Genomic DNA, 86,770 nt, shown 5'->3' on the forward strand with positions numbered 1-86,770 from the left:
GGGCGACCAACCCAAGGGCCGAGGTTGCTATTACCTTTTTCATTTCTGCTCCTCTGTAAAAAACTTATTTGTCATATCTGGCAGTGCCACACCGGCGCCGACTTTTAATCAAGCGTTCAAAACACCGGGTGACCATTGATCAGGCTAGGCAACCACGTCGAGAACATCGGTACGTACGTCACGATGTTGATCGCGCTGAAGATAGCCAGGTAATAAGGCCACGCCACCTTGGTGGTTTCACCTATCGACACATTGCCGATCGCGCAGCCGATGAACTGCACCGACCCGATCGGCGGATGCACGAGACCCAATGCACAATTCAGCAAAATCATGATCCCGAACTGAACGGGGCCGACGCCGGCATGCATCGCCATCGGCAGGAACAGGGGCGTGGTGATCAGGATGTGCGCGGCCATGTCGACGAACGTGCCGAGAAAGATCTGGATGATGTTGATGTAAAGCAGCATCAACCATGGCAAGCTCGTTGCCCCATCGAGCATGTGCTCGATGGCGTCGGGAATCTCCAGATAGGCCATCTGGTAGCGCAGCATGTTCGACACGCCGATCAGCAGCAACACCACGCCAGTGGTTTTAGCGGCCTTGGACAGCGCATGAAAGAGCTTCTTCATCGTCATCGTGCGATAAATGACGATCGTCAGCACTAGCGAATAAGCCACTGCGATAGCGGCGGCTTCCGTCGCTGTAGCAATACCCTTGGCCACGCAGACCAGAATGATCGCGATCACCATCAAACCGGGCAATGCACCCAGAAACGTGCGGGCCACCGCGAACCAGCCAGGAAAGCGCTGCAATTCGGTCGAGCCGTCAGGGCGGCGCGGATAGCCGAACTTGACCGCCTGCCAGTACGCGGCGATGAGCACGAAACCCATCACCCACAGCACCGGCAACAGACCGGAAAACAACAGATCGCCGATCGACACGCCGCTCATCTGGTGACCGTTCAACGTCCCGGTGATGCCTTGGGCCGCGAACGCATAGATGATCATGTTCGTCGAGGTGGGCATCAGCGCGCCCGCCAGCGACGAATGGGTTGTCACGTTGACCGCATAGGCCGCGCTGTAGCCTTCGCGCTTCATCAGCGGAATGACGACGCCGCCCATGGCGGAGGTGTCTGCCGTCGGCGAACCGGACACGCCGCCGAACAGCGTGCACGCGACCACGTTAGCCATGCCGAGCCCACCGCGGAAATGGCCCACCGTGGCCTGCGCAAAGCGCAGGATGCGGTCGGCGATACCGCCGTGCAGCATCAACTCGCCGGAGAAAATGAAGAACGGGACCGCGAGAAACGAAAACGCGTTCATTCCCGAAATCATCGACTGCATGGCGGTAGCCGCCGGCAAGCCCTCATACAGATACGTCAGGACGCACGAGAGTCCCAATGCGAACGAAACAGGAACCCCGAATACGAGGAAAACGAGGAAACTAACTGAGAGGATGGCAAGTTCCATGATTCTTCTATTTTTGTTTCTGTGCGAAAAGCCCCAGCAGGTTCTCGAACGAGAACAGAGCGATGCAGGCGCTAGCAATGACCGGAATCAAATATCGAAGCGCTTCCGGAAGGCCCAGGATCGGGATCTTGTCGTCCATCGTCGTCTCCGCCATCTGCCAGCAGCCGAAGAAAATCGCCACGGCCAGCACGATCAGGCAAATATGCTGGAACGCATGGGCAATCGTCTGGCCTTTGGGCGGCAGCTTCTTGACTAGCGAGTCGAGCCCAATGTGGCCGCCCTCGCGAACTTTGAGCGCGGCGCCGAACATGGCGATCACAATCACCAGCAGGAGGGCAATGGGTTCGACAAAATCCGGTGCATCGCTGAAGACATAGCGCATCACGACGCTATAAATCACCAACAGGCACAGCGTGGCGAGACTCGCCGACGCCACGACCACCAGCACGCGGAAGAGAAAATCGTTTGGGCGTTTCATGAATCTCATTGACCCCATCCTTGCATACGGCGGACTTATATTTGATCTTCAGGAATCCTGCCAAGCCTCACCGGCTCAGGAAACCGCACCGTGGGAAAAACCGGCAGCCCGTGCTGCACGGCCCTTCCCCAGCGCGTTACGTCCGAACTTATTTGACTGCCTGGATTTCGTCGACGAGCTGCTTCATTTGCGGCGTCTTTTCATACTTCGCCCAAACCGGCTGCATCGCCTTCACGAAAGCAGGACGGTCGATCTGCGACGCGGTAACGATCGTCGCGCCACCCTTTGTGACCGTCTTTGCCGCGTCGCTTTCACGCGCGGTCCACAGCTTCGTGTAGTAAGGCACGGAGTCAGCCGCCGCCTTCTTGATGATGTCCTGTTCCTGCGGCGTCAGCGTGTCCCACACCTTCTTGGAGAACACCAGCACTTCCGGCGTCATCGAATGCTGGGTTTCGGAATAGACCTGCGCGACTTCGAAGTGCTTGGTCTCTTCGTACGACGGCAGGTTGTTTTCCGCGCCATCCACCAGACCCGTCTTCAGGCCCGTATAGACTTCGGCGAACGGCATCGGCGTCGGCGTGCCGCCCATCGCCCTGATTTCGTCGACCATCAGATCCGACGGCTGCACGCGCACCTTGAGGCCCTTCATATCGGCGGGCGAATGGATGGCCTTCTTCGCGTACATCGAGCGCGCGCCGCTCTCATAGAACGTCAGCGCGATCATGCCCTTCGCCTTGAAGGCGTCGAGAATCTTCTGGCCTTCCGGGCCGTACATCACTTTGCGGAAATGGTCGATGTCGCGAAACAGGAACGGCAGCGACGGAATCATCGATTCAGGCACGATCTCGTTGAACGCGGCACCGTTGGCGCGCGCCATGTCCAGTGCGCCGATGCGCACCTGATCGATCGTGTCGTTTTCGGAACCCAGCGCGCTGTTGCCGAAGACCTTCACGGAATCCTTGCCACCGGTTGCCTTGCTGATTTCTTCACCCATGTATTTCACGGCCATATTGGTCGGATAGGTGTCGCCATGCACGTCCGACACCCGGAACACGCGCGCGTGTGCCGACACGGTGCTGAATGCCAGCACGGAGGCCGCGACAATCATCGAAACACGGGAAGAGGCAAACTTGTTTTTCATCGTGACATTCCTTGAAATTAGATCATCCGGATGCGGAGGACCGCTTGCGAAGGACCGCTTTCGCGGGGTCGCTCACGGAAGGCCGCTCACGGATGCGACATGGTTTTGATGCGTCTCCCGGCTCCACGCACGCAACCCCTGTGGGTAGCGAGCGGTTTGCCGTGCTGGCCTGTTCTACTTCCCCGGCACAGATGCTCAGCACTCCTGTCAGACAACTCGACTTCTTTACTTCGACTGCTTCGGCATGAATCCCGCGCGCGTTGGTCATGCGCGTAGAGAACACTGGCCTCTTTGTCCGGGAGCCCAAAGCTATCTCGAAAGGAATTTGTTTGGGCTCATATGTTGTACGACGACATATGAAGTCTATAAAACGTGGTTTGAGTTGTACAGCCGGTATTTACCCGCACGACAGCGGGTTGGACGTAAGAGTTTCCGGGTCAAAATCCGACATCAAAGCCATGCCAGAAGGGAGACTAAGCAAAATCCCCACATCGCGGATTTATATTTTTCGTAGAGAGGAAGATGACCCGAAAGTGGCATTTTTGCCACTATGTTGTACGACAAGTGATGAATAAAAGGCTGCGACTGTTGGGCGCCGACGTGCTAATTCCCCGGCGCCCCACCTCATTCACGTCGCTTATTCAGAGTTCGCCCGCGTATTCGGGCTCGGGCAACCCGGTCACGCCGGGCCGAACGGCGAACAGGTGGCCGTCGTGTTCACTCGCGCCCGTCGCGGGACGGATCGACGTCACGAACAGCGTGTCCAGATTCCGGCCGCCGAACGCGCACATCGCGGGCTTCACGGCTGGGACGGCAATCTGCCGATCGAGCTTGCCTTGCGGTGTAAAGCGCAGCAAGAGGCCGGCGTCGTTTGCGCAAATCCAGTAGCAGCCGTCGGCGTCCACGGCCGCGCCGTCAGGACGCCCGGCGTAATCATGCAGGTCAGCGAATACGCGCCGATTGCGCGGCTCGCCCGCTTCGATGTCGTAATCGAACGCCCAGATTTGCCGGCGCAGAGGATGCGAATCCGACAGATACATCGTGGCGCCGTCCGGCGACCACGCCAGACCGTTTTGCGTGATCAACGCTTCGACAACCGGCGCCGACAACAGGCCGCGCTCATCGAAGCGATAGAGCGCGCCCGCAGGATTTGCCGCTGCCATGTCCTGCACCATCGTGCCGGACCAGAAGCGCCCTTGTCGATCGCACCGGCCATCGTTGAAGCGCATATCGTCGAAGGCGAAGCGCGGCGCGGCGAGCTTTCTGCCCGTCACCTTCATCGCTTCGCCGCGGGGCGCGCCTTCAGTCAGCGTGACCGCAAAGAGCCCCGTCTCACAGCCCGCCAGCACCGTGCCGCGATGATCGAAAGCGATGCACGCCACCTTCTCCGGCAATTGCCACTCGGTGCGCTCAGCCGCTTCGAGCCGCAGCCGCACGATCTTTTGCGCAGGAATATCCACCCAGTAGAGCGCCTGTTCAGCGGCACGCCATACCGGGCTCTCGCCGACTGACGCGGGCGCCTGCCCTGCCGCCTCGACACGCTCCACCCGCGGGTTCGCCATGCCGCTCACCACTTCGGCTCCATCGGACCGGCCAGCACGAACGGGCCGCCCTGAAAATGCTGCGTCGGATCGTCGAGGTCAGCGGTAGGCGCCGTGATCGGAAAGAGGTGCTCGAACTCGACCGAACTATCCTGCGGACGAAAACCGAGGAACGCCGCCTTGGTGTTGTCGACCCACTTGGTCCGGTTATCCGAGACGCCATAAACGATTGCGTGCCCGACCCGGTTGGTAAACAGCGAGCAACGCACCAGTTCGATAAAGTCGCGGAAGCTCAGATAAGTGACGAGCATGCGCGGATTCTTCGGCTGCTCGAACGACGAGCCGATCCGCAGACACACCGTCTCGAGACCGAAGCGGTCGAAGTAATAGCGCGACAGCGATTCGCCGAAGCACTTCGTCACGCCATACAGGCTGTCGGGACGGAGCGGCGCGTCGATATCGACCACCGACGTCGTCGGATGAAAACCCACGGCATGATTCGAGCTCGCGTACACGATGCGCTTCACGCCCTGCTTCTGCGCGGCCGAATAGAGGTTGTACAGACCGCGGATATTCGCTTCGAGCAGATCTTCGAACGGCGCTTCGACGGAGATGCCGCCCAGATGAACGACCGCATCCACGCCTTCCAGCAGCGCATGAACGGCGGCTTCATCCGCGAGGTCCACGATCGATGCTTCTTCGTGCGCCGCCACTTCGCCCAGCGGCGCGATATCGGTGACGCGCACTACATCGGCCCACGCAGCGAGCGCACCGCGCAACTGCTGGCCGAGGTTGCCGGCAGCGCCGGTAAGCAGAAGACGGCGGAAAGGTTTCTGCGCCGCCGGGCGGTCAAGGTTCGAGTCAGTCATGTCTCAGTCTTTGTCGTGGTTACGATCGGTACTATCAGGTCACCGGCGCCGGATTGAACAGCACCAACGCATTGTGGAGTTTGAGTTTCTCCGCGCAGGTCTCCTTACGGCCGCTTGCGACGTCGAGCATCAGGCGGAACAGCTCCCAACCCACGTCTTCGATCGTCGCGGCACCGGTCGCAATGGTACCGGCGTTGATATCCATCAGATCGTGCCAGCGGCGCGCGAGATCGGAGCGCGTCGCGACCTTGATGACGGGCACTTCAGCGAGGCTGTACGGCGTGCCGCGGCCGGTCGTGAATACATGCAGGTTGATGCCCGCCGCGACCTGCAGCGTGCCGCAGATGAAATCGCTCGCCGGCGTGGCCGCGTAAATCAGCCCCTTCTGCTTGACCTTTTCACCGGGCGACAGCACGCCGGAGATGGCCGAGTTGCCCGACTTGATGATCGAGCCCATCGCCTTTTCAACGATGTTCGACAAGCCGCCCTTCTTGTTGCCCGGCGTGGTGTTGGCGCTGCGGTCCGCGCCGCCGCGCTTCAGATAATCGTCGTACCACTGCATCTCGCGGATGATCGCAGCCGCCACGTCCGCGTTGGCCGCGCGCGCCGTCAGTTGATCGACACCGTCGCGCACTTCGGTGACTTCGGAGAACATCACCGTCGCACCGGCGCGCACCAGCAAATCGGTGGCGAAGCCCACGGCGGGATTGGCGGTCAGCCCGGAAAATGCATCGCTGCCGCCGCACTGCACGCCGATCACCAGATCGGAGGCCGGGCAGGTCTCGCGGCGGCGATTGTTCAGGCGCTTCAGATGGCCCTCGGCCATTCTCATGATCGACTCGATCATCGACTGGAAGCCGACGTGCGCCTCGTCCTGAAGCACCACCACGTCGCCGTTCAGATCGGCTTCGACATCGCCGATGTCGGCCACTTCGGCGACATTCGCTGCAGCGGCAATCGGAATCGTGCCCGGCGGCATCAGGCGTTCAGGCTGCAGCTTCTCGCAACCGAGGCTGACCATCATCACTTCGCCGCCGAAGTTCGGATTCAGGCTGATATTGCGCACGGTGCGGATCGGCACCATTGCGTCCGGGGCGTCGATCGCGACGCCGCAACCATAGGTGTGGCCGAGACTCACGACATCGTCGACGTTCGGATAGTGCGGCAGCAGTTCGGCCTTGATGCGCGTGACCGCGTGCTGAACCACATCGGCCACGCATTGCACGGTGGTCGTGATCGCCAGAATGTTGCGCGAGCCGACCGAGCCGTCGGCATTGCGATAGCCTTCGAACGTGAAGCCTTCCAGCGGCGGCATCTCCGGCGCCTTGATGGTGGCGATCGGCAAATCTTCCAGCCCCGGCGGACTCGGCATACGGATCACGTGCTCGTTGATCCAGCTACCCTTCGGCAAATCCTTGAGCGCGTAGCCGATCACCACGTTGTAGCGGATGACCTCGTCGCCTTCAGCGAAATCGGCCAGCGCGACTTTGTGCCCCTGCGGAACACGCTCGCGCAGCGCGAGGCCATCGGGAAATACGGCGCCCTCACCCAGACCGCCGTCGTTGACGACGATCGCGACATTGTCATTGGGGTGAACGCGAATGTAGAGCGGGGTTTGTTCCATGACATCGATCCTTGTGGCGATTTCACGCCTGCTGCGCCAATCGTTGCGCCAATCATTCATACGTCATCCTACAACACGAAAGATTGCCCAGACGTTCCGTATTTACCCTATGGCGCGCATTATGCCGTGAAAACACCGTTGAGTTAGCCGAATTGTTGTTGTACGATGACGTATAAGAAATCATCATTTCTCAATACCGACCCTATTCGACGCCCTGGATACTCATCATGACGACACCGCAGGAACTGAAGCAGATCGTTTCCGAAGGCCTTCTGTCCTTCCCCGTTACCGACTTCGACGAACAAGGCGATTTCCGCGCCGACACCTATGCCGAGCGCCTCGAATGGCTCGCGCCTTACGGCGCGTCGGCGCTGTTCGTCGCCGGCGGCACGGGCGAATTCTTCTCGCTCACGCATAACGACTACTCGAACGTCGTGCGTACGGCAACCGAAGTCTGCAAAGGCAAGGTACCGATTCTCGCCGGTGCCGGCGGCCCGACCCGTGTGGCGATCGCGTATGCCCAGGAAGCCGAACGTCACGGCGCGAACGGCATTCTGCTGATGCCCCACTACCTGACCGAAGCCTGCCAGGAAGGCATCGCGGCGCACGCGGAAGAAGTCTGCAAGTCCGTGCCGAACTTGGGCGTGATCATCTACAACCGCGCGAACTCCAAGCTTAACGCCGACATGCTCGAAGGGCTGGCCGAGCGCTGCCCCAACCTGATCGGCTTCAAGGACGGCGTGGGTGAAATCGAGAACATGGTGTCGATCCGTCGCCGCCTTGGCGACCGCTTCTCGTACCTCGGCGGCCTGCCGACCGCCGAAGTCTACGCAGCGGCCTACAAGGCGCTGGGTGTGCCGGTGTACTCGTCGGCCGTATTCAATTTCATCCCGAAGACCGCGATGGACTTCTACCGCGCGATTGCCGCGGACGACCACGCGACCGTCGGCAAGCTGATCGACGAATTCTTCCTGCCGTATCTGGCGATCCGCAACCGCCGCCAGGGCTACGCGGTCAGCATCGTGAAGGCCGGCGCGAAGCTGGTTGGCCACAGCGCAGGTCCGGTGCGCGCACCGCTGACCGATCTGACCGAAGAAGAAATGGCGCAACTCGACGTGCTGATCAAGAAGCTCGGCGCGCAGTAATGCAGCAAGGCGCCAAGCCGCGCGAACCTGGCCGAACCTGGCTCGAGCACGCGGCACCGTAAAGAGCGCCCGGGACGGCAACGTCGCCGGGCGCTTTTTCACTGATAAAAATTTAGGAGATGACGATGGAAATGAGCCGCACCGCGAGCCCCGCCCACGTCGCAAAGCGCACCAAGGTCCGCTACGCGATTCTGTTGCTGATCTTTGTGATCACGACATTCAATTACGCGGATCGCGCCACGCTCTCGGTAACCGGATCCGCGATGCGTGCCGAGTTCGGCTTCGACGCAATCAAGATGGGTTACATCTTCTCCGCGTTTAGTTGGGCCTATGTTCTGTCGCAATTGCCAGCGGGCTGGCTACTCGACCGCTTCGGCGCGCGGCGCGTCTACGCGGCGAGCATTTTCCTGTGGTCGTTGTTTACGCTGCTGCAAAGCTCGATCGGTCTGCTGGGCAGTGCAGCCGCCGCCGTCACCGCGCTGTTCGTGCTGCGCTTTGCAATGGGCGCCGCTGAATCGCCGGCGTTTCCGGCCAATGCCAAGGTCGTGGCAAGCTGGTTTCCCACCAACGAACGCGGCACCGCCTCCGCCATTTTCAATTCGGCTCAATACTTCGCGGCAGTCATTTTCACGCCGCTGATGGCGTGGCTCACCCATGCGTTCGGCTGGCACGCGGTCTACCTCGTGATGGGCGCGGCCGGACTGTTACTCGCCCTCACCTGGCTGAAGGTGATGAAGAACCCCGCCGATCATCCGCGTGTCTCGCGCGCCGAACTCGACTACATCGAACAGGGCGGCGGCGTGGTGAACGGGCACACGAAAGCCACCCGGGCTGAGGACATCGCCAGCACCGGTGGCTGGTCGCTGGTGCGTCAGTTGCTGACCAATCGCATGCTGCTCGGCGTCTATCTCGCCCAGTACTGCATCAACGTGCTGACCTACTTCTTCCTGACCTGGTTTCCGATCTACCTCGTGCAGGCGCGCGGCATGACGATTCTGCAGGCGGGTCTGGTGGCATCGCTGCCCGCGATTTGCGGATTCTCCGGTGGCGTGCTGGGCGGCATTCTGTCCGACGGGCTGATCCGGCGCGGACATTCGCTCACCATCGCGCGCAAGGTGCCGATTGTCGGCGGCATGCTGCTGTCGGTGTGCATCATCGGTTGCAACTATGTTTCGACCGACTGGATCGTCGTCGGGCTCATGTCGCTCGCGTTCTTCGGCAAGGGCATCGGCGCACTCGGCTGGGCCGTGGTGGCGGATACGTCACCGAAAGAGGCACTCGGTCTGTCGGGCGCCATCTTCAATATGTTCGGCAATGTCGCCGGCATCGTGACGCCCATCGTGATCGGCTATCTCGTCGCGAAGACCGGGTCGTTCAACGGCGCGCTGGTTTTCGTCGGCCTGAATGCCCTGCTGACGGTGTTCAGCTACCTCGTGATCGTGAAAGACATCAAACGGGTCGAACTGCGCCGGGGCTAGCAGTCAGGCTGTTATCGTACTTCCCGGGGCGCCTGCAAAATAACGCGGCTTGTCCGCCAGGCGCCTGAAACCGGGCATCGACGCCAGGTCCGACACCAATGCCGAAAATGATCCGGCGTTTATATAATCAGTCGTCAGACGACGGTATAATGAATCGCAGGAAGTACCTGCAACTATCTGATTCAAGGGGCGTTTTCGATGGCTACACCACTGGCATCCGCAGCACCGCCACGGCGCGCGCGCAATCTTGCCGAGTTTGTCGTCAGCTACGTCACCGAGCAAATTGCGTCTAACGCCTTGAAGCCCGGCGACAAACTGCCGACCGAATCGCAATTGATGGTCACGCTGAGCGTGAGCCGCACCGTCATCCGTGAAGCGATTTCACGCTTGCAGGCGGGCAAAATCATCGAGACGCGCCATGGCATCGGCAGTTTCGTGCTGGAACCGCAACGCGAAAAGCTGGGCATCGACATGGTGCCCGCCACCACCTTGCGCGACGTGCTGTCGATCCTGGAACTGCGCATCAGCCTCGAAACGGAATGCGCGGGTCTCGCCGCTCAACGGGCCAAACCGGACGATCTCGCGCGCATGCGCGCCGCGCTCGACGCGATCGAAGCCACCCGCCACAACGGGCTGGATAGTGTCGATGCCGACCTGCAATTTCATATCTCCGTAGCGCGTGCAACTGGCAACCGGTACTTCGTCGACATCCTCACGCAAATGGGTAGCGCGCTGATCCCGCGCAACCGGCTCGACTCGGCAGGGATCGCGCGTGCTGAACCCGACGCGTATCTGTCGCTCGTCAACCTGGAGCACGAAAGCATTCTCGAGGCGATCACGCGGCACGACGCCGAAGGCGCGCGTGCGGCGATGCGTATGCATCTGTCGAATAGCCGCGAGCGGCTGCGGCGCGCCAACGAAACGGCTGAAGCAAATAGCTGATTCATCACGCTGAATGCAAAAATGGCCGGGATATCCCGGCCATTTTTTTGTCTCACGCGGCGCCCACCTGGGCGCCGCTTACAGCATCGTTTAGCTGCGCGTAATCTCGCCATCACGACGGCGCCACAGGTCCAGCGGGTTGGCGTCGGCCAGCGCTTCCGGCAGCAGATCGGCCGGGAAATCCTGATAGCACACCGGGCGCAGGAAGCGTTCGATCGACGTCGTCCCAACTGACGTCGCCCGGCTATCGGACGTGGCCGGGAACGGGCCGCCATGCACCATCGCGTGCGAAACCTCGACGCCGGTCGAGAAACCGTTGACCAGAATCCGGCCGGCCTTGCGCTCGAGAATCGGCACCAGCTTCGTCGCCGCCGCGAGATCCGCGCTATCCATTTGCACCGTGGCGGTCAACTGACCGTCAAAGTGTTCGGCAACGGCGAGCAACTCCTGCTCGTCCTTGCAGCGCACGATGGTCGACGCAGGCCCGAAAACCTCGTCCTCCAGCGCCGGCGTGGACAGGAAGGTCAGCGCGTCGGTCACGAACAGGGCCGCGCAAGCCTGCGTCGGTCCGGTCGCGTCAATGCCCCGGGCAATTGCCTCGACGCCTCGCGTCGCCGCCAGCTTGTCCTCGCCCTCTTCATAGGCCGCATGAATGCCGGCGGTCAGCATGGTCTGAGCCGGCTTGCCGCTCAGCGCCTCGGACGCCGTTGCAACGAAGCCTTTGAGCGCATCGCTGTCGACAGCGATCGCAAGCCCCGGGTTGGTACAGAACTGCCCCGCGCCGAGCACCAGCGAATCGACGAAGCCACGCGCGATGGTCTCACCGCGTTGCGACAGCGCATTCGACAGGAGGAACACCGGGTTGATGCTGCTCATTTCCGCGTAGACCGGAATCGGCTCGGCCCGGGCGGCCGCGACGCGCATCAGCGACGTGCCGCCTGCGCGCGAACCCGTGAAGCCGACCGCCTTGATCGCCGGATGCGCGACCAGCGCTTCACCGACCGAATTGCCGGCGCCGACGATCATCGAGAACACGCCTTCAGGCAAGTCCATGTCCTGCGCGACTTGCTGAATCACACGGCCGACCATCTCGGAGGTACCCAGGTGAGCACGATGCGCCTTCACCACCACCGGGCAGCCCGCCGCAAGCGCCGCAGCGGTATCGCCGCCCGCCACCGAAAAAGCGAGCGGGAAGTTGCTGGCGCCAAACACGGCGACCGGGCCCAGCGGAATCTTTTGCATCCGCAGGTCGGAACGCGGCAGCGGCTTGCGCTCGGGCAACGGCGAATCGAGCGTGGCGGCGAGCCATTGACCGGCGCGTACGACTTGCGCGAACAGTTTGAGCTGGCCAGTGGTACGGCCGCGCTCGCCTTCGAGGCGTGCCTTCGGCAAGCCGGACTCTTCGTGCGCGCGCTGGATCAGCGCGTCGCCGAGCGCCGTGATGCCGTCCGCGATACGCTCCAGAAACTCGGCGCGCACCGTGAGCGGCAGATGCCGGTACGGGTCGAACGCTTTCTGCGCGAGTTCACAGGCGAGTTCGACATTCGCGACCGAGCCGCTGCCGAACACCGGCTCGGCGATATCGGATCCCGTGGCGGGATTGAACGCACGCAAAGGTTTTTCCTCGCCGCGCACTGCTTTGCGGCCAATCAGCATTTCGCCGGTAATAGACATTTCGCTTTCCTTGGATAGACATCAAAGATATAGGTCATCCTACAACATTGAGTGACCTACGCGCAACCTGAAACCCTTGCTCCGCGAGGAATTCGGGTTTACGTGGTCGTTACAACCAATCGGTCCGATGCTAATCTCCATTAAGATGTACGACGACCTATAACATTTCATTCAGTAAACGTCGGAGCTTGCCAGCTTATCTGCCAGCCTACCTGCCCGCTCAATTGCAGCTCGAGGAGACACCCATGACAGCCGCCACGCCTTACCAGCCTTTACCCAATAGCTTTCGCCGCGCGGTCTGCGGCGGCGAAACCCTGATCGGCTGCTGGGCTTCGCTTGCCAGCCCGATTGCTACGGAGCTGCTTGGCATTGTCGGCTTCGACTGGATGCTGCTGGATGCCGAGCACGCACCGAACGACGTTCTGACGCTGATCCCCCAGTTGATGGCGCTCAAGGACAGCCCGAGCGCGCCTGTGGTGCGCCCGCCGGCCAACGACAGCGTGTTCATCAAGCGTCTCCTCGACAGCGGCTTCTCGAATTTTCTGGTGCCGTTCGTCGACAGCGCCGAAGACGCAGTGCGCGCTGTCGCCGCGACGCGTTACCCGCCGCAGGGCATCCGCGGCGTCTCGGTGAGTCAACGAGGCAATCGCTATGCGACCGTCGCCAATTACTTCGACATCGCTAACGACAACGTCTGCGTCATCGTTCAGATCGAAAGCCGCAAGGCGGTCGATAATATCGACGAGATTCTCGCCGTAGATGGCGTCGATGCCATTTTCGTCGGGCCGTCCGATCTCGCGGCTGCTTATGGCCACATCGGCAACCCGAACCATCCCGACGTGCAACAGGCGATAGCGCGCGTCTTCGAACGCGCACAGGCCGCCGGCAAGCCGAGCGGCATCCTCGCGCCCGTGCAGGCCGACGCGGAGCGCTACATCTCGATGGGGTGCCGCGTCATCGCGGTCTGTGCCGATATGGGGCTGCTGAAAGCCGCCGCGCAGACAGTTCAAAAACACTTCATGCAGAAACAGGCGGACCGGAAGTAAGGACGGCCGCTATGACATCTCCGGAGATTTCCATGCAAAAAGCAGGCTTTATCGGACTCGGCATCATGGGCAAGCCCATGGCTGCCAACCTTCTCAAGAACGGCGTGTCCCTCGCGGCGTTTACGCGCAGCGGCGTGCCCGACGACCTCACCCAGGCCGGCGCCGTCGCGTGTGACAGCCCGGCCGCCGTAGCCGCGCATGCCGACGTGATCTTCGTCATGGTGCCGGACACGCCGGACGTCGAACGCGTGCTGTTTGGCGAACACGGCCTCGCCGAGGCCTTGCGTCCAGGACAGACGGTGGTCGACATGAGCTCGATTTCGCCGATGGCCACTCGCGACTTCGCGGCCCGCGTGCGTGAGCGCGGTGCGGACTATATGGATGCACCCGTTTCAGGTGGCGAGGTAGGCGCCAAGGCCGGTTCGCTGACCATCATGGTGGGCGGCGAGCCGGCGACCTTCGATAGCGTCAAGCTGCTCTTCGACATGATGGGCAAGAACGTCACGCTGATCGGCGCTGTCGGCGCGGGCCAGGTGTGCAAGGTGGCCAATCAGGTGATCGTCGCCGCGACGATCGAGGCCGTCGGCGAAGCACTGCTGCTCGCCTCCAAAGCCGGTGTCGATCCGGCGCGCGTGCGCGAAGCACTGATGGGCGGCTTTGCGTCGTCGCGGATTCTCGAAGTACACGGTGAGCGGATGACGAAGCGCACCTTCGACCCGGGCTTCCGGATCGAGCTCCACCAGAAGGATCTGAATCTCGCGCTCTCGACGGCCCAGGCGCTCGGCGTCTCCTTGCCGAACACAGCCACCTGCCAGCAGCTCTTCAACGCCTGCGTGGCGCATGGCGGCAAGGCATGGGACCACTCCGCCATGGTGCGCGCGCTCGAAATACTCGCCAATCACGAGATCGGCCAGAAGACCGCCTAAGCCCGCAAGTTGAATAACGTGATCATCGGTTCGACGACTTGCAACACGACGATCGTCGATCAACGTTAAGCGGGAAGTAAAACAAATGGCGGCGTCCAGGGACGCCGCCATTTGTTTTACCCGGCGCGCTTCGAGCGCCGGCCCTAATCGCTACTCACCTGGCCGCAGCACCCGCCGCCATCCAGCGCGGATCGGGCGTCTTGTCGCCGCTTCGGGCCAGCAGGCACACCACAGCCGCCGCGACAATGTCGAATACCGCCAGCACCACAAACAACGGGCTGTAGCCGATCTGCGTGACCAGCACCCCGAACAGCGCCGTGAACGCCGCCGCGCCCAGGTAACCCGCCATGCCGCCCATACCCGTGGCAGTAGCGACTTCGTTCTTGCCGAACATGTCGGAGGTAATCGCGTACAACGCACCCGACAGCGTTTGGTGAGCAAAGCCGCCAACGCACAGCAGCGCGACGGCCGCATAAGGACTCGCCACCAGCCCGACGCAAGCCGGCCCGATCATGCAGAGCGCGCCAACGACGAACACCATCTTGCGCGACGTGAACAGCGAAACCTTCGCGTACTTATGAAACAGCGGGCTGAGGTAACCGCCGAGCACGCAGCCAATATCCGCCGCCAGAAAAGGCATCCACGCGTACAGCGCGACTTCCTTCAGGTTCATGTGCCGCTCGGTCATCATGTACAGCGGAATCCACGCGTTGAACGTCTGCCAGGCCGGCTCGGAAAGAATCCGGGGAATGCCGATCGCCCAGAAGTCGCGGCTGCCGAGCATGGATGCCCAACTGCGTTTGACCGCGCCGGCATCGCTGTGCTTTGCCTCCTGCCCGCTGAGGATGTAATCGCGCTCCGTGTCGCTCAACAGCTTCTGTTTCTGCGGGTGCTTGTAAAGCAACATCCAGAGCGCGCTCCAGACAATCCCCGCCACGCCGACGATCAGGAAAGCCCATTGCCATTGACCGTGCAACAACGCCCAAACGACCAACGGCGGCGCAAGCAGCGCGCCGACGGACGAGCCGATATTGAACCAGCCGATCGCAACGGAACGCTCCTTGGCTGGAAACCACTCGCTCGTCGCCTTGACGCCGGCCGGGATGCCCGCCGCCTCAGCGATACCGAGCACGCCACGGAAGAACGCCAGGCTGCGCCAGCCCGTCGACCATGCCGCCGCGGCACAGGCCAGCGACCAGGCTAGCGCGAACGCCGCGAAGCCGATCTTGGTGCCGACGGTGTCGAGCACATAGCCCGCGACCGGCTGCATGAATGCATAGCAAAGTTGCCACGCCACCACGACGTGTGAATACTGCGCGGTCGTAATGTTGAGGTCCTTCATCAGCGTCGGCGCCGCCACCGACAACGTATTGCGCGCGAGGTAATTGATGATGAGCCCGGCCGCGACCAGGCTGACCATCCACCAGCGGATGCCCTTGATTTTCATGACTGTGTCTCCTCGTATTCCTTAACCAATCAGGACGGCTGGCCTGCGGTGTCGTTGCTCGCTGCGTCGGCGCGCGAGTAATCGATGCCGACGAAGCCGCCGCCCTGGTAACGCTGACCCAAGGCATCGAGCGGATTCGGCCGCGCCAGGATTTCCTCGGCGTAGGCTTCGGCGTCCTGAGTCGGCTGATAACCGAGGCGCGCGGCGCCGCTGTTGTCCCACCAGCTACGTGTGTTGGCTGACACGCCCCACACGGTGATGAACCCGATGTCCTCTGCCTCGACACAGCGGTCGAGGAAATGCAGCAGGTCTCGATGACCGAACCAGGTGCTCAGGTGTCGCTGCTCGGTCGGCCGCTCGAGGCAACTGCCGATGCGCACGCAAATACTCTCGATGCCGTGCTTGTCCCAATACATTCTGGCCAGTGCTTCGCCCCACACCTTGCTCAGGCCGTACAAACCGTCGGGGCGCAGTGCGCAATCGAGACTGAGATGGTCGGTGACCGGATACATGCCGATCGCATGGTTCGAGCTGGCAAACACCACGCGCCGAACGCCTTGCCGGCGCGCACCCTCGTACACCTCGACCAGCGCGCGCAGGTTGTTGTCGATGATTTCGGGCAGCGGACGTTCCACGCTCGTGCCGGCGAAGTGAATCAGCACGTCGACGCCCTCCAGCAGGCGATCCACGACGGCGGGGTCGCGCAGGTCGCCGTGCATCACGTCCTCGCCTTCCACTAGCGGCACGAGGGGCTTCGAACCCGCGGCCGAACGCAAGGGGATGCCGCGGCCGACCAACGCCGTCCGCACTACCGAGCCGAGCTGGCCGCCGGCTCCACTCAGGGCAATCTTCTTCATAAGGATCCTTTACAGCGCCGCGCGCGATTAGAGCCGGAGGACGGCAACCAGTCGAGCCGTGGCGGCAACGGGCTGGAACCAACTCTTAGTTGTACGATAACGTACTATTATCGATTCCAAGGTGGATTTCAACCAGGCATTTACCCGTACAGGCACAACCCATATGGCGATTTATCTTTTGCAAACAAACACATACGTCATGACTAATTTATGTGACGTCGTATAACTTGATGCGCAAATTAATGCCTGGCCATACGTCATCCAGCGCATACGGTCGGTTGGTTCGATGGGCACCGATGCTTGAGCGCGCGCCGTCGAGCACGCGTAGACTTGACGCGCATGCGCGCGATCGAACTGCGGCGCCCCGCGGCGAAGTCGCCCTTTCCACCCCGCTCTCCTTTCGGCGCAGCACCTTCCCATGCCAGATGCCCACCGTTCCGTGCTTTCCGTTGCCGTGCCGGCCGAATCCGGCGTGGCCCGCATATACGATGTCCCGGACCTCGCGGACGCGTACGCCGTCCGCTTGCCGGACAACGCAATCGACGACCCGGAATTGCTCGCGCGCTTTATGTTCGCCCATCAGGCGGGATGGATAGCGAAACTGCTGGGGCTGCGTGATGCGTTAGTCGCCCGCTTCGGGCTCAAGACGTCGAAGCAGTTGCGCATGGCGAATCCACCCGGCTCAAGGGATCGGGTCGACATCTTCCGAATCTACACGCGCAGCGCACGCGAGATCATTCTCGGCGAGAACGACAGCCATCTAGACTTCCGGCTTTCGATATTGCAGCAAACGCGCGATACGCACGAGGGCAGCGCGCGCTATCTGATTCTGTCCACGGTCGTGCACTGTCACAACGGGCTTGGGCGTTTTTATATCCTCGCCATCGCTCCGTTCCACCGGTTGGTGGTTCGCTCGACGTTGCGCCGAGCGGCGCGCATCGGCTGGCCAATTGCCTGAGCGGCGGCCATCGTACGCGGGTACGGGTGCGGCCAGCGCGGGATAATCTCCCTTCGCCAGCCGCACTTGCTACATCAACGCATTACGAGCCGATGAACTCCAGTAGATCGGCGTTCACCTTATCCGCCTCCACCGTGCACATGCCGTGCTGCCCGCCCGGGTAGACCTTGAGCGTGGCGTTCTTCACGATCTTCGCCGTCTTGCGGCCTGCGGCATCGATCGGCACGATCTGGTCGTCGTCGCCATGCAATACCAGTGTCGGCACGTCGATCTTCTTCAGGTCTTCCGTGTAGTCGACTTCGGAGAACTGCTTGATGCAGTCGTACAAGCCCTTGATCGACCCGACCATGCCTTGTGCCCAGAACGAATCGATCACACCTTGCGACACCTTTGCGTTCGGACGGTTATAGCCGTAAAACGGCAACGCCAGATCCTTGAAAAACTGCGAACGATCCGCCTCGACACCCTTGCGGATGCCGTCGAACACGTCGATCGGCGTGCCCTCGGGATTGCCCTCTGTCTTGAGCATCAGCGGCGGCACCGCGCCGATCAGCACAGCCTTCGCCACACGTTTCGTACCGTGACGGCCGATGTAGTGCGCGACCTCCCCGCCGCCGGTCGAATGGCCGACCATCGTGGCGTCCTGCAGGTCGAGGTGTTCGATCAGCGCGGCGAGATCGTCGGCATAGGTGTCCATGTCGTTGCCGTCCCACGTCTGCGCCGAACGGCCATGGCTGCGCCGGTCGTGCGCGATCACGCGAAAGCCTTTACTGCCGAGGAACAGCATCTGCGCGTCCCAGGCATCCGCGGATAACGGCCAGCCGTGCGAGAAGACAACCGGGCGCCCCTTGCCCCAATCCTTGTAGAAAATTTCCGTACCGTCTTTCGTGGTGATCGTGCTCATCTGCTGACTCCTTCTGGATGAAGTCTGCCGTCGCCGGCAGGTGGATGAAACGTACCGCTCAAACCATTCGGGCAGCACAAGCCATGCCGCCCAACGAAAATCGTTAACAGCGAATGCAGGACGAACTTGACGCGCGTGAGTGAGCATGCGAGGGAAACGACCAGTCGATGCATGATGAGACGCTCGCTCAAGCATGACACGGCCTGCAACGCATTTTGATGACGGACACACGAAGAACCGGATCGGTTCACGTGGTATTCGAAATGACTATCAGGAATGAAACAGCGGATGGCGATGCGGCGCTCATCCACTTCGAGCATGCGATGACGCTGAAGGAACCGCCGGTTAGCCGCTTGCATGGTAGAAGCAAACTAGCTGATTGGCTAGCTAACAGGCTAATAGAAAGTCGGCACGAACGGCGTTATTGTCGGATGGTGACGAGTGGCCCTTGAGTGACCCTTGCATCGCTACTCCGATTCAATCAGCCCGTGAGAAAGGAGACCTCCGCCGTGCCGCGCCCGATATCGCGTCCCGCACGAATCAACCCTACCGAACACCTGGTTGCGCCAACGCCGTTGTAACCGCTCATCGCGGTCCTGCTTTCGCCCTCTTCCTGTCGTTCGATTTCCTGCCAGGCAATGCTCCCGGTTTTTGCTGACCTACAGCAACAAACTGCAAAGTGGATTGCTTGTGCGAAAATAACATATTTGTTATTATTGACTCCAATGGCATTTACGATCGACTTCTACAACGAAAAGGTCAAAGTGAACGTTGCCTCCTTGCCGAAAACGCTGCTCGCACGCTTCATCGCGCTGGCCGATCGCATGGAGGAATACGGGCCGAATCTCGGCGAGCCGCACACTGCATCAATGGGTGGTGGCTTGTTCGAAATGCGCCTCAAAGGCGCGGAGGGCATCGCCAGAGTGTTCTACTGCTCGATCGTGGAACGGAAAATCGTCATGCTTCACAGCTTCGTGAAGAAGTCGCAACAAACGCCGCGCAACGAACTGGACGTGGCGCGCAAAAGACTGCTGGAGATCAGAAATGGCAACCTATAAGGCAATGCGCGAGCGGGCGCTCGCCGACCCCGAAGTACGCGCCGAATACGAACGGCTGAACCGCGAAGAATTCGCGCTGCTCGACCAGATGCTCGCCGCGCGCCGCGAAGCCGGCCTGACGCAGGCGCAAGTCGCCGAGCGCATGGGCACGAAAGCACCGGCCATCACCCGGCTGGAACGGGCTCTTGCGTCGGGGCAGCACTCGCCTTCTATCGACACGTTGCGCAGGTACGCGGCCGCGTGTGGCAAGCAACTGTTTATTTCGATCGCCTAGGCTTCATCCCCGCGGCGTTGAGCGCTCGCGCCGCCTGTTGCGGCGATCTCTCGCTGACTGACATGACTGGAATGCGGCGTCCGCAGCGAGGGACCTAGTCACGAAGACGCCGGAGCCGCGTTGTTGCAGCGCGGTCTATTGCCGCAGTTCTGCGCAGACCACGAGAGACGCACGCAAGGACGCATTAAGGAAAACTTGATACCTATCAAGGCTTTGCCGTCTCAAAAACGAAAATACGCGCAAAACAACGTGGTTTTTTGACGCACGTCGCATTGCAGCAAAAGTTTCGCTCATCCCCTACTCTTGCCCCATCTGCCCAGCGCAGTGCGCACCGACAACGGTCGACGCGCGTAGTCCGCCCTCACGGGCATCACGACCTTCACGCTCATGAACTCCGCAATTTCGGCCTTCGATCTCGCCCGCATTCAGTTTGCGTTCACCGTCTCGTTTCACATTGTTTTTCCGGCGCTCAGCATCGGCCTCGCCAGTTTCATCGCTGTTCTCGAATGGCGCTGGCTGAAAACCGGCAAGGCGTACTACAAAGATCTTTGCCTGTTCTGGTCGAAGATCTTCGCAGTCGCCTTCGGTATGGGCGTCGTGTCCGGCGTCGTGATGAGCTATCAGTTCGGCACCAACTGGTCGGGCTTCTCCAGTTTCGCCGGACCCATCACCGGACCGTTGTTGATGTATGAGGTCATGACCGCGTTCTTCCTCGAAGCGGGCTTCCTCGGCATCATGCTGTTCGGCTGGCAGCGCGTAAGTCCGCGCGCTCACTTCGGCGCCACGCTGATGGTGGCGATCGGCACGCTGATTTCGACCTTCTGGATTCTCGCGTCCAATAGCTGGATGCAAACGCCGCAAGGTTTTGAAGTCGTCGACGGCCACGTCGTACCGCTCGACTGGTTCAAGATCATTTTCAATCCGTCGTTCCCTTACCGGCTTGCGCATATGGCGCTCGCGGCATTCATCGTCGCGGGGCTGGTGGTGTCGGCGGTGGGCGCATGGCATCTGCTGCGCGGCCGGCGCGATCCCGCAGTCAAGAAGATGTTCTCGATGGCGCTCTGGCTGCTCCTGATCCTCACGCCGATCCAGGCATTCGTCGGCGATCAGCATGGTCTGAACACGCGCAAGTATCAGCCGGCCAAGATCGCGGCGATCGAAGGTCTGTGGGAAACCGAGAAAGGCGGCACCGCGCTGAACCTGTTCGGCATTCCGGATATGCAGGCGGAGACCACACGCTATGCCGTGTCGATTCCGCACCTCGGCAGTCTGATCCTCACGCATAGCTGGGACGGCGAAATTCGCGGCCTGAAGGAATTCCCGCCGCAAGACCGGCCGAACTCGACGGTGGTGTTCTGGAGCTTCCGCATCATGGCCGGACTCGGCGTGCTGATGATCCTGATGTCGCTGGCCGCTTGGGCGCTGCGCCGTCGCGAACGTCTATTCGAAGCGAAGTGGTTCCAGCGCGTCGCCGTGGCCATGGGGCCGACCGGCTTCATCACGTTGCTGGCGGGTTGGGTCACCACGGAAGCCGGCCGGCAGCCGTGGGTGGTGTACGGCGTCATGCGCACCTCGCAGGCGGTGTCGCCGCTCACCACGCAGCAGGTCGGCATCTCGCTGATGGCCTTCGTGGTCGTCTACTTCCTCGTGTTCGGCACCGGCATCTACTACATGCTCAAGCTGATGCGCTCGGGTCCGGCATTGCCGGGACAAACACCGCACGGTGTGCCTGAGCACGTGCCGAACCAGACCGCGCGCCGCCCGCTGTCCGCCGCCGATCACATGATCGACGCCGCCTAACCTCACTGCTTCACTTCCTGCTTGCGAGAAAGAAAATGGACGTAACCGTTGCGTGGGCCGCAATCATTGCACTGGGCCTATTCATGTACGTAGTGCTGGACGGCTTCGATCTGGGCATCGGCATCGTCTTCCCGTTCTTCCCCGATGAGAAAGAGCGCGACCTGATGATGAACACCGTCGCGCCCGTGTGGGACGGCAACGAAACCTGGCTGGTACTCGGCGGCGCCGCGCTGTTCGCGGTGTTTCCGGTGGTCTACTCGACCGTGCTGTCCGCGCTGTACCTGCCGCTGATCTTCATGCTCGTATGCCTGATTTTCCGCGGCGTGTCGTTCGAGATTCGCGCCAAGGCCAAGCGCACCAAACATCTGTGGGATCTGGCATTCATCGGCGGTTCGGCGGGCGCGACGTTCTTTCAAGGCATCGTGCTGGGCGCGTTCCTGCAAGGCATCCCGGTGATCGACGGCGGCTATGCAGGCGACGCCTTCGGCTGGCTCACGCCGTTCAGTCTGCTGACGGGCCTCGGTCTGGTGATCACCTACGCGTTGCTCGGCTGCTGCTGGCTGGTCGCGAAAACCGAAGGCGATCTGCAACGCCGCCTGCATCGCGTGGTGTGGCCGCTGACGCTCGTGCTGCTCGGCTTCATCGCGATGGTCAGCCTGTGGACGCCGCTGCAAGATCCGACTATCGCGCAGCGCTGGTTCCACGACAACCTGTTCTACCGTCTGCTGCCGGTGCCGTTCCTCGTGGCGATCTGCGCGTTCTTCATGCACCGTGCGGTGCGCGCGCGGCATCACAACACGCCGTTCGTGCTGGCGCTCCTGCTGGTGCTGCTCGGTTATGCCGGGCTGCTGGTGAGCCTGTGGCCGTATGCGATTCCGTCGAGCATGACGCTCTGGGAAGCCGCTGCGCCGCGCTCGAGCCAGATGTTCACGCTAGTCGGCGCAGCAGTGATTCTGCCGGTCATCATCGCTTATACGACGATGGGTTATTGGGTATTTCGTGGCAAGGTGCGTCATGGCGACCAACATCACTATCACTAAGAACACGGGCGACAGCGCCACAGGCGGCGCGTCTCAAACGCCGGGGCGCCGGCTGCCCGGCTGGCTGTGGTTCGTCGCGCTATGGTGCTTTGGCGTAGCCTCGGCGATGTCGCTCGGCTTCGCGTTCAAGCTTCTGATGAATGCGACGTTATTCGCAATCAAATGAATCATGTGCTTGCGTGATTTCATCTGGTGCGCATAACCTGCGGATTCACGCGTGGACGGCTTCAAAAATTGCGCCGTGCGGCTCGTCTTCGTAACAAGCCGGAACCTATGCGCGGGAGACCTACCTTACACATAATGCTGGTGCATCGAACCAGTCGGCGATTATATAAATAGATGTTCATTCGTGCGGCGAACCGGAAGGCGCGCCGCACCACCGATCGGCATATGATCGCGGGGTAGCCGGCAATGACGCGAATCGAGAATAGAAGTAAAACGGGAAGTAGAGCCAGAAGCACGGCGGTGACAGTCCACAACGCGCAGTCCCGACTCGCGGAGACATCATGAAGTTTCTTGTGGCCGACGACCATGAACTGATCCGGCAAGGCGTCAAAGGGCTATTGCGCGGGCTAGATCCCGACGCGCAATTCGACGAAGCCGATAGCTGGGAATCCCTCGCTGCCGCCGCGCGGCCCGACGCCGACCACGACCTCGCCATCGTCGACCTGCATATGCCAGGTATGACCGGCGCGTCGTCGCTTGAAGTGCTGTTGAAGGCAAACCCGGCGTTGCCGGTCGTCGTGCTCTCCGCTGAAGAGTCGCCCGACGAAATGCGCGCGGTGCTGGCTGCCGGAGCGCTCGGCTTCGTGCCCAAGCGGCAACCCGCCAGCGTCATGCTCAAGGCGATCGAGCTGGTGTTGTCGGGCGGCGCCTATGTGCCGATGGAGGCACTCAGCCTGCTGGGCTCACGCGAGACGCAAGCCGCACCCGCGCGTGCCGAAGCGCCCGCGGAGCTTGCCGCCCATGACGCCGCGCACGCCCCGACTCAGGGCGGCGCCGCGCTCACGGAACCGATCACGCAAATCCAGGCGCTGCAGCCGCACCAGCAACATCTGCTGGAGAACCTGTCGCCGCGACAGCAGGACATCATGCGGCTGGTGCATCGCGGCTGGACCAACAAGATGATCGCGCGTGAGCTGGGCGTCGCGGAAGGGACGGTCAAGGTGCATCTGTCGGTGATCTTCCGGGCGCTCGGCGTGCACAACCGGTCCACGGCAATCGCCGTGATCAACGGCTGGCTCGAGGCCGGGAAAACCCTCTAACAACAGATCAACGGGCGGCGCTCATGTCGCCCTTCATGTCACCCTTCACGCCGCCCGCCCCTTATCCAGTTCCGCCTGCTGCCACAGCATTTCCAGGGTGCGCCGCAAACGCGCCGGCGTAACCGGTTTGTGCAGCACCGGAATGCCTTGCAGGGCCAGCGCCGCCAGTTCGGCCGAGGCCATATCGCCCGTGATCAGCAAGGTCACCACACTGTCGTGGCCCGCCCGCCCGAGCACGTTGCGCACGGCCGACAGCGCTTGCGCGCCGGTCCGGTGATTGGCCAACTGGTAGTCGCATAACACGGCATCCGGCACGAAGCCGTCTTCCAGCGCGACGAGCGCATCGACCTCGTCGCGTGCGCCACGCACGATGCAACCCCAGCGTCCCAGCAGACTGGTGAGGCCTTCGAGAATCGACGGTTCGTCGTCGATGCACAACACCCGCCGCCCCTGCGCCGACGGTCCACCCGCCACCGCCTCGTTCAGGCTCGCGACAATTCCGCCGGCGTCGCCCGCCTGCACCGGAAAGCGGAACACCGAGCCACGGCCCGGCGCCGAGCGCAGTTGCAACTCGCCGCCGAGCATTTCGACGAGGCGCCTCACCGTCGGCAAGCCCAGACCGTGCCCTTGACGCGCGTCGCGCTGCGGATTGGCCACCTGGTAGAACTCTTCGAAGATGCGCTCGTGTTCCTCGGCCGGAATGCCGATGCCGGAATCGCGCACCTCGATATAGCCGCCCGAACGACGCCCTGCGCGGCGATAGCCGACCCAGATCGCGCCTTCCTCGGTATAGCGCACCGCGTTCGAGAGCAGATTGCTCAGCACGCGTTCGAGCAGCACCGGATCGTCATGCAGGACCACCGAGGACGGTGCGATCCGCAGCGCCAGCCCCTTCGCCGCGGCCTGTGGGCGGTACTGGCTGCCGACCCGCTCGAACAGTTCCGACAGCCGGAAATGCAAGCGGATCACCTGGGTCACGCCGCTTTCGAGCCTGGCGAGATCGAGCACCTGGTTGAACAACTGATTCAACGCCTCGACGTTATAAACGATGTGTTGAGCCGTCCTGGCATGCTGCACGGGCGTCGCCGCCGAGTCGTTGAGCGAAGCCGCCAGCAAACCGATCGCATGCAGCGGCTGGCGCAAATCGTGGCTCGCGGCCGCAAAAAACCGCGTTTTGGCGAGACTGGCCTCTTCGGCGACACGCTTTTGCGCCGCCAGCGACTCCGCCAGATACTGTTGATCGACGCGTGCCTGCACGACCTGCTGAAACAGCTTGCGATAACTCAGCGCATAGACGTTGATCGCGCAGAAGAAGAACGCGAGGACGATCGCGAGAATGGTGCGATCGAACGTATGCGTGCCGAAATGCAGCACGATCGCCGGAAACAGCAGAAACGGAATCGCGGTCGAAAAATTCAGCAGATCGAAGCCGTTCGACATGAACACGCCGGCTGCCAGCGTGACGATCATCACGGTGTGCAACAGCGGCAAATCGGCCTGCGTGCTCTGGAACGCGAACCACACCGCAAACCCCGGCGCGCTGTACAGCAGCACGCCGCGCAGCGCATGCAGGTTGATCCAGCCGCGCGGCGTCGCGAGGTGTGGGTAGCGGCGATTGCAGATCCACAGTGCCAGGCCACCGCAATTGGCGGCCGCATAAAACCCGAAACACGCGATGAAAAGCGGCGGCGACGGCACGTTCGGCCAGTAGATCGCCACCAGCACCGCAATCGAGAACCAGTGCGAAAAGAAGGCGATCGGATCTTGCGCGTACAGCACGCGCACGAGGTCTTCGTCGATTGCACGCTGGATTGGGTCGGCCCGCATCATGCGGTCTCCTTTGTCCGGCACCGCAGATTGTTCTGACCGGATGGTTTACCCGGCAGTTTACCCATCAGCTACCACTTAATCCATATAGGCGAAGCGCCCGCCGGAAACCATACTGGCTTCACATTCCAGCGCGGCTCAAAAGTTCCAACACCCCCTTCTTTGCCTGCAGTCGAGGCTCCCCGCGCTCATTGCCTAACCCTTTATGGAGGTTTTCATGGGCGCAGTTCCGAGCCACGCGTTCGTCCGCAATCTCGACGATGCGATCCTGCCCGACCTGTGGCGTCGCCGTACCCAGTTGTCCGCCGACGAAATGGTGTCGATGGTCGATCTGGTCAAGCGGGCGCTACGCACCTACCACCCGCTTGAATTGCAGGCGCTCGGCGAAGACAAGGAAGAACTGGTCGCGCAGTTCATCTACGCGAAAGTACTGCGCCTCGCGCCCGGCCACACGGAAACGAATGCCTGCGCCGACAGCGCGCCGTCCAACGGCTATGCACTGTGCGCGTATTTTCGCCGTTACCTGATCGACTGTCTGCGTAGCGCCGGCCATCAACGCAACGTGTCGATGGAAAACGAAGGCATGGCGCAGGAAATCGATCTGCACGCGCAAGCACTGGAAGATCCGGTCGAAAGCGTGTTGCTGCAATACGGCCTCGACGAACAACGCGTGCGGCTCGCGGCACGGACTTTTATCGACAGCCTCGACGAGCCGGAGCGCATCGTGCTGGCCGGCAGCCTCGGCTGGTGCTCGGAAGGAAAAGGCGGTCTGTCGGCCGTCGCTGCTCAGCATCGTGTGCCCTCGTATCACTATCGCGCCGTCAAACTTGGCGTCACCATGAAAAAGACGGCCGGGGCCGACGAATTTTCCAATACCAAGATCGGCCGCTGGCTGATTGACGTCCTCGGCATCGCGATCGATCTCGACAACCGCGCGGCGATTCTGATCGCCTTGAACCTGCTCGCCGCCGAATCGAGCGACAGCGAAATGAATGAAGTAGCCGCCTAATAGCGCGTTGACAGGCCAGCGTGGGCCGACGGCGGTTCTCTCCCTTTTCCAAAAATCGAACACGCCCCATGCAAACGCCGCGCGCCACGTACGATGCGCCTTTTTTTGTCATCGCGCACCGCCTACGATAAAAAAGCCGCAGCCGCACGCCGTCTTCCTTCCGAAGTCCGGGTTCCCCTACCCGGCATCCCCTTCCTGACGAGGTGGTCTGAATGAACCGCTTATCGAGCGCCCTGACAGCAATTCAGTCGCATTACGACGTGGTGGTGGTGGGATCGGGATATGGCGGGGCGATTGCCGCGAGCCGTATGGCGCGTGCCGGCAAAAACGTGTGCGTGCTGGAACGCGGGCGCGAATTCATGGCCGGCGACTATCCGCGCACGCCGATCGAAGGCGCCACCGAGGTGCAATACAACACCGCGCTCGCACAAATCGGCTCGCCGCTCGCGCTGCTCGAAGTCCACGTGAATGAAGACGTGAATGCGGTGGTGGGCTGCGGACTGGGCGGCACCTCGCTGATCAACGCAAATGTCGCGCTCGAAGCCGAACCGCGCCTATGGGACGACGACCGCTGGCCCGAGGCGCTCCGCGCCGACAAGGCGGGACGCGACAAGGGCTATGAACTGGCTCGCGCCATGCTGCAACCGTCGGCGGTGTCCGGCGATTTTTTGCAGTTGCCGAAACTGCTGGCGCTCAAAAAATCCGCGCAGGCGCTCGGCATGGAAGACCGCTTTTACCCCCCGCCGGTCACGGTCACTTTCGAGGACCGCATCAACGCTGCGGGCGTCGAGCAGAAAGCCTGTGTCGGATGCGGCGATTGCAACTCGGGTTGCAACTACGACGCGAAAAATTCGACGCACATGAACTACCTGCCCGATGCGGTCGCGCACGGCGCCCATATTTTTACCGGCGCAGCGGTGCATTCGGTGTTGCGCGACGCCGCCACACAAAAGTGGATCGTGCACTTTCAGGAAGTGAAGCTGGGCCGCGAGAGTTATGACGCACCCGATCTGTTCGTGAGCGCCGATGTCGTCATCATGTCGGCCGGCACGATCGGTTCGACCGCCCTGCTGTTGCGCTCGCGCAAGGAGGGCTTAAGCGTGTCGGACATGCTCGGCCAGCACTTCACCGGCAATGGCGACGTGCTGGCCTTCGCCTACAACACCGAAGACGTGATCAACGGCGTCGGCTGGGGTGCCCACAAGAAGGGGGACATCCCACCGGTCGGACCGACCATTACCGGCATCATCGACCACCGCAACACCGCTAACGTGACCGACGGCTTCGTAATCGAAGAAGGCTCGCTTGCCGGGCCAGTCGGCGCCGCGCTGGTGGCCCTGCTCGGCGGCGCCGCGTCGTTCGAAGGCGTCGACATTCCCACGCCGCGCGACGCCGGGGAACCGCTCGGCTACGACGCGCGCGTGATCGAGAGCTTCCTGCGGGGCCCCTATCACGGCGCCCTCAATCACACGCAAACCTACCTGGTGATGGCGCATGACGACGAAAGCGGCCAGATCAGCGTGAACGACAAAGGCAGGCCGCGCATCGCCTGGCCGAACGCAGGCAAGCAGCCGATCTTCCAGACCGTCGAAGAAACGCTCGAGAAGGCGCAGGCGCCGCTCGGCGGCAAATACATGCGCAACCCGATTTCGACCAAAATGCTCGGCGACCAGATTGTCACCGTGCATCCGCTCGGCGGCTGCGGCATGGGCGAGGACGCGGCACGTGGCGTCGTCGATCATGAGGGTCGAGTCTTTAGCGGCACGACCGGAAATGCGGTGCACGAAGGCCTATACGTGATGGACGGCGCGGTCATGCCGATGTCGCTCGGCGTCAATCCGCTGCTGACGATTTCCGCGCTGGCGGAACGCAATTGTGCGCTGCTCGCCAACGCGCGAGGCTGGAACATCGATTACGAGGCCAAGGGCACGGCCGCTACGCCCACGCCCCAGAAGATCGGCCTGCGCTTCACCGAAACGATGATTGGCACTTATACGCCGGCAGTGGCGGGCGAAGCTGCTACCAGCCCGATCGAATTCACACTGACGGTGGAATCGGACGATCTGGCCGATATGCTGAGCAATCCGCAACATCTGGCCCACACTACGGGCACGCTGACCTGTCCCGCGCTCTCCGCGCAACCGATGACGATCACGGACGGCACCTTCAACCTGTTCGTGGTCGACGAATCGGATGTGGACGAGCGCAACATGAATTACCGCATGACGCTCAATTCCACGGAAGGCAAGAAGTACTACCTGACGGGACAGAAAATCATCACGCGTACGTCGCCGATCAATCTATGGGACCAGACCAACACGCTGTACGCCGAACTCCGCGACTCGGCGCAAGCGGATGCGCCGGCGATCGGCAAAGCAACGCTGATCATTACGCCCGAGAATTTCCTCAAGCAGCAACGCACGCTCGAGGTCACCAACACGCCCGACCTGACGTCGCGCCTTGAATGGACCCTGAAGTTCGGCAAGTTTTTCGCGGGCGTGCTGTTCACCGAGTATGGCGGCGTGGCCGCGCCCTTGCAGTTTTATGATCCGAAGGCGGAGCCGCGCCTCAAGCGCGCGCTACGCGCGCCCGTGCCGCAAGTCGTCTTCTTCGACACAGCCGACGGGACCACGCTTCGACTCACGCGCTACGCCGGGCCGCCCGACAAACCGTTGCGCCCCGTGCTGCTGATCCACGGTTCGGGCGTGTCGAGCCGGATCTACTCCACCGATCTGATCGGAACCAACCTGGTGGAATATCTCTGCGCAGCCGGCTACGACGTGTGGCTCGTCGATCTGCGCGTCAGCATCGAGATGCCGAGCGTGCTGGTACCGACCAATGTCGACAAGGTTGCCCGTGAGGACATTCCGGCCGCGGTCGCCAAAGTGCGGGAGTTGACCAACGTGCCGGACATTCAGGTGCTGGGCCACTGCATGGGTGGGTTGGCGTTGACCATGTCGTTGCTGTACGGCCTCAAGGGCGTGCGCTCGGCGGTCATCTCGCAGGTCTCGGCGCATCCGGTGCCGGGCACGCTGGAAAAGATCAAGTGCGGGTTGCATGTCCCGGACATCATGGAGCATTTAGGCGTGCTCGATCTGACCGCTTTTACGGAGCACAGGTCGTGGCCCCAGAACCTGCTCGATGAAGCATTGCGGCTCTACCCGCTCAGTCATAAACAGGGCTGCGGCAGCCCGATCTGCCACCGGGCGACCTTCCTTTACGGCCTGCTCTACGAACACGAGCAGCTAAATGAGACGCTTCATTCGAATCTGCAGGAACTGCTCGGCGTGCACGACGTCTCCGTCTTCAAGCATCTCGCTGCAATGGTGCGAGCGGGCAAGGTCGTCGATGCCGAAGGCCGAGACGTCTATCTGAGTGGCGCTGACGGCATGAAGGGCCTGGATGGTTTGCGCCTGCCGATCGGCTTTATCCATGGCGAGAAAAACGAAACCTATCTGCCGAAGAGCACCTTGCTGACCTATGACATGCTGGTCGAGCAATGGCCCGAGCAGCCGTATGAACGGCATCTGATTCCCGGCTACGGGCACATCGACTGTATCTTCGGCAAGAACGCGGCGGTGGATGTCTATCCGGTGATTGCGCGGTATCTGAATGCGCATTGACGGAACGGCCAGGGCGTAGCCGCGCGTTACGCCCGCGAACCGCTGGCGCGCGGCGCACCCTGTTCAAAACAACTTGCCCGGATTCAGAATGCCGTGCGGGTCCAGCGCATGTTTGATGGCCGCCATTGCAGCCAATTCAGCCGGCGAGCGCGAGATCGGCAAGAACTCGCGCTTGAGCAAGCCGATCCCGTGTTCCGCCGATACCGAACCGTGCAACGGTCCCAGCATCCCATAGACGAACGCATACACCGCGTGATGATCGACGCCGGGGATCGAATGACCGTCGACGGTGACATGCAGATTCGAATCGCCGATATGGCCGAAGAAATACGACACGTTGCCAGGCCAGCGCTGATCGAGCGCTGCGCGGCAACGATCGACGAAAGCGCCGATTTCGCCGATGGGCAAACTCACGTCAAAGTTGATCGGATCGAGCCGCACCGGAAACTCCGCAGTGCATTCGCGAATCGCCCATAACGCCCGCACGTCGGCCACCGATTGCGCGATCACCGCGTCGCGGATCGCTTCTGAATCGAGCGCTTCGGTCAGCACGGCAGAGAAGCGTTCGCCGTCGTCACCCGCGTCGAAGCTCCCGTGTTCGATCAGTGCATAGAGCGGGTGCGAGTCGGCGAATGGCGAGCGCGTGCCCGTCAGCTTCACGCCGAAATCGTAGAAATCCGGCCACATGATCTCGAACGCGCCGATGTCGTTGCCAAAGCGCGTCGACAGGCGGCGCAGCAGGTTCACGGCGGCGGCGTAATCGTCGAGCGCGACGAGCGCGGTGTGGCGCGCCGCGCGTGGCGGATGGAGCCGCAGCACCGCGCGCGTGATCACGCCGAGCGTGCCTTCCGAACCGATGAACCAGTGTTTGAGGTCGTAGCCGGTGTTGTTCTTGACCATCTTGCCGAGCGAAGTCAGCACGTCGCCGTTGGCGAGCACGACTTCGAGGCCGAGCACCTGATCGCGCGCGGTGCCCGACTGGATCACGCGATTGCCGCCCGCGTTAGTCGCCAGATTGCCGCCGATCTGGCACGAGCCGCGCGCGCCCAGATCGAGGGCGAGTTCGAAACCCGCTTCGGCGGCGGCTTCCTGCGCGGTTTGCAAAGTCGTGCCGGCGCGCACGGTCAGCGTGGCCGACGCGGTGTCGATTTCTTCGACGCCGGTGAGCCGTTCGAGCGACAACGCGATATCTGTCGCGCGCGCAATCGCGCCACCTGCGAGACCGGTCATGCCGCCCTGCGGCACCACCGGTTGATGCGCTGCGTGGCAAATGGCCAGCGCGCGCGAGACTTCTTCCGTGCTGCGCGGCAAAAGCAGCGCGGCGGGACGTGTCGGATCGTGGCGGGTCCAATCGGTCATCGCGTGCTCGCCGATCTGCTCGCCAACGCGCACTGCGTCGGCCCCGAGCGCGGCGCGCAGCGCGTCGAGCGTTGCGGAAAGCGGCGCTGCGCTGACGTTTGCGTTGCTGCCCACGCTGCTTGCGACGCCGTTTGCCAAACTGTTATCCGTCATGCAGTGGTTCCTTGCGTTCCTTCAACCGCCCGTTTCTTGCGATAGCCCATCGAATCATTGATTCGCCCGAGGATGTAGTCACCCGCAGCGACTGGCTGATACTTGAGTTCGGCCTCACTCGTGCCGAGCTCACGCGGATCGACCATCGCACCGTAAGTGGGATCATAGAACGTCGCGATCGAATAGCGCTCGCGCCCCGACGCATTGATCACGCGATGCAAGGTGGAGCGGAAGCGGTCATTGGTCCAGCGCGCCAACAGGTCGCCGACGTTCACCACGAAGCTGCCCTCGATCGGCGGCGCATCGACCCACGTATCGTTGGCGATCTCACGCACCTGCAAGCCCCCCACCTGATCCTGCCACAGCAAGGTAATGCAGCCGTAGTCGGTATGCGGCGCGACGCCGAACTGATCCGCGTCCGATTGGGGCGGCTGCGGCGGATAGTAGACCATCTGCGTGCGCTGCATCCGCTTCGTATAGCGCGGTGCGAAGAAATGTTCGTCGACGCCGAGACTCACGGCCACGGCACGCAGCAGATCGGCGCCGCATGCGGCGACCGCTTCGTAATAGCCGTAGAGCGCAGGCCGCAACTCAGGCATGAAATCCGGCCAGTTGTTCGGCCCTCGCAGCGCCTGGCCCGCACGCACATCGGGATCGTCCTCAGGCAGCTCCAGGCCGATGCTGAAGAACTCCTTGTAGTCGGGACGCTTGGCCTGATACATGGTGGCGTCGCCGAGCGCGTTGAAACCGCGATGCCGTTGATTGACCGCCGCACGCCGCTTCGTCTCCACCGGAAACGCAAAGAACGTGCGCGCCACCTGTTCGGCCGCATCGATTGCCGCTTGCGGCACGCCGTGATTGACGATGTAGAAGAAGCCGATCGTCGTGCACGCTTCGCGGATTTCGTACGCCACGCGCGTCAAAGCCTGCGGGTCGCCGGCACGCACGCCGGCAAGATCGATGATCGGAATGCGGGTCACGGGCATTGCGTTGCTCCCTGGAGGGCTAGTCAATTCAACCGACGAAAGAGGCTGATGAATCAGTCGCGACAAGCTCGCGTGCCTCGTGCATTCCAGTTGTATATACCGCCAAAAGCGTACCCGCAAGTTGCTTTGCGGGGCTTCACGTAAGGGCTTTTCTCTACTCGTGCGTTTATTTATTTCGCGCGAAAACTGCGGTATATACTGCATCGCATGACTCGCGCCGGTCCATGCTGACGAACCGCTTTCGCGCGACACCGCTTTGCCAACCGGAGAATCCCATGAGCATCCTTGCAGGCTGGAAGTGTCGTTTGGTCATGCTGGCGTTGTGCGCGGCAAGCGTCACCGCCCACGCGGAAGACCAGCTCGCCAAAGTGAAGAAAGCAGGCGAACTGGTGGTGGGCACCGAGATGCAGTTCGCGCCGTTCGACTTCCTTGAAAACGGCCAGCAAGCGGGCTTCAATAAGGACCTGTTCGCCGAGGTCGGCAAGGAAATGGGCGTCAAGGTGCGCTTCATCGACTTGCCGTGGCCGAGCGTGCTGCCGGGTCTCGAAGCCGGCAAGTTCGATATGGTGGGCGGCCCACTGACAGTCACGAAGGCGCGCATGGAACGCTACACGTACACCCTGCCGATCGCGGACGCCACCGACGCGCTGCTCAAGCGCGCCAACGATTCCGCCGTCAAGCAATCGTCGGATATCGCCGGCAAGACGGTCGGCGCGGGCAAAGGCTCGGCCCAGCTCGACCAGTTGAAGACCTACGTCGCCACCTTGCCGAAGCCGCCTGAAATCCGCGAATACGTCGACAACAATCAGGCCTACGCCGATCTCGCCGCCGGCCGCATCGCGGCGGTCGCGAACTCGATGACCAACATCGCGTATGTCGCGAAACAACGTCCCGAAACCTTCGCTGTGGTGCAGCCGCCGTTCGGCGCGAAAGTGTACTTTGCTTACTGCCTGCGTAAAGACGCGGACAGCAAGACGCTCGCCGATGCTTTCAACGCCGCGCTCGTGAAAATGCACAACGACGGGCGCCTCGCGACCTTGCAGAAAAAGTGGTTCGGTGTCGCGATGGATGCGCCGACAACGATGCCGACGCCGAACTATTGATGCACTGATCTAGCGAGTGCGACGCGTATGTTCAGCACGACCGTCTTCCTCCAGGGCCTGCCGCTGCTGCTGCATGCGGCACTCGCTACCATCGGCATTTCACTGACGGGCCTCCTGATCGGTTTCTTCGTCGCGATCGGCGTGTGTGCCGCACGCCTCTCCCCGAAGCGCTGGGCGCGCATGTTCGGCGGCGCCTACGTGTTCTTTTTTCGCGGCGTGCCGATGCTGGTGCAACTGCTGCTGGTGTATTACCTGCTGCCGTTCGCCGGGATCAACGTATCGCCCATCGTCGCGGCAATCAGCGCCGTGTCGCTGTGCTCCGCTTCCTATATCGCCGAGATTCTGCGCGGCGGCTTTCTCAGCATTCCGCCGGGCCATCTCGAAGCCGCGCGCATGCTCGGGCTCTCACCGTTCGATATGCTGCGGCGCATTCTGGTGCCGCAGGCGTTTCGCTTGACGCTGCCTTCGCTCGTCAACGAAATGGTGCTGCTGATCAAGGCTTCGTCGCTGATTTCGGTGGTGGGTGTGGCCGAACTGACGCGCACTGCGCAGAACATCGCGGCCAGCACCTATCGGCCGCTCGAAGCCTACGTCGCTGCCGGGCTGATTTACTTCGTGATCTGCGGCACGCTGGCGCTCGTCGCGCACGCCGCCGAATACCGTTTGCAGCACGCCTGACCCACCTAGAGCTTGAGATTGAAATAGGCCATGCAAAAGCTCGACCCCACCGTCATTACACACAACCTGCAGCCGATTGCCGCCGGTCTCGCGACCACGCTCGGCACCTGGGCCGCGGGCGTCGCGATCGGCATTCTGATCGGCTTTCTCATCGCCGTGCTGCAGCTCTTTTGCGGACGCTGGGTGCGCGGCGTATTGCGCTTCTACATCGAACTGTTTCGCGGCACGCCATTTCTGGTGCAACTGTTTTTGCTGTACTACGGCGGCCCGTCCTTCGGCCTCACGCTCGAACCGATGACAGCCGGTGTGCTCGGATTAGGCCTCTACGGCAGCGCGTATTTCGCCGAAGCCTTTCGCTCCGGCTTTCAATCGGTGCCGCCGGGTCATCTCGAAGCGGCAGCCTGTCTCGGACTCACCCGCTGGCAAGCCGTCCTGCGCATTCAGGTGCCGCAAATGCTGGTGCTGATCGTGCCGGCGTTGACCAATCTGATTATCGTGCTGAGCAAGGAAACCGCGGTGCTGTCGATCGTCACCGTCCCCGAGCTCACGTTCGTGCTGACCGGCATCGGTTCGGCCACCTTCGCTTTTGTCGAAACGCTGCTGGTGCTGTGCGTGTGCTATCTCGCGCTGGTCGAATTGACCTCGCGCGCGGGCATGTGGGCCGAAACCCGCATCGCGCGCTTCATGGCATGAACGGAAATCCGGACCATCTTATGAACGCTATCGCCGACATGCCGTCCTCCACTTCCACCGCTGCCTTCGATACACCGCCCGGCGCGCCGCTGATCGAAGTGCGCGACCTGAAGAAACGCTTTGGCGAGGTCGAAGTACTGCGCGGCGTCGATCTCGAGATCGCCCGCTCCGAAGTGGTCTGCATCATCGGCCCATCGGGCTCGGGTAAGAGCACGCTGCTGCGCTGCCTCGCCGCGCTCGAAACCTACGATCAGGGCGACGTGCGCATCGAAGGCGAACTGCTCGGTTACAGCGAGCGCAATGGAAAACGCGTGCGAGCGTCGCAAGGCGAGATCAATCGCGTGCGGCGCAACGTCGGCATGGTGTTTCAGCAATTCAATCTGTGGCCGCATATGACGGCGCTCGGCAATGTGATGGAAGCGTTGCTGCGCGTGCGCAGTCTGTCACGCGATGAAGCGCGCCGCCGCGCCAATGCGATGCTGGAAACCGTTGGCCTCGCGCATAAGGGAGATGCCTACCCGTCGAAACTCTCGGGCGGCCAGCAGCAGCGCGTTGCAATTGCTCGCGCGCTGGCAATGGAGCCGCACATCATGCTATTCGACGAGCCGACCTCGGCGCTCGATCCCGAACTGGTCGGCGAAGTATTGCAAGTGATGAAGCAGCTCGCGCGCGACGGCATGACGATGGCTGTCGTCACGCACGAAATGGGCTTTGCCGCGCAGGTCGCCGACAAGGTGATGTTCATCGATCAGGGGCGCATCGCCGTGCAAGGCAAGCCGCGCGAGGTCTTTCACGATGCCGGGCAGCCGCGTTTGCGGCAGTTCCTGCAAAACTACTTCGACCGCAATGCCTTCTGGGCGCGCGGTCCGGATGATGCGGAGCCGGTATGAACTTGCGCCGATGCCCTCCCGATTCGGCTGGCTCGTGCAGTTCACGCGGACTGTAGCGCAAGGGCCGCCGATGTCCTCCACCGTTCGCAGCAAAGCTCACGACAATCCGCCCGCCGCGGCGATGAAAACCGCGCGCGTGGTGACTGACGCACCGGCCGCCCGCTACGAACAGGTCAAGACCCACATCCGCCAGATCATCGAATCGGGCGCGCGGCAAGCGGGCGACCGTCTGCCGTCCGAGCTGGACCTGGTCGCGACGTTAGGCGTGTCGCGCATGACGGTGAACCGCGCGCTGCGCGAACTCGCCGATGAAGGCCTCGTTACCCGCGTGTCCGGCGTCGGCACCTTCGTTGCGCAAACCAAGCCGCAATCGACGCTGCTGATGATCGCCCATATCGGCGACGAGATCCGCTCGCGCGGTCACGAATACAGCTACGATACCGTCCTCTCGCAACGCGAAACTGCGCCGGTGACGGTGTCGAACGCATTAGGGCTTGCGCCCGGCGCTTCCGTGTTTCATGTGATTTGCGTGCATCGCGAGAACGGTCTGCCGGTGCAGCTCGAAGACCGCTACGTCAATCCGGTCACGGCGCCGGACTTCCTGAAGCAGGATTTCTCTACGACGAGGCCGTCCGAGTATCTGTTCGAGACCGTGCCGGCGCATGACGTCGAGCATGTCGTCGACGCGGGTCTGCCGACGCGCGCCGAAGCCGAGTGGCTGGAAATTCGCGCCGATGAGCCGTGCCTGACGCTGATGCGCCGCACATGGACGAGCGGCGTTGCGGTCACGTTCGCGCGTTTCGTGCATCCGGGCTCGCGGTATCGGCTGGGTTGCCGATTCACGCCGGATCTGTCGCAGCGCCAGGGCTAGCGGCGCGAGCGCCGTGCCCTCGCCCGCTTCCTGCCATTCACACGTTGCCCGCCAGATGGAAACGCGACGCCGGATGCCACAGTTGCACCGACGTCGCCACATCATCGCCGACCCATGTGCGGCGCCATAGCTGCAGGCAAGGCTCGCCGATATCCATCATCAGATGCCGCCGCACATACGCGTCGGGCTTCTGCGCATAGATACGAAACTCCGCGCGCTGGATCGGCGCGAGCCGCACCATGTAGTGATTCGGCGTCTCGACAGTGAAGTCCTGCTCCAGGTACTCGGGGAACACCTTCGGATTGACGTAGCGATCTTCGTACTGGATCGGCTCGCCCTCTTCGCTGTGTACGATGCACGAGTGAAACGCCGGGCCGCTGGCAAGACCGAGCGCTTCGAGCGCTTGCTGATCGTCGCTGGGTTCGAGCGTCAGCACACGTGCGGAATGGCGATGGCCACGTGCGGCGATTTCGTCGGCGATATTGCGGATTTCCAGCACCGTGGATTCGTAGCGCTGTGGCGCGACGAACGTGCCGGAACCTTGCACGCGCGTCAGCACGCGTTCGGTGGTGAGCTCACGCAGCGCGCGCGATACCGTCATGCGCGCGACACCGAATTCCTTGACCAGCTCCGTTTCGGATGGGATCAGGCCGCCCGGCTTCCAGTCGCCCTCGCTGATGCGCCTGATTACATAGCGCTTGATCTGCTCATAGGCGGGCATCGCCTTGGCGGGTGTCTCAGGGGTGCGACCCGGGCGGTCCTGCGTGTCTGCGGTTTGCGCGTTTGTAATAGTGTTCACGTCGACCTCGTGGGTGGTACGCGGGTGGTACACGTTAGGCCGGTTCACCGGCGGGTAAGCCCGCTCACCGGCTTTGTCTCCATCTATCTGATTCATCCATTCGAGCCGGCCACGCCATTGCAGCAACGAGCGTCGTCAGCCTGCGTGGGCAGTGGCCCGGCCGTCGTTGGCCGCCGCGTCGGCGCCAAGCTTCCCCGCCGCGCCAACGCTCGTCACGCTCGCAAATGCGGCGCGAGCTGCGTCGCTAACCGAAGCGTCCAGCCCGGGCCGAATATTACCCGGGTTTGGCAGCGGCGGCGGTGTTTCGTCGGCGATGATGCGAAACGCGATGCTCATGTCGTCCGCGAGCGGCCGATCGTCGCGATACGTCGGCACAGCGCGGCGTATGCGTTGCCAGAGCGCATCGGTGTGCGGCGCGCGCGGTGCGTCGATGCTTTGCAGATCGTAGGCTTGTGCCGCCGCCAGCAATTCGATGGCGATGATGCGCCCGGCGTTGTCGACGATCTCCAACGCTTTCAGCGCAGCGGGCGTGGCATGGCACAGGTGGTCTTCCTGCAGACCGGATGTGATGCCGCCGTCGAGACTCGCGGGCATCGCGAGGCGCCGGTTCTGCGCGACCAGCGAGGCCGCCGTGTACTGCGCGATCATGAAGCCCGAACAGGTGCCGCCCGGCTCCGCGAGAAACGCCGGCAAGCCGCTCACGAGCGGATTGACGAGACGGTCGAGACGCCGCTCGGCCATCGCCGCGACTTGCGCGATCGCGGTGGCAAGGCTGTCCATCGCCAGTGCGATCGATGCCCCCACCGCGTGCGCCTGCGAATAGACACGTGGCTCTTCCGGCGTGCCGGCGACGATCGGGTTGTCGGTAATCGACGCGAGTTCGCGATTGACCACGTCGGCGGTCCCAGTGAGCACGTCACGCGCGGCACCATGTACGTGCGGAATGGTCCGCATGCTCAGCGGATCCTGCGTGCGCTGGCCGACCACCGCGGCAAGAATGCCGCTATCGGCGAGCGCGGTACGCATGCGTTCGCCGACCAGGTTCAGGCCCGGCGAAATGCGCAGCGCCAGCGAGTCTTCGTCGAAGGCCGCGAGTTGACCACGCAGATTCTCGAAGCTCATCGCGGCGACCACGTCGGTCCAGTCGAGCAAACGGGCGGCGCGCGACAGCGCCAACGCGGCGAGACCCGTCACGCACGGCGTGCCGTTGACGAGGCTTAAACCCTCCTTCGCGTCGAGCACCAGCGGTTCAAGGCCGAGCAGTTGCAACGCATCGCGCCCTTTGAGACGCTCGCCGCGATAGCGCACATGCCCCTCGCCGATACAGACGAGCGCGATATGCGCCATATGGCTCAGATAACCTACCGAGCCGAACGCCGGCACTTCCGGCAGGCAATCGGCATTGAGCAACGCGACCAGTTGATCCGCGACTTCGAGGCGAATCCCCGAATGCCCGTGTGCAAAATTGTTGACGGCCGCCGCCATGATCGCGCGCGTCTCGGCAACACCGAGCGGCGCGCCCACGCCTACCGCATGACTCATCAGAATATTGCGCGACAGCGTGCGCTGTTCGGACGGCGACACGATTACGTCGCACAACGCGCCGACGCCGGTATTCACGCCGTACGCGCGAATCCCGCGCTCGACGATCTGCTCGACAAGCACGCGTGCCGCCCGGATACGCGAGCGGGCATCGGTGGAAAGCTCGAGCGGTTCGCCAGCGGCGATGGCCGCCACCTGAACCCAGTCGAGAGGACGATCGGAACGGATCACGGCCATGATAGTGCTCTGTGCGGTGAAGTAACGAAGTGGCAACCAGCCAACGCTGATCGATTAGTTAGTCGTGCGGTCCTGGTGGCTCGACACGAATTGGCGGAAACGGTCCGACTTGCATTCGACGAACACTTCGTCCGGCGTGCCGTCGGCTTCCACCTGACCTTGATGCAGGAACATCACGCGATTCGACACATGGCGCGCGAAACCCATTTCGTGCGTGACGACCAGCATCGTGCGGCCCTCTTCGGCGAGCGAGCGCATCACGCGCAGCACTTCGCCGACCAGTTCGGGATCGAGCGCCGAAGTCGGCTCATCGAACAGCATCACTTTGGGATGCATCGCCAAAGCGCGCGCGATCGCCACGCGCTGCTGCTGACCGCCGGACAGATGTGCGGGATAGTGGCCACGCTTTTCCGCAAGACCGACTTTTGCCAGCAGCGCTTCCGCTTCTTCAACCGATTCGGCACGGCTGCGCTTTTGCACGCGCATCGGCCCTTCGATCAGATTCTCCAGCACGGTCATATGCGACCAGAGATTGAAGTTCTGAAACACCATCCCGAGTTGCGAGCGCACCCGGTCCACCTGGCGGCGGTCGCTCGGTTGCAGCTTGCCGTCGCCGCGCCGCTTCATTTTCAGCTCTTCGCCGCCGAGTGCCACCGAACCGTCATCCGGCGTTTCAAGCAGATTCAGGCAGCGCAGAAAGGTGCTCTTGCCGGAGCCGCTCGCGCCGAGAATCGAAATCACGTCGCCTTGATGGGCGTCGAGCGAAATGCCTTTGAGCACGTGATGGTCGCCGAACGACTTATGGATGTTCTTGACCGACAGTGCAACAGGTGCCGTAGCGTTCATGGGATTCTCCAGATTCTGCAAGATATGCGATCGTTCAGGGCGCGGCGCGGCGTGCTTCGGTCGTGGACGAAACCGGCCGGCTCGGCGAGCTTTGTGCGGGCGCCGCACGCAGATGGCGCGACAGGCGCGTCTCGAGGAAGCCGAGCAAACGCACGATGACGAAATTCAGGAACAGATAGATCAGCGCGGCGCAGATGAATACTTCCGTGGTGCGATACGTTTGCTGAATGATCTGCTGCGCGACGCCGGTCACTTCCCACACGGTGACGAGACTCGCGAGCGCGGTCGATTTGACGAGCAGCACGGCCTCGGTCGAATACGCGGGCAGACACTGACGCAGCGCAATCGGACCGATCACGCGGCGCAGCAGCGCGAAACCCGACAGGCCGATCGAATAACCCGCTTCGATCTGACCGACCGGCACGGCCATCAACCCCCCGCGGATAATCTCAGCGGTATATCCGGCGGTGCACAGCGCCAGGGATAAAACCGCGCACATGTACGGCTCGCGCAACACCGGCCACAGGAAGCTCTCGCGAATCACGCCGAACTGGCCCATGCCGTAGTAGACGAGGAACATCTGGATCAACAGCGGCGAGCCGCGGAACACGAGGATATAGGCACGCGCGAAACGGTTCGGCAGCCAGTGCGGCGACACGCGCATCGTGACGATCACGAGCGAAAGCAAGCCGCCGAGAATCAACGAGCAGAAGAACAGCCCGAGCGTGGTCGGCACGGCCGCGATCAGTTGCCGCAGCGTGTCGAGCAGAAAATCGAAGTCGAAATGCATGATGTCCGGTCCTCGTCAGTTGCGCGCGAAGTTGCGCTTGAAGGATCGGCCCACGCGCGCTTCGGCGTGGTTGAAGACCCGGTTCGAGATGCTGGTCATCAGCAGATACAGCGCGCCGCCCACCACGAAGAACGTGAAGTACTGATGCGTCGAACCCGCCGCCACCTGGCTAGCGCGCAGCAGTTCGGCCAGCCCCGTGACCGAAATCAACGCCGAGTCTTTCAGGCTCAATTGCCAGACATTGCCGATGCCGGGCAAGGCGAAACGCAGCACTTGCGGAATCAGAATGCGGCGCGCCATCGTCATGGTGGGCATGCCGATCGAACGCGCTGCTTCGAGTTCGCCGCGCGATACCGCGAGCACCGCCGAGCGATACACCTCGGCCTGATACGCGCCGGAAATCATGCCGACCGCGAGCGCGCCGACCACGAACGGCGGCACGCCGACAAAGCCGTCCGCGCCGAACCATTGACCAATCGTGGTCACGAGCGTCGAGCCGCCGAAATAGAACAGATAGATGACGAGCAGCTCAGGTACGCCGCGAAACACAGTGGTGTACAGGTCGCCGATCACGCGCAGCGTGCGAAAGCGCGACAGCTTGGCCGCCGCTACCAGCGCGCCGAACACGGCGCCGACAGCGAGCGCCGCCAGCGTAAGCGCGACCGTCATCAACGCTGCGAGCAGCAACACGCCGCCCCAGCCTTCCTGCCCGAAGCCGAGCATCTCTATCAGAGCCATTCCCTACCCCTCATCCATTACGGCGGATCGAACCAGCCGACAGGCGCGGTTTTTCACGCCGCGCCTACCGTTACCTCTGAACGCTCAGGCGAATCAAGGCGTGACGTCGGTCTTGAACCACTTGGCGGAGAGTTTCTTGACGGTGCCATCGGCAAGCGCGGCGCTGATCGCGGTATCGAACTTCGCTTTCAGGTCGGCGTCCTGCTTACGGAACGCGAGACCTTCACCCGGACCCCAGATCGGGCCGCCGATCTTCGGGCCGGCCATGATGATCGACGCAGTCTCTTTCTTGTCGACGTTGGCGGCGTAGTAGGTCACGTCGTCGAACGAGGCGTCGATGCGGCCGTTGGCCAGATCGAGGTCGCGCTCAGGCGAGGTTTTGTAGACGCGGATCGTGGCGACGTCCTTGAAGCCGTCGTTGATGAACTTGGTGTAGACCGTGCCCGACTGAATGCCGATGGTCTTGCCCTTCAGTTGCTTGCGCAAAGCGTCGACGGTGGGTTGATCGGTCTTCGGATCGCCCGACAGCTTGACGACGGCTGCGGTCGGTGCGGCCTTGGGCAGCACTTTCGCGTCAGTCACGGCGAACGTGGCCGGCGTGGCGGCGTACGGCTTCGAGAAGGCGATGATTTTTTCGCGTTCCGGCGTGATCGAGATCGCGTCCATCAGGACGTCGAACTTGCCGGCCTGCAGACCGGGGATCATGCCGTCCCAGTCTTGCGCCACGAGGTTGCACTGGAGCTTGATGCGCTCGCACAGATTGGCGACCAGCTCAGGTTCGAAGCCGCCCAGCTTGCCGCCCGGCAAGGTCAGGTTCCATGGGGCATAACCGCCTTCCAGCGCGATCGTCACCGTCTTCCAGTCTTTGGCCTGCACCGGTGCAGCGAAAATCGTCGCGGCGCCGAGTACGGCGCCCATCAATGCTTTTGCTAACGTCGTGCGCTTCACTTTCACGTCGAAACTCCTTTGATTGAGGAAACCGCCAAGCTGGGTTTTTAACTGCCGTCTAATTTGTATAGACAAGCTTGCATGAGTCAAAAAGCCATCGCAAGAGGATTTTTTCGAAATCGCCGAAATCATCGGGTAAGCCCCTATGCGCGACCGTGTAATAAGGCTTTTAAGGGAGTTTTGAAAGGGCAAAGACGGTGCGCCGGTCACCGCCGGCTGCGCCAGCGTGGTGCGTTTTGTCTAGACAGGTTGGTGTGAGAAGAGCGAACGCGCTTCGAGTTGGCGCGCAGCGCGCCCTACCAGATGAACGGCACGAAGCGATAACGCACGCGCGTGGTGTAGGCGGTGTAGCCCTCGAGTTGCGCTGCCAGCACGCGCTCCTCGCGCACCGCGCGCCAGCCAATGCCGATCACCAGCAACGGCACGCAGGCAAGCCCCCACCACGAGCCGAGCAGCAAGGGAGTGCCGATGAACAACAGCAGCGCGGCCGAGTACATCGGATGACGGACTAAGGCGTAGGGGCCGGTGTCGATGACTTTATGACCGCGGCTTGCCTGGATCTTCACGACGGGCGCGGCATAGCTATTCGCCCGGAACACGATCAGGCACATGAAAATGCAGACGAAGATACTGAGCGAGCCGAAACTCACCAGCCATACCGGCAGCGGCGCCGACCAGCGGTAGCGCATTGCATCGAGCGCCATCAGGACGAGCCAGGCGCTCCACATCACCGCCACGGCCACCATAAAGAAACTGTCCCAGCGACTTTGTTGCGCCTGAACGATCGGCGCGAGACGCTCGGCAAGCAGACCGGGATCGTGGCGCGCCAGCCAGAAACCGACCCACAAACTCAGCCCGCCGGTCTCGATCAGATACCACCAGCCGGCAGGCCACGCGAGCGTACCCGCGGCGCCGAACAGCAGCGCGCCCATGCATACCAGCCAGGCTGCTGTTTGCAGGACAAGGCGCGTGATCATGGCTGGTTCGTGCCCGCTGGTGGTTGTTGAAGTTCGCTATACGCGGCTGTCTCAGACGGAGGCCGTCGCGGGTGAGCGCACGCGCCCGAAAACGTCTGCCATGTCGATGTCGCCCGTGTTCAGACCGAATTGATCGCGAAGGCAGGTTGCGAGTTCGTCCGCGCTTTTTAGCTGCCGCTCGCTGATGATCTGGCCGTCCGCGGCGCGTTCGTTCAGTTGGTCGTTGCGCAAGGTCAGCCGCGACTCTGCCAGGACCCGGCAAACGATCAGATGATTCAGGAAGATCGAATCCGGTGCGGTCGAGGTGTACCAGTTCGAGGTCTCGTAATCGATCCACTCGACCGGGTGCAGGTCGAAACGGTAGACACGGGCCCACGTGTCATCGCGGGATTGGACGTCGAGGTAGAGCGCGTCGTTCGATGCATCGGCGAGGCGGAACGTGCCGAGTTGCGTCGGCTGCGCGGTGCCGGCGATCAGGCGCAGCGGTGCCGTCAACGTCATGCTGCCGAAACCGACATCGGCGATCCAGGCTTCGTCTTTGATGTCGACGCGCAACACCATGTGCGTGCGAGGGGGGATCGCTCCGGATTCGCGGCCCCAAAGGACTCGGCCCAGCAGGGGCGTTATGTCGAAGCCTAACTGCGTCAGGACGTTCGCGAAGAGTGCGTTCTGCTCGAAGCAATAGCCGCCACGTTTTTGCGCGATCAGCTTTTGTTCGACTGATTCGAGATCCAGTTTTACCGCACGGTGTGTGAGCGGATTCAGGTTCTCGAAGGGGATCGCTCTGGGATGCAGCTTGTGGAGTTCCTGGAGCACTTCCAGCGTCGCCGCGCGAGGTCCTTTGTAGCCGATGCGGGTGAAATAGTTTTCCAGATTCACTGTGTGTGACATCGGTGTCGTCCCGGTATGGTTTTGGGCGCCAGGCAGCACTTAAGGCTTTCGCACTGCGGCGCGGCTTCGGAAGATGATCATAGCTTCTTTTGTTCCCTGCCCCGAATCCGGGCTCCGGAACCGGTTCGACATGGCCACAACCATACTAAATCATTACGTTTGTATTCCATTTAATTTACATACAAAGAACCTTTAGCAGCAGTACGTAAAGCTAAAAATTACACGCCAGTAATATTGATACGAATCGTTCTCATTTGTGTTGACGCACCTATTCCGCATGCGTACGATCTCGCCATCTGCCGCATCAGGCGTCGCGAACCGATGCGGCACATCGCAGGCACCTGGTGACGTAGCGCCGCGATAGTCAGATCAGTCGATACAACACAAATAAGGATTTCGATGAAGTTCGCTCAGTCCGTCGAGCCCGCCATTCAGGCGCGTTCGCTTCACGACTCCGCCATGCGCGGCGGCGCCACGCGTCGTTCGCGTTTGCCTTCCTTGCGCCGCGCCGCGCTTTGCGCGGCTTTCGCGTGGGCCTCGTTGACCGCCGGCGCGGCCATGGCGGAAGCCAATCCCGATGCCGCGCCGGAAGCGCCCGAAGCCGACCTGAACATCAAGGCGACGCAGACGAATCAGTGGACCGGGTTCTGGAATCGCCCGACGATGCTCGGCGACATCGGCGGTCTGCGCCCCTGGCTGGGCAAATACGGCGTGACGTTCACGCTCACGGAAACCAGCGAAGTGCTCGCCAATGTCCGCGGCGGTCTCGCGCGCGGCGCGGACTACGATGGCCTGACCACGGCGACCGTGCAGATGGACACGCAAAAGGCGTTCGGTTTGCCGGGCGGCCTGTTCAACGTCAGCGCCTTACAGATCCACGGGGCCAACCTCAGCGCCAACAAGCTCGGCACGCTGAATACGGCCAGCGGCATCGAAGCTCAGGACACGACCCGCCTGTGGGAACTGTGGTACCAGCAGTCGTTCCTGAACAAGCGCATCGACGTGAAGGTCGGTCAGCAAAGTATCGACCAGGAATTCATCACCAGCACGAATTCAGCGCTGTTCGTGAACACGATGTTCGGCTGGCCTGCCCTGCCGTCCTACGACATGCCGTCCGGCGGTCCCGCTTATCCGCTGGCCGACCTCGGCGTGCGCGTGCGCGGACAGATCACGCCTTCGTTAACGGCGCTCGCCGGCGTATTCGACGGCGATCCGCTCGGCAACAACCCGAACAACAAGAGCGGCACCAACTTCAACCTGCACAACGGCACGCTGTTCATCGGCGAGTTGCAGTACGCGATCAACCAGCCGGCCGACGGCGAAATGGTCAGTGCGGGCGGCGGCGGTTTGCCCGGCACCTACAAGCTCGGCGTCTGGTACAACAACGGCAGCTTCGCCGATCAGCGCTTCGACAACACCGGCCTCTCGCTCGCGAACCCGGCGACGACCGGCGTCGCGCAGAATCATCACGGCGACTATAGCTTCTACGCGGTTGCCGACCAGATGATCTGGCGCCCGGATCCGGACTCGCCGCGCAGCCTCAACGTCTTCGCGCGCGTGATGGGCGCGCCCGGCGACCGCAATCTGGTGAGCGTCGCGGCCAACCTCGGCATCGTGCTGAAGGCGCCGTTCGTCGGTCGCGACAACGACAGCGCCGGCATCGCGCTCACCTACATCAAGATCGGCAACCACGCGAATGGTCTTGATCAGGATAACCTGGCATTCAGCGGCGGCCCCTACGGCGTGCGCACCAGCGAAACCACGCTCGAAGCGACCTACCAGTATCAGGTCAACCCGTGGTGGCAACTGCAGGCCGACGCTCAATATACGTTCAATGCCGGCGCCGGCCAGAACCCGAGCGATCCGACGCAGCCGCTGCGCAACACGTTCGTCATCGGCGTGCGGACCAACATTACGTTCTGATGCCGTTCGCCATCACCACACACGCTCAAGACCCATCGAATCCCATGCTTTCGATCATGACCGCAACTACCGCTTTGTGCGCAGGCACCGAGGCTCACTCATGAACAATCCCACGCGCAAGTTTTCGCCGCGCGCCGCGCGCGCCCTGATCGCCGCCGCAGTCAGCACGGCCGCATTCGCGACGGCCGGCCTCGCGCACGCCGAACCGCAAGGTTTCCTCGAAACCGTCAAGCATCACACCACGCTGATCAACACCGTGCCGGGGAACGGCGACCAGAATCCGTACGCGGTGGTGGTCGCTCCGGTGACGGCAGGCACCGTCAAGCAAGGTGACGTCCTGGTCGGCAACTTCAATAACTCGACCAATCTGCAGGGTACCGGCAGCACGATCATCAACTATCACCCGGACACCAAGGAGATGACGGTGTTCGCCACGGTGCCGCGCGATCTGAAGGAATGCCCGGGCGGCATCGGCCTGTCGACCGCGATGACGATGCTCAAGTCGGGCTACGTGATCGTCGGCAGCACGCCGAGCAATGACGGCACCACCGGCACCAAGGGCGCCGGCTGCCTGATCGTGATCGATCCGAACGGCAAGGTTGCATCGGCCATCAGCAGCCCGAATATCAACGATCCGTGGGGCAACATGGCGGTCGTCGATAACGGCACCAGCGCGACGCTGTTCGTCAGCAACGCCGGCTTCGGCGTGGGCGGTGCGAACGGCAATCCGCCGGTGTTCAAGCAGGCCACCGTGCTGCGTCTGGACCTCGACGTGCCGGCCGGCAAGGCTCCCGTCGTCAAGAAGGAAACCGTGGTGGGCAGCGGCTTCGGCGCACAGGCCGATAAGGGCGTGTTCCTCGTCGGCCCGACCGGACTCGCGCTCTCGAACGATCAGAAACTGCTGTACGTGTCCGATGCAATCGGCAACCGCATCACCGAAATCGACGAACCGATGACGCGCGACACCAGCGCAGGCGTGGGCCGCCAACTGACCGCCGACGGTCTGCTGCATCGCCCGCTTGCAATGGTCACCGCGCCGAACGGCCACCTGCTCGTCACGAACGCGCTGAACGGCCAGATCGTCGAAATCGATCCGGCCAGCGGCAAGCAGATCTACGCACGCTGGATCGACACCGACAAGGCGCAATCGCCCCCGGGCAACGGCGACCTGTTCGGTCTCGCGATGACGCCTGAAGGCGACGGTTTCTACTACGTGCAGGACGACGTGAACACCCTGGTGCTCGCGAAGTAGACGCAGCAAAGACGGACGCAGATCCGGCCAACGAGCCGGAACGCAACCCAGGCATTCCCCACGGCCAAATGAAGGTGAAGGAACCATGGCAAACGATCAACCCCCGCGGCCCTCTCGGCGCGGTTTTCTGAGGGCCGGCAGTGCGGCGGTCGCAGCGGGCGCGAGCCTCGGTGCGACCGGCGTCGCCCAGGCCGCGCTCGGCAAGACGCCGGCGCACGGTGCCGATCCGCAGACGGCGGTCGAGCCGTTCTACGGCTTGCATCAAGGCGGCATCGTCACGCCCCAGCAGAGTCACACGTACGTTGCCGCGCTCGATCTGACGACCGAGAAACGCGAAGACGTGATCGCGCTGCTGCGTGCCTGGACCGACGCTGCCGCGCGCCTGACGCAAGGCGCCACAGCCGCACCGCTGCCGACCGGCGCCGCGGCCAAAACAGCACTGGCAGACACAAAGATTGATACGCAGGTCGGCACGAAGTCCGATGCCAAGGCCAACGACACAGCCTACAGCCCGACCAACACCAAAGCCGCGCCCGATTCCGGCGACGTGCTCGGCCTCGGCCCATGCGGCCTGACGATCACGTTCGGTTTCGGCCCGGGTCTGTTCACGAAGGACGGCAAGGACCGCTACGGCCTCGCCTCGCGCCGCCCCGCCGCGCTCGTCGATCTGCCGCGCTTCAACGGCGACCAGCTCATCGCCGAAAAAACCGGCGGCGACCTGTACATCCAGGCCTGCGCGAACGATCAGCAGGTCGCGTTTCACGCGGTCCGGCAATTGGCGCGTCTCGCGTACGGCACCGCAGCGATGCGTTGGGGCCAGGCCGGTTTCCTGTCCGGTCCGCGCGGTCAGACGCCGCGCAATCTGATGGGCTTCAAGGACGGCACCAACAATCCGTCGACCGCAAAACCACAGTTGATGAACGAATTCGTCTGGGCCGGCGCCACCGCCGACGCGCCCTGGATGGAAGGCGGCACCTACACCGTGGTACGGCGCATCCGCATCACGCTCGAACACTGGGACAACACTGAAGTCGACTTCCAGGAGCAGGTGTTCGGCCGTCACAAATATAGCGGCGCGCCGATCGGCAAGAAAAACGAGTTCGACGCCGTGGACCTGAAGGAAGAGGACAAGGACGGCAATCCGGTGATTCCGGAGAACTCGCATGTGCGTCTGTCGAATCAGGCGAGCAACAACGGCGCGCAGATTCTGCGCCGCTCCTATTCGTACAACGACGGCACGAACTTCTACATCGAGCGCTGGCCGCCGTGGCGTCAGGAAACCGAGTACGACGCGGGGCTGATTTTCGTGGCTCACCAGAGCGACCCGCGTACCGGCTTCATTCCGATCAACGACAAGCTCGCGAAGTTCGACATGATGAACCAGTTCACGACGCACGTAGGCAGCGCGGTGTTCGCGGTGCCGCCGGGCGCGAAGCCGGGTTCGTATATCGGCGCGGGATTGTTCGAGACGTAATGCAAGCCACGAAGTAAGTCGCAAAGCAAGCCGCCGGCCGCGAGGCAGGCGGCGCATCAAAGACCAACAACATCACTAACGGATTTTAGGATCATGGCTCATTCCTGGTTTGGCACTCGCCTGCGCCTCGTCAGCAGCGCTGCCGCCCTCACGCTGGCCGCCTTCGCGACCGTACCGTCGACGGCCCACGCTGCGTCGATCACGCTCTACAACGCGCAGCACGAGCAGGTCGTCAATCTGCTCGCCAAGGACTTCGAAAAGCAGTCGGGCATTTCGGTGAAGATCCGCAACGGCGAAGGCCCGGCGATGGCCGCGCAAATCGTCGCGGAAGGTGCAGCGACGCCCGCCGACGTGTATTTCACGGAAAATTCGCCCGAGCTGACGCTGCTCGAAGAGAAAGGCCTCTTGAACAAGGTCGACGGTTCGACCCTCGCTGCCGTGCCGGCGCGTTTCAACTCGCCGACCGGCGCATGGGTCGGCGTGACCGCGCGTGAAAGCGTGCTGGCCTACAACACGACCAAGCTGCAAGCATCGCAACTGCCGCAATCGCTGATCGACCTGGCCAAGCCAGAATGGAAAGGTAAGGTCGGCATTGCACCGAGCGACGCCGACTTCCTGCCGCTCGTGAGCGCCGTACTCGCGCTGAAGGGCGAAGCGCAAACCGTGCAATGGCTGAAGGGCCTGAAAGCCAACGCGCAGATTTTCGACGACGAAGAAGGCGTGGTCGCCGCGGTCAATCGTGGCGGCGTGGCTACCGGTGTGATCAACAACTACTACTGGGACCGTCTGCACGCCGAACTCGGCGACGCGAAAACCCGCAGCGCGGTTCATCACTTCGGCAACGGCGACGTCGGCGCGCTGGTGAACGTGTCGGGCGCGGCAGTGCTGAAGTCCGCGCACAACACGGACGGCGCGCAGAAGTTTCTCGCCTATCTGGTCGGCGAACGCGCGCAAAAGTTGATGGCGAACAGCCACGTCATGTTCGAATATCCGCTGCACGCAGGTGTCGCGCCGGACCCGATCCTCAAGCCCTTCGCTGAACTGAATCCACCGGCGCTGACGATCCAGCAACTCGGCGACGACAGCCAGGCAGGCAAGTTGCTGCGCCAGGCAGGCTTACTGTAAATGAGCGATGCCGTGTCAGCCGGGCCTCCGGTTGTAACCCCCGCCCCGGCGCGCGCCCATTCGCGCGCGCCGCGCGGTTTGTTCGCGGCAGCAGCACTCAGCGCTTTGCTGGTGTTGCTGCCGATTGCGTTTACCTTCTGGCGCGCCGCGAGCTTCGGTATCGGCGAGGCGGTCGATCTGATCTTCCGGCCACTCGTCGGCGAACTGCTGGTCAACACGCTGCTGATCACCGTATCGACCACGCTCGTCTGCGCTGCCGTCGGCACGGCGGCCGCCTGGTTTGTCGAACGCACGCATTTGCCGGGGCGGCGCATCTGGGCCGTGCTCGCTGCCGCGCCACTTGCGATGCCGGCCTTCATCTCGAGCTATGCCTGGGTGTCGCTGAGCCTGGATTTGCAAGACTTCAACGGCGCATTGCTGGTGCTGAGCTCCGCGTATTTCCCGCTCGTTTATCTTCCGGTGGCCGCGGCGTTGCGCAGCATGGACCCGGCGCTCGAAGAAAGCGCGCGCGCGCTCGGCTGCAACCGCTGGACCACGTTCATTCGCGTCGTGCTGCCGCAACTGCGCCCTGCGCTGCTCGGCGGCATGCTGCTGGTGGCACTCGGCGTGCTGTCTGAATTTGGCGCGTTTACGCTGCTGCGCTTTCGCACCTTCACCACGCAAATCTACGCGGAATACCGCACCAGTTTCGACGGCGGTGGTGCTTCGCTGCTCGCGTGCCTGCTGATCGTGATCTGCCTCGTCGTGCTGGCCTTCGAGTTTCGGGTACGCGGCGCGGCGCGTTATGAACGCGTCGATCGCGGCACACGTCGCGCGGTGTTGCGCTACGACCTCGGCGCGTGGCGTTGGGTCGTCGTCGCCGGTTTTGCCGCGCTTGCGATCGCAACGCTCGGTGTGCCGCTCGGCATGATCGGCTTCTGGCTTACGCAACCGGGCGCGGCCGCCGTCACCCCGGCTGACGTGTCGCCCGAACTGCTGTTCAACGCGACGATCTCGTCGCTCGGTTTCGGGCTCGCCGCCGCATTGCTGACCACGCTACTGGTGGTGCCGCTCGCGTTCCTGCTGGTGCGCTATCCGACGCGTTTCGCGACGCTGTTCGAACGCACCGTGTTTCTGGCACAAGGCATACCCGGGCTGGTGATCGCGCTGGCCATCGTGTCGCTCGCGGTGCATGCACTGCAACCGCTTTATCAAAGCGCGACGCTGCTGGTGATCGCTTACGCGATGCTGTTCATGCCGGTGGCACTGGTGAGCGTGCGCGCCGCCTTCATGCAGGCGCAGCCACGTCTTGAAGAGACTGCGCGCGCACTCGGCCTGACCTGGTCGCAGACCCTGTTCCGCGTGGTGTTGCCGCTCGCGGGCCCTGGACTCGGCGCGGCCGCGGCGATGGTGTTCATTTCGGTCGTCACCGAGCTGAATGCGACGCTGCTGCTCTCTCCCATCGACACGCAAACACTCGCGACCCAGGTCTGGGCCGACACGTCGACAATGGCGTTCGCCGCCGCCGCGCCCTATGCGGCGTTGCTCACCGGCATTTCGCTGTTCGCCTCCGGCCTCCTGTTCGCATTGCTCGGCAAATCGGCATTACTCGGCGAGCGCAGCTGAACGTCGCGCGCCCTCGCCCGCTTTTTCCATCGGATTTTCATGAGCGAACTTCGTATCCGCGGCCTGCAAAAATCGTTCGACGGCCATCCGGTGCTGCACGGCATCGATCTCTCCGTCGAACGCGGCACGCTGCTCGCGCTGCTCGGACCGTCCGGCAGCGGCAAGACCACCTTGCTGCGGCTGTTGTGCGGCTTCGAACGCGCGGATCGTGGCAGCGTCGAAATCGACGGCCGCCTCGTTGCTGGCGACAACCTGCATGTGCCTTCCGAGCAGCGCCACATCGGCTATGTGCCGCAGGAAGGTGCGCTGTTTCCGCATCTGTCCGTGGCGGACAACATCGTGTTCGGCTTGCCGCGGACGCAGCGGCGCGCACGTCATCGGGTGGCTGAATTGCTGGAGCTGGTCGGCTTGCCCGCGAACTTCGGCGCTCGCGCGCCGCAGCAGTTATCGGGCGGTCAGCAGCAGCGTGTGGCGTTGGCTCGCGCGCTCGCGCCGTCGCCGACGCTGGTGATGCTCGACGAACCTTTCTCCTCGCTCGACGCCGCCTTGCGGCTCGAAACGCGGCAAGCGGTGGCAAGCGCCCTGGCCGCGACGGGCGCAACGGCGGTCCTTGTCACGCACGATCAATCGGAAGCGCTGTCGCTCGGTCACGAGGTTGCGGTGCTGTGGAACGGCCGGCTGATCCAGACCGCCACGCCGGAGACGCTGTACCGCCGGCCGGTGACGCGTGAACTCGCGTCGTTCGTCGGTGAAGCGGTGTTGTTGCCGGGCGTCGTCAAGCACGATCGCGTCGACTGCGAGCTCGGCGACTTGGCGCTGTGCGAGCCGATGGGCAATGGCGCAGTCGATGTGATGGTGCGGCCTGAACAGATCCGTCTGCTGCGTGCTGAAGAAACGATGCCGAATGGCGTGGCGTCCTATGACGCCGTCGTGCAGGAGGTGATCTTTCAGGGGCAGGACGCGGGCGTCGCGCTGCAATTGCAGTCCGGCGCGCGGACCGTGGTGCGCGCTCGCGTGCCGGGTTATCTGTCGCCGCGGCCGGGCGAACACGTGCGGCTTGCGGTGGATGGTGAAGTGACGGCTTATCCGCGTAGTTGAGCGGCGCGGTTAAGCCCCGCGCGTTTGCGGGCGCAGCGACAAATCCTGCACCATCTGCGCGGCCAGATAATCGCACGTGGGCCGGTCCGATTTGGCGCTACGCGCCACCACGATTTCCAGCGGCGCGATCTTCGGCAAGCCTTGCGCTTCGCCGAGAATCGCCAGCCGCGGCGGCACGCTGCATCGCGTGAGTGCGATCACCGACAGCCCCGCGTCCACCGTCGCCACTAAACCCATCAGACTGGCGCTGCTAAACGCCGCCCGATAGCGGATATGCGCGCCGTCCAGCGCAGCCAGCGTGTGCTGGCGCGCGACACAACCCGGCTCGTAAAGCCCAACTGGCAAAGGCGACGCCGCCAGCACCGGCGTATCCACCGACGCCCCTACCCACACCATCGGCTCGCTGCGCACGAACTCGCCGCGCAATTTTCGGTCACGCGTAACGAAGGCGAGATCGATCTTGTTGTCCGCCAGCATCGGCGCGAGCGACGTGCTCTGCGCGCAGACGATCTCGATCTCCACGTGCGGATACAGATTCGAAAAACGCCGCAATACCGGCGACAGCAGCGACGACACGTAGTCGTCCGGTGCGCCCAGCACCACGCGCCCGGTCACCTCGGGCCGCACGATCGCCGACCACGCCTCCTCATGCAACGCCAGCACGCGCCGCGCGTATTCGAGCAGCGTATTGCCGGGCCGCGTGAGCGAGAGATTGCGCGTATTGCGGGCGAACAGCGTGGTGCCGAGCATGGTTTCGAGCCGCTTGATCTGCATGCTGACTGCCGCCTGCGAGCGATGCACGGTCGTCGAAGCCTTCGTGAAGCTGCCCGTTTCCACCACCGCGACGAAGGTGCGCAGCAAATCGACGTCGAATTCGGGGTGCATGATTTATCAATCCAGCTTATGGAATTACTCAATTTAATTCGTTTGTCCATGCCGCGCAAGCCGCGCGATACTCGTGACTCCACCTTATGTGACCCACTTCCGGAGCCGCTTCGCATGTCCCTCACCCAACGTCAACAAGGCGCCATTACGCTGGCCAGCGGCGGGCTTCTGATGGGCACGCTCGGCATCTTCGTCGAGGAAGCGCGGCTCGGCGCGCTGACGCTGGTGTTCTTTCGCTGCCTGTTCGGCTTCCTCTCGCTCGCGGCGTATTGCGCGTGGAAAGGTTTCTTCACACGCGCGCATTTCACGCGGCGCACCGTCGCGCTCGCGCTGATCTCCGGCGTGTTGATGGTCACGCAGTGGGTCGGTTTCTTCGACGCAATCCATCGCACCAGCATTGCGGTGGCGACCGTGGTGTTTCATGTGCAGCCGTTCTGGGTCGTGCTGATGGGCGCGGCGCTGTTCAACGAGCGCCTCGGCGCCGACCGGCTCGGCTGGATCGCAACCGCGTTCGTCGGGCTAGTTTTGGCTTCGGGCGTCGCGGCCACCGTGAATCTGCAGGGACATACAAGCTATCTGATCGGTATCGGAGAAGCATTGGCAGGTTCGGTGCTGTATGCGAGCGTCACGCTGATCGCCAAGGGACTCGGCAGTCTGCGACCGCATCTGCTGACGCTCGCGCAATGCGCGGTCGGCGTGGTGTGCCTGCCCTTCATTGCGCCGCTTACCGCCGTGCATATCGGGCCGATGCAGTGGTTCTGGCTGGTCGGCATGGGCGTGCTGCATACGGGGTTGTCATACGTGCTGATCTACGGCGCGCTACCGAAACTGACCACGCCGATCATCGCCGTGCTGCTATTCGTCTATCCGCTGACGGCGATCGTGGTCGATGCGGTTGTGTACGGGCGAGCGCTGTCGCTGCCGCAACTCGCGGGTATGGCATTGATCGTCATCGCAAGTCTGGGCGTGAATCTCGGCTGGCCGCTACTTTCGATGTTGCGCCCCGGCGCCCGCGCACGGCGTCACGCCGATTGAGCTTTGAGCAGTAGGGCCGGCGGCGCCGGACGGGTTGCACGCCGGTCGCGCGCCGCTTACCGTCACCGGGTGACAGTTCGCGTTCGGGGCATCGGCTTTCATTTCGCCGAAAAAAATCCCTGCAAAAACCCCGCATTTTCCATTCATTTCGCACAATCGAGAATCGTTCTCGTTTATACTTTCCAGATATTACAAGCCGGGCACTGATCCGGCTTCTGCTGCACTTCCCATCCCCACATCGACATGCCATTCCGAGGCAGCCGATGTCACGCCAGCGCATCTTGCGTTGACGCACGGCGCCCCGGCCGTTTCGACTTTCGAATTCATTCAACAGCAACAGGGGAAATCACCACTTCGTCTCGCCTGACTGACCACACGCCCTTTGCCTGGCCGTGCGCGCCTGCTTGCGCCTTCTTTGCGCACGTCTGGCGCTTTTGTATTGGCGCTTCCGCTGAACGCTGCACGTCAAAACCAAAAACACTACCCATCCATACTCGAAGAACGTCGCCATGAACGTCAAAAAGAATACTTACCGCGCGCTACTGCTCGCCACTTCTCTTGCCAGCGCCAAACCTTTGCTGGCGCAGGAAGCTACGCCCGCTGCCGGCGCGGCCGACAGCACGCTGCCCGCCATCGCCGTCAAGGCCGCGGCCGACCGCTCGTACGACTCGAACACTTCGAACACCGCGACCAAGATGAACATGTCGCTGATGGACGTGCCGCAGACGGTCAACGTCGTGCCGCGCGCGCTGCTCGACGAACAGAACGCGACCTCGCTGCAGGACGCGTTGCGCAACGTGCCGGGCATCGGTTTCTCGGTCGGCGATGGTCAGCGCGACCAGATCACCCTGCGCGGCTTCAACAACATCACCGATCAATACGTCGACGGCATTCGCGACGATGCGCTCTACTATCGCGATCTGTCGAACGTCGAACGTGTCGACGTGCTGAAGGGGCCGGCGGCCGTGCTCTATGGACGCGGCTCGGCCGGCGGCCTGATCAACCGCGTACTGAAGAAGCCGACGGCCAATCCACAGCAAGCTGTGGGTGTGACGCTAGGCACCGAAGGCGAACGGCGCGGCGAATTCGATCTCGGCTGGAATGCGAACGACGCCGCGCGTTTTCGCATCACCGGCGCCGCCGAAAACTCGAACAGCTTTCGCGACCAGTTCCAGTTGAATCGCCAGGCCGTGGCGCCGTCCGCGCAATTCCGCATCGACAAGGACACCGTCCTCAATATCGAAGCCGATTATCTGCACGACCGCCGCACCTCGGATCAGGGTCTGCCCGCCTATCTCGGCCGCCCGGTCAACGTGCCGATCAACACGTACTACGGTTCGGCCGACGCCGCGAACACGTCCTATAACGATGTCGATGCGAAGAGCGCGACTGTATCGCTCGATCACCGCTTCAACGATTCGCTGTCGTTGCACACTGCCGTGCGCGCGTACGACTTCTCGCTCGAACGCAAAAACTACGTCACGTATGAGCCGATCAAGACGGCGCCGAATCCGGTCGTCACGCTCGATCAAAGCACCCGCTTTCGCCAGGATCACGGCGTGGACGGCCTCTTCGAATTGACGCAGAAAACGACGCTGTTCGGGATGAAGCACGAGCTGCTGTACGGCGTCGAGCTGTCGCAACAGCAGAAATTCGACACCCTCTACTCGACCACCAAGGTCGCAACGTACAACCTGTACGATCCGCAACTCATCGATTTGCCGGGTGTGAAGCCGGGCACGGCGGCGAAGACGAATGCATCGACCGTGCTGGGACTCGCCGGCGTCTACACGCAGGACCTGATCTCACTGACCGAGCACTGGAAGATTCTTGCCGGCCTGCGCTTCGACTATCTGACGCAGACCCGCAACGACTACACTTCGGCGCACGTGAATCTGGACCGCACGGATCGCGCGTGGAGTCCGCGTGTCGGTCTGATTTACGAACCGCTCGACTGGGTGTCGCTGTACGCGTCGTATAGCCAGTCGTTCTCGCCGCTCGCCGATACGCTGATCAGCAGCGGCGCATTCGCCAACGGTTCGGCGCTGGCGCCGCAAAAGACCACCAGCTTCGAAATCGGCTCGAAGTTCGACCTGGGCCGCGCGAGCTCGAGCGTCGCGCTGTTCGACATGAAGCAGACCAATCAGCAGATCGCCGATCCGTCCAACCCGACTTACGCGCTGCCGATCGGTACGCAGCACGTGCGCGGGCTGGAACTATCCACCACGGGAGAAATCGCGCCGAAGTGGTCCGTGTATGCGGGGTATGCGTACCTGAACGGAAACGTCGACGGCTCGCCGCAAGCGAGTTCAGCCGGGCTGGTGCTGCACAACAACACGCCGGGACTGATGCCGCGTCATAGCGCGAGCGTGTGGATCAAGCGCGATCTGAAGTACGGGTTCTACGCGGCTGGCGGTGCGCAGTTCCAGTCGGCGCGCTATACCTCGGCGAGCGATGCGGTCACCTTGCCTTCTTTCGTGACGTTCGATCTCGGCGCGGGGTATCACGGCAAGAACGTGGACGTGGCATTGACGCTGGATAATCTGTTCGACCGCAAGTACTTCATCGCGGCGCACGGCAACGCGGATATGTACAACATGCCGGGCGCGCCGCGCACGCTGACGGTGTCGGCAAGGTGGCGTATGTGAGGGGTGTAACGCGTGACATGCGCTGCACGCGTTGATGCGTTAAACGAACAACCGGGCACTGCGCCCGGTTGTTCGTTTCAGTCGTCATAGTGAAAACGGCTCACTGCGGCAACACCTCTCCCTTCGTCTCCGGCGCAAACGGAATCACGAACAGGCCGACGATAAACGCCAGCGCCGTGAGCGCCACCGGCACGCCCAGCGTATGCATATGCAACACCGCCGCGCCGAGCAGAAAATTCACACCGGCTCCGACAAACCGCCCGAACGACGTGCAGAACGCAAACGCCGTGGCTCGCACCCGGGTCTCGAACTGCTCCGGCAGCCACAAGCTGAACAGCGCGAAATTGCCGCCGAAGAAACCCAGCACGCAGAGCCACGCAATAAATGGCGCGAGCCCATTCGGCAGATAGAACGCCCAGCCAAAACTGCCGACAATCGCCACCGCCATGCCGAGGAAGTAAACCGCCAGTGTCTTCTTGCGGCCGATCCGCTCAGCCAGCGGCGGCAACGCGAGACAACCGAGAATCGTCGAAATCGACAGCAAGCCGGTTGCCAGCGACGCGGTCCGGATCGCATCGTTCTTCGCCATGCCGGCCTTCGTCGCCAGTTGGATAACAGCCGATGGCTCGTATACCGCGCCTGCCCACAAACCGATAATCGCGATCGTCAGTAGAATGCACGCAACCCACGTGCGGCGCCGATACGTCGGCCCGAAAATTTCGCGCAGCGGTTTGGCGCGCACGGTGCTCGCGTCCGCCTTTTCCCACTTCTCCGTTTCCTTCACGCGCAGCAGCACCAGAATCGCGACCACGACCGGCACCGCGCCGGTCAGGAACATCGCGCGCCAGCCGTAGTGCACGCCGATCGTGTAGTTGAGCGCGGCCGCCAGAAAGAACCCGGCGTAATAGCCCGTTTGCAGATACCCGGCGCCCATCTTGCGGCGATCTTCCGGCCATGACTCGGCCACATAAGTTCCCGCCAACGCCCACTCGCCGCCAATGCCGACCCCGGCAATGAAGCGATAGATGGCGAGCTCCCACACGTTGTGCGAGGTCGCCGCAAGTCCCGTGAAAATAGCGAACGTGAAAATGGTGCCCGCCAGCACCTTGGTGCGGCCGAAGCGGTCCGCCAGCGGTCCCCAGATGAACGACAGCCCCCAGCCCACCAGAAACAGCGCGAACAGAATCGAACCGGCGAGGCCGACATTCGCGGGCGTCGCGGCATACCCCGAGCGCGGCAGCAACTCGGTCAACGCCGGCGTCAGCACGAGCGCGTAGATGAACGAGTCCATCCCGTCGAGCGTCCAGCCGGCCCACGCTCCCCAAAATCCTGCGATCTGCGAACGATTGAGCGGCGTGCGGCGCCGAACGACCGGCGTGCGGTCGGTTAGTGAATTCATCATGCTCCTCCGGCCCTGCGGTTGGCTTACGTGACTTACATAAAGGGAACGACGAGATGGCGCGCTTGCCAGTGGATCGCTGTGCCTCGTATAACGACGAGAGGACATCGCAGGCCACCGGGTGGTGGAAAACTTTCCGGGTTTGCCCGCCTGTTAAGTGCGCAATTTCATATATAATATTCAATATCATGAACGACGCAATAGATGGTTTTCCCCTGGATGCCCCGGCGCGCAGCCCGCTTTTACCCGCGGCGGCGCCGCGTGAGAGCACGTCCCACATCATCGCGGAGGCGTTGCGCGCGGCGATTGTCGACGGCACCCTGGCGCCTGGTGCGCCGCTGCGGCAGGACGCGATCGCGCGGCATTTTTCGGTCAGCGCCATTCCTGTGCGCGAGGCCTTGCGCCAGCTCGAAAGCGAAGGCTGGGCGAGAGCCGCCGTGCATAAAGGCGCGACCGTCGCGCCGTTGTCGGCGGATGAAGCGCGCGAAATCTATGAGATTCGCTCCGCGCTGGAGAGCCTCGCCATCGGACTCGCCATTCCGAATCACACGGCCGCCACGCTGCGCGAATCCGCCACCCTTTGCCTTGCCGCCGAACGCGAGCCGGACCCGTCGTTGTACGTCGCACGCAATGTCGCGTTTCATATGAGCCTGTATGCGCCCGCCGCCCGTCCGCAACTCGAGGACATGATCGGCACGCTGCATCGGCGCGGCGAACGGTATCTGCGCCTGAAGTTCGGTCTGCCGTCGTACAAAGGCGAGTCGGACAACGAACACACCGCCTTGCTCGACGCCGTACAACGTCGTGATATTCCCGCTGCACAGTCCCTGGTTGTCGCGCATCTGCTCGGCACCGGCGACCTGCTCCATCGTTTCCTGACCGAACGCGCGCAGGCGGAAGCCGCGCTTGCGAATCAACCCAAGCCGCGCGCCAGACGCACGCGCACCACCACCGGGAGCTGAATCCGCCGATGAATCGATCCGCCGAAGCCACCGAAGCGTCCACCACCGCACGTTCCTGGACCACGCGCCGCGACGAAAAGAACCGTCGACTCGCGGCCATCGCACCATGGCTGGAAGACGGCGTCCTGCCGACCAACCGTATCGTCGATGCGCTTGAAACACTGATTCAGCCGGGCGACCGCGTCGCGCTCGAAGGCGACAACCAGAAACAGGCCGACTTCCTGTCGCGCGCGCTTGCCAAGGTGGACCCGCAAAAGATCCACGACGTGCATCTGCTGATATCGAGCATCGGCCGTCCTGAACATCTGACGCTGTTCGAGCGCGGCATCGCGCACAAGGTCGACTTCTCGTTTGCCGGGCCGCAGAGTTTGCGCGTCGCGCAACTGCTCGAAGACGGGCAACTCGAAATCGGCTCGATCTACACGTACGTCGAGTTGTACGCGCGGATGTTCGTCGATCTCACGCCGCACGTCGCGCTGCTGTGCGCGGAAAAGGCCGACCGTCACGGCAATCTGTACACCGGTCCGAACACCGAGGACACGCCGACCATCGCCGAAGCCGCCGCGTTCCGGCACGGCATCGTGATCGTGCAGGTCAACGAAATCGTCGATGAACTGCCGCGCGTCGATATTCCGGGTTCGTGGGTCGACGTAGTCGTAGAGGCGGATAGGCCCTTCGCCGTCGAGCCGCTCTTCACGCGCGACCCTCGGCATATCGGCGACCTGCAGGTACTCACCGCGATGATGGTGATTCGCGGCATCTACGAACCGTACGGCGTGACATCGCTGAATCACGGCATCGGCTTCGATACGGCGGCGATCGAATTGCTGCTGCCCACCTACGGCGAATCGCTCGGCCTGAAAGGCAAGATCTGCCGCAACTGGACGCTCAATCCGCACCCCACCATGATCCCCGCGATCGAATCGGGCTGGGTCGACAGCATCCATTGTTTCGGTAGTGAGGTCGGCATGGAGGCGTACATCGAAGCGCGCCCCGACGTCTTTTTCACCGGCAACGACGGCAGCCTGCGCTCGAACCGTGTGCTGTGCCAACTGGCCGGTCAATACGGCGTCGATCTATTCATCGGCTCGACCTTGCAGATCGACGCGGACGCCAATTCGTCGACGGTCACGCGCGGCCGCCTCGCCGGTTTCGGCGGTGCGCCGAATATGGGCCACGATCCACGCGGCCGGCGTCATTCGAGCGAGGCATGGCTCAAGCTGCTGAAAGATCAGGGTCCGGTGTCGCGCGGACAGAAGCTGGTCGTGCAAATGGCTGAAACGTACAAGAAAGGCGGCGAGCCGACCTTCGTCGATGAACTCGATGCGGTGGCCGTCGGCGCGAAGAGCGGCATGCCGATCGCGCCGGTGATGATCTACGGTGACGACGTGAGCCACGTCGTCACCGAGGAAGGCATCGCGTATTTGCACAAGGCCGAAGGGATCGACGAGCGGCGTGCGGCGTTGGCAGCGGTGGCCGGTGTCACGCCGATCGGGCTGCGCGCGAAGCCGGAGAAAACCGCCGAATTGCGCCGGCGTGGCATCGTCGCGTATCCGGAAGATCTCGGCATTCGACGCGGTGAAGCGAAGCGCTCGTTGCTGGCCGCACGCAGCATCGACGATCTGGTGACGTGGTCGGGTGGACTGTACGAGCCGCCGGCCCGCTTCAGGAGCTGGTAACGATGGCGCCCGCTGTTTTGCTCGAGTGCGAGGCCGACGCCATGCCGGACGCGAAGGCGGAACTCGCGTCCCGTGCGGCCGCGCTGACTGGGAGAGAGACGGGCACGGCCAGGTTCACGGCGTATGCCGAACCAGTGGCTGACGTCGACGTGCTCTGGCGCATCGCGCCGGCACGCCAGCGCGCCACGGTTTTGCACGCGGCAGACACGGTAGAAAGGCAGGCGGTTAGGGTACGGGCAGCACCGTCCGATGCACAGCTCGCGCGCTTCGCGGTGTCCGCGCTAATCGAAGAGGCTCAACTCACGCCGAAACCCGCACTGGTCGACCGGCGCGGCAGCGGTGCGCATCGCGACCTCGATCTCGCCACCATGCTGCGCTCGGCACATGCGTTGGAACCAACCTTCGCGGCGCTCGCCCGCGCGGCTCGCCGCCACGGCGAACCATCCGCGCTTTTGCGTGCTGAACTCGCGCAGATCGGCCGCGCCGGCGAACAGGACATGCTGCATGCCACCGGCGGCAGCAACGCGCATCGCGGCGCGATCTGGATCGTCGGCTTGCTGGTGGCGGGGGCTTCGATGACGGGCGACACTGCGCACCTGAGCGCTTCGCGCGTCTGCACGCTCGCGGCACAAACTGCCTGCTTCCCGGATCGCTTCGCCGCCCCCTCCGATAGTCACGGTGAACGCGCGCGGCAGCGCTATCAGGTCGGTGGAGCACGCCGCGAAGCGCAAGACGGTTTCCCGCATGTCGTCAATATCGGCTTGCCCGCTTTACTCGCAGCGCGGGCCCGAGGAATCGACGAAACCGCCGCGCGCGTCGACGCCCTGCTCTCGATCATGGTGTCGCTCGACGACACCTGTCTGCTGCATCGCGCGGGTTTGCCCGGTTTGCACGCCGCGCAACGCGGCGCGCGCCGCGTGCTGCAAGCCGGCGGAAGCTCGACGCCGGATGGGCACACCGCCCTCGTCGCACTCGAACACGCATTGCTGTCGCTCAACGCATCCCCTGGCGGCGCAGCCGATCTGCTCGCCGCCGCCCTCTTTCTCGACATGCTGGCGCATCACGACGCCGGCGGGAGCTCAGCCTCATGGAACATCTGACCTTCGACTATCCGGCGCAACGCGCCGTCACGACTCGCGCGCATGTCGGCGTAGTCGGTTCGGGCGATCTGGAAGTCCTGCTGTCGCCAGCCGAAAACGGCGCGGCCCTGAGCGCGCATGTGGTCGTGCGGACCAGCGTCGACGGCTACAGCCACATCTGGAAGAGCGTGCTCGACCGCTTCTTCACGCGCTACGACGGCGCAGCGCAAATCGAAATCAACGACTTCGGTGCGACACCGGGCGTCGTCGCGCTGCGGCTCGCGGAGGCCATTGAAGCGGCGGAACAGGGAGACGCCGCATGACTACTGTCGCCGCCGCACACCCCGCGCCGATGCTGCGCGAAAGCTTTATCGAACTGCCCGCCCGCGAACGCGCCCGCTCGCTGCTCGACGCCGGCACGTTCCGCGAACTGCTCGGACCGTTCGACAAGATCGAATCGCCGTGGCTGCCGTTGCAAGGTGTCGTCTGCCAGGCGGATGACGGCTGCGTGATCGCACGCGGCACTATAGACGGCGAGCCGGCTGTGGTCGCTGCCATCGAGTCCGCGTTCCAGGGCGGCAGTATCGGCGAAGTGTCGGGCAGCAAGATCGCCGCCGCGCTCGAGATGGCCTTGCGCGACTGCGAACGCGGCAAGATCGTCCGCCCAGTCGTGCTGTTCGAAACCGGCGGCGTGCGGTTGCAGGAAGCTAACCTCGGTCTCGCGGTCATCGCCGAGATTCAGGCCTCGATTGTCGCGTTGCGCCGGCATGTGCCCGTGGTCGGCGTGATCGCGGGGATGGTCGGTTGCTTCGGTGGCATGTCGCTGGCAGCGGCCTTGTGCTCGTATCTGGTCGTAACGAAACAGGGACGGCTCGGCATGAACGGCCCCGAAGTGATCGAACAGGAAGCCGGTATTGAAGAACTCGATGCGAGCGATCGGCGCCGCGTTTGGCAATTGATCGGCGGCGAACAACGGGCCGCGACCGCGCTCGCCGATCAACTGGTCGACGACGATGCGGACGCGGCACGCGCCGCCGTGCGGTCCGCATTCACCCAAGGGCTGCCGGCTGCGCATCGCAGCGAACAGGTTGACGTTTTTCTCAACCGCCTCGCGCGAATCGACCCGGCCAGCGTGACGCCGGAAACGATGCGTGACGTGTACAACCCACATGCGCAGAACAACGCGCGCAAGGAGCAGGCATGAGCGATGCCACCCTCAGCCGCGGCGCACGCTGGTTCCATGCACTTGCCGGCGAATCGTCCGGTAACGCGCCCGTATGGTGCGGCGACGCGTCGCTCGGCGGCGAGACCGCGCACTTCATTGCGGTCGTCCCCGATCCCGACAACCGCTTTCCGCGCGCGACCGATAACGTCGTCGGTCTCGAACAAGGCTGGCTGCTCGCACGCGCTGTACGCGAGGTCATTGCGCAGGACGAAGCGAGCGGTACGCGCCGCCCAATCGTCGCGATCGTCGATGTGAAAAGCCAGGCGTACGGTTACCGCGAAGAGATGCTCGGCATTCACCTCGCCTGCGCCGCCGCGGTCGATGCCTATGCATCGGCGCGCGACGCCGGGCATCCGGTGATCGCGCTGATCGTCGGGCCCGCCATGTCGGGCGCATTCCTCGCGCACGGCTATCAGGCCAACCGGATCGTTGCACTCGAAGCGCCGGGCACGATGGTTCACGCAATGGGCAAGGAAGCGGCCGCGCGCGTTACGCGGCGCACCGTCGAAGCACTCGACGCGCTCGGTGAAACCATTGTGCCGATGTCGTACTCGATGACGTCGTTCGCCAAGCTTGGCCTGCTCGATCAGTTGATCGAAGGCATCGACGCCGACGCACCCGATGCCGCGCAAATCGAGCGCGTGCGTCAGGTATTGACCGAACAGATTCGCAGCGCGCGCGCTGGCGGTCGCGATCTGTCGCATCGTCTGGAATCGGCTGCCGCTCAAAAGAATCGCGCGGCGTCGATCGAAGTGCGGCGGCGTCTCGCCGAACAATGGGATGCCGTGTAATGCAGGTCTGCGCCGCGCCGCCGTTTGCAGCCGATCACGCGTTGTCGTGCGACGCGCGCTGGCAGCCGCATGATCTGCTGCGCTTGCACCGCTTGCCACAGTTTGACGGCGAGCCAGCGTGGGTTCGCGGGTCTTTCGAGCGCGCGCCGTATGCGGTTGTGCGACGCGCACTGGCCGCTGACGGCTTCGTGGCGATCGGCTTGCGCGGTACGGAGCGGTCGCAGCGTTACGGCACGTGGGCGCATCGGGACGATATTGAAATCGCCGTGGCGCCGGAAGCGTTGGCGCGACGCAGCCCGCTTGCGTCGCGCCATGCGTTGCCGACTTTCGCGGCCCTTGCTGCACTACGACGCGACACGGCCAGCGCATTGGCTGGATTCGTTTGGGGACCGACCGGCAGCGCAGGCTTCGAACTGGCAACGCAGACTCTCACGGTCACGTTCTCGAGCGATCTCGATCTGCTGATTCGCGCACCGGAAAAACTCTCGCACCACGCCGCCATTCAGTTGCTGGACTATCTTCAAGCGACCGCGCAACGCGCCGGCATTCGTGTGGATGCGCAACTGGAAACGCCCGCAGGCGGCGTTGCGCTGGCCGAGTGGGCAGCGGACAAAGCACGCGTGATGGCGCGCCATGCTCGCGGGCCGCAATTGGTTACCGATCCGTGGGCGCCCGCTCACGGCAATGCCTGATGCTTGCTCTTCTGTTTCCCGGCCAGGGCGCGCAGTCGGAAGGATTTCTGCACCGTCTGCCGCAGCATCACGCCGTGACCGGCACACTCGAAGAAGCGTCTCAGGTGCTCGACATCGACGTACTCACCCTTGACACGCCAGATGCCCTGCGCTCAACCGTAGCTGTTCAGATCGGTTTGACCGCCGCGGGCGTGGCGATCACACGCGCACTGGCAGAGGAACAACTCTTGCCGGAGATCAGCGCGGGTTTGTCGGTGGGCGCGTACGCGGCGGCGGTCAGTTGCGGCGCGGTTCACTTTGGCGACGCGTTAAAGATGGTTCGCAAACGCGCCGAGTTGATGGAGACAGCGTACCCATCCGGCTACGGTCTCGCGGCAGTGTCGGGTTTGACCGAGTACCAACTGGAAACACTCGCCGCGCAGCACGCTGAAGCGGGCAATCAACGCGTCTATATTGGCAACGTAAATGCGCCGCGTCAGATCGTCATGGCCGGGGCGAATGGCACGCTGGACACGTTCATCGAACGCGCTCTGGCGGCAGGTGCTCGCAAAGCCATGCGTCTTGCGGTAAGTGTGCCGTCACATTGCGAACTGCTCGCGCATGCCACGGACGAACTCGTTGCGTACGCAAAAGACGTCCCTTTCCACACGCCACAGACTACCTATATCGGCAATCGCGGCGGCCGCCCCTTGTACACAGCAGACGCCATTCGCGACGATCTCGCGACCAATATGCGTCACACCGTACGCTGGTTCGACGCGCTCACCGTTATGCAGGAAATGGGCGCCCGCGTGCTGATCGAAGCGCCGCCGGACCAGGTGTTGACGGACATTGCGCGCGAGAACTTTCCGGAGACCACTGCGCTTGCCGCAAGTGCCTTCTGGTTCGACAAGCTGGTCGCTACTGCGCGTCGGCGACTCGGTATGGATGGACTCTAAGACGCGGCCATTCGCCCGACTCGAGCCCTGCCTCACCGCCTCTCGATCAACTGCCGCCCCATCGCCTTCGCATACTGATCACACGCGCTGCGTGCAACGCGCGATGCCGCCAGCACACCGACGTCGGCGTCGTCGCGGTAGATCATCGCAACGTCGATCGGCGGCGGCAGCGGACGCACCTGCAATTGCCCCAGTTCGCCGCTGCTCAGAAAAGGTTCGACGAACAGCGCCGGTACTGCCGCGATTCCATAGCCATCGCGCAACAGTTTCACGATCACCGCCACCGACGGCATACAGGTCACCTGAGTATCCGCAAGCGGCACACCGGCGCGCTTCGCGAGCATCTCCACGATCGCCTCCACGGCGACTTGCGGCGCGGTGCCACGGCCGAACGTCAGCACGGGTTTCCGCAATACAGTCTGCACATGCTTCGCACGGCTCGCCGGAATCAGATCGTTGCGCGCTATCCAGCGCACCGGATAGCTCGCCAGCAAGGTCGAAACGATCGACGCTTCCTGTTCGCCGGTTTCCTCCACCTGAATGACGAGATCCAGCTCGCCGGCGCGCAAACGAGGCCCAAGCACGGCGCTCGAGTCGACGGTCAGGTCTACGACGATGCGGTTGTACTCGACGTTCAGCATCCGGATGTAGTCCGGCAGCCAGCTATGCACCACCGTTTCGATGACGCCGAGCCGCAACCGCTTCGTCACCTGGGTTTCGTCCTGTGCGGCCAGTTGCAGCGAGCGCGTGGCCTGCACCACCGAGCGCGCATGCGCGAGCAGCCGTTCGCCATGCGCCGTGAGCTGGAATTCGGCGGCATCGCGCTCTATCAACTCGACGCCCAACTCTGCTTCAAGCGTTTTGATGCGTAGCGAAATCGCGGCGGGCGTCGCGTGCATTGCCGCAGCGGTCGCGCGAAAACTGCCTAGACGGGCGAGCGTCAGAAACGTTTCGACAAAGCGGGTATTCATTGCATTAGCTCTCCCAACAGCGACCCGAAAGACTCGATCATCGCCGCAAAATCACCGGCGGTGCTGTTAAGTTTAATTTAACAAAACACAAGAATAACTCGCTGGAAGGATATTTTTGGCGTTACTAATCTGGCTTCCATCGGTCACCCGGACCTAGCTGGAGTCAAGCCGTTCATGTCCTACACGCCATCCGAGTTTCGTCAGCAGATTCGCAGCCGCCGTCTTTCCGGGCCGACTGCGGGCTACTGCGGCGACTACGCGCAAGCCAATCTGGCGATCCTGCCCAGGCAATACGCCGACGACTTCCTGCGCTTCTGCACGCTCAATCCGAAGGCTTGCCCGTTGCTCGGCATCGGCGAACCCGGCGAATGGCGTGTCCCATCGCTCGGCAACGATCTCGACATACGCAACGACGTCCCCGCGTTTTACGTGTATCGCCACGGCGAACGTGCCGAGGAGGTGCGCAGTCTCGACGAACTGTGGCGCGACGATCTGGTGGTGTTCGCGATCGGCTGCTCGTTTTCGTTCGAGGAAATGTTGCGGCGTGAAGGTATTCCGCTGCGCCATATCGAACAGCAGGTCAACGTGCCGATGTATCGGACGCGGGAACGCAACGTGGCCGCAGGGGTATTCGGCGGCAATCGCGTAGTTTCGATGCGACCGATGAAAGCCGCCGACGCAATCCGCGCCATCCAGATCACCAGCCGTTTTCCCGCGGTACATGGCGCGCCGGTTCATATCGGCGATCCCTCGCTGATCGGTATTCGCGACATTACGCGGCCCGATTTCGGCGACGCAGTCGAGGTACGCAGCGACGAGTTACCGGTGTTCTGGGCCTGTGGCGTCACACCACAAGCCGCGATAGAAAGCGCGCGTTTGCCGTTTGCAATCGGGCACAAACCGGGACACATGCTCGTCACCGACATTCCCAACACCACGCTGGCGATGCTCTAGCCGCGGCGCTATTTGAGTTGCCCCACCCCAAGTCGCGCACCAAGACGCGGCCACTGACTACGACCGGAGCCCAGCTATGAAAACCGAAGTACAGTTGACCGCAGACACCGAGCGCTACAGTGCGCCCGGCACAGGCAAAAACCCGTTTGCGTGGTATCAGCAGATTTCCGTTAGCGAGAAGCGTGCGTTCTGGAGCTGCAAGATCGGCTACGTGCTCGACGCAATGGACACGCAATTCCTGAGCTTCGTGATTCCGACGCTGATCGCGACATGGGGCATTACGCGCGGCGATGCGGGTCTCATCGGGACGGTCACGCTGCTGAGTTCCGCGCTCGGCGGCTGGGCGGCCGGTGTGCTGTCGGATCGCATCGGCCGGGTGAAGACCTTACAGATCACGATTCTCTGGTTCGCGGTTTTCACGCTGGCTTGCGCACTGGCGCAGAATTTTTCGCAGCTGCTATGGGCACGTGGCCTGATGGGGCTCGGCTTCGGCGGAGAATGGACGGCGGGCGCAGTGCTGATCGGCGAAGTGATCCGTCCGCGTGACCGCGGCAAGGCGGTAGGCCTTGTACAGGCAGGCTGGGCAATTGGCTGGGGCGTGTCGACGCTGCTGTTCATGGCCGTGTTTTCATGGGTACCGGCCGACTACGCGTGGCGCGTGCTGTTCGCGATCGGTATTGCGCCGGCGCCATTCGTGATCTGGATTCGCCGCTTCGTTGAAGAGCCAGAGGTGCATCGGCAGCAGAAAGAAGCGCAAGCCGCGGCACAAACGCGTCCCTCGTTGCTCGACATCTTCCGCGGCGACATCGTCTGGACGACGCTGCGTGCGTCCATTCTCGCGACCGGCGTGCAAGGCGGCTACTACGCGGTGACCACCTGGCTACCGACGTATCTGAAGACCGAGCGGCATCTGAGCGTGATCGGCACCGGCAGCTATCTGGGGGTGGTGATCGTCGGCTCGTACTGCGGCTATCTGACGGGCGCTTACGTCAGCGACAAGATCGGCCGCAAACGCGCGTTCATCACGTTCGCGCTGGCCTCGTGTGCGATCGCGCTGATCTACACGCAACTCCCGCTCGACAACCTCACGATGCTCGTGCTCGGCTTCCCGCTCGGCTTCTGTGCGTCCGGCATTTTCTCGGGGATGGGCGCGTTTCTCACCGAGCTGTTTCCGACGCGCATTCGGGGCTCCGGCCAGGGCTTCTGCTACAACTTCGGGCGGGCAGTCGGCGCGACATTTCCGTTCCTGATCGGCTACGTCTCGCAGACCATGACGCTCGGTCACGCGATCGGCGTATTTGCCGCCGCGGCATACGGACTCGTGATCCTCGCCGCGCTGACGTTGCCGGAAACCCGAGGGCGGGAACTCAGCACCTAAGCCGCGCTGCCGCGCACTCGCGCTATAACGCCTGCTCCGGCGCGCGTCCGATCACATGGGAATCGGACGCCGCTGGTGCATCGCCGCGACCATGCTCACGGCCTGGCGTCACAACAGCACCGGTGCCACCCGGCCGCCCCACCGATTTCGCATGCCGCTCGATCAGCCGTTGCAGCAGGCAGAACGCGCACAGCAACGCGCCGATCACAATGCGGGTCCACCACGAACTGAGCGTGCCGTCGAAGGTAATCAGCGCCTGGATCGTGCCTAGAATGCCGACGCCGAACAGCGAACCGATCACATAGCCGACACCGCCCGTCAGCAACGTTCCGCCAATCACCGTCGCCGCGATCGCGTCGAGCTCCATACCCTGCCCTTGCAGCCCATAACCCGACAGCACGTAGAACGTGAACACCGCGCCGCCGAGCGCCGAACAGAAGCCGCTCAACGCATACACGCCGATCCGCGTGTGCGCGACCGGCAAGCCCATCAGCAACGCCGAGCGCGGATTGCCACCAATCGCATACACATTGCGGCCAAAACGCGTGAAATGCGCGACATAGATCGCCGCGGCAAGCGTGACGAGGGCGATCAACACATTGGCCGTCACCGAACCGACACCGATATTGAGCCGAAACGCGGAAATTTTCTGGAACGTCGGATCGTTGATGGTGATCGACTGCGTCGTGATCAGAAAGCACAGGCCACGCGCGAAGAACATGCCGGCCAGCGTGACAATGAACGCCTGCAAGCGGAAAAAGTGAATCAGCGCCCCCTGTACCGCGCCGAACACCGTGCCCATCAGCAACACGATCGGCACGATCAACCAGACTGGCCAATGCATGTGTTCGGACAACACCGCTTCGACGATGGTGGTCAGCGCCACCACCGAGCCCACCGACAGATCGATCCCCCCGGACACGATCACAAACGTCATACCGATCGCGACAATCAGCAGGAAGGCGTTATCGACCAGCAGATCGAGCAGCACTTGCCACGAGAAAAAGCCGGTGTACATCACCGAGCCGAAACCGAACAGGGCGCAGAACAACAGGACAGTGACGGCGATCGGTAAGGTGCGCGGATCGACGATATGAGCCCAGGCCTCGAGGAGTCGTCTCATCGCGCCACCCCGCGCTGCCTGAAGAGCGACATGGCGAGCGAGCGCGCCGAGGGCGACTGGATCACGCTCACCGCCAGCACCACGGCCGCCTTGACGACGAGCGTCGCTTCCGGCGGCACGCCGATCGAATAAGTCGTATAGGTGAGCGTCTGGATGATCAACGCTCCCAGCACGGTGCCGGCGAGACTGAAGCGGCCACCGAGCAGCGATGTGCCGCCGAGCGTCACCGCCAGAATCGCATCGAGTTCGAGCAGCAGGCCCGCGTTGTTGCCATCGGCGCTGCGCACGTTCGAGCTGATGAGGATGCCCGCCATCGCGGCGGTCAGTCCCGAGAAGCCGTACACCGCGAATACCAGCGCTTTCGAGCGCAGGCCGACGAGACGCGTCGCCACTGGATTAACGCCGATCGCGCGAATGAAGAGCCCGAGCGCGGTGCCTTCAACGAGCCCCACGGTGGCCAGCACGGCAACGCTTGCGATCCACACCGAACACGGCACGCCAAGCCAATACCCACCGCCGACGAACAGGTAACCCGGTGCGCCGATCGGGATGATCTGCCCCGCAGTCAACAATTGCGCAATGCCACGGCCGGCGACCATCAGGATCAACGTTGCGATGATCGGCTGCATGCCGACGAACGACACCAGCAATCCGTTCCACATGCCGCTCAACACGCCGACGATCAGCGCCGCGACCAGGGCCTGCACGATCAATCCGGCGCTCGGCGCGGGTTGCGTAACGAGTATCGTGGCCGCTGCGGCGCCAGCGATCGCGACCACCGCGCCAACCGAAATATCGATGCCGCGCGTGGCGATCACCAGCGTCATGCCGGTCGCAACCAGCACCAGCGGCGCAGCGCGATTCAACACGTCGATCGGCGCGCCGAACAGGTGCCCGTCGAGCATTCTCAAAGAAAGAAAATTTGGATTCACCAGGAGGTTCAGGGCGCACAAGAGCACCAGCGTGACGCACGGCCAGATCAACGGGCGCTCCACACCATCGCGCACGAACCAGTTCGATAGCTTCATTCGCCGCTCCCCGCGATGAGTCGATAAATGTTGTCTTCGTTCGAGGCCTTGCCGGCCACTTCTGCGATCTTGCGACGATCGCGCAGCACCGCCACACGATGACTCACGCGCAGCACCTCGCTGATCTCCGACGAAATGAACAGGATGCTCAGACCGTTCGCGCACAGCGCCAGCAAGCGGTCCATGATGTCGAACTTGGCGGCGACGTCGATGCCGCGAGTGGGCTCGTCGAGAATCAGGAGTTTGGGATTCGTGGCGAGCCAGCGCGCGAGCAGCGCTTTCTGCTGGTTGCCGCCGGAGAGCAGCCCGATCGGCTGTTCGGCGTCCGCTGCCTTGATACCGAGACGCTCGATCCACATGTCCGCGATTTCTTGCGCGCGATGCCGTTTGATCTTGCGCAGCCAGCCGCGTCGCGCCTGCAGCGCCAGCAAAATGTTCTCGCGGATCGACAGTTCGGCGACGATGCCCTCTTTCTTGCGGTCCTCCGCGCAATAGCCGATGCCGTGGCGCACCGCGTCCCGGGGCGAACGCAGCCGCACAGGCCGGCCTTCGATCAGGATCGTGCCGCTGTCGGCGCGATCTGCTCCGAACAACAGCCGGGCGGTCTCCGTGCGGCCCGAGCCTAGCAGGCCGGCCAGGCCCAGGATCTGGCCCGGCTGCACGTCGAGGTCGATCGGCTGCAACGTGCCGCGCCTTCCGACGCCGCGCAATTCGACGAACGGCTGAACCGCGTCCTTGCTCTCTGGCCCTTCATGAACAGCGTGGCCGTCATGTGCCGCCTCGCGCAAACGCGCGCTCATGCGCTCATGACCGACCATCTTCGCGACCAGTTGATCGGCCGGCAGATCCCGCGCGAGATATTCGCCTTCACGCTCGCCGTTGCGCATTACCGTGATGCGATCGGAAATGGCATAGGTTTGCTCGATGAAATGCGTGACAAACAGAATGGCGATTCCAGACTGCTTAAGATGCCGAAGTATTTTGAAAAGCTGCGCGACTTCGCCGTCGTCGAGACTGGAGGTCGGCTCGTCGAGGATCAGCACGCGTGCGTCGACTGACAGTGCCCTTGCGATCGCCACCATCTGCTGCACGGCGATCGGATAGGCGTCGAGCGATCTGGTGACGTCGAGCGTCACGTCGAGGCGGGCAAGCGCTGCCTGCGCGCGCCGCTTGATGTCGGGCCAGTCGATCGCGCCGAAACGCTTTGGCTGCCGGCCCGCAAAGATGTTCTCCGCCACCGACAGGTTCGGGCACAGGTTCACTTCCTGATACAGCGTGCGCACGCCGGCCGCTTCCGCCTCCTGCGGCGACGCAAACGCGACGGTCTCGCCACCGAGGCGGATCGTACCGGCGTCAGGCGCGACTACGCCGGTCAGCACGTTGATCAGGGTGGATTTGCCGGCGCCGTTCTGTCCCATCAGGGTGTGAATCTCGCCGGGGAACAGACGAAAGTCGACCCGCTGCAGCGCTTTCACGCCCGGAAACGTCTTGCTGACGCCGGTAGTGGCCAGAATGGGTTCGAGTGCATTCGAGGCGGCGCCGTCGCGAGCGTCGCCTGTGACGGCCTTCATGGCCGGCGGATTGGGTTCCGATGCGGGATGCGTCATAGACCTCGCTCGATCGGCGGTGCGTTGGTCGGGTGGGCTCAGGCTGGCCCCGTTGTGCGCAATCTGATTCTGCGGAAAAGAGACCGCCCGCTGCCGAAGCAGCCAGGCGGTCAGGCACCACTGGAGAAACCCCTGCGATCCGTCCGTACTTCGCTTGCGTTCTGCGTCTATCGTATGGATAGCTAATCAGTTAGCCATCACACTCCGCCTCAGTACTTGCGCGTCGGCAAAGTCTGCGCCGCGACGCTCATCGGGAAGACGGTCTCTTCCGTCAGGATGCGCTTGGGCAGCGGCTTGCCGGCCACCACGTCCTTGACCGCCGACATCAGTTGCGGCCCCAGCAGCGGACTGCATTCCACATCGACGTTCATCTTGCCCGCGGCCATCGCCTGGAAGCCGCCCTTGGTCGCATCGAACGAGACGACGGTGATGTCCTTGCCCGGATGCATGCCGGCCTCTTCCATCGCCTGGATGGCGCCGAGCGCCATATCGTCGTTATGCGCATAAACTACATTTATTTTATTTCCATAAGTTTTTATAAATGCTTCCATCACCTGCTTGCCACCGGCAAGCGTGAAGTCGCCACTTTGCGACGCAATGATCTTGAATTTGGGATCGCTCTTGATCACTTCGATCAGGCCGGAATGGCGGTCGTTGGCAGGCGCCGAGCCGACCGTGCCCTGCAGTTCTGCGATGTTGATGGGACCTGGATCATTCTTATAGTGATCGGCCAGCCAATGACCACCGCGCCGGCCCTCTTCCATGAAGTCCGAGCCAATCATCGTTACGTACAGCGACGTGTCTTTCACGTCGATGTTGCGGTCAGTCAGGATCACCGGAATTTTTGCGGCTTTAGCTTCGCGCAGCACCGGCTCCCAGCCGGATTCGACGACCGGAGAGAACGCGATCACATCGACTTTCTGCGCTATGTAGGAGCGGATCGCCTTGATCTGGTTTTCCTGCTTTTGCTGGGCGTCGGAGAATTTGAGCTTGATCTTGGCGTCCGCCGCCGCTGACTTCACCGACTCGGTGTTGGCGGTTCGCCATGCGCTTTCCGCGCCGACCTGGGCGAAGCCGAGGGTGATCTGTTTGTCCTGCGCGTATGCGCCCGGCGCTGTCAGCGCCAGTGCGCCGATGCTCGAGCAAAGCGCAAGCGCGCCCAACGCACGACATGCGGCGCGTCGTGTATTCGCCATGACTGTCTCCTGATCGTTGTTGTGTAGGCGATCCATCGAACCCGCCCGGCATTCGCGGCCCTCACGGTGCGTGGATCGTGATGTAGCGTAGTGTCTGGGGCGTTAACCGTCCAATCATATGATTCGCGTCAGCGATACCAATTCTGGTATCGCTGGCGGTATCGGCAGTAACGGTGGACGTGGGCAATGCTGCGGGTTCGCTCGAGCATCGGCGGCGATCGAGCGTAACGCTGGAGATGCTTTTTTATGCGCTTAAGTGCTCGATGTGGCTTCGTGCCTTATAGCGAGTGGGTGCCGGGCTTTGGGGCCTTCGGACCAGGAGCGGCGCGGCTAACGGTCAGCCCGCAAGCTAGCGAGTTGCCCCGCGCGGCGTCACCCAGCGAAACGTCAGATTGATCCGCTCGCCGGCCACACGCGGCTCCTTCGGCACGCGATGCCGCCAGTCGGCCTGCGTGTTGCCCTTCATCACCAGCAAGCTGCCGCCTTTCAGCGAAAACGACTGCACGACGCCAGTCTTGTTGTGCCGCAAGTCGAAAGTGCGCGCGACGCCCAGGCTGATCGACGCAATCACCGGCTGGGTGCCGAGTTCAGGCTCGCGGTCCGCATGCCATCCCATGCTGTCGGTGCCGCTGCGGTAGCGGTTGATCAGCACGCTGTTAAAGCGCGCGTGGCAGCTTGCCTCCGCGGCGGCTCGCAGTTCCGCGACGGTCGCGGTCCACGGTTGCGGTACGTTGCGAATGCCGGAGTAGACGTAGACCGCGTCCGGTTCGCCCTGCCAGGCGGTCAGCCGCGGCAGCGGCACACGGCCGGCGGGCGTACCCATCATGTCTTGACGCCATTCCACTTCGCCGATGAGTTGCGCCAAAGCGCGCGCCGCGGCCTCGGGCGCGAGCCACTCGGGATACCAGTCCACGTCGGGCGCCGGAAGGTCGTCGAAAAGGTCCGCCATAAGATTGCCCGAATGCGATTGCGTGCGCGACACGTGCGCGAGTGAGAACCTAGCTATTATGGCGGCAACGACGACGACGCTCACGCCTGTGGCTTGCGCTGTCATCCGTTTTTTTCACTCTGCAACTTCAACGGGTATCCATCATGATTCTTTCCGATCAGGCTCTCGACCAGCTCTTTCGCAAAGCGCGCACCCATAACGGCTGGCAGGCCAAACCGGTCGACAACGCCGTGCTCAAGCAGCTCACCGAACTCGTGCTGCTCGGCCCGACCTCGGCCAATTCAAGCCCCGGCCGCTTCGTCTACGTGAAAACGCCCGAAGGCAAAGAAAAGCTGCGTCCGGCCTTGTCGCCGGGCAATCTCGAGAAGACGATGGCGGCACCGGTCACGGTGATCGTCGGGATGGATATGGCGTTTTACGAGCATCTGCCGAAACTGTTTCCGCATGCCGACGCGCGTAGCTGGTTCGCCGGCAACGACAGGGCGATCGCGGATACGGCCTTTCGCAATTCGACGCTGCAAGGCGGCTATCTGATTCTCGCTGCTCGCGCACTCGGCCTGGACACGGGTGCGATGTCGGGCTTCGACGCCGCCAAGGTCGACGAGGCCTTCTTCGCCGGCACGACCGTAAAGTCGAACTTCCTGATCAATCTGGGCTATGGCGACCCGTCGAAGCTCTTCCCGCGCAGCCCGCGCTTCTCCTTCGACGAAGCCGCCCAGATCGTCTGAAAGCCCTTAAGCCGCCGGTGCGTTTATCTGAAGAGCGCCACGTAGAACACCACTGTGCCGATCACCGCACCGATAAAGCAAAAGCCTTCGTCAGCGTCGTCGCCATTGGAACGCAACCACGCGCCGACGACGCCGAACAGCCCTGCGATGCCGAGTGCAACGCATACCATCACCACGTCGAATAACGCGTTTTTGCCCAGCTCGGAGAAGTCGATGTCGCGCACGCCGAAGTACAAGGCGAGCGCCATCAGCGATATGCCCACCAGCGGCAGCATGACGTGGCTGCCCTCTCGTCCGACGTGATGCCCATGAAGTACGTGGCGTACGTGATTGCCCGACCCAAGCAGTTTCATGATGCGCCTCCTGCCTCGCCCTCAACCGAGGACAAAACGAACCGCCGCTGGGCCGCGATGGCCCTGAGACGAGCCGGTTCTATTTGAGAATAGTGCACGCGAAACACAATTCAAAGCCCATTTAATTAGAGCGTCGCTGCAGTTCAGACGGCGGCATGCGGCAACGAGAATTGCTGCGTTGCGGTATCCACTTGCCTCGTCAAAAACAGACGTGTCCGGCCAGTCCTGGAAGCAGATCTGGCGCCCTCGGCAAGGGTTTGCACATCTCGGTAGAATGATCCGGCTCGCCCGCTATTTCATGATTGCAGTTGGCGAGCCGCCGCCGTTGCTCCGCTCGTGCCGGCCCCTTCCCGCCTCTATCCTCTCTATGCGCCGCTCATCGTTTCTTGTTCGCTTCATCCTGATTGGCATCCTGCTGCATATCTACGTCGGTTTTCGTCTGATTCCCGACATGCCCGTCAGCATCACCGGCCGGTGGCTGTGCGCGTTGTGGCTGGTGCTGTCGATCTTTCTGATACCGCTCGGCATGCTGGCGCGCACCATCAAACAGCAGCCGCTCAGCGACCGCCTCGCGTGGGTCGGGCTGCTGGCGATGGGTTTCTTCTCGTCGCTGCTGGTTCTGACGTTCGCGCGTGACCTGGCGCTCGCCTCGCTGCTCACCGTCGATGCAATCTGGCCGAACACGATAGCAATCGCGCATTGGCGCATCGGCTCGGCGGCCGCGGTACCGCTGCTTGCGCTGCTCTCGACACTCGTCGGCCTGTTCAACGCACGGCGCCGCGCCAAGGTCGTGACGATCGAGGTGCCGATCGACGATTTGCCGCCGGCGCTCGACGGCTTCACGATCGTCCAGATCAGCGATATCCACGTCGGCCCAACCATCAAAGGCCGTTACGTGGATGCGATCGTCGACGCGGTGAATCGTCTGAAGCCGGATCTGATTGCCGTCACGGGCGATGTGGTGGACGGCAGCGTGCCGCAATTGACCAGACACACGCAGCCCCTATCACGGCTCAGCGCGCGTCACGGGGCGTTCCTCGTGACCGGCAACCACGAGTATTACGCCGGTGCGAACGCCTGGGTCGATGAATTCCGGCGCCTGGGGTTAAACGTTCTGCTTAACGAGCATGTGATCGTGGAACACGACGGCGCGCGCGCCGTGATTGCCGGGGTGACCGATTACTCAGCGGGCCATCATGATCCGTTGCATCGCAGCGACCCGGTTGCGGCCCTCGCAGGAGCGCCTGGCGACGTGCTGATCAAAGTACTGCTGGCACACCAGCCGCGCTCTGCCGAAGCAGCCGCGGCAGCAGGTTTCACACTGCAGCTATCCGGCCACACACACGGCGGGCAGTTCTTCCCATGGAATTTCTTTGTGCGTCTCCAGCAGCCGTTCACGGCTGGTCTCGCACGGCTGAACGGCCTGTGGGTCTACACGAGTCGCGGCACCGGCTATTGGGGACCGCCGAAGCGCCTGGGAGCTCCCTCGGAGATCACGCGATTGCGCCTCGTGCCCGGCGAGCCCGACTAAGGCCCCGGGCTAGAGTGCCGCATATCGCCGCATCGGAGTCATACTGGATTGCACTGCAAAAAAGAAACGCGGATGTCCGCAAAGGACATCCGCGCTTTGGCGCTGACGCGCCACGTCAGCCAATTTGCGTTACTGAGCTGGCGCGACGGCCACGCTAACCTGCGGTGCGTATGCCACCGACACTTGCATACCCGGCGTCACGCCGGCGACCTTTGCCGGCTCGCGGCCCTGAATATGAAACACCGCGCCATTCGGGCCCTTCAGGGCCATGATGCCGGAGGCATGATCGATCGCCTGAACTTCGGCGGTCACGTTCTGTACAGTGTTCTGCTGTACCGGTTGAACGGCCGCGCCGTGGCCGTCGGCACCGCGCGTCACGCTGACCATGGCGTTGCGCATCATGCGGATATGGACCTTGCCACCCTGCTTGATCTGCGCCAGGTTGCTCGTATCGGTAATGTTGAATGAAGCTTCGCCGCCCTGTGCGTCGAGCACAGTCACGGAATGTTTTGCCTGGTCGATCGACTTCACGACACCATCCGCCTGCAGCGTGCTGCTGCCTTCAAACGGCGCAGGCAAACCGGCGGCGAACGACACGAGCGGAGCCGCAGCAATCAATGCGCCGGCAATAACGCCGAGAGCTTTTTCTTTCATATATTCCTCAATTGGGTGAACAGCGGAAAAGAGACGACATGGTGCGGATCGGATGTGCAAGGTACAGCGCAAGGACAACCGAAAAATTTCTGGGCGAAACCCTGGGAAATGAAACGTGGATTGAGCACCCGAACCACACGACGTGTTTCGAAGTGTGCGAACAGTGTGTTTTCCGGGATGGACCTCGTCAATATTCGGAGTCCGTATTTATGCGAGGAAAATTCCGATCTTGCCGGGGAAAATTCTGCAAGCGACCCACAACACATTCCGCCACCCTGCCTCATCCCGGCTTGACTTAACTTTGCAGAGCTGCCTAGAATTCGCCCAGTTCATTTAACCGGAATCACGATCTTGGACAGTAGCAGTAGTACCAGTCGAGCTTCGATTCGCCCGATCGCCTGATCGGCAAGATTTCCGCGTCAGCCTTTGCCTGTCGCCGTCTTGCCCTCGGGCCCGACGGTGCACGTCGCTTTTACCCTCTTGCTGCAAGTGAAGCGCCGCATGGCCCGATGGCCTGCGCATGCTCCACGCCTTTTGCGTCGCGAGCCCCCGCTCGCATGCCTTGTCACGCCTGACCACGCTCGCGTTCCACCTGCGGATACGTGATGCTGTCATGCGTAAGGTTCACACTGTGCGAACACGCGCTTCAACCTCTCTTACCGATGACAATTGAATTCGTCTTGCGGCTCTTTGCCGCCTTTAGCTGCGGGGTCGCGATCGGCCTCGAACGGCAGATGCGCCAGCGCAACGCCGGCCTGCGGACCATCACGCTGGTCGCCAGCGGCGCGTGCCTGTTCGTCACGCTCGGCGTGCTGACCGGCAACGGCACCGCCGGTATCACCCAGATTGCCGCGTATGTCGTCTCCGGCGTCGGCTTTCTCGGCGGCGGCGTGATCATGCGCGACAAGGGCTCCATTCAGGGGATCAACACCGCCGCGACCTTGTGGTGCTCGGCGGCCGTCGGCGTATTGTGCGGTGCGGGGCATTACGGCCCGGCCCTCGCCGGCACCGCGGTCGTACTGCTGACCAATACGGTGTTGCGTGAAGTGAGCCGTGCCATCAACGCGGCGCCCGTTTCGGACGCCGACCTCGTGCGCGAGTATGTGCTGACGATCGTTTGCCGGGAGGCCGATGAAATTCACATTCGTACCGCGGTATCCAACTCAATGTATTCGACACCGCTGTCGTTCCAGAGCCTGACGAGCGAAGACGTCGAAGACGATACGGGACGCATTCGCGTTACCGCAACATTGAAGCTGCATCCGAAAGATCAGCCGAAGCTCGAACAGATGGCCAGCCGCATCAGCATGGAAAAGAGCGTATCGAGCGTGAGCTGGACGGCTAAAGATGCGGAGCCGACGCCTGAGTGAGCCACCTCGCGTAAGCTCCCAATATTCGTGCGCATCGTCTACACTTAGCTTGCAATAGATTCAGACAATGTTAATTCCGCGTCCTGAATATGGACTGTCCCATAACCTTCGACTAAGCTCTGTCACCGTGATTTTTTCACACTCAACCATGGAGTCTCGAATATGGAACACGGCATCATTGCATGGCTCATCATCGGCGCAATCGCCGGCTGGCTGGCTGGCGTGCTCGTCAAGGGCGGCGGCTTCGGTCTGATCGTCGACATCATCGTCGGGATTGTCGGCGCATTCATCGGCGGCTGGCTTGCCGGTGTGTTGCACATTTCGCTCGGCGGCGGCTGGATCGGTTCGATCATTACCGCCGTGATCGGCGCCGTCATTCTGCTGTTCCTTATCCGGCTTGTGCGGCGCGGCACCTGAGCGTAGCACCTGATGTCTTACGGCGTCGGGAGCGAATGCCACCTGACGCCGGTTTTACTTCGCGTTTAGAGACGCGCCTCTACTGCCGGCAACATCGAGCCGGTGTCACGCAGTCGCGTATGCCAGGTGAAAGCCTGGTCCAACCGATGCGGCGTTTGCCCACCCCATTGCAAGGCATCCCGATAGTAGTCGCGAAGCAGATCGCGATAGAGCGGATGCACGCAGTTTTCGATGATCAGCGTAGCGCGTTCCCGCGGCGCCAATCCGCGCAGATCGGCGAGGCCCTGCTCCGTCACGACTACGTCCACATCGTGCTCGTTGTGATCGCAGTGCGGCACCATCGGCACGACACTCGAAATGCGGCCGCCCTTCGCCATCGACTTCGTCGCAAAGATCGCGCATGACGCATTGCGCGCGAAATCGCCCGAGCCGCCAATGCCGTTCATCATGTGCGTGCCGCCGACGTGCGTGGAATTCACATTGCCGTATATGTCGAATTCCAATGCGGTATTCAAGGCGATCAGACCGAGCCGGCGAATCACTTCAGGATGGTTGCTGACCTCCTGCGGACGCAGCACCAGGCGATCGCGATAGCGCTCGAGTTCACCGAACACTTGCGCCTGACGCGCTGCCGACAACGTGATCGACGCACCCGAGGCGAACGTCACCTTGCCGGCGTCCATCAGATCGAAGGTCGAATCCTGCAGTACTTCTGAGTAAATTTCGAAGGCGCCGAAAGGCGAATCGACAAAACCGGCCAGCACCGCGTTGGCAATCGTGCCGATGCCCGCCTGCAACGGCGGCAATTGCGGGGGCATGCGTCCGCATGACACTTCGTGCTGGAAAAACTCAATCAGATGGCGCGCAATCAGCTCGGTTTCCGCATCCGCGGGCAGCACCGTGGACGGGCTGTCCGCCTTGTCGGTGATCACGATCGCCGCGATTTTTTCTGGCGGAATTTCGATGGCATGCGTACCAACGCGGTCTTGCGGATGCATGATCGGCAGCGGCTCGCGATTCGGCCTGCGGCCCGGAATCCAGATGTCGTGCAGCCCTTCGAGTGCGAGCGGCTGGGCAAGATTGATTTCGACGATGACCTTGTCGGCCAGGATCGCAAAGCTGGCCGAGTTGCCGACTGAAGTGGTCGGCACGATGCCGCCAGTTTCGGTGATCGCGGTGGCCTCGATAATGGCGACATCGAGCTTGCCGAGCTGATTCGCGCGCAGCATCTCGACAGTTTCAGACAGATGCTGATCGACGAACATCACTTCGCCGCGGTTGATCGCATCGCGCAGGGTCTTGTCGACCTGAAACGGCAAGCGACGCGCCAACACATGCGCCTCGGTGAGCATGCGATCCACGTCATGACCTAGCGATGCGCCGGTCATCAACGTAATTTGCAGCGGCTTGCCTTCCTGCCGGACGCGCTCGGCGAGTGCGACCGGGACAGCCTTGGCGTCGCCCGCGCGCGTAAAGCCGCTGGCGCCGACGCGCATGCCGTCCTGAATCAGAAGCGCCGCCTCGGCGGCTGAAGTGATTTTTCCGCGCAGCGCGGAGCAACGAATCCGGTCCTGGTACATGAAATCGAGTCTCTCCATAATCGCCCGTCCAGTCTACCGGTGCGCACGTCTGCGGTGTGCTTCGCTCAGTAGCCAGTTTGTCGCACCAGCCGCGGCGTCTCGACGGGACGGCGTCGCGGCCAGGCGTTTCGTCGCGTGCAACATTCCCGCGACAGGTCTTACAGGTACTGCTGGTGTTGCGCGTGGCGCTGCTTAGCTGCCGAAGAAAATATTACAGAAACTCACAGGCCCTACGCACTCTTCAGCTTTGGCCTTCGGTACTGCGACACGGCGTTGCTCATCGACGCTCTTCGCGCGCGGTGCATTCGCCTGTGCGACCTGTTGTTCCGAGGCGGCAGGCGCCGTCTGTGCATGAGCGACAGCAGCGGACAAAGTGCAGGCAATCAGGGCAATCTTCAACACATTCATTTCGTTCTCCAGTTCTTACGATTCCGTCCCGCAGGAAGTTCTTTTTGGGGACTGCGCGGCGGTGAAGAAACTATATGACCGCCACCTACGCGGATAAACAAGGCTGGACGGAAGGGACCTTTCCATCTGGCAGAAGGATCGGGGCGCACGCCCGATCCGACGCGCGGGTCAACGCGTATGGAAAGGCGCGTCTTTGTCGAGCAACGCCGTGCGGATGAAGTGCAGGCAACTCAGGATGCGCTGCAGGTCGTGTCGCTGGTCCCGGTCGGCATGGACGGTTTCCAGCAGGTCCTGCGCGATCCACGTGGCCGCGCGCACGGATCCGAGCGCGCGCTCGAGAGCGTGTGAGTCCGGTCGCGCAAAGAGCCGCGCGAGGTCGTCGCAAGTCCGCGTGAGGCCGCTGTTCCAGTGCGAATGAAGGGCTTGCGCGTAGCCCGCGCGCGCTGCTTCATTGCGCAGATCGATCACGGCGTGCCCTACTTCGAGGGTGACGAGCATCCAGCGCAACGCATCACGGCGGCGTCGGGAGCGCCGCGTCAGTAGCATGCGCAACTGTGAGGCCAGATCGTGAGTGCTCGACTGAAAGCGTTGATTGAGTCCGGGCAGTTCGTCCTTGCACGCAGACACGACTTGCGCGCGCAAATCACCCTTGATTCTCTCGGTGAGCCACGGCATGTCCGCGGGAAACACCACCGAGAACACGATTGCTGCAAGCAATAACGACGCCGTGATCGCTATCCCATTGTTGATCAGCAGATCGGGCGCATACGTGACGACGTTGTCCGGCGCGGCGAGCAGGCAGAAGAACACCGAAAATCCGATGCCATACCCTGCCGAGAGCTTGCGCGACGCGATGAAGGCGCCGAGTGCAAGCACCGGAGCGAGCATCGCGCAAAGCAGCGGAAAGCCGTCGATGTTCGGATATACGTAGCACGTAAATAGGTAGCCGGTCATGGTCGCCAGCACCGCACCGACCGCCATCTGCACGGCCATTTTCGATGCGTTCGACGCGGTCGACGTCAACGCACAAACCAGCGCCGCGCCGATCACTGCCAGACCGCCGCTGGGCCAGTCGGTGGCGATCCAGAACCAGCCGGCGATCGCCATCACCACCGCCGACCTGGCAAAGGTAAACGCGACCACAAAGCCGTTCGTCCTGCTCACGTAGCGGCCGGCGGTGTACGGCCCAGCTCCCGGTTTGCGCCACGCCAAAGACGCGTAAGTCTCGGAGTAGCGGATCCATTCATCGACAAATCGATATAGCAGTTCCGAGGCGGTATCGAAGTCCGCGAGCGATTCAGCGGGCGCGGCTTCCAGTGGCCGTCTCGTTTCACGCACGCGCCTTGGCAAGCTCGCCTGAAAGAGCCGCAAGCCGGCAGCTACGTGCGCTGCATCAGCATTCGCATCTCGCGTGGATTCAAGCAGTGCCGACAGCTCGCTGAAGTACGGCGTGATGGCGTCGACCCTCCAGATCGGGCCGCTGACACGCAGACGTTTGAGCAACTGGTGCAGCGCATGCAGCCGCGCACATGCGTCCATAAATTCGCCGTTCAGACGGCCGAGATGCTGGCTGCGTGAACGCATGGCCGGATCCTCGAAGGCAGCAAATGTTCGCGTCGCTTCAAAGCCGACGATCTCGTCGACGAGGTCCGCAAAGCGCCGTTCAAATTGGCAACGGTCGATTCCGCGACCCAGCACCTCGGCAGCGAACGCAGTAAAATTTGTATATCGAAGATGAAGTGCGCGCCGCAGCGCAAGACTGGAACGCTGCGGCACGATGAGCGCGCTGACTGCGCTCGAACACACGATACCGACCGCCACTTCCGCTGCGCGCGTAAGCGCCGCCAGAAGCAGGTCGTGAGGCGCCGTGACATTCGGGATGCCGATCAAAGCGGCGGTATAGCCGGCCAGCACAAAGCCGTACCATCTGAAATGCCGATACCGGACCGCTGCCGCGATACAGACGCTCACCCAACCGATCATGCCGAGCATGTACAACTCGGGCTGCTGGACGAACAGCGCGCCGAGCACCAGGGCAGCGACCGTCCCCACCGCAGTGCCAAGAATCCGGTAGAAACTCTTGGCGAGCACCATGCCGCTGAACGGCTGCATCAGCACGAACACCGTGGTCATCGCGATTCGCGGCTGCTGGAGATCCAGAAACATGGCGATGCCCAGTGCCAGCAAACCCGCAGTGACCGTTTTCAGCAGATGCAGCCAGATCAGACCGTCGCTGTTCGCCCAGTCGCGAACGGCGGGACTGAGCGCCGGCAACATGACGCGCCACTGCCGGCGAGAATCCACGGTGGGCTTGATCGCATGTTGGCGTCTCATCATCAGAAAGCAACGCGTCTCGGTTTGTCGCTAAAAGAAGCCCCGGTGAACGCTGCGCACACCAGCAGGCAAGGCGCCGATTGTAAGAGCATGCGCTGCGCGTATTAATAGGACGGGCGCGGAACCTCCCTTCCAGAATGAACAACAATGGGCTTGCGGGACAGGCGGACAATACGGCTTCTGCCGTGAAATAGAAGGATCGATGGATACGCTACAAAATATGCGAGTGTTCGTGCGCGTGGTTGAAGCCGGTAGTTTTACCGCCGCCGCGCAGTCACTCAATTCGACGACTGGCGCGATGTCGCGCGCGGTCTCGGAACTCGAGGCTCATCTGCGTACGCGCTTGCTGAACCGGTCGACGCGGCGGCTCGCGCTCACCACGGCGGGCGAGCGTTATTTGAAACGCTCTCAGCAGATCCTTGCAGATGTCGACACAGCGGAAGAAGAAGCAAGCTGCGCCCACGAACGCCCTGCCGGCGCTTTGCGGATGCACAGCTTTGCCAGTATCGGCCAGCATTACGTGCTGCCGGCCATCTCCCGGTATCGCGCGCTTTATCCCGAAGTGACCGTCGAGTTGACGTTGTCGCAGCGCATGCCCGACCTGTTCGAAGGCAGCGCTGACGTCGCTGTTATCGGCGCCTCGACTCTGCCGAATTCCGACCTCGTGTCGCTCCCGCTTGGTACAACGTTCAGCATCCTGTGCGCATCGCCTGCTTACGTGCGTGCTCATGGCGCGCCGCAACAGCCCAGCGACCTGGCGCATCACGAGTGTCTGATCTTGCACACGCCAGCATTTCCGGCCTACGAATGGGTGCTCGACGGCCCCAACGGCAGCGAGATGATGGAAGTGAATGGACCCGTGCAAGTGAATATTGCGGAATCGCTGATCGTCGCGATTCGCGAGGGAATGGGCATTGGTATGGTGCCGCTCTATGCGGCGATTGCCGGGCTGCGTGACGGGACGTTAGTCCGCGTGCTGCCTGAATATACGCTGCAGAAGATGAACGTTTACGCGCTGTATCCGTCACGCAAGTTCGTCGATGCGAAGACGCGGACGTGGGTTGAGTTCTTACGCACGCATCTGCCGAAGGTGATTGCACGCGACGAGGCGTTACTTGCGGAAGTTGGCCAGATGCATGCAGTTGATGGCACTGTGCCTGTGAGAACGGCTGGCATTGGGGGCGGAGATGTCGCCGCGCACTGACGCAGTTTTTTAGCTGACGAGCTGGCCGCGCCTGTGGAAGGTAGCAACGTAGGTAACGAAGTGGCGGGACATTTGTGACGGCATCTATGGCCTGCCAGATAGCGGCAGTGTTTTCGTGACGCACCTCTCGGAATGGAGGTGCGTTGTCCCGCGGGTTGGGAACGAGAGTTAAGAGTCCGCGCGTGTGCTCGCTACGACGCCAGAGTCTTGGCGCTGAATTCAGAGCCGTAAACGCAGAAACCCCACCTTTGTGGGGTGGGGTTTCTGATGCTGCAGGGG

Annotated in this window: 76 protein-coding genes; 42 read left to right on the forward strand and 34 right to left on the reverse strand. The window is 62.5% G+C overall.

The features are described from left to right. Positions 1–116: 116 nt before the first annotated feature. The 6 genes from M0D67_RS32065 to garD form a co-directional block, all read right to left on the reverse strand. Positions 117–1,469, reverse strand: coding sequence for a TRAP transporter large permease (locus M0D67_RS32065; protein WP_097396902.1), 1,353 nt, complete (start codon positions 1,467–1,469; stop codon positions 117–119). Between the two features lie 7 nt (positions 1,470–1,476). Next, positions 1,477–1,956, reverse strand: a complete 480-nt coding sequence (locus tag M0D67_RS32070; protein ID WP_054040219.1) for a TRAP transporter small permease — start codon at positions 1,954–1,956, stop codon at positions 1,477–1,479. 139 nt (positions 1,957–2,095) lie between these two features. Further along, positions 2,096–3,088 carry a TRAP transporter substrate-binding protein gene (locus M0D67_RS32075; protein WP_154566063.1) on the reverse strand — a complete coding sequence of 331 codons (993 nt, stop codon included), beginning with the start codon at positions 3,086–3,088 and terminating at the stop codon, positions 2,096–2,098. 641 nt (positions 3,089–3,729) lie between these two features. After that, the gene (locus tag M0D67_RS32080; protein ID WP_171927940.1) at positions 3,730–4,659 is read right to left on the reverse strand and encodes an SMP-30/gluconolactonase/LRE family protein; all 930 of its coding nucleotides are present in this window, start codon (positions 4,657–4,659) and stop codon (positions 3,730–3,732) included. Continuing rightward, positions 4,656–5,498 carry an NAD(P)-dependent oxidoreductase gene (locus M0D67_RS32085; protein ID WP_154566061.1) on the reverse strand — a complete coding sequence of 281 codons (843 nt, stop codon included), beginning with the start codon at positions 5,496–5,498 and terminating at the stop codon, positions 4,656–4,658. The genes M0D67_RS32080 and M0D67_RS32085 overlap by 4 nt, the downstream gene beginning before the upstream one ends. Before the next feature lie 34 nt (positions 5,499–5,532). Continuing rightward, positions 5,533–7,122 carry a galactarate dehydratase gene (gene garD / locus M0D67_RS32090; protein ID WP_266240998.1) on the reverse strand — a complete coding sequence of 530 codons (1,590 nt, stop codon included), beginning with the start codon at positions 7,120–7,122 and terminating at the stop codon, positions 5,533–5,535. Positions 7,123–7,349: 227 nt separating this feature from the next. Between garD and kdgD the strand changes: the two genes are divergently transcribed. The 3 genes from kdgD to M0D67_RS32105 all read left to right on the forward strand — a co-directional run bounded on the left by kdgD (position 7,350) and on the right by M0D67_RS32105 (position 10,687). Next, positions 7,350–8,267: a 5-dehydro-4-deoxyglucarate dehydratase gene (kdgD, locus tag M0D67_RS32095; RefSeq protein ID WP_266240999.1), complete on the forward strand. Its 918-nt coding sequence runs from the start codon at positions 7,350–7,352 to the stop codon at positions 8,265–8,267. A gap of 125 nt (positions 8,268–8,392) precedes the next feature. After that, positions 8,393–9,745, forward strand: coding sequence for an MFS transporter (locus M0D67_RS32100; RefSeq protein WP_266241000.1), 1,353 nt, complete (start codon positions 8,393–8,395; stop codon positions 9,743–9,745). Positions 9,746–9,943: 198 nt separating this feature from the next. Beyond that, complete coding sequence (locus M0D67_RS32105) at positions 9,944–10,687, forward strand: FadR/GntR family transcriptional regulator (protein WP_154566057.1); 744 nt, start codon at positions 9,944–9,946, stop codon at positions 10,685–10,687. Between the two features lie 90 nt (positions 10,688–10,777). Here M0D67_RS32105 and M0D67_RS32110 read toward each other — a convergent pair whose 3' ends face one another. After that, complete coding sequence (locus M0D67_RS32110; RefSeq protein WP_266241001.1) at positions 10,778–12,361, reverse strand: aldehyde dehydrogenase (NADP(+)); 1,584 nt, start codon at positions 12,359–12,361, stop codon at positions 10,778–10,780. Positions 12,362–12,606: 245 nt separating this feature from the next. On the opposite strand from M0D67_RS32110, the gene garL reads away from it, so the two are divergent. Both garL and M0D67_RS32120 read left to right on the forward strand, forming a co-directional pair. Beyond that, positions 12,607–13,407: a 2-dehydro-3-deoxyglucarate aldolase gene (gene garL / locus M0D67_RS32115; RefSeq protein WP_266241002.1), complete on the forward strand. Its 801-nt coding sequence runs from the start codon at positions 12,607–12,609 to the stop codon at positions 13,405–13,407. An 11-nt stretch (positions 13,408–13,418) separates the two neighbouring features. Further along, positions 13,419–14,333, forward strand: a complete 915-nt coding sequence (locus M0D67_RS32120) for a 2-hydroxy-3-oxopropionate reductase (RefSeq protein WP_266241003.1) — start codon at positions 13,419–13,421, stop codon at positions 14,331–14,333. Between the two features lie 154 nt (positions 14,334–14,487). Here the strand turns inward: M0D67_RS32120 and M0D67_RS32125 are convergent, their stop codons facing one another. Then, positions 14,488–15,780 (reverse strand): MFS transporter, encoded by a 1,293-nt coding sequence (locus tag M0D67_RS32125; protein ID WP_154566053.1) that lies wholly within the window; start codon positions 15,778–15,780, stop codon positions 14,488–14,490. A 29-nt stretch (positions 15,781–15,809) separates the two neighbouring features. Beyond that, positions 15,810–16,637: an NAD(P)-dependent oxidoreductase gene (locus M0D67_RS32130; protein WP_266241004.1), complete on the reverse strand. Its 828-nt coding sequence runs from the start codon at positions 16,635–16,637 to the stop codon at positions 15,810–15,812. A gap of 418 nt (positions 16,638–17,055) precedes the next feature. On the opposite strand from M0D67_RS32130, the gene M0D67_RS32135 reads away from it, so the two are divergent. After that, complete coding sequence (locus M0D67_RS32135) at positions 17,056–17,595, forward strand: DUF2867 domain-containing protein (protein WP_266241005.1); 540 nt, start codon at positions 17,056–17,058, stop codon at positions 17,593–17,595. An 82-nt stretch (positions 17,596–17,677) separates the two neighbouring features. On the opposite strand, the gene M0D67_RS32140 is transcribed toward M0D67_RS32135, so the two are convergent. Continuing rightward, on the reverse strand, positions 17,678–18,499 hold the full coding sequence (locus M0D67_RS32140; protein ID WP_054040238.1) for an alpha/beta fold hydrolase: 822 nt from the start codon (positions 18,497–18,499) through the stop codon (positions 17,678–17,680). Between the two features lie 638 nt (positions 18,500–19,137). On the opposite strand from M0D67_RS32140, the gene M0D67_RS32145 reads away from it, so the two are divergent. The 6 genes from M0D67_RS32145 to M0D67_RS32170 all read left to right on the forward strand — a co-directional run bounded on the left by M0D67_RS32145 (position 19,138) and on the right by M0D67_RS32170 (position 23,936). Further along, on the forward strand, positions 19,138–19,557 hold the full coding sequence (locus M0D67_RS32145) for a type II toxin-antitoxin system RelE/ParE family toxin (RefSeq protein ID WP_308112623.1): 420 nt from the start codon (positions 19,138–19,140) through the stop codon (positions 19,555–19,557). Next, entirely contained in the window at positions 19,544–19,831 is a 288-nt protein-coding gene (locus tag M0D67_RS32150) for a helix-turn-helix domain-containing protein (protein WP_063498788.1), read from the forward strand. Before M0D67_RS32145 ends, M0D67_RS32150 begins: the two co-directional genes overlap by 14 nt. Before the next feature lie 387 nt (positions 19,832–20,218). Then, positions 20,219–21,631: a cytochrome ubiquinol oxidase subunit I gene (locus M0D67_RS32155; RefSeq protein WP_171927937.1), complete on the forward strand. Its 1,413-nt coding sequence runs from the start codon at positions 20,219–20,221 to the stop codon at positions 21,629–21,631. Positions 21,632–21,666: 35 nt separating this feature from the next. Then, positions 21,667–22,671 carry a cytochrome d ubiquinol oxidase subunit II gene (gene cydB / locus M0D67_RS32160; RefSeq protein WP_093646409.1) on the forward strand — a complete coding sequence of 335 codons (1,005 nt, stop codon included), beginning with the start codon at positions 21,667–21,669 and terminating at the stop codon, positions 22,669–22,671. Continuing rightward, the gene (locus M0D67_RS32165) at positions 22,646–22,837 is read left to right on the forward strand and encodes a hypothetical protein (RefSeq protein ID WP_171927922.1); all 192 of its coding nucleotides are present in this window, start codon (positions 22,646–22,648) and stop codon (positions 22,835–22,837) included. The genes cydB and M0D67_RS32165 overlap by 26 nt, the downstream gene beginning before the upstream one ends. A gap of 340 nt (positions 22,838–23,177) precedes the next feature. Beyond that, positions 23,178–23,936 carry a response regulator transcription factor gene (locus M0D67_RS32170; RefSeq protein WP_154566047.1) on the forward strand — a complete coding sequence of 253 codons (759 nt, stop codon included), beginning with the start codon at positions 23,178–23,180 and terminating at the stop codon, positions 23,934–23,936. Between the two features lie 45 nt (positions 23,937–23,981). On the opposite strand, the gene M0D67_RS32175 is transcribed toward M0D67_RS32170, so the two are convergent. Continuing rightward, positions 23,982–25,763: a hybrid sensor histidine kinase/response regulator gene (locus M0D67_RS32175; protein ID WP_154566067.1), complete on the reverse strand. Its 1,782-nt coding sequence runs from the start codon at positions 25,761–25,763 to the stop codon at positions 23,982–23,984. Positions 25,764–25,980: 217 nt separating this feature from the next. Between M0D67_RS32175 and M0D67_RS32180 the strand changes: the two genes are divergently transcribed. Then, positions 25,981–26,772, forward strand: a complete 792-nt coding sequence (locus M0D67_RS32180; RefSeq protein WP_154566046.1) for a hypothetical protein — start codon at positions 25,981–25,983, stop codon at positions 26,770–26,772. 212 nt (positions 26,773–26,984) lie between these two features. After that, positions 26,985–30,395: an alpha/beta fold hydrolase gene (locus tag M0D67_RS32185; RefSeq protein WP_266241006.1), complete on the forward strand. Its 3,411-nt coding sequence runs from the start codon at positions 26,985–26,987 to the stop codon at positions 30,393–30,395. A 63-nt stretch (positions 30,396–30,458) separates the two neighbouring features. Here the strand turns inward: M0D67_RS32185 and M0D67_RS32190 are convergent, their stop codons facing one another. Further along, the gene (locus M0D67_RS32190) at positions 30,459–31,907 is read right to left on the reverse strand and encodes an FAD-binding oxidoreductase (RefSeq protein ID WP_266241007.1); all 1,449 of its coding nucleotides are present in this window, start codon (positions 31,905–31,907) and stop codon (positions 30,459–30,461) included. After that, positions 31,904–32,893, reverse strand: a complete 990-nt coding sequence (locus tag M0D67_RS32195; RefSeq protein WP_266241008.1) for an isopenicillin N synthase family oxygenase — start codon at positions 32,891–32,893, stop codon at positions 31,904–31,906. Before M0D67_RS32195 ends, M0D67_RS32190 begins: the two co-directional genes overlap by 4 nt. 275 nt (positions 32,894–33,168) lie before the next feature. On the opposite strand from M0D67_RS32195, the gene M0D67_RS32200 reads away from it, so the two are divergent. From M0D67_RS32200 to hutC (M0D67_RS32220), 5 genes are all read left to right on the forward strand, one after another. Further along, entirely contained in the window at positions 33,169–33,996 is an 828-nt protein-coding gene (locus M0D67_RS32200; protein ID WP_154566043.1) for a transporter substrate-binding domain-containing protein, read from the forward strand. 27 nt (positions 33,997–34,023) lie between these two features. Continuing rightward, positions 34,024–34,674 carry an amino acid ABC transporter permease gene (locus M0D67_RS32205; RefSeq protein WP_054040252.1) on the forward strand — a complete coding sequence of 217 codons (651 nt, stop codon included), beginning with the start codon at positions 34,024–34,026 and terminating at the stop codon, positions 34,672–34,674. A gap of 30 nt (positions 34,675–34,704) precedes the next feature. Beyond that, complete coding sequence (locus M0D67_RS32210) at positions 34,705–35,367, forward strand: amino acid ABC transporter permease (RefSeq protein ID WP_154566042.1); 663 nt, start codon at positions 34,705–34,707, stop codon at positions 35,365–35,367. Between the two features lie 20 nt (positions 35,368–35,387). Beyond that, positions 35,388–36,257: an amino acid ABC transporter ATP-binding protein gene (locus M0D67_RS32215; RefSeq protein WP_154566041.1), complete on the forward strand. Its 870-nt coding sequence runs from the start codon at positions 35,388–35,390 to the stop codon at positions 36,255–36,257. Between the two features lie 70 nt (positions 36,258–36,327). After that, a complete protein-coding gene (gene hutC / locus M0D67_RS32220) occupies positions 36,328–37,128 on the forward strand; it encodes a histidine utilization repressor (RefSeq protein ID WP_154566040.1) in 801 nt (266 codons plus the stop codon). A 37-nt stretch (positions 37,129–37,165) separates the two neighbouring features. Here hutC (M0D67_RS32220) and hutC (M0D67_RS32225) read toward each other — a convergent pair whose 3' ends face one another. From hutC (M0D67_RS32225) to M0D67_RS32260, 8 genes are all read right to left on the reverse strand, one after another. Continuing rightward, on the reverse strand, positions 37,166–37,849 hold the full coding sequence (hutC, locus tag M0D67_RS32225) for a histidine utilization repressor (protein WP_154566065.1): 684 nt from the start codon (positions 37,847–37,849) through the stop codon (positions 37,166–37,168). Positions 37,850–38,062: 213 nt separating this feature from the next. Then, positions 38,063–39,706, reverse strand: a complete 1,644-nt coding sequence (gene hutH, locus M0D67_RS32230) for a histidine ammonia-lyase (RefSeq protein WP_266241009.1) — start codon at positions 39,704–39,706, stop codon at positions 38,063–38,065. A 54-nt stretch (positions 39,707–39,760) separates the two neighbouring features. Then, on the reverse strand, positions 39,761–40,552 hold the full coding sequence (locus M0D67_RS32235) for an ABC transporter ATP-binding protein (protein WP_028197383.1): 792 nt from the start codon (positions 40,550–40,552) through the stop codon (positions 39,761–39,763). 34 nt (positions 40,553–40,586) lie between these two features. Next, positions 40,587–41,342, reverse strand: coding sequence for an ABC transporter permease (locus M0D67_RS32240; RefSeq protein ID WP_154567711.1), 756 nt, complete (start codon positions 41,340–41,342; stop codon positions 40,587–40,589). A gap of 15 nt (positions 41,343–41,357) precedes the next feature. After that, a complete protein-coding gene (locus M0D67_RS32245) occupies positions 41,358–42,080 on the reverse strand; it encodes an ABC transporter permease (RefSeq protein ID WP_154567712.1) in 723 nt (240 codons plus the stop codon). 93 nt (positions 42,081–42,173) lie between these two features. Next, on the reverse strand, positions 42,174–43,034 hold the full coding sequence (locus M0D67_RS32250; protein WP_168436033.1) for a transporter substrate-binding domain-containing protein: 861 nt from the start codon (positions 43,032–43,034) through the stop codon (positions 42,174–42,176). A gap of 290 nt (positions 43,035–43,324) precedes the next feature. After that, positions 43,325–44,005: an isoprenylcysteine carboxylmethyltransferase family protein gene (locus M0D67_RS32255; RefSeq protein WP_266241010.1), complete on the reverse strand. Its 681-nt coding sequence runs from the start codon at positions 44,003–44,005 to the stop codon at positions 43,325–43,327. A 51-nt stretch (positions 44,006–44,056) separates the two neighbouring features. Continuing rightward, complete coding sequence (locus M0D67_RS32260) at positions 44,057–44,896, reverse strand: arylamine N-acetyltransferase (RefSeq protein WP_266241011.1); 840 nt, start codon at positions 44,894–44,896, stop codon at positions 44,057–44,059. Between the two features lie 399 nt (positions 44,897–45,295). Here M0D67_RS32260 and M0D67_RS32265 point away from each other — a divergent pair, with 399 nt between their 5' ends. The 6 genes from M0D67_RS32265 to M0D67_RS32290 all read left to right on the forward strand — a co-directional run bounded on the left by M0D67_RS32265 (position 45,296) and on the right by M0D67_RS32290 (position 53,373). Then, positions 45,296–46,819 carry a carbohydrate porin gene (locus tag M0D67_RS32265; protein ID WP_266241012.1) on the forward strand — a complete coding sequence of 508 codons (1,524 nt, stop codon included), beginning with the start codon at positions 45,296–45,298 and terminating at the stop codon, positions 46,817–46,819. A 100-nt stretch (positions 46,820–46,919) separates the two neighbouring features. Continuing rightward, positions 46,920–48,071: a hypothetical protein gene (locus M0D67_RS32270; RefSeq protein WP_266241013.1), complete on the forward strand. Its 1,152-nt coding sequence runs from the start codon at positions 46,920–46,922 to the stop codon at positions 48,069–48,071. 85 nt (positions 48,072–48,156) lie between these two features. Then, positions 48,157–49,545: a Dyp-type peroxidase gene (locus M0D67_RS32275; RefSeq protein ID WP_266241014.1), complete on the forward strand. Its 1,389-nt coding sequence runs from the start codon at positions 48,157–48,159 to the stop codon at positions 49,543–49,545. Positions 49,546–49,638: 93 nt separating this feature from the next. After that, positions 49,639–50,670 carry an iron ABC transporter substrate-binding protein gene (locus tag M0D67_RS32280; RefSeq protein ID WP_266241015.1) on the forward strand — a complete coding sequence of 344 codons (1,032 nt, stop codon included), beginning with the start codon at positions 49,639–49,641 and terminating at the stop codon, positions 50,668–50,670. Continuing rightward, positions 50,671–52,275 (forward strand): iron ABC transporter permease, encoded by a 1,605-nt coding sequence (locus M0D67_RS32285; RefSeq protein ID WP_266241016.1) that lies wholly within the window; start codon positions 50,671–50,673, stop codon positions 52,273–52,275. A 39-nt stretch (positions 52,276–52,314) separates the two neighbouring features. Then, positions 52,315–53,373 carry an ABC transporter ATP-binding protein gene (locus M0D67_RS32290; protein ID WP_154565774.1) on the forward strand — a complete coding sequence of 353 codons (1,059 nt, stop codon included), beginning with the start codon at positions 52,315–52,317 and terminating at the stop codon, positions 53,371–53,373. Between the two features lie 9 nt (positions 53,374–53,382). Here M0D67_RS32290 and M0D67_RS32295 read toward each other — a convergent pair whose 3' ends face one another. Then, entirely contained in the window at positions 53,383–54,258 is an 876-nt protein-coding gene (locus M0D67_RS32295; RefSeq protein ID WP_154565775.1) for a LysR family transcriptional regulator, read from the reverse strand. Between the two features lie 114 nt (positions 54,259–54,372). On the opposite strand from M0D67_RS32295, the gene M0D67_RS32300 reads away from it, so the two are divergent. Further along, complete coding sequence (locus tag M0D67_RS32300) at positions 54,373–55,293, forward strand: DMT family transporter (RefSeq protein ID WP_266241017.1); 921 nt, start codon at positions 54,373–54,375, stop codon at positions 55,291–55,293. A gap of 509 nt (positions 55,294–55,802) precedes the next feature. Next, complete coding sequence (locus tag M0D67_RS32305) at positions 55,803–57,941, forward strand: TonB-dependent siderophore receptor (RefSeq protein ID WP_266241018.1); 2,139 nt, start codon at positions 55,803–55,805, stop codon at positions 57,939–57,941. Between the two features lie 100 nt (positions 57,942–58,041). Here M0D67_RS32305 and M0D67_RS32310 read toward each other — a convergent pair whose 3' ends face one another. After that, a complete protein-coding gene (locus M0D67_RS32310) occupies positions 58,042–59,340 on the reverse strand; it encodes an MFS transporter (protein WP_171927927.1) in 1,299 nt (432 codons plus the stop codon). A 188-nt stretch (positions 59,341–59,528) separates the two neighbouring features. Between M0D67_RS32310 and M0D67_RS32315 the strand changes: the two genes are divergently transcribed. Genes M0D67_RS32315 through mdcH form a run of 8 tightly spaced genes read left to right on the forward strand, consistent with a single transcriptional unit; the run spans position 59,529 to position 66,706 of the window. Then, positions 59,529–60,302: a GntR family transcriptional regulator gene (locus M0D67_RS32315; protein WP_266241019.1), complete on the forward strand. Its 774-nt coding sequence runs from the start codon at positions 59,529–59,531 to the stop codon at positions 60,300–60,302. Between the two features lie 8 nt (positions 60,303–60,310). Beyond that, a complete protein-coding gene (mdcA, locus tag M0D67_RS32320) occupies positions 60,311–61,981 on the forward strand; it encodes a malonate decarboxylase subunit alpha (RefSeq protein ID WP_154565780.1) in 1,671 nt (556 codons plus the stop codon). 2 nt (positions 61,982–61,983) lie between these two features. Continuing rightward, positions 61,984–63,081 carry a triphosphoribosyl-dephospho-CoA synthase gene (locus tag M0D67_RS32325; RefSeq protein WP_266241020.1) on the forward strand — a complete coding sequence of 366 codons (1,098 nt, stop codon included), beginning with the start codon at positions 61,984–61,986 and terminating at the stop codon, positions 63,079–63,081. After that, positions 63,069–63,383 (forward strand): malonate decarboxylase subunit delta, encoded by a 315-nt coding sequence (locus tag M0D67_RS32330; protein WP_266241021.1) that lies wholly within the window; start codon positions 63,069–63,071, stop codon positions 63,381–63,383. Before M0D67_RS32325 ends, M0D67_RS32330 begins: the two co-directional genes overlap by 13 nt. Next, positions 63,380–64,264 (forward strand): biotin-independent malonate decarboxylase subunit beta, encoded by an 885-nt coding sequence (locus tag M0D67_RS32335; protein ID WP_266241022.1) that lies wholly within the window; start codon positions 63,380–63,382, stop codon positions 64,262–64,264. The genes M0D67_RS32330 and M0D67_RS32335 overlap by 4 nt, the downstream gene beginning before the upstream one ends. Further along, on the forward strand, positions 64,261–65,076 hold the full coding sequence (gene mdcE, locus M0D67_RS32340) for a biotin-independent malonate decarboxylase subunit gamma (protein WP_266241023.1): 816 nt from the start codon (positions 64,261–64,263) through the stop codon (positions 65,074–65,076). The genes M0D67_RS32335 and mdcE overlap by 4 nt, the downstream gene beginning before the upstream one ends. Then, positions 65,076–65,768 carry a malonate decarboxylase holo-ACP synthase gene (locus M0D67_RS32345; RefSeq protein WP_266241024.1) on the forward strand — a complete coding sequence of 231 codons (693 nt, stop codon included), beginning with the start codon at positions 65,076–65,078 and terminating at the stop codon, positions 65,766–65,768. The genes mdcE and M0D67_RS32345 overlap by 1 nt, the downstream gene beginning before the upstream one ends. Further along, positions 65,768–66,706: a malonate decarboxylase subunit epsilon gene (gene mdcH / locus M0D67_RS32350; protein ID WP_266241025.1), complete on the forward strand. Its 939-nt coding sequence runs from the start codon at positions 65,768–65,770 to the stop codon at positions 66,704–66,706. Before M0D67_RS32345 ends, mdcH begins: the two co-directional genes overlap by 1 nt. Before the next feature lie 32 nt (positions 66,707–66,738). On the opposite strand, the gene M0D67_RS32355 is transcribed toward mdcH, so the two are convergent. Next, positions 66,739–67,677: a LysR family transcriptional regulator gene (locus tag M0D67_RS32355; protein ID WP_266241026.1), complete on the reverse strand. Its 939-nt coding sequence runs from the start codon at positions 67,675–67,677 to the stop codon at positions 66,739–66,741. A 174-nt stretch (positions 67,678–67,851) separates the two neighbouring features. On the opposite strand from M0D67_RS32355, the gene M0D67_RS32360 reads away from it, so the two are divergent. Next, positions 67,852–68,631, forward strand: coding sequence for a putative hydro-lyase (locus M0D67_RS32360; protein ID WP_266241027.1), 780 nt, complete (start codon positions 67,852–67,854; stop codon positions 68,629–68,631). A 76-nt stretch (positions 68,632–68,707) separates the two neighbouring features. Then, entirely contained in the window at positions 68,708–70,009 is a 1,302-nt protein-coding gene (locus M0D67_RS32365) for an MFS transporter (RefSeq protein WP_266241028.1), read from the forward strand. Between the two features lie 22 nt (positions 70,010–70,031). Here M0D67_RS32365 and yjfF read toward each other — a convergent pair whose 3' ends face one another. From yjfF to M0D67_RS32390, 5 genes are all read right to left on the reverse strand, one after another. Next, positions 70,032–71,132, reverse strand: coding sequence for a galactofuranose ABC transporter, permease protein YjfF (yjfF, locus tag M0D67_RS32370; RefSeq protein ID WP_266241029.1), 1,101 nt, complete (start codon positions 71,130–71,132; stop codon positions 70,032–70,034). Continuing rightward, positions 71,129–72,160, reverse strand: a complete 1,032-nt coding sequence (locus M0D67_RS32375) for an ABC transporter permease (protein WP_266241030.1) — start codon at positions 72,158–72,160, stop codon at positions 71,129–71,131. The genes yjfF and M0D67_RS32375 overlap by 4 nt, the downstream gene beginning before the upstream one ends. Next, positions 72,157–73,767, reverse strand: coding sequence for a sugar ABC transporter ATP-binding protein (locus M0D67_RS32380; RefSeq protein ID WP_266241031.1), 1,611 nt, complete (start codon positions 73,765–73,767; stop codon positions 72,157–72,159). Before M0D67_RS32380 ends, M0D67_RS32375 begins: the two co-directional genes overlap by 4 nt. 209 nt (positions 73,768–73,976) lie before the next feature. Beyond that, complete coding sequence (locus M0D67_RS32385; protein WP_154565790.1) at positions 73,977–74,963, reverse strand: ABC transporter substrate-binding protein; 987 nt, start codon at positions 74,961–74,963, stop codon at positions 73,977–73,979. Between the two features lie 349 nt (positions 74,964–75,312). Continuing rightward, complete coding sequence (locus M0D67_RS32390; protein WP_154565791.1) at positions 75,313–75,912, reverse strand: alpha-ketoglutarate-dependent dioxygenase AlkB; 600 nt, start codon at positions 75,910–75,912, stop codon at positions 75,313–75,315. Positions 75,913–76,055: 143 nt separating this feature from the next. On the opposite strand from M0D67_RS32390, the gene M0D67_RS32395 reads away from it, so the two are divergent. Further along, positions 76,056–76,640, forward strand: coding sequence for a malonic semialdehyde reductase (locus M0D67_RS32395; RefSeq protein WP_154565792.1), 585 nt, complete (start codon positions 76,056–76,058; stop codon positions 76,638–76,640). A 23-nt stretch (positions 76,641–76,663) separates the two neighbouring features. On the opposite strand, the gene M0D67_RS32400 is transcribed toward M0D67_RS32395, so the two are convergent. Continuing rightward, the gene (locus tag M0D67_RS32400; RefSeq protein ID WP_154565793.1) at positions 76,664–76,993 is read right to left on the reverse strand and encodes a hypothetical protein; all 330 of its coding nucleotides are present in this window, start codon (positions 76,991–76,993) and stop codon (positions 76,664–76,666) included. Between the two features lie 367 nt (positions 76,994–77,360). Here M0D67_RS32400 and M0D67_RS32405 point away from each other — a divergent pair, with 367 nt between their 5' ends. Beyond that, positions 77,361–78,524 carry a metallophosphoesterase gene (locus M0D67_RS32405; protein ID WP_266241032.1) on the forward strand — a complete coding sequence of 388 codons (1,164 nt, stop codon included), beginning with the start codon at positions 77,361–77,363 and terminating at the stop codon, positions 78,522–78,524. Between the two features lie 129 nt (positions 78,525–78,653). On the opposite strand, the gene M0D67_RS32410 is transcribed toward M0D67_RS32405, so the two are convergent. Continuing rightward, entirely contained in the window at positions 78,654–79,178 is a 525-nt protein-coding gene (locus M0D67_RS32410) for a hypothetical protein (RefSeq protein WP_154565795.1), read from the reverse strand. A 662-nt stretch (positions 79,179–79,840) separates the two neighbouring features. On the opposite strand from M0D67_RS32410, the gene M0D67_RS32415 reads away from it, so the two are divergent. Then, a complete protein-coding gene (locus M0D67_RS32415) occupies positions 79,841–80,548 on the forward strand; it encodes an MgtC/SapB family protein (protein ID WP_154565796.1) in 708 nt (235 codons plus the stop codon). A gap of 162 nt (positions 80,549–80,710) precedes the next feature. After that, positions 80,711–80,965: a GlsB/YeaQ/YmgE family stress response membrane protein gene (locus M0D67_RS32420; protein WP_028197420.1), complete on the forward strand. Its 255-nt coding sequence runs from the start codon at positions 80,711–80,713 to the stop codon at positions 80,963–80,965. Positions 80,966–81,030: 65 nt separating this feature from the next. Here the strand turns inward: M0D67_RS32420 and M0D67_RS32425 are convergent, their stop codons facing one another. The 3 genes from M0D67_RS32425 to M0D67_RS32435 form a co-directional block, all read right to left on the reverse strand. Next, positions 81,031–82,545, reverse strand: coding sequence for an acetyl-CoA hydrolase/transferase family protein (locus M0D67_RS32425; protein WP_154565800.1), 1,515 nt, complete (start codon positions 82,543–82,545; stop codon positions 81,031–81,033). A gap of 192 nt (positions 82,546–82,737) precedes the next feature. Then, entirely contained in the window at positions 82,738–82,953 is a 216-nt protein-coding gene (locus tag M0D67_RS32430) for a hypothetical protein (protein WP_154565797.1), read from the reverse strand. Between the two features lie 168 nt (positions 82,954–83,121). Continuing rightward, positions 83,122–85,287 carry an FUSC family protein gene (locus tag M0D67_RS32435; protein ID WP_266241034.1) on the reverse strand — a complete coding sequence of 722 codons (2,166 nt, stop codon included), beginning with the start codon at positions 85,285–85,287 and terminating at the stop codon, positions 83,122–83,124. Between the two features lie 202 nt (positions 85,288–85,489). On the opposite strand from M0D67_RS32435, the gene M0D67_RS32440 reads away from it, so the two are divergent. After that, complete coding sequence (locus M0D67_RS32440; RefSeq protein ID WP_266241033.1) at positions 85,490–86,491, forward strand: LysR family transcriptional regulator; 1,002 nt, start codon at positions 85,490–85,492, stop codon at positions 86,489–86,491. Positions 86,492–86,770 lie beyond the last annotated feature (279 nt).

It is taken from the genome of Paraburkholderia sp. SECH4 (assembly GCF_030511745.1).
Classification (GTDB): Bacteria; Pseudomonadota; Gammaproteobacteria; order Burkholderiales; family Burkholderiaceae; genus Paraburkholderia; species Paraburkholderia madseniana.

What these genes read in the sequence shown, in the direction of transcription:
- M0D67_RS32065 (WP_097396902.1), bottom strand. Translation starts at nt 1,469, where the DNA reads ATGGAACTTGCCATCCTCTCAGTTAGTTTCCTCGTTTTCCTCGTATTC.
- M0D67_RS32070 (WP_054040219.1), bottom strand. Translation starts at nt 1,956, where the DNA reads ATGAGATTCATGAAACGCCCAAACGATTTTCTCTTCCGCGTGCTGGTG.
- M0D67_RS32075 (WP_154566063.1), bottom strand. Translation starts at nt 3,088, where the DNA reads ATGAAAAACAAGTTTGCCTCTTCCCGTGTTTCGATGATTGTCGCGGCC.
- M0D67_RS32085 (WP_154566061.1), bottom strand. Translation starts at nt 5,498, where the DNA reads ATGACTGACTCGAACCTTGACCGCCCGGCGGCGCAGAAACCTTTCCGC.
- garD (WP_266240998.1), bottom strand. Translation starts at nt 7,122, where the DNA reads ATGGAACAAACCCCGCTCTACATTCGCGTTCACCCCAATGACAATGTC.
- kdgD (WP_266240999.1), top strand. Translation starts at nt 7,350, where the DNA reads ATGACGACACCGCAGGAACTGAAGCAGATCGTTTCCGAAGGCCTTCTG.
- M0D67_RS32100 (WP_266241000.1), top strand. Translation starts at nt 8,393, where the DNA reads ATGGAAATGAGCCGCACCGCGAGCCCCGCCCACGTCGCAAAGCGCACC.
- M0D67_RS32105 (WP_154566057.1), top strand. Translation starts at nt 9,944, where the DNA reads ATGGCTACACCACTGGCATCCGCAGCACCGCCACGGCGCGCGCGCAAT.
- M0D67_RS32110 (WP_266241001.1), bottom strand. Translation starts at nt 12,361, where the DNA reads ATGTCTATTACCGGCGAAATGCTGATTGGCCGCAAAGCAGTGCGCGGC.
- garL (WP_266241002.1), top strand. Translation starts at nt 12,607, where the DNA reads ATGACAGCCGCCACGCCTTACCAGCCTTTACCCAATAGCTTTCGCCGC.
- M0D67_RS32120 (WP_266241003.1), top strand. Translation starts at nt 13,419, where the DNA reads ATGACATCTCCGGAGATTTCCATGCAAAAAGCAGGCTTTATCGGACTC.
- M0D67_RS32125 (WP_154566053.1), bottom strand. Translation starts at nt 15,780, where the DNA reads ATGAAAATCAAGGGCATCCGCTGGTGGATGGTCAGCCTGGTCGCGGCC.
- M0D67_RS32130 (WP_266241004.1), bottom strand. Translation starts at nt 16,637, where the DNA reads ATGAAGAAGATTGCCCTGAGTGGAGCCGGCGGCCAGCTCGGCTCGGTA.
- M0D67_RS32135 (WP_266241005.1), top strand. Translation starts at nt 17,056, where the DNA reads ATGCCAGATGCCCACCGTTCCGTGCTTTCCGTTGCCGTGCCGGCCGAA.
- M0D67_RS32140 (WP_054040238.1), bottom strand. Translation starts at nt 18,499, where the DNA reads ATGAGCACGATCACCACGAAAGACGGTACGGAAATTTTCTACAAGGAT.
- M0D67_RS32145 (WP_308112623.1), top strand. Translation starts at nt 19,138, where the DNA reads ATGCTCCCGGTTTTTGCTGACCTACAGCAACAAACTGCAAAGTGGATT.
- M0D67_RS32150 (WP_063498788.1), top strand. Translation starts at nt 19,544, where the DNA reads ATGGCAACCTATAAGGCAATGCGCGAGCGGGCGCTCGCCGACCCCGAA.
- M0D67_RS32155 (WP_171927937.1), top strand. Translation starts at nt 20,219, where the DNA reads ATGAACTCCGCAATTTCGGCCTTCGATCTCGCCCGCATTCAGTTTGCG.
- cydB (WP_093646409.1), top strand. Translation starts at nt 21,667, where the DNA reads ATGGACGTAACCGTTGCGTGGGCCGCAATCATTGCACTGGGCCTATTC.
- M0D67_RS32165 (WP_171927922.1), top strand. Translation starts at nt 22,646, where the DNA reads ATGGCGACCAACATCACTATCACTAAGAACACGGGCGACAGCGCCACA.
- M0D67_RS32170 (WP_154566047.1), top strand. Translation starts at nt 23,178, where the DNA reads ATGAAGTTTCTTGTGGCCGACGACCATGAACTGATCCGGCAAGGCGTC.
- M0D67_RS32175 (WP_154566067.1), bottom strand. Translation starts at nt 25,763, where the DNA reads ATGCGGGCCGACCCAATCCAGCGTGCAATCGACGAAGACCTCGTGCGC.
- M0D67_RS32180 (WP_154566046.1), top strand. Translation starts at nt 25,981, where the DNA reads ATGGGCGCAGTTCCGAGCCACGCGTTCGTCCGCAATCTCGACGATGCG.
- M0D67_RS32185 (WP_266241006.1), top strand. Translation starts at nt 26,985, where the DNA reads ATGAACCGCTTATCGAGCGCCCTGACAGCAATTCAGTCGCATTACGAC.
- M0D67_RS32190 (WP_266241007.1), bottom strand. Translation starts at nt 31,907, where the DNA reads ATGACGGATAACAGTTTGGCAAACGGCGTCGCAAGCAGCGTGGGCAGC.
- M0D67_RS32195 (WP_266241008.1), bottom strand. Translation starts at nt 32,893, where the DNA reads ATGCCCGTGACCCGCATTCCGATCATCGATCTTGCCGGCGTGCGTGCC.
- M0D67_RS32200 (WP_154566043.1), top strand. Translation starts at nt 33,169, where the DNA reads ATGAGCATCCTTGCAGGCTGGAAGTGTCGTTTGGTCATGCTGGCGTTG.
- M0D67_RS32205 (WP_054040252.1), top strand. Translation starts at nt 34,024, where the DNA reads ATGTTCAGCACGACCGTCTTCCTCCAGGGCCTGCCGCTGCTGCTGCAT.
- M0D67_RS32210 (WP_154566042.1), top strand. Translation starts at nt 34,705, where the DNA reads ATGCAAAAGCTCGACCCCACCGTCATTACACACAACCTGCAGCCGATT.
- M0D67_RS32215 (WP_154566041.1), top strand. Translation starts at nt 35,388, where the DNA reads ATGAACGCTATCGCCGACATGCCGTCCTCCACTTCCACCGCTGCCTTC.
- hutC (WP_154566040.1), top strand. Translation starts at nt 36,328, where the DNA reads ATGTCCTCCACCGTTCGCAGCAAAGCTCACGACAATCCGCCCGCCGCG.
- hutC (WP_154566065.1), bottom strand. Translation starts at nt 37,849, where the DNA reads ATGCCCGCCTATGAGCAGATCAAGCGCTATGTAATCAGGCGCATCAGC.
- hutH (WP_266241009.1), bottom strand. Translation starts at nt 39,706, where the DNA reads ATGGCCGTGATCCGTTCCGATCGTCCTCTCGACTGGGTTCAGGTGGCG.
- M0D67_RS32235 (WP_028197383.1), bottom strand. Translation starts at nt 40,552, where the DNA reads ATGAACGCTACGGCACCTGTTGCACTGTCGGTCAAGAACATCCATAAG.
- M0D67_RS32240 (WP_154567711.1), bottom strand. Translation starts at nt 41,342, where the DNA reads ATGCATTTCGACTTCGATTTTCTGCTCGACACGCTGCGGCAACTGATC.
- M0D67_RS32245 (WP_154567712.1), bottom strand. Translation starts at nt 42,080, where the DNA reads ATGGCTCTGATAGAGATGCTCGGCTTCGGGCAGGAAGGCTGGGGCGGC.
- M0D67_RS32255 (WP_266241010.1), bottom strand. Translation starts at nt 44,005, where the DNA reads ATGATCACGCGCCTTGTCCTGCAAACAGCAGCCTGGCTGGTATGCATG.
- M0D67_RS32260 (WP_266241011.1), bottom strand. Translation starts at nt 44,896, where the DNA reads ATGTCACACACAGTGAATCTGGAAAACTATTTCACCCGCATCGGCTAC.
- M0D67_RS32265 (WP_266241012.1), top strand. Translation starts at nt 45,296, where the DNA reads ATGAAGTTCGCTCAGTCCGTCGAGCCCGCCATTCAGGCGCGTTCGCTT.
- M0D67_RS32270 (WP_266241013.1), top strand. Translation starts at nt 46,920, where the DNA reads ATGAACAATCCCACGCGCAAGTTTTCGCCGCGCGCCGCGCGCGCCCTG.
- M0D67_RS32275 (WP_266241014.1), top strand. Translation starts at nt 48,157, where the DNA reads ATGGCAAACGATCAACCCCCGCGGCCCTCTCGGCGCGGTTTTCTGAGG.
- M0D67_RS32280 (WP_266241015.1), top strand. Translation starts at nt 49,639, where the DNA reads ATGGCTCATTCCTGGTTTGGCACTCGCCTGCGCCTCGTCAGCAGCGCT.
- M0D67_RS32285 (WP_266241016.1), top strand. Translation starts at nt 50,671, where the DNA reads ATGAGCGATGCCGTGTCAGCCGGGCCTCCGGTTGTAACCCCCGCCCCG.
- M0D67_RS32290 (WP_154565774.1), top strand. Translation starts at nt 52,315, where the DNA reads ATGAGCGAACTTCGTATCCGCGGCCTGCAAAAATCGTTCGACGGCCAT.
- M0D67_RS32295 (WP_154565775.1), bottom strand. Translation starts at nt 54,258, where the DNA reads ATGCACCCCGAATTCGACGTCGATTTGCTGCGCACCTTCGTCGCGGTG.
- M0D67_RS32300 (WP_266241017.1), top strand. Translation starts at nt 54,373, where the DNA reads ATGTCCCTCACCCAACGTCAACAAGGCGCCATTACGCTGGCCAGCGGC.
- M0D67_RS32305 (WP_266241018.1), top strand. Translation starts at nt 55,803, where the DNA reads ATGAACGTCAAAAAGAATACTTACCGCGCGCTACTGCTCGCCACTTCT.
- M0D67_RS32310 (WP_171927927.1), bottom strand. Translation starts at nt 59,340, where the DNA reads ATGAATTCACTAACCGACCGCACGCCGGTCGTTCGGCGCCGCACGCCG.
- M0D67_RS32315 (WP_266241019.1), top strand. Translation starts at nt 59,529, where the DNA reads ATGAACGACGCAATAGATGGTTTTCCCCTGGATGCCCCGGCGCGCAGC.
- mdcA (WP_154565780.1), top strand. Translation starts at nt 60,311, where the DNA reads ATGAATCGATCCGCCGAAGCCACCGAAGCGTCCACCACCGCACGTTCC.
- M0D67_RS32325 (WP_266241020.1), top strand. Translation starts at nt 61,984, where the DNA reads ATGGCGCCCGCTGTTTTGCTCGAGTGCGAGGCCGACGCCATGCCGGAC.
- M0D67_RS32330 (WP_266241021.1), top strand. Translation starts at nt 63,069, where the DNA reads ATGGAACATCTGACCTTCGACTATCCGGCGCAACGCGCCGTCACGACT.
- M0D67_RS32335 (WP_266241022.1), top strand. Translation starts at nt 63,380, where the DNA reads ATGACTACTGTCGCCGCCGCACACCCCGCGCCGATGCTGCGCGAAAGC.
- mdcE (WP_266241023.1), top strand. Translation starts at nt 64,261, where the DNA reads ATGAGCGATGCCACCCTCAGCCGCGGCGCACGCTGGTTCCATGCACTT.
- M0D67_RS32345 (WP_266241024.1), top strand. Translation starts at nt 65,076, where the DNA reads ATGCAGGTCTGCGCCGCGCCGCCGTTTGCAGCCGATCACGCGTTGTCG.
- mdcH (WP_266241025.1), top strand. Translation starts at nt 65,768, where the DNA reads ATGCTTGCTCTTCTGTTTCCCGGCCAGGGCGCGCAGTCGGAAGGATTT.
- M0D67_RS32355 (WP_266241026.1), bottom strand. Translation starts at nt 67,677, where the DNA reads ATGAATACCCGCTTTGTCGAAACGTTTCTGACGCTCGCCCGTCTAGGC.
- M0D67_RS32360 (WP_266241027.1), top strand. Translation starts at nt 67,852, where the DNA reads ATGTCCTACACGCCATCCGAGTTTCGTCAGCAGATTCGCAGCCGCCGT.
- M0D67_RS32365 (WP_266241028.1), top strand. Translation starts at nt 68,708, where the DNA reads ATGAAAACCGAAGTACAGTTGACCGCAGACACCGAGCGCTACAGTGCG.
- yjfF (WP_266241029.1), bottom strand. Translation starts at nt 71,132, where the DNA reads ATGAGACGACTCCTCGAGGCCTGGGCTCATATCGTCGATCCGCGCACC.
- M0D67_RS32375 (WP_266241030.1), bottom strand. Translation starts at nt 72,160, where the DNA reads ATGAAGCTATCGAACTGGTTCGTGCGCGATGGTGTGGAGCGCCCGTTG.
- M0D67_RS32380 (WP_266241031.1), bottom strand. Translation starts at nt 73,767, where the DNA reads ATGACGCATCCCGCATCGGAACCCAATCCGCCGGCCATGAAGGCCGTC.
- M0D67_RS32385 (WP_154565790.1), bottom strand. Translation starts at nt 74,963, where the DNA reads ATGGCGAATACACGACGCGCCGCATGTCGTGCGTTGGGCGCGCTTGCG.
- M0D67_RS32390 (WP_154565791.1), bottom strand. Translation starts at nt 75,912, where the DNA reads ATGGCGGACCTTTTCGACGACCTTCCGGCGCCCGACGTGGACTGGTAT.
- M0D67_RS32395 (WP_154565792.1), top strand. Translation starts at nt 76,056, where the DNA reads ATGATTCTTTCCGATCAGGCTCTCGACCAGCTCTTTCGCAAAGCGCGC.
- M0D67_RS32400 (WP_154565793.1), bottom strand. Translation starts at nt 76,993, where the DNA reads ATGAAACTGCTTGGGTCGGGCAATCACGTACGCCACGTACTTCATGGG.
- M0D67_RS32405 (WP_266241032.1), top strand. Translation starts at nt 77,361, where the DNA reads ATGCGCCGCTCATCGTTTCTTGTTCGCTTCATCCTGATTGGCATCCTG.
- M0D67_RS32410 (WP_154565795.1), bottom strand. Translation starts at nt 79,178, where the DNA reads ATGAAAGAAAAAGCTCTCGGCGTTATTGCCGGCGCATTGATTGCTGCG.
- M0D67_RS32415 (WP_154565796.1), top strand. Translation starts at nt 79,841, where the DNA reads ATGACAATTGAATTCGTCTTGCGGCTCTTTGCCGCCTTTAGCTGCGGG.
- M0D67_RS32420 (WP_028197420.1), top strand. Translation starts at nt 80,711, where the DNA reads ATGGAACACGGCATCATTGCATGGCTCATCATCGGCGCAATCGCCGGC.
- M0D67_RS32425 (WP_154565800.1), bottom strand. Translation starts at nt 82,545, where the DNA reads ATGTACCAGGACCGGATTCGTTGCTCCGCGCTGCGCGGAAAAATCACT.
- M0D67_RS32430 (WP_154565797.1), bottom strand. Translation starts at nt 82,953, where the DNA reads ATGAATGTGTTGAAGATTGCCCTGATTGCCTGCACTTTGTCCGCTGCT.
- M0D67_RS32435 (WP_266241034.1), bottom strand. Translation starts at nt 85,287, where the DNA reads ATGAGACGCCAACATGCGATCAAGCCCACCGTGGATTCTCGCCGGCAG.
- M0D67_RS32440 (WP_266241033.1), top strand. Translation starts at nt 85,490, where the DNA reads ATGGATACGCTACAAAATATGCGAGTGTTCGTGCGCGTGGTTGAAGCC.